General features: G+C 68.6%; 75 protein-coding genes and 2 pseudogenes (1 of these 77 running past the window's edge). 40 read left to right on the forward strand and 37 right to left on the reverse strand.

All coding sequences use genetic code 11. The annotated features are described in order from the left end of the window. Window positions 1-1474: pseudogene (locus ABZ824_RS25515) on the reverse strand (hypothetical protein); the annotation flags it as partial. A gap of 396 nt (window positions 1475-1870) precedes the next feature. Here ABZ824_RS25515 and ABZ824_RS25520 point away from each other — a divergent pair. Continuing rightward, window positions 1871-2953, forward strand: a complete 1083-nt coding sequence (locus ABZ824_RS25520; protein ID WP_356965717.1) for a dihydrodipicolinate reductase — start codon at window positions 1871-1873, stop codon at window positions 2951-2953. Then, window positions 2950-3441 (forward strand): carboxymuconolactone decarboxylase family protein, encoded by a 492-nt coding sequence (locus tag ABZ824_RS25525; RefSeq protein WP_356965719.1) that lies wholly within the window; start codon window positions 2950-2952, stop codon window positions 3439-3441. Before ABZ824_RS25520 ends, ABZ824_RS25525 begins: the two co-directional genes overlap by 4 nt. A 16-nt stretch (window positions 3442-3457) precedes the next feature. Here ABZ824_RS25525 and ABZ824_RS25530 read toward each other — a convergent pair whose 3' ends face one another. Both ABZ824_RS25530 and ABZ824_RS25535 read right to left on the reverse strand, forming a co-directional pair. Further along, entirely contained in the window at window positions 3458-4165 is a 708-nt protein-coding gene (locus ABZ824_RS25530) for a hypothetical protein (RefSeq protein WP_356965720.1), read from the reverse strand. A gap of 77 nt (window positions 4166-4242) precedes the next feature. Continuing rightward, the gene (locus ABZ824_RS25535; RefSeq protein ID WP_356965722.1) at window positions 4243-5805 is read right to left on the reverse strand and encodes an amino acid permease; all 1563 of its coding nucleotides are present in this window, start codon (window positions 5803-5805) and stop codon (window positions 4243-4245) included. Window positions 5806-5956: 151 nt separating this feature from the next. On the opposite strand from ABZ824_RS25535, the gene ABZ824_RS25540 reads away from it, so the two are divergent. Beyond that, window positions 5957-7330 (forward strand): FAD-dependent oxidoreductase, encoded by a 1374-nt coding sequence (locus tag ABZ824_RS25540; RefSeq protein WP_356965724.1) that lies wholly within the window; start codon window positions 5957-5959, stop codon window positions 7328-7330. Between the two features lie 5 nt (window positions 7331-7335). On the opposite strand, the gene ABZ824_RS25545 is transcribed toward ABZ824_RS25540, so the two are convergent. Then, entirely contained in the window at window positions 7336-7725 is a 390-nt protein-coding gene (locus ABZ824_RS25545; protein ID WP_355075288.1) for an ankyrin repeat domain-containing protein, read from the reverse strand. Between the two features lie 28 nt (window positions 7726-7753). Further along, on the reverse strand, window positions 7754-8389 hold the full coding sequence (locus ABZ824_RS25550) for a UdgX family uracil-DNA binding protein (protein ID WP_356965725.1): 636 nt from the start codon (window positions 8387-8389) through the stop codon (window positions 7754-7756). 125 nt (window positions 8390-8514) lie between these two features. On the opposite strand from ABZ824_RS25550, the gene ABZ824_RS25555 reads away from it, so the two are divergent. Next, complete coding sequence (locus ABZ824_RS25555; protein WP_356965727.1) at window positions 8515-9822, forward strand: glycosyltransferase 87 family protein; 1308 nt, start codon at window positions 8515-8517, stop codon at window positions 9820-9822. A 24-nt stretch (window positions 9823-9846) separates the two neighbouring features. On the opposite strand, the gene ABZ824_RS25560 is transcribed toward ABZ824_RS25555, so the two are convergent. Beyond that, window positions 9847-10293, reverse strand: coding sequence for a nuclear transport factor 2 family protein (locus ABZ824_RS25560; RefSeq protein WP_356965729.1), 447 nt, complete (start codon window positions 10291-10293; stop codon window positions 9847-9849). A 73-nt stretch (window positions 10294-10366) separates the two neighbouring features. Further along, complete coding sequence (locus ABZ824_RS25565; protein WP_355075296.1) at window positions 10367-10558, reverse strand: hypothetical protein; 192 nt, start codon at window positions 10556-10558, stop codon at window positions 10367-10369. A gap of 110 nt (window positions 10559-10668) precedes the next feature. Between ABZ824_RS25565 and ABZ824_RS25570 the strand changes: the two genes are divergently transcribed. Together ABZ824_RS25570 and ABZ824_RS25575 are read left to right on the forward strand one after the other, a co-directional pair. After that, on the forward strand, window positions 10669-11862 hold the full coding sequence (locus ABZ824_RS25570; RefSeq protein ID WP_356965731.1) for a GNAT family N-acetyltransferase: 1194 nt from the start codon (window positions 10669-10671) through the stop codon (window positions 11860-11862). A 58-nt stretch (window positions 11863-11920) separates the two neighbouring features. Then, window positions 11921-12685: a trans-aconitate 2-methyltransferase gene (locus ABZ824_RS25575; RefSeq protein WP_356965733.1), complete on the forward strand. Its 765-nt coding sequence runs from the start codon at window positions 11921-11923 to the stop codon at window positions 12683-12685. Between the two features lie 13 nt (window positions 12686-12698). On the opposite strand, the gene ABZ824_RS25580 is transcribed toward ABZ824_RS25575, so the two are convergent. Then, window positions 12699-12983 (reverse strand): ANTAR domain-containing protein, encoded by a 285-nt coding sequence (locus ABZ824_RS25580; protein WP_356965735.1) that lies wholly within the window; start codon window positions 12981-12983, stop codon window positions 12699-12701. A 173-nt stretch (window positions 12984-13156) separates the two neighbouring features. On the opposite strand from ABZ824_RS25580, the gene ABZ824_RS25585 reads away from it, so the two are divergent. Next, on the forward strand, window positions 13157-13438 hold the full coding sequence (locus tag ABZ824_RS25585; protein ID WP_355075301.1) for a hypothetical protein: 282 nt from the start codon (window positions 13157-13159) through the stop codon (window positions 13436-13438). A 37-nt stretch (window positions 13439-13475) separates the two neighbouring features. On the opposite strand, the gene ABZ824_RS25590 is transcribed toward ABZ824_RS25585, so the two are convergent. From ABZ824_RS25590 to ABZ824_RS25605, 4 genes are all read right to left on the reverse strand, one after another. Continuing rightward, on the reverse strand, window positions 13476-13676 hold the full coding sequence (locus ABZ824_RS25590; RefSeq protein ID WP_356965736.1) for a hypothetical protein: 201 nt from the start codon (window positions 13674-13676) through the stop codon (window positions 13476-13478). A gap of 177 nt (window positions 13677-13853) precedes the next feature. Then, complete coding sequence (locus ABZ824_RS25595; RefSeq protein WP_355075304.1) at window positions 13854-14273, reverse strand: MerR family transcriptional regulator; 420 nt, start codon at window positions 14271-14273, stop codon at window positions 13854-13856. Window positions 14274-14282: 9 nt separating this feature from the next. Further along, entirely contained in the window at window positions 14283-14837 is a 555-nt protein-coding gene (locus ABZ824_RS25600; RefSeq protein WP_356965738.1) for a class I SAM-dependent methyltransferase, read from the reverse strand. Window positions 14838-15181: 344 nt separating this feature from the next. After that, window positions 15182-15352 (reverse strand): hypothetical protein, encoded by a 171-nt coding sequence (locus ABZ824_RS25605; protein WP_355075308.1) that lies wholly within the window; start codon window positions 15350-15352, stop codon window positions 15182-15184. Window positions 15353-15841: 489 nt separating this feature from the next. Here ABZ824_RS25605 and ABZ824_RS25610 point away from each other — a divergent pair, with 489 nt between their 5' ends. The 3 genes and pseudogenes from ABZ824_RS25610 to ABZ824_RS25620 all read left to right on the forward strand — a co-directional run. Further along, a complete protein-coding gene (locus ABZ824_RS25610) occupies window positions 15842-16603 on the forward strand; it encodes a hypothetical protein (RefSeq protein WP_355075310.1) in 762 nt (253 codons plus the stop codon). Window positions 16604-16675: 72 nt separating this feature from the next. Continuing rightward, window positions 16676-18292: an FAD-dependent monooxygenase gene (locus ABZ824_RS25615; RefSeq protein WP_356965741.1), complete on the forward strand. Its 1617-nt coding sequence runs from the start codon at window positions 16676-16678 to the stop codon at window positions 18290-18292. A gap of 155 nt (window positions 18293-18447) precedes the next feature. Continuing rightward, window positions 18448-19050: pseudogene (locus ABZ824_RS25620) on the forward strand (phosphoribosyltransferase); the annotation flags it as partial. Here the strand turns inward: ABZ824_RS25620 and ABZ824_RS25625 are convergent. Together ABZ824_RS25625 and ABZ824_RS25630 are read right to left on the reverse strand one after the other, a co-directional pair. Further along, window positions 19031-20152, reverse strand: coding sequence for a CapA family protein (locus ABZ824_RS25625; protein WP_356965743.1), 1122 nt, complete (start codon window positions 20150-20152; stop codon window positions 19031-19033). The pseudogene ABZ824_RS25620 and the gene ABZ824_RS25625 sit on opposite strands and share 20 nt — an antisense overlap. A gap of 89 nt (window positions 20153-20241) precedes the next feature. Further along, window positions 20242-20781 (reverse strand): hypothetical protein, encoded by a 540-nt coding sequence (locus ABZ824_RS25630; RefSeq protein WP_355075316.1) that lies wholly within the window; start codon window positions 20779-20781, stop codon window positions 20242-20244. A gap of 760 nt (window positions 20782-21541) precedes the next feature. On the opposite strand from ABZ824_RS25630, the gene ABZ824_RS25635 reads away from it, so the two are divergent. Then, complete coding sequence (locus ABZ824_RS25635) at window positions 21542-22318, forward strand: MHYT domain-containing protein (RefSeq protein WP_356965745.1); 777 nt, start codon at window positions 21542-21544, stop codon at window positions 22316-22318. 166 nt (window positions 22319-22484) lie between these two features. After that, entirely contained in the window at window positions 22485-23453 is a 969-nt protein-coding gene (locus tag ABZ824_RS25640) for a TIGR03557 family F420-dependent LLM class oxidoreductase (RefSeq protein WP_355075320.1), read from the forward strand. Between the two features lie 170 nt (window positions 23454-23623). Here ABZ824_RS25640 and ABZ824_RS25645 read toward each other — a convergent pair whose 3' ends face one another. From ABZ824_RS25645 to ABZ824_RS25655, 3 genes are all read right to left on the reverse strand, one after another. Beyond that, a complete protein-coding gene (locus ABZ824_RS25645; RefSeq protein WP_356965748.1) occupies window positions 23624-24235 on the reverse strand; it encodes a TetR/AcrR family transcriptional regulator in 612 nt (203 codons plus the stop codon). After that, on the reverse strand, window positions 24232-25863 hold the full coding sequence (locus ABZ824_RS25650; protein WP_356965749.1) for an FAD-binding oxidoreductase: 1632 nt from the start codon (window positions 25861-25863) through the stop codon (window positions 24232-24234). Before ABZ824_RS25650 ends, ABZ824_RS25645 begins: the two co-directional genes overlap by 4 nt. A gap of 99 nt (window positions 25864-25962) precedes the next feature. After that, window positions 25963-27000 carry a cupin domain-containing protein gene (locus ABZ824_RS25655; RefSeq protein WP_355075326.1) on the reverse strand — a complete coding sequence of 346 codons (1038 nt, stop codon included), beginning with the start codon at window positions 26998-27000 and terminating at the stop codon, window positions 25963-25965. Between the two features lie 363 nt (window positions 27001-27363). On the opposite strand from ABZ824_RS25655, the gene ABZ824_RS25660 reads away from it, so the two are divergent. Further along, window positions 27364-36471, forward strand: coding sequence for an amino acid adenylation domain-containing protein (locus ABZ824_RS25660; RefSeq protein ID WP_356965751.1), 9108 nt, complete (start codon window positions 27364-27366; stop codon window positions 36469-36471). Here ABZ824_RS25660 and ABZ824_RS25665 read toward each other — a convergent pair. Then, window positions 36461-37597 (reverse strand): FAD-dependent oxidoreductase, encoded by a 1137-nt coding sequence (locus ABZ824_RS25665; protein ID WP_356965753.1) that lies wholly within the window; start codon window positions 37595-37597, stop codon window positions 36461-36463. The two genes, ABZ824_RS25660 and ABZ824_RS25665, sit on opposite strands and share 11 nt — an antisense overlap. 188 nt (window positions 37598-37785) lie before the next feature. On the opposite strand from ABZ824_RS25665, the gene ABZ824_RS25670 reads away from it, so the two are divergent. The 7 genes from ABZ824_RS25670 to ABZ824_RS25700 all read left to right on the forward strand — a co-directional run bounded on the left by ABZ824_RS25670 (window position 37786) and on the right by ABZ824_RS25700 (window position 72294). Continuing rightward, on the forward strand, window positions 37786-39153 hold the full coding sequence (locus ABZ824_RS25670; RefSeq protein WP_356965755.1) for a wax ester/triacylglycerol synthase family O-acyltransferase: 1368 nt from the start codon (window positions 37786-37788) through the stop codon (window positions 39151-39153). A 187-nt stretch (window positions 39154-39340) separates the two neighbouring features. After that, window positions 39341-39793 carry a pyridoxamine 5'-phosphate oxidase family protein gene (locus tag ABZ824_RS25675; protein ID WP_356965951.1) on the forward strand — a complete coding sequence of 151 codons (453 nt, stop codon included), beginning with the start codon at window positions 39341-39343 and terminating at the stop codon, window positions 39791-39793. Window positions 39794-40115: 322 nt separating this feature from the next. Then, the gene (locus ABZ824_RS25680) at window positions 40116-41756 is read left to right on the forward strand and encodes an MFS transporter (protein ID WP_356965757.1); all 1641 of its coding nucleotides are present in this window, start codon (window positions 40116-40118) and stop codon (window positions 41754-41756) included. A 156-nt stretch (window positions 41757-41912) separates the two neighbouring features. After that, window positions 41913-42815, forward strand: coding sequence for a universal stress protein (locus ABZ824_RS25685; RefSeq protein ID WP_356965759.1), 903 nt, complete (start codon window positions 41913-41915; stop codon window positions 42813-42815). Window positions 42816-43028: 213 nt separating this feature from the next. Further along, on the forward strand, window positions 43029-45845 hold the full coding sequence (locus tag ABZ824_RS25690; protein ID WP_356965760.1) for a cation-transporting P-type ATPase: 2817 nt from the start codon (window positions 43029-43031) through the stop codon (window positions 45843-45845). A gap of 1193 nt (window positions 45846-47038) precedes the next feature. Beyond that, a complete protein-coding gene (locus tag ABZ824_RS25695) occupies window positions 47039-71506 on the forward strand; it encodes a non-ribosomal peptide synthase/polyketide synthase (protein ID WP_356965762.1) in 24468 nt (8155 codons plus the stop codon). After that, window positions 71500-72294: an FkbM family methyltransferase gene (locus ABZ824_RS25700; protein WP_356965763.1), complete on the forward strand. Its 795-nt coding sequence runs from the start codon at window positions 71500-71502 to the stop codon at window positions 72292-72294. The genes ABZ824_RS25695 and ABZ824_RS25700 overlap by 7 nt, the downstream gene beginning before the upstream one ends. Before the next feature lie 171 nt (window positions 72295-72465). Here the strand turns inward: ABZ824_RS25700 and ABZ824_RS25705 are convergent, their stop codons facing one another. From ABZ824_RS25705 to ABZ824_RS25715, 3 genes are all read right to left on the reverse strand, one after another. After that, the gene (locus ABZ824_RS25705; RefSeq protein WP_356965765.1) at window positions 72466-74817 is read right to left on the reverse strand and encodes an arylsulfatase; all 2352 of its coding nucleotides are present in this window, start codon (window positions 74815-74817) and stop codon (window positions 72466-72468) included. Window positions 74818-75129: 312 nt separating this feature from the next. Beyond that, entirely contained in the window at window positions 75130-76965 is a 1836-nt protein-coding gene (locus ABZ824_RS25710) for an acyl-CoA dehydrogenase (protein WP_356965767.1), read from the reverse strand. 216 nt (window positions 76966-77181) lie between these two features. Then, window positions 77182-78411 carry a TetR/AcrR family transcriptional regulator gene (locus tag ABZ824_RS25715; RefSeq protein ID WP_355075346.1) on the reverse strand — a complete coding sequence of 410 codons (1230 nt, stop codon included), beginning with the start codon at window positions 78409-78411 and terminating at the stop codon, window positions 77182-77184. A gap of 219 nt (window positions 78412-78630) precedes the next feature. Here ABZ824_RS25715 and ABZ824_RS25720 point away from each other — a divergent pair, with 219 nt between their 5' ends. Beyond that, window positions 78631-79143 carry a MarR family transcriptional regulator gene (locus tag ABZ824_RS25720; RefSeq protein WP_355075348.1) on the forward strand — a complete coding sequence of 171 codons (513 nt, stop codon included), beginning with the start codon at window positions 78631-78633 and terminating at the stop codon, window positions 79141-79143. Here the strand turns inward: ABZ824_RS25720 and ABZ824_RS25725 are convergent. Beyond that, window positions 79120-79776, reverse strand: a complete 657-nt coding sequence (locus ABZ824_RS25725) for a TetR/AcrR family transcriptional regulator (RefSeq protein ID WP_356965770.1) — start codon at window positions 79774-79776, stop codon at window positions 79120-79122. The two genes, ABZ824_RS25720 and ABZ824_RS25725, sit on opposite strands and share 24 nt — an antisense overlap. Window positions 79777-79966: 190 nt before the next feature. Here ABZ824_RS25725 and ABZ824_RS25730 point away from each other — a divergent pair, with 190 nt between their 5' ends. Both ABZ824_RS25730 and gndA read left to right on the forward strand, forming a co-directional pair. After that, complete coding sequence (locus ABZ824_RS25730; RefSeq protein ID WP_355075352.1) at window positions 79967-80752, forward strand: alpha/beta hydrolase; 786 nt, start codon at window positions 79967-79969, stop codon at window positions 80750-80752. 171 nt (window positions 80753-80923) lie between these two features. Beyond that, window positions 80924-82369 carry an NADP-dependent phosphogluconate dehydrogenase gene (gene gndA, locus ABZ824_RS25735; protein WP_356965772.1) on the forward strand — a complete coding sequence of 482 codons (1446 nt, stop codon included), beginning with the start codon at window positions 80924-80926 and terminating at the stop codon, window positions 82367-82369. 55 nt (window positions 82370-82424) lie between these two features. Here gndA and ABZ824_RS25740 read toward each other — a convergent pair whose 3' ends face one another. After that, the gene (locus ABZ824_RS25740; RefSeq protein ID WP_356965774.1) at window positions 82425-84383 is read right to left on the reverse strand and encodes a heavy metal translocating P-type ATPase; all 1959 of its coding nucleotides are present in this window, start codon (window positions 84381-84383) and stop codon (window positions 82425-82427) included. Window positions 84384-84477: 94 nt separating this feature from the next. Here ABZ824_RS25740 and ABZ824_RS25745 point away from each other — a divergent pair, with 94 nt between their 5' ends. Together ABZ824_RS25745 and ABZ824_RS25750 are read left to right on the forward strand one after the other, a co-directional pair. Next, on the forward strand, window positions 84478-84840 hold the full coding sequence (locus tag ABZ824_RS25745) for a metalloregulator ArsR/SmtB family transcription factor (RefSeq protein WP_355075358.1): 363 nt from the start codon (window positions 84478-84480) through the stop codon (window positions 84838-84840). A gap of 94 nt (window positions 84841-84934) precedes the next feature. Next, window positions 84935-86326 carry a DUF1214 domain-containing protein gene (locus ABZ824_RS25750; RefSeq protein ID WP_356965776.1) on the forward strand — a complete coding sequence of 464 codons (1392 nt, stop codon included), beginning with the start codon at window positions 84935-84937 and terminating at the stop codon, window positions 86324-86326. Between the two features lie 67 nt (window positions 86327-86393). On the opposite strand, the gene ABZ824_RS25755 is transcribed toward ABZ824_RS25750, so the two are convergent. Continuing rightward, window positions 86394-86735, reverse strand: a complete 342-nt coding sequence (locus tag ABZ824_RS25755; RefSeq protein WP_356965778.1) for a helix-turn-helix transcriptional regulator — start codon at window positions 86733-86735, stop codon at window positions 86394-86396. Window positions 86736-86796: 61 nt separating this feature from the next. Between ABZ824_RS25755 and ABZ824_RS25760 the strand changes: the two genes are divergently transcribed. Continuing rightward, window positions 86797-87135: a putative quinol monooxygenase gene (locus tag ABZ824_RS25760; RefSeq protein ID WP_356965779.1), complete on the forward strand. Its 339-nt coding sequence runs from the start codon at window positions 86797-86799 to the stop codon at window positions 87133-87135. 89 nt (window positions 87136-87224) lie between these two features. Beyond that, window positions 87225-88100, forward strand: a complete 876-nt coding sequence (locus ABZ824_RS25765; RefSeq protein WP_355075366.1) for an LLM class F420-dependent oxidoreductase — start codon at window positions 87225-87227, stop codon at window positions 88098-88100. 96 nt (window positions 88101-88196) lie between these two features. Here ABZ824_RS25765 and ABZ824_RS25770 read toward each other — a convergent pair whose 3' ends face one another. Both ABZ824_RS25770 and ABZ824_RS25775 read right to left on the reverse strand, forming a co-directional pair. Then, complete coding sequence (locus ABZ824_RS25770; RefSeq protein WP_356965781.1) at window positions 88197-88679, reverse strand: adenosine-specific kinase; 483 nt, start codon at window positions 88677-88679, stop codon at window positions 88197-88199. 77 nt (window positions 88680-88756) lie between these two features. Then, window positions 88757-89524: a serine/threonine protein phosphatase gene (locus ABZ824_RS25775; RefSeq protein ID WP_356965783.1), complete on the reverse strand. Its 768-nt coding sequence runs from the start codon at window positions 89522-89524 to the stop codon at window positions 88757-88759. A 647-nt stretch (window positions 89525-90171) separates the two neighbouring features. Between ABZ824_RS25775 and ABZ824_RS25780 the strand changes: the two genes are divergently transcribed. Both ABZ824_RS25780 and ABZ824_RS25785 read left to right on the forward strand, forming a co-directional pair. Beyond that, window positions 90172-91122 (forward strand): EamA family transporter, encoded by a 951-nt coding sequence (locus tag ABZ824_RS25780; RefSeq protein ID WP_356965785.1) that lies wholly within the window; start codon window positions 90172-90174, stop codon window positions 91120-91122. A gap of 242 nt (window positions 91123-91364) precedes the next feature. Then, window positions 91365-92762 carry a hypothetical protein gene (locus ABZ824_RS25785; protein WP_356965787.1) on the forward strand — a complete coding sequence of 466 codons (1398 nt, stop codon included), beginning with the start codon at window positions 91365-91367 and terminating at the stop codon, window positions 92760-92762. A 19-nt stretch (window positions 92763-92781) separates the two neighbouring features. Here ABZ824_RS25785 and ABZ824_RS25790 read toward each other — a convergent pair whose 3' ends face one another. After that, window positions 92782-93120 (reverse strand): MmcQ/YjbR family DNA-binding protein, encoded by a 339-nt coding sequence (locus ABZ824_RS25790; RefSeq protein WP_355075375.1) that lies wholly within the window; start codon window positions 93118-93120, stop codon window positions 92782-92784. A 215-nt stretch (window positions 93121-93335) separates the two neighbouring features. On the opposite strand from ABZ824_RS25790, the gene ABZ824_RS25795 reads away from it, so the two are divergent. From ABZ824_RS25795 to ABZ824_RS25815, 5 genes are all read left to right on the forward strand, one after another. Next, a complete protein-coding gene (locus ABZ824_RS25795) occupies window positions 93336-94886 on the forward strand; it encodes an acyl-CoA carboxylase subunit beta (RefSeq protein ID WP_355075377.1) in 1551 nt (516 codons plus the stop codon). 75 nt (window positions 94887-94961) lie between these two features. Beyond that, window positions 94962-96419 carry a lipase maturation factor family protein gene (locus tag ABZ824_RS25800; RefSeq protein WP_356965790.1) on the forward strand — a complete coding sequence of 486 codons (1458 nt, stop codon included), beginning with the start codon at window positions 94962-94964 and terminating at the stop codon, window positions 96417-96419. A gap of 160 nt (window positions 96420-96579) precedes the next feature. After that, entirely contained in the window at window positions 96580-96723 is a 144-nt protein-coding gene (locus ABZ824_RS25805; RefSeq protein ID WP_356965791.1) for a hypothetical protein, read from the forward strand. Window positions 96724-96915: 192 nt separating this feature from the next. Beyond that, window positions 96916-97992: a mechanosensitive ion channel domain-containing protein gene (locus tag ABZ824_RS25810; RefSeq protein WP_356965793.1), complete on the forward strand. Its 1077-nt coding sequence runs from the start codon at window positions 96916-96918 to the stop codon at window positions 97990-97992. Between the two features lie 59 nt (window positions 97993-98051). Then, a complete protein-coding gene (locus tag ABZ824_RS25815; protein WP_356965795.1) occupies window positions 98052-98855 on the forward strand; it encodes a class I SAM-dependent methyltransferase in 804 nt (267 codons plus the stop codon). Between the two features lie 52 nt (window positions 98856-98907). Here the strand turns inward: ABZ824_RS25815 and ABZ824_RS25820 are convergent, their stop codons facing one another. Then, entirely contained in the window at window positions 98908-99408 is a 501-nt protein-coding gene (locus ABZ824_RS25820; protein ID WP_356965797.1) for a metallophosphoesterase, read from the reverse strand. A 208-nt stretch (window positions 99409-99616) separates the two neighbouring features. On the opposite strand from ABZ824_RS25820, the gene ABZ824_RS25825 reads away from it, so the two are divergent. Continuing rightward, the gene (locus ABZ824_RS25825; protein ID WP_355075386.1) at window positions 99617-99769 is read left to right on the forward strand and encodes a hypothetical protein; all 153 of its coding nucleotides are present in this window, start codon (window positions 99617-99619) and stop codon (window positions 99767-99769) included. A 38-nt stretch (window positions 99770-99807) separates the two neighbouring features. Here ABZ824_RS25825 and ABZ824_RS25830 read toward each other — a convergent pair whose 3' ends face one another. From ABZ824_RS25830 to ABZ824_RS25845, 4 genes are all read right to left on the reverse strand, one after another. Further along, window positions 99808-100164 (reverse strand): hypothetical protein, encoded by a 357-nt coding sequence (locus ABZ824_RS25830; protein ID WP_356965799.1) that lies wholly within the window; start codon window positions 100162-100164, stop codon window positions 99808-99810. After that, a complete protein-coding gene (locus ABZ824_RS25835) occupies window positions 100161-101036 on the reverse strand; it encodes a DUF692 domain-containing protein (protein ID WP_356965801.1) in 876 nt (291 codons plus the stop codon). The genes ABZ824_RS25830 and ABZ824_RS25835 overlap by 4 nt, the downstream gene beginning before the upstream one ends. Next, the gene (locus ABZ824_RS25840; protein WP_356965803.1) at window positions 101029-101925 is read right to left on the reverse strand and encodes a TIGR04222 domain-containing membrane protein; all 897 of its coding nucleotides are present in this window, start codon (window positions 101923-101925) and stop codon (window positions 101029-101031) included. Before ABZ824_RS25840 ends, ABZ824_RS25835 begins: the two co-directional genes overlap by 8 nt. A gap of 113 nt (window positions 101926-102038) precedes the next feature. Next, on the reverse strand, window positions 102039-103265 hold the full coding sequence (locus ABZ824_RS25845) for a helix-turn-helix domain-containing protein (protein ID WP_356965805.1): 1227 nt from the start codon (window positions 103263-103265) through the stop codon (window positions 102039-102041). Window positions 103266-103435: 170 nt separating this feature from the next. Between ABZ824_RS25845 and ABZ824_RS25850 the strand changes: the two genes are divergently transcribed. From ABZ824_RS25850 to ABZ824_RS25870, 5 genes are all read left to right on the forward strand, one after another. Next, window positions 103436-104905, forward strand: a complete 1470-nt coding sequence (locus ABZ824_RS25850; protein ID WP_356965807.1) for an AMP-binding protein — start codon at window positions 103436-103438, stop codon at window positions 104903-104905. A 100-nt stretch (window positions 104906-105005) separates the two neighbouring features. Then, window positions 105006-106826, forward strand: coding sequence for a DUF3556 domain-containing protein (locus ABZ824_RS25855; protein WP_356965809.1), 1821 nt, complete (start codon window positions 105006-105008; stop codon window positions 106824-106826). Between the two features lie 28 nt (window positions 106827-106854). Continuing rightward, the gene (locus tag ABZ824_RS25860) at window positions 106855-108261 is read left to right on the forward strand and encodes an NAD(P)/FAD-dependent oxidoreductase (protein ID WP_356965811.1); all 1407 of its coding nucleotides are present in this window, start codon (window positions 106855-106857) and stop codon (window positions 108259-108261) included. A gap of 115 nt (window positions 108262-108376) precedes the next feature. Beyond that, window positions 108377-108670, forward strand: coding sequence for a hypothetical protein (locus ABZ824_RS25865; RefSeq protein ID WP_356965813.1), 294 nt, complete (start codon window positions 108377-108379; stop codon window positions 108668-108670). 84 nt (window positions 108671-108754) lie between these two features. Continuing rightward, window positions 108755-109153, forward strand: a complete 399-nt coding sequence (locus tag ABZ824_RS25870; RefSeq protein ID WP_356965815.1) for a hypothetical protein — start codon at window positions 108755-108757, stop codon at window positions 109151-109153. A 16-nt stretch (window positions 109154-109169) separates the two neighbouring features. Here ABZ824_RS25870 and fadD11 read toward each other — a convergent pair whose 3' ends face one another. The 5 genes in view from fadD11 to ABZ824_RS25895 are tightly spaced (at most 59 nt apart) and all read right to left on the reverse strand, a layout consistent with a single transcriptional unit that may run on beyond the window. Further along, the gene (fadD11, locus tag ABZ824_RS25875) at window positions 109170-110999 is read right to left on the reverse strand and encodes a fatty acid--CoA ligase FadD11 (protein WP_356965817.1); all 1830 of its coding nucleotides are present in this window, start codon (window positions 110997-110999) and stop codon (window positions 109170-109172) included. Continuing rightward, window positions 110996-111961, reverse strand: coding sequence for a short-chain dehydrogenase/reductase (locus ABZ824_RS25880; RefSeq protein ID WP_356965952.1), 966 nt, complete (start codon window positions 111959-111961; stop codon window positions 110996-110998). Before ABZ824_RS25880 ends, fadD11 begins: the two co-directional genes overlap by 4 nt. A gap of 8 nt (window positions 111962-111969) precedes the next feature. After that, window positions 111970-113436, reverse strand: coding sequence for an NAD(P)/FAD-dependent oxidoreductase (locus ABZ824_RS25885; RefSeq protein ID WP_356965819.1), 1467 nt, complete (start codon window positions 113434-113436; stop codon window positions 111970-111972). Continuing rightward, a complete protein-coding gene (locus ABZ824_RS25890; RefSeq protein ID WP_356965821.1) occupies window positions 113433-114935 on the reverse strand; it encodes an aldehyde dehydrogenase family protein in 1503 nt (500 codons plus the stop codon). The genes ABZ824_RS25885 and ABZ824_RS25890 overlap by 4 nt, the downstream gene beginning before the upstream one ends. Window positions 114936-114994: 59 nt before the next feature. Continuing rightward, window positions 114995-115343, reverse strand: the 3' portion of a protein-coding gene (locus tag ABZ824_RS25895; RefSeq protein WP_356965954.1) for a PDR/VanB family oxidoreductase. The gene runs 638 nt beyond the window's last position; 349 of the gene's 987 nt are visible here — the last part of the coding sequence; its start codon lies beyond the right edge, outside the window; it ends in the stop codon at window positions 114995-114997.

The raw sequence follows: 115343 nt of genomic DNA on the forward strand, positions 1-115343 counted from the left end.
GTGGGCTCGATCCGGAGTGCGGGCCGTCTGCCGAGGGGGAGGTGGTGGGCGGGACTCGAGTGTCCTGGGGGACCGGCCCGGACCCGGGAAGTGAGATGCCTGTTTGGGGTTGGGTGTGTGTGCCGATGGGGTCGAGTGCGCTGGGGTCCGCCGCAGTTGGACGGTTCGCGACCCGTGGGCTCGATCCGGAGTGCGGGCCGTCTGCCGAGGGGGAGGTGGTGGGCGGGACTCGAGTGTCCTGGGGGACCGGCCCGGACCCGGGAAGTGAGGTATCTGTCTGGGGTTGGGTGTGTGTGCCGATAGGGTCGAGTGCGCGATATGGGTGCGCGGTCCACGGATTCGCGACGATCGGGCTGGCTTCGGTGCTCGTGCCGTCCGCCGCGGGGCGAGCGGGTAGCGGAGCGTTCGGTGCGGGTGGCGTATTGCCGAGCAGCAGGCCGGTGCGGGAGCGTGCCGGGTCCTCGGGCGGGTGTGTATGTGCGACCGGAGGTCCGAAGGTTCCGTACGAGTCCGCCGCCGTTCTCTCGTGCGCGATCCTCGGATGGTGAGCGAGGTTCCGGGCGGGTACTTCGGACTCCGGCTGCGGCCCAGGCGACCGGGTGGTCGAGCTCGACGCCGGCTGCGCGCTGTCCGTGGCTCGGGAGCCGGGAGCGGAAGGTGGAGTTTCCGCAGTGGATCGTGTGGCGCGGGACGACTGCAGATTCACGAAGAGACTGCCTGCGCGGCGGGGCGGGGTCGTATCCGTCGTTTTCTCGGCACCGCCACCGACGGCTGCCGAGGAAACCCCGGTGAGCCGTTCGGCCGTCGTCGCGGATGCGCTCGCAGCCGTCGCGGCGTCGATACGCGGAACGGGCATGGTAGGCGCGGTGGGCGGGCCCGCCGACGAGATCGCCTGCGGAATAGGCGGATTCATGCCGATCGGAGCCGTCGCGGGCGCGGCGGGAGCCGGAGGCTCCGGGGCGACCGGTGTGGGAGCGGTGGACAGTTCCACGACCAGGTTCGCGAAGTTCGGTGGTCCCTCGCCGATGCTGCACCACAGCACGACGCGACCGTTGGGCCGGTGTTCGACGACGATGCCGTAGTTGCCCGTCCACGACTTCTGCGTGCCGAATTCGTCCACCCAGACGGGAGTCAGTGTCACCAGGGTCACCGGCGCGGTGGGCGTGACGGCGAAGCTGACCCCCGCGGCCAGCGCGTCGCTCCACGCGTCGACTCCGGCGAGTGAACGTCCGTGCAGGTCCAGATAGCCGTCGACGACCGACAGACCCATGCCGAGCCCACGCAGCCCTGCGGGCGGTGCGGCGGAGATCATGGTCAAGGCGATGGTGGTGGGCGCGGGGCCGACTTGCTCGGTGTACATCGGGTAGACCATGCTGCCGTGCCAGCGGATCGGATCCGCGCTCTGGTAACGCGCGGCCAGCGGCAGCTCTTCGGGCGTATTCCGGGCAGCCCACGACGAATACCGCTCGTTCACTGTCGCGCGCCTGCCTTTCCACCCGATCCCGACCGCCGCCCCCGCGCCGGGCGGCGGGATATACCGTACTCGCCGCGAACCGGAACTGCGCCGCGATCCCTGGCGGTAGGTAATGCCCCGAGCCCCAACGCTACCGGGTAGTTCACGCCATTTCCCAATGGTGCGCAGTGGCGAGCCGGGCGCGGAATCGGGCGGCGCACGCGTGTGCGGACCCTGTTGTCGATATCCGAAGCGAGGAGAAGGATCGCATCGGCGACGCCGCTGTCCCGCGCTGCCATGGGCGAACGGTCGTCGCTCCCGGAACCGGCGGACGGAGTGCGCTGTGGCGCTCGAGGGGGCTCGGAGCGCTTTTCCGGAACGCCGAACAGCCGACCAAGCGCTTGCTACGCTCGATCGATGATCTCCACGGTGGTCTGGGGAACCGGCAACGTCGGCCGGGCGGCCATCCGGGCCGTCGACGCGCACCCCGCGCTGCGTTTGACCGGGGTGCTGGTGCACGATCCGGCGAAGGTCGGCCGCGATGCGGGCGAACTCGGCGGGCTGGATCGGGACTTGGGCGTCGCCGCGCGCGATGACGTCGGCGCCGTTCTCGGCGCACGCCCGGACGCGGTGGTCTACGCCGCCTCCGGCGACATCCGGCCGGACGACGCGCTCGCCGATATCGTGCGCGCGCTGCGCGCGGGCGCGGTGGTCGTCACCCCGGCTCTCTACGCCCTCTACGATCCGCGCAACGCACCGCCGGAAGTACGCGACCCGGTACTGGCAGCGATCGCGGAGAGCGGCGGATCGCTGTTCGTCTCCGGTATCGACCCAGGGTGGGGCAACGACGTACTGCCGCTGCTGATCAGCGGGCTGGGGAGCACGGTGGAGACGATCCGCTGCCAGGAGATCTTCGACTACTCCACCTACGACCAGCCGGACTCGGTGCGCTACCTGGTCGGCATGGGGCAGCCGATGGACTATCAGCCGCCGATGCTCGCGCCGTCGGTGCCGACCATGGTGTGGGGCGGGCAGATCCGGCTGATGGCACGGGCGCTCGGTGTCGAACTCGACGAGATTCGCGAGACGCTGGATCGGCGCGCCCTCGACGCCACCGTCACCACGACGTCCATGGGTGAATTCGAGGCCGGCACCCAGGGCGCCGTGCGTTTCGAAGTGCAGGGCATCGTCGCGGGGCAACCGCGACTGGTCGTCGAACACGTCACCCGCATCCATCCGACGTGTGCGCCCGACTGGCCCGTACCGGCCGACGGCGGCGCGGGCGCGCACCGGGTGATCATCGAGGGGCACCCGCGCATCGAAGTGACCGTCGAGGCGACCGACGAAGACGGCAACCGCTCCGCGGGCGGGAACGCCACGGCCGTCGGCCGCCTGGTCGGCGCAATCGACTGGCTGGTGGCGGCGAAACCCGGACTCTACGACGCACTGGATGTCCCGTTGCGTCCCGCCGTCGGCAAACTCGGAAGGAAGCACCCATGATCATCGACGTTCCCGAGGGCAAGGATCCGATCGGCTACGTCTGGGGTGAGATGGTCCCCGGCATCGGCGTCGCCGCCTCGAATTTCTCGCTGTCGGTGTACTCGCACAGCACGCTCGGCCTGCGTGAGTTCGAGGCGGCCCGGCTGCGCATCGCCCAGATCAACGGCTGTCTGTTCTGCATGGACTGGCGCACCGAACGCGACGGGGTGAAGGTCGAGCCCGAATTCGCCGACGCCGTCACGAACTGGCGCACCACCGACGCTTTCGACGAACGCACCCGGCTCGCCGCCGAATACGCCGAGCGTTACACCACCGACCATCACAACCTGGACGAAGACTTCTGGCATCGGATGCTCGCCCGCTACAGTCAGGCCGAAGTCGTCGAACTGAGCATGAGCATCGGCTCATGGCTGGCGTTCGGCCGGTTGAACCACGTGCTCGGCTTGGATTCGGTGTGCGTGCTGCCCGGCCATACCGGCAACCGGTGAACCGGCGCCGAAAACGCTAGACCGGCATTCTCGACACCCACGCGGGCTGCCCGTCGACCAGGCCCAGTTCGAACTCCTCCGGAGCGTCGAGCACGGCGCCGAGCTGGCGGAGCGCTCGATCGGCGGAGATTTCCGCCGGGAAACGGATGTATTCGAGGGTGGCGCCGGATATCCGGGCCCGGAATCGGTACCGGAATTCCACCTGACCCGCGTAGGTCAGCGCGATACGACCCTGCCAGTCGATGTCGTGCCTGCCGTCGGATCGTCGGGTGAACGACACTTCCTGGTCGGCGACCGAGTCGTGCCCGAGCAGATAGATGTTGAACGCAAGGTATCCGACGTCGTCGGCGTGCGCGAGGGGCAGCGGGTCGACCGTGAGGCACTGCGGTTGTTCGGATTTCAGTCGAAAGGGCCGGCCCGGCGCCGCGGCGCGCAGGCCGGTGGCGTCGTCCTCGCCCCAGTACGTGGACGACAGCGTGCAGCTGTGATAGTTCTGCCACACGATCGGCGAGAGCCAGTCCTCGCCGTCCTCCTCGCCGTGGGCGGGGTCGCGTTCGGCGTTGTACGCCGCGGAGCGCAGGTGCAGATCGAACCACAGGCTGCCGGCCTGGTCCATGCGGCCGGTCCACGCGAACTCCTCGATCGCGTGCCCTTCCGGCCACGGATTGCCCGGGAACACAATTCTCCCGGCGGGCGAAAAACGCACCAGGTCGGTCCTTTCCATGCCGACACACCCTAGCGACCGAGGCCGACAAACTCGATACGCCAGATCAGGGAAGCCGCGACCGGACCGGTCGTGCCTCAGGCGTTGGCCGGCGCCTCCTGCTCCGGCTGGTCGGCGGGCGGCTCGTCCACCGTCCGTTTCGGCCCGGTGAACCAGGTCCGAGCCGACGCCAGCCACCAGATGCCGATCGCGCCCACCACGCCGACCAGGGTGATCGGTGCGTAGTTCACGGTGTTCCAGGTGAATTCGCTGTGCCACGGATAGCCGCGGGCGTCGGTGGGCAGGATGAACAGGAAGCTGATCAGCACGATCCAGAGCAACGCGACCACTCCGACCGGGCGATACCACGCGCCCAATCGCCATGGGCCGGTGCGGAATCGGCTCCCGTGCCGCTGCCGCAACAGGATCGGAATGCCGTAGGCGATGTAGAGCCCGATGGTCGCGACCGAGGTCGCCGCGGCGTAGGCGGTCGGTGCGTTCGCCGCGGGCACCAGCATGGACGGAATCAGCAGCACGAACGCGAAGAACGAGATGAACAGCACCGCGTGCACCGGTACCTTGCGCGTGGAAAGCCGCGACCAGAACCTCGACCCCGGCACCGCGCCGTCCCGCGCGAACGCGAACAGCATGCGGGAAGCCGAAGTCACCGAGGCATATCCGCAGAACAATTGCGCGACCGCCGCGATGATCAGCAGCGAACCCGACCAGAAGCCGTTCAGCGAGTTCTCCAGGATGTAGATCACGGGATAGCCGCTGTTCTTCGCTGGATCCAGCGCGTCGTCCAGATTCGGGATGGCGAACGTCACCGCCATGATGAGCAGATATCCGGTGATCGCCGACACGACGATCGTGTTGATGATCCCTTTGGCCGCCATCCGCGACGCGTCGTGTGTTTCCTCCGACATATGCGCGGAAGCGTCGTAGCCGGTGAAAGTGTATTGCGCATGCAGCAGGCCGAGCAGGAAGCTGAACGCGACCCCGCCGAATCCGATCGCGCTGTTGTCCACCGTCTCGGTGAAGACGAATCGGGCACTCTGGTGGTGTTCCGCTCCGAAGCCGAGGACGACCACGAAGATCGCCACACCACCCACGTGCCACCACGCGGACACATTGTTGATCACCGCCGACAGATGCGGGCCGATCACGTTCAAGACGGCGTGCAGGACCAGGATGGCGGCGAACACCAGGAAAATCGCGGTGCGGTCGGTGCCGATGTCGATTCCGACGACGTTCAACACCACGGTGGTGAAGATGGCGGCGCCGTAATCGATCGCCGCGGTCACGGCGATCTGCCCGATCAGGTTGAACCATCCGGTGAACCAGCCCCACACCGGTCCGCCCAGTTCGGCGGCCCACCAGTACAAGCCGCCGGAGGTCGGGTAGGCGGAGGCCAATTCCGCCATGGCGAGTCCGACGAACAACACCATGAGCGAGACCAGCGGCCACCCCCAGGCCATGGTGATCGGGCCGCCGTTCGCCAGACCGATGCCGTAACTGGCCAATCCGCCGGTCAGGATGGACACGATCGTGAAGCTGATGGCGAAATTCGAGAAACCCGACCATGATCTGGCCAGTTCCTGCTTGTAGCCCAGTTCGGCGAGCCGACGTTCGTCGTCGGAAGGGGGTCGGATCTCGGTCATGTCGTGCTCCCGGGTCAAAACGCTGCCCTCATACCGCGTTTGCCAGAAGATCAGTGTGAAGTACGGATCGGTCACCCGCAGCGCAACCAGCAAATTCGTGGAACGGTGGCCCACGCGGCCGCCGGGTGGACGCCGAACGTAGCGTGAAGCCATGAGCGAGCGACTGGTGGTCATCGGCGGTGACGCGACCGGAATGTCGGCGGCCTCGCAGGCGCGCCGGATGAAGGACGCCGACGCGCTGGAGATCGTGGTCTTCGAACGCGGCGGATTCACCTCCTACTCGGCCTGCGGCATTCCGTACTGGGTCGGCGGTCACGTCGTCGACCGGGATGCCCTGATCGCCCGCACGCCCGAGGAACATCGGTCCCGCGAGATCGACTTGCGGCTGCACACCGCGGTCACCGAGATCGATGCCGAGCGGGCTCGCGTGCGCTATCGCGACCGGGAAACCGGCGCATCGGCATGGATGTCCTACGACCACCTCGTCATCGCCACCGGCGCCCGCCCCGTCCGGCCGCGGCTGCCCGGTATCGACGCGAACGGTGTGCACGGTGTGCAGACGCTCGACGACGGGCAGGCGCTGCTCGACACGCTGGAGCGGGCGCGCGGCAACCGCGCCGTCGTGGTCGGGGCCGGTTACATCGGCGTGGAGATGGCCGAGGCCCTCATCCGGCGCGGCTACGACGTCACGATGGTCAACCGCGGCTCGGAACCCATGTCCACGCTCGACCCCGACATGGGGGCTCTGGTGCGCGACGCGATGTGCGGAATGGGCATCAAGGTGGTCGGCGACGCCGAGGTGTCCGAGTTCCGGACGGATGACGACGGCCGGATCGCCGCGGTCGTCACCGACACCGCGGAATACCCGGCCGACGTGGTGGTGCTCGGCATCGGCGTGCGCCCGGAGACCGAGCTGGCCCGCGCCGCCGGTCTGCCGCTGGGGGAGTACGGCGGGCTGCGGACCGATGTCGCCATGCGGGTACACGGGCACGAGAACATCTGGGCGGGCGGCGATTGCGTCGAGGTGCTGGACCTCGTCTCGGGCCGGGAACGCCACATCCCGCTCGGCACCCATGCCAACAAGCACGGTCAGATCATCGGCGCGAACATCGGCGGGGGATACGCGCTCTTTCCCGGCGTCGTGGGCACCGCGGTCAGCAAGGTCTGCGAACTCGAGGTCGCCCGCACGGGTCTTCGTGAGAAGGACGCCAGGGCAGCGGGCCTGCAATACGTGACCGTCGCGGTCGAATCCACCAGCCGCGCCGGCTACTACCCGGACGCGGCGCCGATGACGGTGAAAATGCTCGCCGAGCGGCTCACCGGACGCTTGCTCGGCACCCAGATCGTGGGACGGGAGGGCGCGGCCAAGCGCGTCGACATCGCCGCGGTCGCGCTGACCGCCCGGATGACCGTCGAGCAGATGACCATGCTCGATCTCGGTTACGCACCGCCGTTCTCCCCGGTGTGGGATCCCGTTCTGGTAGCAGCGCGCAAGGCCGTCACCGCTGTGCGCAAGCGCGGGTAGCCCGCTCAGCCGAAGATTTCCAGCAGCTCGGTCTTGCCGAACATGACCGCGGCGTCGCGGGCCGACGGGGTGCCCGCGTCGGGGTCGGCGCCCGCCGCTGCGAGTTGTCGCACGATCTCGCTCTCGCCCTTGAAAACCGCCCCGGCCAGCGGAGTCTGGCCCTTGTCGTTGGCACGGTCCGGATCGGCCGACCGTTGCAGCAGCGCCGCCACGGCATCGGCGTGCCCGTGGTAGGCGGCGAGCATGAGCAGGGTGTCGCCCGCGTCGTTGGTGAGGTCGACCGGCACGCCGGCGTCCACATAGGCGGCCAACCTCGCGGTGTCTCCGCGCCGAGCGAAGTCGAACACCTTGGCGGCCAGTTCCAGCAGTTCCGGGTCGATCTCGTCGGTGCTCATCCACTCACTCCTGTCCTGGGCCGCGTGATCAGCGCGCCGCCGCCGACTTTCCGAGTTGTTCCCGCACTATGCGCAGATCATCGACGAACGCTTCGTAGGCGGCGGTACGGTCGGGCGCGCGCAACACCGACGACGGGTGCACGGTGGCGATCGCGCGGAAGTCGGCCGTCTCGACGACCTCGCCGCGGCGTGCGCTGACCTTGAACGTCGGGCCGAGCACCGCCTGCGCCGCGATCGCACCGAGGCACACCACCAACCGCGGACGCAGCAGATCGAGTTCGGCGTCGAGCCATGCCGAGCAGGCGACCACCTCGGTGCGGCCGGGTTGCTTGTGGATGCGCCGCTTGCCGCGCTCCACGAACTTGAAGTGTTTCACCGCGTTGGTCAGGTAGACCGCGTCGCGGTCGATGCCGACCTCCGCCAGCGCCCGGTCGAGCAGCCGCCCCGCCGGACCGACGAACGGATGGCCTGCCACGTCCTCCTGATCGCCGGGCTGCTCGCCGATCAGTACCACGTCCGCGTCCTGGGGCCCCGCGCCGAACACCGTCTGTGTGGCATGGCGGTAGAGATCGCACCCGTGACAGTCGCAGGCCGCTTGCCGCAGCCGCGTCAGATCCGCGTTCTCGGGGACGTACATCGCGGCGCCGGGCGCCTTCGTCACCATCGGCCGACCTCCTCTGCCCCTCGTGCTGGTGGCGGCTTACCCGTTTCCGCAGCCCTCACGCGACAGTCGCGAATCTGCCTCCCATGTGGTGAACGAGCGGACCCGGGTCGGTATAGTCGCCGCGGATGAGTAGTGTCACCGCCACCGCCGGAACGCCGATGTCCCAGAACCGTCGACTCGCGCGCGTGCTGCGCCCGGCGCCGGTTCTCGCACTCGCGTTCTCCGCGTTCTGTCTGCTGACACCGGTCTGGCCGTTCCACAAGATCACCGGCGGGTTCATCGACCTGCAGGTGTATCGCCTCGGCGTGGACGCCATGCGGCACGGCGCCGACATGTACGGGCAATTGCCGCAGACCACCATCGGAGCGGGTCTGCCGTTCATCTACCCGCCCTTCGCCGCGCTCGCGCTCGGCCCCTTCGCGATGCTGCCCTGGGACGTCGCCGCGTTGAGCTTCTTCGTCTCGTCGGTGGCCGCGTTGGCCCTCACGCTCTATCTGGTGGCGCGGCGGGTGTGGCCGGACGAGTCGCAGCGCCGGCTGGCGGTCTGGGCCACCGCGTGCGCCACTCCGCTGGGGCTGCTGCTGGAGCCGATTCACTCCACGCTGGACTTCGGTCAGGTCAACCTGTTGCTGATGGCCCTGGTCGCCGCCGATTGCCTCACCCACAAGTCGCGCTGGCCCCGGGGCATGCTGATCGGCGTCGCCGCCGCGATCAAGCTGACGCCCGCGGCGTTCGTGCTCTACTTCCTGGTCCGGCGGGACTACCGCGCGGCCGCGACCGCCGCGGTCACCGGCGCGGCCGCCACGGCGCTCGGCTTCGCGATTCTGCCGAAGGAGTCCGTCAAGTATTGGTTCGGCGGCCTGGGCAACGTGTCCGGGCTGAGCGGTTCGGCATTCCACACGAATCAGTCGATTCAAGCGGTGTTCTCTCGTTTCGAAACGCCCGAGCCCGCGTTCACCATCATCTGGTTGGTCCTCGGCGCGTTGCTGCTCGCGCTGGTGGTCACCGCCATGCGCCGAGCCGCCGACTTGCCCGCGCTCGCGCTGTCCCTCAACGCCGTCTTCACGCTGCTGGTTTCGCCGATCTCTTGGTCCCACCACTGGGTGTGGATCGCGCCCGCGTTGTTCGCCATGGTCGGCCACGCGTCCCGCCTGCCCGGCAGGCGGGCGATCGGGTGGTGGGTGACGTTCGTGGTGACCGCGGCGATATTCGTCATCGGCCCGCACAACTGGCTGCCCGACGGCGAGCACCGGGAGACCGCGTGGACACCCTGGCAGCATTTCATCGGCAACACCTACGTCTGGTTCAGTGTGGCGCTGGTCGTGCTGTTCCTGGTCGCCCGCAGGCGGAAGGTCGTGGGCGACGGGAGCCCCGCCCGCGAGGAACCGGCCCCCGCGTCCGAGGCCCCGCCCTCAGCGCTGTCGGCGCGCTGAGGAACCGCGGCGGTCTCCGTCGCGTCAGCCCATGCCGGGAGCGGACGGCGCGACGAAGAGGAAGCTCTTCTCCTCGACGCGCTGCTTGATCCGCCACTGTCCGTCCACGCGGACGAACGTGTCGTGGTACCAGAGACCGCACAGCATCATCGTCGGCGGTCCGTCGCCGCCGGACACGAGCATCGGGTTGTGACACATCGTGCGCCCGGTGGCGGTGTCACCGTCGACCCGGATGGACGAGTTGCTGATCAGGTGTTGGAAGGCCGGGAAGTTGGGCAGGACGGCGGCCAGGAACTGCTTCGTCGCCGCCAGATCGCCCACCGATCCGCCCATGGCCGAGTAGTCGATGTGCGCGTCCGGGGTGAACACCTCGTCCAGCAGGTCCCACTGTCGAGTGTCGACCGCGTGCGAATACCGCACCATCAGGTCTTCGATCTCGAGTCGATCCGAAATCTCCTGCAACGACAGCATGCCTGCCTCCCGATTGACGTCGATACCGGGTAGATGCCACCAGGATTCGGCGTGCGAGGCAAGGTCCGCGCGGTCAAGCCTTGCGCGGCAGGATGTTCAGCACGAGTGTGAGCCCCGCCACGATGCTCACACAGGCCACGAGCGTGGTGAACGCCGATTGGGTGAGCGCGGCGATGCCGATCGAAAAGGCAAGGCACGTGGTCAAAGCTAGCGCGCCGGTTCCCGGTTCCACACCGGCGATGCGGGTTGGTCGGTGATCCGTCATTGCTATGTAATACCCACCGCAGCCCGTTACGAAACCGTGATGCCGGCTGATTTTCCGCCGGGGCGTGCCGGCAGGTCAGCGCCCGATGGCGGCTCGGGCAGGATCGAGTGGTGACCGTCGCTGTGCAGACCCTCCTCGCCGAGGATGACATCCGTTCCGCCAACGCCCTTTTCCGCACGGCCATGGTGGGCTTGCCGCCGCTGACCCCTACCGCGGAGCTGTCAGAGCCCGGTCGCACGCTCGGCGCCTACATCGATGGCGAACTGATCGGTACCGCGGAGTCGTACACCAGCAGGCTGGTCGTCCCCGGCGGCGCGCGCCTGCCGCACGCGGCGGTCACCCACGTCGGAGTGCTGCCGACCCACACCCGCCGCGGGGCGCTCACCGCGTTGCTGCACCGTCAGCTCGCCGACATCGCCGAACGCGGCGAAGTGGTCGCCACGTTGCGTGCGTCGGAGGGCGCGATATACGAACGGTTCGGCTACGGCATCGCCAGCTCGTTCGCGCGGGTGGAGTTGCAGCGCCGTCGGGCCCGGCTGCGTGACACGGTGGCGGCGTCCGGTCCGGTGCGTTTCATCGACGGCGCCGCGGCGTGGAAACTGCTGCCGCAGATCTACGCGACGGCCGACATCGCCTGGACCGGCGCTGTCGATCGGCCCGAATACTGGTGGCGGTTGCAGGAATTGCTGAGCACGGAGCCGAACTACTGCCTGGTCCACGGCCCGGCCGGCGCCGAGGACGGGTTCGTCCGCTACCAGCCGGTCGATCCGAGGAGCTGGCTGTCCCGGCCGGAAAAGCAGGTGGTGATCAACGATTTCGTCGCGACGACGCCCGCGGCGTATCGCGGGCTGATCCGCGGGCTGATGTCGATCGACCTGGTCGATACGTTCGTGTTCCCGTTCCTCGCCCTGGACAGTCCGCTGCGCCATCTGCTCACCGACGAACGCGCGCTGCGCGTGCTGTCGACCAGGGACGAGACCTGGTTGCGCCTGGTCGATGTCGGGCACGCGCTGGCGCGGCGCACCTATCGCCAGGCCGCCGCGGTCGTGGTGGAGGTGCGGGACCCGATCCTGACGGCGAACTCCGGCCGCTACCGGATCGCTGTCGACGGCGTGCGACGAGTTCGGGAGAACCCGGATCTCACCACGAGTATCTCCGATCTCGCGGCGGTCTATCTGGGCGGAACGACATGGCGCGAACTGGCTTTCGCGGGACGTGTCGACGAACATCGTCCCGGTGCGGTCGCGGACGCGGACGCGCTGTTCGCCACCGACTCGTTGCCGTTCTCGGGGACCTTCTTCTGAGCGCGAGGCAGGCGTACAGTACGTACGTACGGTTTGGTAGCGAGCCTCGGAGTGGCCTATGTGGGATCCTCAGCAGTACCTCGCCTTCGACGATCACCGGTCCCGCCCGTTCTTCGACCTGCTGAGCCGGGTCGCCGCGGCCGAACCGCGGGTGGTGGTGGACCTGGGCTGCGGTCCCGGGCATCTCACGGCGGTCCTCGCGCGGCGCTGGCCGGGCGCGATCGTGCGAGCGCTCGACTCGTCGCCGGAAATGGTCGCGGCCGCGCGAGATCGTGGCATCGATGCGACGCTCGGGGCGGTACAGGAATGGCAGCCGAGCGCGGAGACCGATGTCGTGGTCTGCAACGCCGTCCTCCAATGGGTGCCCGGCCATCCGGACCTGCTGGCTCGGTGGATGCGAGAGCTTCCAACGGGCGCGTTTCTGGCCGTGCAGGTGCCCGGAAATTTCGACGCGGCCTCGCACCGGGCGATCCGCCAGGTGGCCGCTCGCGACGATTGGCGCGACAGCCTCGGACGAGCGGGCATCCTCGAGCCGAGGGCGGTGCTCGATCCCGCCGGATACGCCGACCTGCTCGCCGCCGCGGGTGGGGCGGTCGATGCCTGGGAGACGACGTACCTGCAACGCTTGAGCGGAGAAGATCCGGTGCTCGAGTGGGTCACCGGCACGGCGTTGCGGCCCGTGCGCGGGGCCCTCGACGACGCGCAGTGGCAGGAATTCACAGCGCAACTCGCCCCACTGTTGCGCAACGCCTACCCTCGACGCGCCGACGGCACCACTTGGCTGCCCTTCCGGCGAGTCTTCGCCGTCGCCCAGAAGCGATAGGCCGCAGCGGCGCTCAACGGCCGTGCTCGTGCGCGGTCGACAGCAGCCGGTCGACCCGGCTGCGCAGTTCGCTGGTCACGGCGGGCATGCCGACCGACGGTAGCTCGGCGGCCACATTGGCGGCGAGAACCCGCAATTTGGTGTTGGTTTCCTGCGACCGCACGCGCAGGATGGCGAACGCTTCGTCGGCGTCGAGGCCATAGACCAGCATGACCGCGCCTTTGGCTTGTTCGATCACCGCCCGCGCGGCTACCGGGTCGAGGTCACCGCCCGCCGTGCCGTCACCGTCGTAGCTCACATGCACGCACTACCCGTCCACGGCGGTTCGACACGGCTTCGCGCGCGGGAACACCGGCGTTGCGGTGGCCTCGGCCGGTGAGGGGTTGACGCGAGCCTCCGGGATCGCGATACTTCGAACGTCATAGCGATTGCGTATAACTTGTCCTGCGGAAACGCGACGGAGACAGATCAATGACGATCCATACGGCAGTCGAAGCATTTCTTCTGGCTCAGGTGGACGACCCGGTCCCCGAAGCCCCCCCGAACTCGGAAAAAATTCTCCAGCTGTTCCGGTATTTCACGTGGTTCGTGATTCTCTCCGGAGTCACCGGGATCGCCTATGCGGGTGGAAGATTCGCCTGGGAAAAATGGAACGGCGGTCCGCTCGCGTCGGCGAAAATGGTCGCGGGCGGAATGCTCGGCGGCGTCATCGCCACCAGCGCGGGGACGATCATGAATGCGCTGATCGGTTGAATCGGTCGGCCGGCGCATCCGAATCCGGCCGCCGCGGTCAGTCGGTAACCTCCAATTCGACCAATTGACCCGGCGTGAAAGACTTTTCGCGCCGGTCGGTCTCGACGCCGAAGACCGCGACCACGAGGTCGCCGCCCGGCTGGACCACTCCTGCTTGGGTGAGGGTGCCGTACCCGACGATGGATTCGCCGACATGATCGGCGAGTTCCACCGCGGGAATTCGAATCGTCCTGCTCACGGGGCACCTCTATCGAGTCGAAGTGTTACTGGCTGCTGTGTCCGAGTTCGCAGGACTCGATCCTAATCCGAGAAAAGCGGCGCAGCACCCCCTGTCGCCGCCGATTCACCGCGCCGGGCCCGCGCGGCGGCAAACTACGCCGTCAGGACGGAATTCCGTGCGCCATAACGATTTACCTCATGGCCTTGACCGGTTCGTGACCAGCGCGAGCGCGTCGGCGACCTTGGCCTGGAAGTGCGGGCACTCACGGAAGTCCGCGGCGGCGCAGTCGAGAGCGTGCGTAATGGTCTCCAGCGCCGCGGTGGACTGCGCGATCCGGCTGACGAGCTGGTCGCGGTGGGCACGCAGCAAGTCGCGGCGAGCGGACCGGTCGGACGCCTCGGCGAAGAGCGTGGCGAGTTCCTCCAGCGACAAACCCACCTGCTTGCCGATCAGGATCATCGCCACGGTTTCCGCATCGCCGTCGCGGTAGCGTCGACGGCCCGCCCCGTCCCGCCGCGGCGCGAGCAATCCGGCATCCTCCCAGTGCCGCAGCACATGGGTGGCCAGACCGAACCGCGCCGCGAGTTCACCGATCGGCATGTCGTCGCCCGCCATATCCGCACTCTAGGCGGCGCGGGCGGTGAGCCGCGTGTACAGCCCGATGGGCTGACGCCGCGGACGCACTGCTTCCCGCCGCACGGTCGCCGCCTCGAACGAACGGCGCAACGCGCTGAGCGCGGCCGCCGAGCGCAGGAAACGGAAGTCGTAGATCGCCACGGCGCCGCCGGGTCGCGATACCCGCGCCAGCTCGGCTATCGCGCGGTCGACCTCCGGCCACTCGTGCATGCTCAGGCTCGAAACGACCAGATCGAAGCTGTCGTCGGGGTAGGGAAGCGCGGCCACGTCACCGACCGACAGTTCCACCGCGCCGCCGGACAGCTTCGCGTCGGCGAGGTCGATCATGTGCGGGGACAGGTCGACGCCGTGCAGCCGCAGATCCGGCCGCCGAGAACCCAACTGCGCCAATAGTTCCCCCGGCCCGGTCCCCACGTCGAGCACACACGCCCCCGATTGCGCGATTGCGTCGACGTCCGCGGCGATCCGGCGGTACAGGCCCCCGAGTAGCCGGGAAGCCCGCTGGTCGTAGCCGCGGCTCCGCTTTGCTCCGAACGTTGTCATGGTCACCTCTCCTCGTGCTGCGCTCAGCTTGCGAGTTGAGGTCGACCTGAAGTCAAGAGCTGCTTGCGGCGCCGAGTCGCCCAGGCTTGCCACCCGCATCGCGCCTCAGCGGACGACACGGCGGGCGATCGCGGGTGCGGCACAAAGGAGGTCCGATGATGACAGTGCCGCCGCGACGGTCGATCCACGTGCGGCGGCGACTGCGACGATCTGCCTTCCTCATGTCGGTTCGCGTGACACTGGGCGGGCTGCCTCGCACACCGCCGATCATCGGAGCTGGAGAAGACTTCCAGCCGAGAAGTGCGACCCCGCCGGAACGCGGCGGGGCCGCACAACAGGCGCTCTCAGATGCACCAGACGGCGCTGCCGAGCGGTATGCAGAAGACTACCGAGCCGAAAACCGGCGTCGCGGCGCCGGACGGCGTCGTTTCGGCGGTAGCGGCGGGAGCCGCGATGACGCCGAAGGAGACGGCCATTGCGGTCGCTGCGACGATTTTCGTGATTTTGGTCGACATTGTGCATCCTTTGACTCGAGTGAAACTTAACTCTGACTCACGAGATTCATGCTTCACCCATAGTCCGGTGAGCACCAGGCAAGGAAACGTCAAGTTCCCCGGCATTACGTAACAGGACGATCACCGATGGCGCTTTTTTCGGGGTAGTGGCAGCCAACCCCGGCGAAAAACCTACCAGCGGATTCTTTTTGCCCACAATCACCGGAATTACGTGCTTCGATATGTGTTCGATTCTCCTTTGCCCAATGGAGACCTGTCTATCTCCGATCGTGTCGTGGAGTGATAGCCGTCGGCCTGATGCGTTGCCACGGCAGGCGCTGCGCGGATTGGTTCGGCGCGGGGGAGAGCCGTTCGGTAACGGTGATCGTTACGCCCTCGAAGCGGGGTGGGGCCGCCCGTTGGGCCGCGCCGCCGCATCCGCATGGAGACTTCCCACTGTTGGTGAGTTAGGCCCGAATTCGGTCGGCGCCGCGACCCTAAACTGAGGTAATGGTGCAGCCAACGCCCTGGCAGTCGGACGAAACGCGAGACGACCGGTCCGCCCGGCAGGACCGGGCGGGAAGCGGCGCCGTCGTGCCGGCGAAGGCAATTCTGGCCGCGCTGCGCGGATATTGGGGCTATGTGTGGGCCGCGGTCGGAAGCCTGGTGACGCTCGTGCTGCTGTTCCAGCCATGGCTCACCGCCGCGGGCGCCGATGGCAAGGTCAGCACCAACGCGTTCGGCCGGATGGAGATCACCACGCGGTTCCTCAACGTCTGGTCGCGATCGGCGCCTCCCGGCGCCCGGATCACCGGCTTCTGGGCGTTGCTCGCCTGTGCCGCTATCGTCATCGCGCTTTTCGCGATCGTGGTGAACCTGCGCCTTCGTATCGAGGCGCTCAATCGGCTGGCGACGCTGGCCACGTTGGTCGCCGCACTGTTCGTGGTGTTCACCGTGCTCTACATCAACAGCAAGGGCCCCGAGCTGAAGGCGATGGTCGGACGCAAGACGGATCTGGGCGGGCAGATCGGATCATTGATGAACTGGGCGTTCGGCAACGGCAAACTCGTCGTGCCCGGTATCGGGCAGGTCGCCTACACGTCCGCGACGCTCACGCCGTGGGCGCTGCTCGCGGGCGTGACTTCGCTGGGCTCGGCGGTGGCCGCCGTCACCCAGTGGGTCCGCAACCGATCGGGCAACCTGTTCCGCCTCCCGTTGCGGATCAACGTCGTCACGTCGAAGCCGTCCGCCGAATCCGAAGACGCGGACTGATCGTCAACCCCCGCGGGGCCGAGTAGACTCGCCCGAATCACTGTGTGAGTACGCAGTCCGAGGCGGTAACGCATGGTCGGCACAGAGGTACTCATTGCCGGTGCTGGGCCGGTCGGGTTGACCGCGGCAATCGAGTTGGCCCGGCGCGGTGTCGCCTGCCGAATCGTGGACGCGCTGCCCGAGCCGCCCCGATACGCGAAGGCCGTGGGCATCCAACCGCGAACGCTCGAGGTGTTCGAAGGGTTGGGTGTCCTGCGCCGGATGCTCGACGCATCCCTCCAGTTGCGTGGCCAGCTGGTGTACGTGAACGGCGCCGAGGTGGCCAGGACGGAACTCACGTTGCCCGCGGACGTCCCCTACGGGTTCATCGGGCTGCCGCAATACATGACCGAGCGAATCCTGCGGGAGCGATTGGCCGAGACGGGCACCCGGATCGAACGCGCCACCTGGCTGACGACCTTCGAGCAGGACGACAGCGGCGTGCGCGCGGTGCTCGTCGACGCCGACGGCGAACACACCGTCGACGCGCAGTTCCTGATCGGCTGCGACGGAGCGCACAGCATCGTCCGCAAGCGGCTGGGTCTGTCCTTCGGGGGAGCGGCGTTCGCCGAGCAATACATGCTCGGCGATGTCGAACTCGACTGGTCGCTGCCCCGCGGCTACGTCATCCGCTCGACGCACCGCACCGAAGACGTCACCGATGACCTGCTGGTGTGCATACCGTTGCCGGGACGCGGCCGGTACCGAGTGTCGATGCTGGTCCCCGACGAACTCACCACGGCGGAAACGCCCAACCCCGACCAACTCGTGCACGGATTCGAAGGCGGCCCCACGCCGCGGTTGCACCATATCCAAGCCGTCCTCGACCGCCTCGCTCCCGAGCCGGTCACCGCGTCGAAACTGCGGTGGTCGTCGGTCTTCCGGATCAGTCACCGCATCGTCGATGCCTACGCGCGCGGACGGGTTTTCGTGGCAGGCGACGCAGCGCATATTCATCCGCCCACCGGCGCGCAGGGGATGAACACGGGCATTCAGGACGCGCACAATCTCGCGTGGAAGCTCGCGCTGGCGGTTGGCGGCGACAGTGCACCGAAACTGCCTGCCAGCTACGACGCCGAGCGCAGGCCGGTCGGCGAAGAAGTGGTCGGACGCACCGTGCGCAGTGCGCGGGAGGGGATCGGGGCCGGGGAGCCGGACCTGGATTTCGTCATCCGGCGTGAGGCGCAACTGCTGATCGACTACCGCGACAGCCCGATCGTCGCGCGCGCGGCCGACCGCTGGCCGGGTCTGCGGGCGGGACTGCGCGCTCCCGACGCCGCCGGGTTGGTCCGCGGCGCGGTCACCTTTCCGATCCGCCTGTTCGCGCTGTTCGGACGGACCGATCACACCCTCCTGCTCTACGCCGACGACAGCGCCGGGACCGAAATCGGGGCGCTGGCCGATCTTGCCGCAGCGGCGCGCCGCCGAGCGCACCGGCACCTGGACGTGTACCTGCTCGCCGCACCCGGAGCGCGGGTCGACGATACGCTGCTGCCGGTCGTCCGCGACCGTGACGCCGATTTCGCGAAGGCCTACGGTGCCACCGGCGCAGCCGCGTATGTCGTGCGTCCCGACGGATACCTCGGTTACGCGGGGTGGGCGTCCGCGATCGACGATCTGACCGAGTACCTCGGCGCGACGTTCCGCTGACGGCGCCACGCCCATTGTGCGGACGAAGGACCTTCCCCCCTTGCGTGCGACCGACTCGATCGGGTACGCCGGATAACAGGAGGTGTTCGATGCCGTCCGCACACCCGTCCCCGACGCGGACAGAAGAGGTCATCGTGCCGTCGGAGTCCACCCGACTGGCCGGGGTGCTGGCTGTGCCGCCGGAGCGCACCGCGCTGATCGCCTTCGCCCATGGCAGCGGCAGCGGCAGGCGCAGTCCGCGCAACCGGTTCGTCGCCGAGGTCCTCAACCAGGCGGGATTCGCGACGATGCTGGTGGATCTGCTGACCGTCGAGGAGGAAGGCGACCGCGCCCGCGTGTTCGACATCCAGTTGCTCGCTCACCGGCTGGTCGAGGTGACGCACTGGCTGCGGACGCGGCCGGAGCTCGGTGGCCTGCCGACCGGATATTTCGGGGCGAGCACCGGCGCGGGCGCGGCACTGTGGGCGGCGACCGAACCGGGCACCGAGATCGCGGCGGTCGTCTCCCGTGGCGGTCGTCCGGATCTGGCCGGTTCGCGGTTGGGCTCGGTCCGCGCACCGACACTGCTCATCGTGGGTGGCAACGATCGATGGGTGCTGGAGATGAATCGGGAGGCGCAGTTACGGATGCCGTGCCCGAGTGAGCTGGACATCGTTCCCGGCGCGACACACCTGTTCGAGGAACCCGGTGCGCTCGAACAAGTCGCCGACTCGGCGGTAGCGTGGTTCCTCCGCCATCTCACCGTCGTGCGCCACTGAACACCACGGGGAGGTCGTCGGTTCCGGGCGCGACGCGGGTGCCGAAACCGCGGCTGATGTCTTCGAGTTTGGCGCAGAGCCAACGGGATTCGGTGCGCGGGGCCCATTCCAGGCGCATGTGCCGCACCTGCAGTGGAATCAGCCGGACCTCCGCCGAACCGTGGTCCACCGCCACGAGATACAGCGGATGCAGATCGGTGTGGTACCGCTCGTGGCCGCGGATGCCTTCGTAGTCGTCGATGACGTCGCCGCACCCGTAGAGGATCGGTTTGCCACGGTAGATCTCGATCGGACGCGGATGATGCGCGGAGTGCCCGTGCACCACGTCGACTCCGGCGTCGATCAATCGGTGTGCGAACTGTGTTTCGGTTCGCGTCACGTCGTAGCCCCAGTTCGGCCCCCAATGCACGGAAACGATGCCGATGTCGTTGTCCCGCTTGTGCGCCGCCAACTCGGCGGCGACATCATCGGCCGCCGCGGCGCCGGGGGAGTAGCCCACTCGCCACAGGCCCGGCCGGTCGCGCCGTGCCGACCAGGATTCCGGAACACCGCTGGATCCGGCGGCGACCGACACGATCACCACGCGACGGCCGTCGGCGAGTTCCACCGTGGCGGGGGCACGGGCGCCCGCGAGGTCGGCCCCCGCGCCGGCGCGGTCGATATGCGCGGCGTCGAGCGCTTCGAGGGTGTCGGCGAGCCCGGGAATTCCGAAATCGAGCACGTGATTGTTGGCCAGCGCGCAGACCACCGGTGCGATCGCGGTCAACGCGGGCACGTTGTCCGGATGCATCCGGTAATGAATGCCCTTCGCGGGAGCGAACGCGCCGTCGGCGGTGATCGACGTCTCCAGGTTGAGCAACCGCACCTCGGGGTCGAGCTGGGCGAGCAGCGGCAGCACATCACCCCACAAGTGCCGGTATCCGACCGGATGAGTGAACTCGCCGTGCGCGCGCTCGGCCAGCTCCACGTAGGTTCGTGCGTCGTTGACGTACCGTTCGCGCAGCCTCGGGTCGCCGGGATGCGGCAGGATCTGGTCGACACCCCGGCCCAGCATGACGTCGCCGCCGAGCAGCACCGTCGCCATGTCACCATTGTCGATCATCGCGGCCTCGATGTGAACGCGCCGCTGGTCGCGTGCCGCACCCGAGTATCGGGCGTGAAGCGTACTCGCCGACCTCCCGGAGTGGTCGGCTACCGAGTCGCCTGCCGGGCCATCGAAAGCAGCTGTTGCGGGTCGTCGGCGTAGACGGTGGCGATGACGTTCGCTCGCGCGGCGAGATCACGGGCGAGATCGCGGATCTCCTCCGACGCGGCCGGGTCGGCGTCGATCCCGGTCAGCAGATCGCGGGTATGGATCGCGGTAGCCTGCGCGCAGCGTCGCAGGCGTGCTTTCGCGACGGTGTCGAGCGCGGCGGGACTGAGATAGCGCTGAATGTGCTCGCCGCGGTCGGTGACCTGGTTGACGATCGGTTCGGTCGCCGCGTCGGTGAGCCAGCGTTCGGCGTCGGCCGTGATCTCGAAGACGAGATCGTGGTCTCGGATGTCGGTCGGATTGGCGGAGGTGGTCAGCAGGGCCATGCTCGCCCGTCCGATCGCGAGGAACCCGCTCATCGCGTGGGCGAGCAGGATATGCGGGTTTGCTGTCGGCAACTGGTGTAGACGTTCCCCCACGACGGTGACCCAGCAGGCGAGGTGTTCGGCTCCGGTGTCGATCGACGTCGCTGTCGGCATAGCGCGACCATACGCTGTTACCCAGGTGAGATATACGGAGAAACGCTGAAAGTTCGCCAGAAGTCGCGATTCGGCGTGCTCGCCGGCTCGTCTCGCTCCGTTGCGCCGCCGCGGCAGCGCCGGAATCGGGGTTCCCGATCGTCGCGTTCATGCTGGCCTCGCCACGATGATCCCAGGGGATACGAGGGCGTGAAGGTCTCTGCCGGAGTGGATCATCGGGGACGGAGGCCGGCCGTCGCGTCCGGACTTGGGCGTTAACTGTGATTGTGCCCGCGCTCGGCTTCCGAAAGGTTCGGCCGCCGCGCCGAAATCGCATTCGCACGTGCATCCGACCAGGAGTCCGGTTGACCGATACGGCCCTTCGAAGTTCGGCTACCGCTCGGATGCCGGATGCCGGATGCCGGATGCCGGATGCCGGATGCCGGATGCCGGATGCCGGATGCCGGATGCCGGATGCCGGATGCCGGATGCCGGATGCCGGCGGCCGGCGGCCACGGGTCCGGTGAGTGGGATACGGGTCGTGCTGCCGTCACGTGGAAGCCAGATACTAGCTGTCGAGCGCCCTTACGCGCGGAGGTGGCGCTGTGGGCCGAAGCGCCGTCGCTTCGATGGCCTACCAGCGCACTTCCCGCTATTTGGAACTCATCCTATGTTTATAAAGAGGATAGTAGTACTCTAAACTATCTACCTGCAGTTTCACTATGTGAGATCCGGGCTTCGCGTCGCCGATGGCTCGAATCTATCCAGCGAGGAGTGTCGCGTGCTGGAAATCGACCACTTCAGTCACGGATGGCTTACGCCCATCGTCGCCTACGTCATGTCGTTCACCGGATCATTGCTGGGACTTCGATGCGTGGCCAGATCTCGTACCGGGTCCGCACGCGACGGCTGGCTGATCGCCGCGGCGGTCGCGATCGGCGGCACCGGCATCTGGGTCATGCACTTCATCGCGATGCTCGGCTTCGCCATCGAGGGGGCGACGATCCGGTACAACGTTCCGATCACCCTGCTCAGCGCCGTGATCGCCATGGTGGTGGTGTGGATCGGACTGCGCATCGCACACCAGCGAGCGCTGGGACCGGTGGGACTGCTGGCCGGCGGCGGGGTGACCGGTCTGGGCGTCGGCGCGATGCACTACGCGGGCATGTACGCCATGAAATCCGACGCGATGATCGGCTACGACGGACGGATCGTCGCGTTGTCCATGGTGATCGCCGTCGTCGCGGCGACCGCCGCGTTGTGGTTCACGCTGCACACCCGCAGCACGCTCGTCACCGTCGGCGCGGCGGCGGTCATGGGTGTCGCGGTGTCCGGCATGCACTACACGGGCATGCTCGCGATGCGCGTGCACGAAGCCGAGCACATGCACGCACCTTCCGGGGCCGGCGCGACGCAGTTGCTCACCCCGCTGATCGTGAGCATCAGCCTGGTGACGGTGCTGCTACTGCTGCACCTGGGTGTCACGGAAGTCGACGACGAGAACACCTATGTGCCGCAGGGCCGGCACGCTGCCAGTTACTGGCCGACTCGTGAGTGAACCGACCGGGTAGCGCTTTGTCGCCGGTCGGCCGAATGACGCGGTAGCCCGTTGCCCCGGCACCGCCCGGGGCGCGGCGACGTTTTCACCGCCGCATGCCGGGTACGCGCGCCAAGAGCCGGTTCGCGCGGTGGCCGGACGCTCCCAGTCGAACCAGGAGGTGGCGATGCGCATCGGGTACAAACTGGCGGCCGAGGCATTCGGTCCGAACGAGCTTGTCCGGCAAGCCGTTCGGGCGGAAGAGGCGGGTTTCGACTTCGTCGAGATCAGTGACCACTTCCATCCTTGGCTGGACAACCAAGGGCACTCGCCGTTCGCCTGGACAGTGCTCGGAACCATCGCGGCGAAGACCGAGCGGATCGAGCTCGCGACCGGAGTGACCTGCCCCATTCTGCGATACCACCCCGCGATCGTCGCGCAGGCGGCAGCCACTCTGGCCATCTTGTCCGGCAACCGCTTCACCCTCGGTGTCGGTTCTGGTGAACGTCTCAACGAGCATGTTGTCGGCCGGGAATTCCCGCCCGTACGCATCCGGCATCGCATGCTGCGCGAGGCCATCGAGATCATCCGCTTGCTCTGGAGCGGCGGCTATCACTCCTACGACGGGGAATTCCTGAGCCTTTCCGACGCACGGGTCTTCGATCTGCCCGAGACCCTCCCGCCCATCGCCGTCGCCAGCGGTGGGCTGGAGGCGGCCTGCATCGCCGCGGAACTCGGCGACGGCCTGTTCGCGACCGAGCCCGAATCCGAAATCGTCGAGCGCTACCGCGCGTCGGGCGGCGCGGGCCCCCGATACGCGGAAGTCGGCATGGCGTGGGCGCCCGACGAGGAAACGGCGGCGAAGGCGGTGCTCGATACCACCCGCTGGGCCCTGACGGGCTGGAAGGTGATGAGCGAGTTGCCGAACCCGGTCAATTTCGCCGCGGCGACCACCACCGTCCGGCTCGAAGACGTCCTCGACAACTTCGCCTGCGGTCCGGACCCGGCCCGCTATCTCGATGCCGCCCAGCAGTACACCGATGCGGGCTTCGACCATCTCGTGATGCAGAACGCCGGTCCCGACCCCGACGGCTTCCTGGACTTCTACCGCCGTGAACTCGACAAACCTCTCCGTGCACTGACCCCGAGCGTCTGAGCGCCCGTCACCGACGGGCGCGCGGTCGTCGTCGGTATCTTCCGTCGCGCTGTGCACGTCGCGGGTGGGCAGCCGCTCACGCCCGTCGGCGTGCGGCGCATGTCCGCTTGTTCCGCGCGCAATGCGTCGCCCGCGACGAGGTGTTGCATTGCGACGCAAGGCGACCGCGATCAGGTCCGTCGAGTGGTCGTTCCACGGACCGTGGTGAACAGGCGCAGGCAGCGCTGGGTCATGTCCTCGGGCGTGTGGTCGGGATGGTCGCTCCACCACGAGATGGTGGTGGACACGATGCTGAACCACAGCGCCAGCAGCAGCGAGTGATCGCCGGGATCGGAGATGCCGGCATCGGCCAGAATCTCCGATACCCCTGCCGAGCCCATGCCGTTCAAGGCATCCTGATAATGCCGGGCCACCGCGAAGGCCGCACCCGGACGTGGCAGTGTGGGGTCGTAGACGATCTTCCAGTTCTGGGTGCGTCCGTCCAGTGCGTGGAAGATCCCGGTCAGTGTCGCCAGCGCCCGGTCGTGCGCACCATGCGTGGACTGGGCCGCCGCGACCGCGTCGACCAGGCTCTTCCCGGCGCGGTGCACGCAAGCCGCGTGCAGTGCGTCGCGGGAGCCGAAGTAGGCGTACACGAGCGGCTTGGACACGCCTGCGGCCGAGGAGATTTCGGCGACCGAAGCCTTGGCGTAGCCGCGTTCGCCGAATTCGGTGGTGGCGATGTCGAGGATCTGCTCTTCCCGCCGCTCGCGCGGCACGCCCTTGGTGCCCGGCCTGCTCACCGGTCCTCCCCGGTGGCCCGGTGTACGACCGGGTCGATCAGCACACCGGGATTGAGGATGCCCGCGGGATCGAGTGCCGATTTGGCCGCGCGCAGCGCCGCGGCGAAAGGTTCGGGTCGCTGGCGGTCGTACCAGGGGCGGTGGTCGCGGCCGACGGCGTGATGGTGCGTGATGGTCGCGCCGTTGCGGTGCAGCGCCTCCGACACGGCCGTCTTGATCTCGTCCCATTGCTCGACGGTCCGTCCCCACCGGCCCGCGGCGTAGATGCCGAAGTACGGCGCGGGTCCGTCCGGATAGACATGGGTGAACCGGCAGGTCGAAACACCGGTCACACCGGCGGATCGGAACGCGTCCGTGGTCGCTTCCCGCACCGCCGCTCGCAGGGCCTCGAAACGGTCCCAGGTGCACGCTGTTTCGAAGGTCTCGACGATCATGGATTGGGCGGCGAGCGCGTCGCGCTGGTAGGGCATGCGGAGGAACGCCGAGCGCCACGCGTCGGCCGCGCCCGTGCGCGCCGAGTCTTCGGCGGAATCGGTGGTGCGGACCCCGTCCGGAATCGTGCCGCCGTGCTCGCGGCAGATCTGGACCGCACGACGCATCGGCTCGTCGACGGGATGGTCGGCGGACTCGAAGCCGAGGACGAGCACCCCGCCCGCCGCGCTGGTGCCCGCGTTGATGAACGCTTCCACCGGATCCAGCAGCCGGCAGTTCGCCGGATACAACGCGGACTGGGCGATGGCGCGCGTCGCGGCCACGGCCGCGCCGTAGTCGCCGAACACCACCGACGCCCCGGACCGCCAGCGCGGACGATCCTGCAAGCGCATCCACGCTTCGGTGATGACGCCGAGGATGCCCTCCGAGCCGAGGAACATCCGATCGGGTGACGGACCCGCGCCGGACGCGGGCAGCCTGCGGGATTCGCTGATCCCGGCCGGTGTGACCACCCGTAGCGATTCGACCATGTCGTCGATGTGGGTGTAGACGGTCGCGTAGTGCCCGCCCGCCCGGGTGGCCAGCCAGCCGCCGAGCGTGGAGAACTCGAACGACTGCGGAAAGTGCCGCAGCGTCAAGCCATCCGGCCGCAATGCCGCTTCCAGCGCCGGGCCGAGTATGCCCGCTTGGATTCGTGCGGCTCGGCTGGTGCGGTCGAGTTCGACGATCCGACTCAGGCGGCCGGTGTCCAGCGACACCGACCCGGCGTAGGCGTCGGCGCCGCGGAGTTCGACACCACCCACCACCGACGTTCCGCCGCCGAACGGCACCACGGCGACGCCCGCGCTCGCGCACCAGTCCAGGATGTCGAGGACGTCCTGCTCGGTCCGCGGCCGCAACACCTGGTCGGGTACGTGGTCGACGCGGCCGAGCAGATTGCGCACCACATCGCGGAATGCCTGCCCATGGCCGTGTGCGACCCGGTCGCCGAGGTCTTCGGAGGCCAAGGGGGTCAACGCGTCCGGCACCCGGACGCGTGGCGGAGGCACGCTCAACGACGTCAGGTCCGGCGCCTCGTGCACGGTCAACTCGGCTTTCGGCAGCAGTGCCGCCACGCGTTCGGTCAGGACCTTCCGCTCGGTCCCGGTGACCGCGTCCTCCCGGTTGCCCCAACCCCACCACGATTTCGTCGCCATCGCTGCGCTCCGTCCGCTGAATTGACTCGATGGTAAATTACCTGACGATCAATTGGCAGCGAATGCTCGATGTCGCGGGCGGTCGACGCCGCGCCGCGACTACCGGACGAGTGCGTTGTTCCGCGTGACGATCAACGGATCGCTCGGCGTGAAGGGCAGGTCGGGAAGAGCGTCCAGGGCGACGCCGAACGTCGCGGCGAGCACTTTCCTGGAATAGGCGCTCATCGAGGCGCGGTAGCCGATGTCCGCGGGCGTGGGTTGGTCGAAGAAGATCAGCAAGTGGATCTCGGGGGAGTCGACGACTTCGATGTGGTGCGGGTAGGCGCGCGGGACGAAGTACACCTCGCCTTCGCGCACGATGTAGGTGTCCAAGGTGCCGTCCGGATCCATGATCGTCATTCGCGCCGAGCCGCGATGGACGTAGCCCATTTCGGCGGTCACCGGATGCCAGTGCGGTTCACGCATGCCGTCTTCGCGCACCCGCAGCGAGTACATCGAGATGTCACGCAATGCGGGCCAGAACTGGGCGCGGGCGGTACGCGCGGAACCGACCGGCGAGTCCACCGGGGCGGGCATCGCCTCGATCGCGAAGTGGTGCGGATCGCCGTAGCGGGCGGTGCACGGGATGTCGGGCTCGCCCTCGCGTCGCACGACGAGTTTTGCTGTGGTGTCGCGCCGGATCTTCGCGAAGTCCTCGGCGGGCAGGTCGTAGGTGTTGCCGAGCACCGAATCGGTCATCGCGCCGAGGCTCGCGCTGAATCCGAAGTCCTCCGGTCGTTCGTGGCGGAAGGCGAGGATGAACTCGGCCTCGGTATCGCCGACGTTCTCCACGTGATGCAGCGCGCCGGAGTCGATGTGGAACATCTCGCCCGCGCTCACCAGGAACGAGGAGAATCGGCTGCCGTCGTCCAAGACCGAGACCAGGGCCCGCCCCGCGGTGCAATAGGTGAGTTCGGTGGCGTTGGCGTGCCAGTGCGGTTCGCGGATCGCGCCGGGCGCGAGCGTCAGGCGTTTGATCGAGAGCCCGCTGAGGATCGGGAAGCTGTCGGCGGTGAGCCGGGTGAGCGAGCCGAGTTCGCTGCGGTGGATCTGCTCACCCTTCCGTAGGGAGGCCACATGGATCGAGGGTGTCTGCACGGTTGCTCCTCGCTCGCGGTCGAAGGATCGGTGTTGCGCGCTCGCGCCGATATCGGCACATGGCAGCTCGGGGAGACCGCGCCCCATGCGTCATAGCTGAAAGCCTTGCATAGTGATTTGCGGCACAATGAATAGCGTTGACGGGTGGTGCCCAAACGAATGTTTTTCACATCACACCATGTCATAGCCCAATGCGGGTGCGGGTAATCCTAGGACCTTTACCAACCTCGGCGCGCCGATCCGATCGGTGTTCGCTAAGGTCCGTTCTGCACGCTCGGGTCATGGTTCACGCATTTGAGGCACCGCTTCTGGCTCCATAGCCGGAGCGGACGATGATCGACCAGAGAGTGAACTCGCCGCCGCATGACCCCGACACGCCGTTCCGCACGTCGCACCCAGCATTCACGAGCACGCAATCTTCTGTTCCCGCAACTGCTCACGGCCGCGGTCGACACGGCGTTCGACTCGGCGGCCCTCCGGTACAATCCCACCGGCGATCCCGTGGACCAGCGTGAGCTCAGCTACCGGGAATTGGACGAGATGTCGTCGCGATGGGCCCGCTACCTGATCGGGTTCGGCGTAGGGCCGGGAGACTTCGTCGCGGTGGCCGTCACCCGCTCGATCGAGTCGGTGCTCGCGGTGTGGGCGGTCGCGAAGACCGGTGCCACCTACGTGCCCGTCGATCCCTCCTATCCGGCGGATCGAATCGCACACATGATCGCCGACTGCGGCGCCGTCGTCGGCCTCACCACATCGGCGCATCGCGCGGCACTCGTCGCGCCCGGCATGACGTGGATCGAACTCGATTCCGAAGCGCACCGGGAGAAGGTCGCCGCCGCGCCCGGCCATTCGATCTGCTACCTGGACCGGCTTCGTCCCCTCACCGAACAGCACCTCGCCTACCTGATCTACACCTCCGGCTCGACGGGCAAGCCGAAAGGCGTAGCGGTCACCCATGCCGGTCTCGCGGGCCTGGTCGAGCACGAGATCGCCGCCCGGGCGGTGAGCCGGGCATCACGCGTCTCGCATCTGTGCACGCCGAGCTTCGACTTCTCGGTGATCGAGATGCTGCTCGCCTTCTCGGCGGGCGCGACGCTGGTCGTGGCGCCGCCCACGGTGTTCGGCGGCGCCGAACTGGCCGATCTGCTGCGGCGCGAGCGGGTCACGCATCTGTGCATCACCCCGGGAGCCCTGGAATCCATCGAGCCGGCCGGGCTCGACGACCTCAGGGCCATCCTGTGCGGCGGGGAGCGTGTGGGCCCCGAGCTGGCCGCACGGTGGGCGACCGGCGCCCGGTCCTTCTATATCGTCTACGGCCCCACCGAGACCACCATCTTCGCCACCGGCACCGAGGCGCTGTGTGCGGGCGGCGCGACCCATATCGGCACTCCGGTCCCGGGGCTGGGCGTCCATGTGCTGGACGCGCGGCTGCGGATGGTGCCCACCGGCGTGATCGGCGAGCTGTATCTGTCCGGACCGGCGCTGGCGCAGGGGTACCTCGGACGCCCCGGGCTGACCGCGGACCGATTCGTCGCCAATCCGTTCGCGGCGGCACCCGGCTCCCGCATGTATCGCACCGGCGATCTGGTACGGCGCGACTCGGCGGGACACCTCGAACACCACGGGCGGGTGGACTTCCAGGTCAAGATCCGAGGGCTGCGGATCGAACTCGGCGAGATCGACAACGCGCTGACCGCCCACCCCGACGTCGACTACGCCGCGACACTCGGCACGACACTGCCGTCCGGCGCCACCGCGCTGGTCTCCTACGTGCTGCCACGAGCGGTGACCGGCCCGGACGGCAGCGTCCGGGTGGCGCTCGACACCGCCGAATTGGCCGATCTCCTGGCGAAAACCCTTCCGGCATACATGATTCCGGCCGCGATCACGGTGCTCGACGAACTCCCGCTGACACCGGTCGGCAAGCTGGATCGCGCCGCGCTGCCGGAGCCGGTGCTCAACACCAGGCAGTTCCGTGCGCCCGCCACTCCGACCGAGCAGGTGGTCGCCGACGTCTTCGCCGCGCTGCTCCTCCCGCCGGGCGACTCCGAAACCGCCCGGGTCGGTGCCGGCGACGACTTCTTCGAACTGGGCGGCAATTCGCTGATCGCGACGCAGGCCGCGGCGCGGCTCGGTACCACGCTGGGCGTCCGCGTTCCGGTCGCGCTGTTGTTCGAGGCCTCGGTGGTGGCGAAACTGGCCGAACGCCTGAACGAACTGGCTCGAGTCACCCACCCGGCGCCGCGACCGATGGCGCGACCGGACCGGGTGCCGCTGTCGTACGCACAGCGCCGGATGTGGTTCCTCAATCGGTTCGACCCGGCCGCGGCGAGCAACAACATCCCACTGGCGGTGCGGTTGAGCGGACAGCTGGACGTGGACGCGCTGCGGGCGGCGATCCGGGATCTGGTCGAGCGGCACGAGGTGCTGCGGACCAGCTATCCGGAGCGCGACGGGACGGGCAGCCAGCGGGTGCACGCGCTGTCGGAGCCGGGCGCGGTGCCCGAGCTGCCGGTGCTCGACGTCGCCGAAGCCGAAGTCCTCGAGCACACGGTGGCCGCGGTGGTCGAGGGCTTCGATGTCACGGCCGCGCCGCCGCTCCGGTTGCGTCTGCTGCGTTCGAGCGAGTCCGAGCACGTGCTGGTCGGCGTGGTCCACCACATCGCCGCCGACGGCTCCTCGATGGGCCCGCTGACCGCCGATCTGATGAGCGCGTACTCGGCCAGGACCGAGGGCCACGCTCCCGCTTGGCAGCCGTTGCCCTTGCAGTACGCGGACTACACGTTGTGGCAGCGCGAGATGCTCGGCGCTGAGAGCGATCCGGACTCGACGCTCGCCCGCCAGCTCGGTTTCTGGCGGCAGCGGCTGGCGGACCTGCCGGAACGGCTGGACCTACCCGCCGACCGGCCGCGCCCCGCGGTGTTCTCCGGTCGCGGCGCCACCCACGAATTCAAGATCGACGCGGCGGTGCACGCCGCACTGGACCGGCTGGCACACCGCCACGACGCGACGTTGTTCATGGTCGCGCACGCCGCGTACACGGTCTTGCTGGCCCGGCTGTCGAACACCCGCGACATCACCGTCGGCGCGCCGGTGGCCGGTCGTGGCGAGGCCACGGTGGACGGCCTGATCGGCATGTTCGTCAACACCCTCGCGCTGCGTATCGAGATCGACCCCGGCCACAGCTTCACCGAGCTGCTCGAGCAGGTGCGCAGGCGGGACATCGAGGCCTTCGGCCACGCCGACGTGCCATTCGAACGCCTGGTGGAGGAGCTCGACCCGGTGCGGTCGAGCGCGCATCACCCGCTGTTCCAGACCATGCTGACCTTCCAGAACTTCGCGCCGACGACACTGGAACTGCCCGGGCTGCGGGTTTCCGCGGTGGACTTCGCGCTGCCGCTGGCGAAATTCGACCTCGAGCTGACCATGGTGCCGCACGAGGACGAGCGGACGCCGCTGGGCATCTCGGCCGCGTTCACCTATTCCACCGACCTGTTCGACGAGGCCACGGTGGCGGGATTCGCCCGGCGGCTGTGCGTGATCCTCGCGGCTGTCGCGGATTCGGCGGATCGGGCGGTCGGGGAGATCGACTTGCTCGATTCCGCGGAGCGCGCCGCGATCCTGGCCGGGTGGAACGACACCCGGCACCCGATCGCGGCGGGGCTGGTGCTCGACGGGTACCGGCGTGCGGTAGCACGGCACCCGGACGAGATAGCGGTGGTCCACGCGGATACGCAGTTGACCTACCGCGAGTTCGACGAGCGGGTCAACCGGCTCGCCCGGGTACTCGCCGACCACGGCGTCGGCGCGGAAACCCTTGTGGCGCTCGCGGTCCGGCGGTCGGTGGATCTCGTGGTCGGCATGTACGCGATCCTCACCGCCGGTGGCGCGTACGTACCGCTCGACCCCGATCACCCCGCCGAGCGGATCGCGCACGTGCTCGAGGTCGCGAAACCGGTCTGCGTGCTCACCACTTCCGCCGACGCGATCCCGATACCCGATCATGTCGCCGTCCTGTCCCTGGACGCCCTCGGCGCGGACCAGCGCTCGGGAGCTGCGATTCGTTCCGGCGAACTGAGGCGGGCGGTGCTGCCGCAGCACCCCGCCTATGTGATCTTCACGTCCGGTTCGACCGGGCGTCCGAAGGGTGTGGCGGTCTCGCACGCCGCGATCGACAACCAGATCGAGTGGATGCTCGCCCAGTACCCCATGGGCCCGCAGGACGTATACCTGCAGAAGACCGCGGCGACCTTCGACGTCTCTCTGTGGGGCTACCTGATGCCGTTGCGCGCGGGCGCGAAACTCGTGCTCGCCGACCACGACGGGCATCGTGACGCCGCCTACCTCGCCGCGGCCGTCGCCGCGCACCGTGTGACGGTCACCGATTTCGTGCCCTCCATGTTGACCGAGTTCGCCGCCCATGCGACGGCGGAAAGTCTCGCGACACTGCGGGATCTGTTCGTCATCGGGGAAGCTCTGCCGCCGGAGACCGTGCGCGCGGTCCGCGCGGTCTCCGGCGCACAGGTGCACAACCTGTACGGACCCACCGAGGCGGCGGTCTCGGTGACGTACCGGCCCGCCGGAACGGGCGACGGTGTGACGGTGCCGATCGGGCAGCCGCAGTGGAATACCCAGGTATACGTGCTGGATTCGCGCCTGCGGCCGGTTCCGGCCGGGGTACCGGGCGAGCTGTACCTGGCCGGGGAACGGCTGGCCCGCGGATACGTGCGGCAAGCGGCGCTGACCGCAGACCGTTTCGTCGCCAACCCGTTCGACCGCGGAACCAGGATGTACCGCACCGGCGACCTGGCGGTCTGGCGTGCGCCTCGCGCGGACGAGCCGCAACGCCTGGAATACCTCGGGCGCACCGACTTCCAGGTGAAATTCCGCGGCCAACGCATCGAACTCGGTGAGATCGAGACGGCGCTGCTGGCGCAGCCGTCGGTGAGCCAAGCGGTCGCGGCGGTGGTGGCATCGTCGTCGGGAGATCGGCTGGCGGCCTATGTCGTCGCGCGTCCGGGGCAGGTCATCGATCGTGGCGAACTCGTTGCCGGGATGTCGGCGGTCCTGCCCGCGTACATGATCCCGTCCGCGCTGGTGGAGCTGGCAGCGCTGCCGCTGAACGCGAGCGGGAAGCTCGATCGCACAGCGCTGCCCGAGCCCGCCATCGAGACCACGGCGTTCCGAGCGCCGCGCAGCCCCGCCGAACAGGCCGTCGCGCAGGTGTTCGCCGAACTGCTCGGCGTCGAGCGAGCGGGCATCGACGACGACTTCTTCGCGCTCGGCGGCAATTCGCTGCTCGCCACCCGGGCCGTCGCACGGGTTAACGAGGCGCTCGGATCGCGGGTCACCGTGCGGGATCTGTTCGAGGCGCCCGCGGTGTGGGCACTCGCCGCGCGGGCGGTCGCCGGTGGGGCGGGCGTGGCTCGCGCGCCCTTGGCGCGAGTGCGACGACCGGATCGCATCCCGCTGTCGCCTGCACAGCAGCGGATGTGGTTGCTCAACCGCCTCGAGCCGGACTCGCCCGCCTACAACATGCCCTTCGCCGTCCGGCTGACCGGCACTCTCGATCTGCCCGCGCTGCGCCAGGCGCTCGCCGACGTGATCGAACGGCACGAGGTGCTGCGCACCCGCTACCCGGTCGACGCCGACGGGCAGCCGTATCAGGAGATCCTTCCGACCGATGCGGTCCTTCCCGACGGCATCGTGATCGAGCACGGTGTCACGGATGCCGCGGCCATGGTGGACGCGCTGATGTCCGCGGGCTTCGACGTGACCACGGACGCGCCCGTGCGCCTGCGGCTGTTCACCTCGGGCCCAGATCATCTGCTCGTCATCGTGACCCACCACATCTCGGCGGACGGGTCGTCGCTCGCGCCGCTGGCCCGCGACCTGGTGACCGCCTACGTGGCCAGGCTCGGCGGCGGCGAACCGGACTGGTCGCCCCTGCCGGTGCAGTACGCCGATTACGCGATCTGGCAGCACGGCACGATCGGATCCGAGGACGACGAGGATTCCGTTGCGGCGCAACAGCTGTCGTATTGGCGCGGGCAGCTGTCCGGGCTCACCGGACCGCTGGAACTGCCAGCCGATCGCCCGCGCTCCTCGACAGCCTCGACGCGCGGCGCGTCGACCGGCTGCACGATCCCGGCGCGGGTACACGAGCGGCTGACCGGCATCGCGCGCGAGCACAACGCGACGCTGTTCATGGTGGTGCACGCGGCCCTCGCCACGCTGATCGGACGCCTCTGCGGCGCCACGGACGTCGTCATCGGGACCCCAGTGGCCGGCCGGGGCGAACATGCGCTGGACGACTTGGTCGGGATGTTCGTCAACACGCTGGCGTTGCGCGTCGACGTCGACCCCGACGTGCGGTTCCACGATCTCGTCGAGCGCTCCCGTGAAGTCGCCGTCTCGGCCTTCACCAACGCGGATGTTCCTTTCGAGCGAGTGGTCGAGGAGGCCGATCCCGCGCGCAGCGGAGCGCGCACCTCGCTGTTTCCGGTGATGCTGTCGTTCCAGAACCTCGAGCAGCCCACCCTGGAGTTGCCGGATCTGACGGTCACCGCCGTCGACAACGGCGAGATCACGGCCAAATTCGATGTGCAAGTGGTCGTCGAGCCGCGGGCGTGCGGCGACGGCCGGACGGAATCGGCGGTGACCTTCACCTACGCCACGGACCTGTTCGACGAATCGACCGTCCGCGCCTTCGCGCGCCGGTTCGAGCGCATCGTGTCCGCGGTCGCCGAAGATCCCTCGGCGCGGGTGTGGGACATCGACATCCTCGACGAGAGCGAACACTGCCCGGCGGTCGCGCACGAGGCGCGGGCCGGGACCGAACCGGTGGCGACCCTGCCCGAGCTGATCGGCGAGCAGGCACGGCGCAGGCCGGAGGCGGAGGCCGTCCGGTTCGGTGCCGCCACACTGAGTTTCGGCGCGTTGTACAAGCGCGCGAATCGAATCGCCCGCGCGCTGATCGCCGCCGGAGCGGGCCCGGAGACCCTGGTCGCCGTGGCGGTTCCGCGCACCGAGGACCTACCGGTCGCGTTGCTCGGAGTGCTGGCCGCCGGCGCCGCGTACCTGCCGATCGACCTCGGCTATCCGGCGCAGCGGCTGGCGTTCGTGCTCGCCGACGCGGCACCGGTGTGCGTGCTGACCACCGCCGCCGAGCGCTCCGCCATCCCGGACACCGACCTGCCCACCGTGTTGCTGGAGCAGACGGCGGAGTTCGCCGACGATCCGATCACCGACGCCGACCGGGCGTCGCCGCTGCTGCCGGACAATCTCGCCTACGTCATCTACACGTCGGGTTCGACGGGCGTGCCGAAGGGCGTCGGCGTGACGCATCGCAATGCGGTGCGACTGTTCACCGAGGCGCGGCCGCTGTTCGAATTCGGCGAGCACGACGTCTGGACGTTGTTCCACTCCTTCGCGTTCGACTTCTCGGTGTGGGAGCTGTGGTGCGCGCTGGTGACCGGCGGCACCGTCGTCGTGGTCGACTACGCGACCTCGCGCTCACCGGAACTGTTCCGCGAGCTGCTGATTCGCGAGCAGGTGACGGTGCTGAACCAGACGCCGTCGGCATTCTGTCAACTGGTCGAAGCCGATCGGGACGCCTCGGCCGCGTCCGGCGAATTCGCGCTGCGGTATGTGATCTTCGGCGGTGAGGCGCTGGACCTGCGGCACCTGCGACGCTGGCGTGAGCGTCGTCCAGGGGAATCGCCGCGACTGGTCAACATGTACGGCATCACGGAGACCACCGTGCACGTCTCCTTCCTGGACGTCGGCGCGGAGCTGATGGAAAGCCCGGCCAGCCTGATCGGACGAGCGCTGCCCGGGCTGGACACGCACGTGCTGGACATCCGTCTGCGACCGGCGCCGGTCGGTACGCCCGGTGAGATCTATGTCGCGGGCGGTCAGCTCTCCCGCGGCTACGTGGGGCGGCCCGGGCTCACCGCGACGCGGTTCGTCGCGAATCCCTTCGGGCCGCCGGGATCGCGGATGTACCGCTCGGGTGACCTCGCGCGCTGGAACCGGTTCGGCGGCGACGCCGGCCTCGCCTACTCCGGTCGCGGCGACCAGCAGGTGCAGTTGCGCGGGTTCCGGATCGAACTCGGGGAGATCGAATCGGCGCTGGTGCGGTGTTCCGGCGTGCGTCAGGCCGTCGCGCTGGTCCGGACCGATCCGACGCTCGGTGACCAGCTCGTGGGTTATGTCCTGCCCGAACCGGGGGCGCGGCCGGACCCGGCCGAGTTGCGCGAACAGGTGGCCGAACACCTGACCGGCTACATGGTGCCCGCCGCGATCGTGGTGATCGACGCCATCCCGTTGACCCCCAACGGCAAGCTCGACAAGCGGGCGTTGCCCGCGCCGGCGTTCCGCGCGCGCGAGTTCCGCGCTGCTGTCACTCCCGTGGAGGCGACCGTCGCGGCCGCCTTCGCCGCGGTGCTCGGCGCCGAGCGCTTCGGCATGGACGACAACTTCTTCGAGCACGGCGGCAACTCACTGCTCGCCGCGAAGCTGACTCTGCGGCTGTCGTCCGCGCTGGGCACCCGCATTCCGGTGATGCGGGTGTTCACCGCGCCCACACCCGCGGAACTGGTCGCCGACCTGGCCCGCCGGGCGAGCGGCGAAGTCCAGACCGAGGCGGCCTTCGACATGCTGCTGCCGCTGCGTCCCGGCGGTTCGGCCGCGCCGCTGTTCTGTGTGCATCCCGTGTCGGGCATCTCTTGGTCGTATGCGGGCCTCGCCGCCTACCTCGACCCGGAACGGCCGCTCTACGGCCTGCAAACGCCCGTGCTGGCCGGCGATGAGGTGATGCCGGATTCGATCGAGGAATGGGCCCGCCGCTACCTCGAGCTGATCCGCGCGAAACAGCCGACCGGTCCTTACCATCTGCTCGGCTGGTCCTTCGGCGGCGTCATCGCGCACGAGATGGCGGTCCAGCTGCAACGCGAAGGCGAGCGAGTCGCGCTGCTCGCGGTGATGGACAGCTACATGGCGGATCCGCCCGGCACGCCGCCGGGTGACGCGGGCCAGGTCCCGGTGGCCGAGTTGATCGGCGGCCTGCTGGGCGAGCAGGCGGGCGACCTCGGCAACGTCGCGGAGGTGGACTGGGTCGCGCTGCCGCAGAAGATGACCGAACTTCCGGAGCCGTTCGCGTCGTTCGGCTCCGACCGCGTCACCCGGATCCTGGACGCGGCGGTGCACTCGGTGGCGCTGCGCGGCGCCTACGTCCCGCCGGTGTACCGGGGCGATGTCCTCTATTTCACCGCCGCGCTCGACGATCCGACCGGCTGTGTCGGCGCGTCGATCTGGAGCGAGGTCGTCGACGGCCGCGTGCACAACCATCCTGTGTCGACGACGCACTGGCGAATGACCGTCGCGTCCGGCCTGGCCGAGATCGCCGCGGTGCTGACCCGCGCGTGGCGAGCGGGCGAGCCGGGCGGTGCGGACTCGGTCAGCCGGTGAACCAGCGGTGCAGCCGGGCCTCGGCGGCGGCGGCCTTCTCCCTGGCGAGTTCCACCGAGGGCACGCTGAACGGTGCGACCGGCGCGGGACCGGAGAGGAAATCGGCCTCGACCTTGCCGACCAGCCCGCCTCCGAACTCGATATGGCAGGTGCCCCGCCCGCGATACTGTTCCTGCGGCGCCGAGCCGCCGAACCCGGCCTCGATGCCCGCGGCGACCGTGCGGGCGGCGTCCTCGGCGAACACGCCCGCCCGCGGAACCGGCGCGTCGGCGCAGTCACCGAGGGCGTAGACGCCCGGATACGGCGTCTCGAGGGTGTGCGGGTCCACGGCGATCCAGCCGTCGGTCCCGCCCTCGGTGAGCCCCGACGCCTCGACGACTGCGGGAACCCGGTGCTTCGGGATTCCGATGAACAGGTCGTAGGGCACCTCGCCGGTCCTGGTGACCGCGATGTGGCGGTCCGGGTCGAGCGCGTGCACCCGGCGCCCCGGCGAATAGGCGATGCCACGCCGCGCCAGCGCTTCGACGATGGCGGCGGAGGTTTGCGTGGACACCGGAATCGGTGCGTCCATGGGGGTGAAGAACTGCATGTGGGTGCGGTTCCGGATGCCGCGCCTGGTGAGCGCTTCGTGCAGGAGCATCGCGCCTTCGTAGGGCGCGGGCGGGCACTTGAACGGGACGCTCAGCACCGCGAGGACGACGGCTCCGCCGTCGAAACCCGCCAGGCGTTCGCGCAATCGGCGGGCGCCGTCGATCGAGTAGTACTCGTAGCCGTCCTCGACGAAGCCGGGGGTGGCGGCGGGATCGTAGTCGGCGCCCAGCGCGACGACGAGGATGTCGGGGTCGTACACCGCCTGGTCGGTGCGGACGCGGCGTGCTCTCGGGTCGATCTCGGTGACCTCCTCCTGCCGGAATTCGACGCGCGGATGGGTGAAGCGGGAATACGGCACCCGCGCTGTCTCCGGGGGCAGGTCACGGAACAGAATGTCCAGTTTGGCGAAGCCGAAGGTGAAGGAGTCGTTTCGGTCGATGATGACGACACGGAGTTCGTCGGCCGGCGAACCCGACAGACGGGTGGCCAGCTCCAGCCCTCCGAACCCCGCACCGAGAATGAGTACGGTTCGCATACGCCGATTCTTCCCCTGGTGACGCCGCCGAGTCGAGGGTTGCTTCCAAGCCTGCCGACGGCCGAGTCCCGGTCCGGCGACGGGCGCGCCGTGGCCGGAGTGCCCTGCGTTCGGTGACCTTCGGCCATCATCTGAACCGACGCTTCGCGCGATGCTGGAGAGACGAAGCGACTCGAATGAGCATCCCCATGACAGAACTACGACCCCTCGATTCCGGCTTCATGGAACTGGAGGACTCCGACCGGCATATCAGTCTCGGCATCGGCGCGGTGGCGATCATCTCCGGTGCCCCACCGAGCAGGTCCGAGCTGAGCGGCGTAGTCGCCAAGGGCGTGCAGCGGAACGCGCGCTTGCGCCAGAAGGTGCGGCGGGCGCCGCTCGACCTGGCCACGCCGGTGTGGGAGGACGACCCCAATTTCGATCTCGCACACCATATTCGGTGGACCGCACTGCCCGCGCCGGGTGACGAGGCCGCGTTGTGCGAATTGGTGGCGACGGAACTCGAGGAGCGACTCGATCGCGACCATCCGCTGTGGCAGTGCGTCGTCGTCGAACACCTCGCGGCGGACCGCTGGGCACTGCTGGTCAAAGCGCATCACAGTCTGGTGGACGGCGTATCCGGCATCTCGGTGTTCCGAAGTTTCTGCGATGCCGTGGCCGAGGAGCCGAACGATCCGGTGACCGAGCCACCGAACCGTACCGAGGTGCGCCGGCCGGATCTGGTTCGAGAACTGTCGCGGCTACCCGTCGTCGTGCCGCGGTCGGTGGTCGCCATGACGCGCGGTCTGGCGCCGCTGCTGTCCGCCGTCGTGTCGCCGGCCACCGAGTGCTCGCTGAACGGCCCCATCGGACGCCAGCGCCGGTATGTCGTGGCCCGGGCCGCCCTGTCGGATGTCCATGAGATCGGCGCGGTGTTCGGCGTCACGGTCAACGATGTCGTCCTGGCCGCGGTCGCCGCCGCTTATCGTGAACTGTTGGTCGGCCGCGACGAACGGCCGTCTCCGGACAAACTGCGTATTCTCGTCCCGATCTCCATGCGCTCCGAACAAGCGAAATACACACTGGACAACCGAGTTTCGGCGGTGCTGCCGTTTCTGCCGATCGAGGTCGCCGACCCGGTGGAGCGGCTGAGGGCGATCCGGGAACGGATGAACCGGCACAAGGCCGGAGGCGAAGCGCAGGCGGAGAAATCGGTGCTCGCGCTGGCGGGCCTGCTGCCGTTCGCGCCCCTGGCGTGGAGTCTTCGTCTGCTGGCACGGTTTCCGCAACGAACCGTGGGGGCGCTGGTGACGAATGTGCCCGGCCCGCGTGAACAGCTGACCGTGCGCGGGCGTGTGGTGTCGGAACTTCTGCCTGCCATGCCGATCGCCATGCGGTTGCGCACGGCGGTCGCGGTCCTCAGTTATGCGGGCCACCTGACCTTCGGCATCACCGGAGACTATGACACCGCTCCCGATATCGCCGTGCTCGCCGAAGGCATCGAGCGGGAGATCCGGCGGCTGCGGGAGCGGGCCGGGATCCGGCGACCGTCCCGGCCCGAGGAGATCCGACCGTGACGCGCCTTCACGGCGGTGCGGCCCGAGCCGCCGGGACCGGCTGCGCGAAGAGGACGGATCGGGGACTTTCTGCCCTGTCCGGCAGTAGGACTCGGTGATGATATGGGAGGCCGTGGTGTCGAGTGAAGACCGGAGAGCGAGGTTGTTGCCAGGTGGATGCACGCGCGATGTGCCCCGGCCCGAGATCATGATCGCCTCGAACGGCCGTGTCGCGGACCACGGCGTAGCGGGCCGCACGATGGTCGAGATCGACCGCGAGGAGGCGCTGCGGCTGCTGGCCGGCGTCGCCTACGGACGCGTGGTGTTCACTCGCGACGCACTGCCCGCGATTCGCCCGGTCAACCATTTCGTCGACGGCGGTGTGGTCATCGTGCGTACCCGGGTCACCTCACGGCTCACCGACACCGTTCGTGCCGATCCGTCCGTCGTCGTGGCGTACGAGGCCGACGACATCGACGCGGTGAGCCATGTGGGCTGGTCGGTCGTCGTGACCGGTCTCGCGCGTACGGTCACCGACCCCGAACGGATCGCGCGCTATACGCGGCTGCTGCGCCCGTGGGCCGATGGGCTCATGGACACCGTCATCGCTATCGAACCCACGATCGTGACGGGTGTCAGACTGCTCGGCGAGCAGGGATAGGTCCCTGTAGCGAAGCGCAACGGGTCGGTGATCCAAGCCGGTCACCGCGAGCAATTGCGGGCTCGCGGTGAATGTCTGTGATCAAATGAGGTGGATGTTGCGGCGTTCCCTTCCGACCGTCGGCGGTTGTCCGACGGCGGGTCAGGGCGGGGCGCGTGGCCGATTCGGCCACCGGACCAGAACACCAGGCAGGTGGCCCGGCAAGTCGCCCGCCGACAGATCGCCGACGCCAGGGCGCTGCTCGGTTCCGGCACGGCGACCGCCGCCGTAGCCGAGTGGCTCGGGCCCCGGCTCTCGGCCGAGACCGGGACGGAACCGAGACATGAGCATCGAGAGTTCTTCGGTATCGCAGGCCAGGCCGAATTCCGTTCTGGTACTAGGTGTACTGGCCGCGGGCCAATTCCTGATGACGCTCGACAGCTCGGTGATGAACGTGTCGATGGCGACCGTGGCCCAGGACGTCGGTACGACGATCACCGGAATCCAAACCGCGATCACCCTCTACACGTTGGTGATGGCGACGCTGATGCTGACCGGCGGGAAGGTGGGCTCCATCCTGGGCCGTCGCCGGGCGTTCGGCCTCGGGCTGGTGATCTACGGCGCCGGTTCCTGCACCACCGGCCTGGCGCCGAATCTGCCGGTTCTGCTGTTGGGTTGGTCGCTGCTCGAGGGGATCGGAGCGGCTCTGATCATGCCCGCGATCGTGTCCCTGGTCGCTGCGAACTTCGCCCCGGAACGCCGTGCGGCGGCCTATGGATTGGTGGCGGCGGCCGGCGCGATGGCGGTCGCGGTGGGGCCGCTGCTCGGCGGCGCGGTGACGACATACGCGTCCTGGCGGTACGTGTTCTTCGGCGAGGTCGTCATCGTCGTACTGATCCTGCTGGTGCTCCGCAGGATCGAGGACGCCCCCGCGGAGCAGGTGCGGCTCGATCTGGTGGGCTCGCTGCTATCGGTGGCCGGGCTCGGCATGGTCGTCTTCGGCGTCCTGCGATCGAGCACGTGGGGCTGGGTGCGGGTGAAGCCGGGCGGTCCCGCCGTGCTCGGGCTGTCCCCGGTCATCTGGCTGGTGATCGCCGGACTGCTGGTCTCGTACCTGTTCCTGCGGTGGCAGACCCATCTGGTCGACACGGGCCGGGAGCCGCTCGTCGATCCGGGATTGCTGCGTAATCGGCAGCTCACCGGCGGCCTGAGCATGTTCTTCGCTCAGTTCACGGTGCAGGCGGGGGTGTTCTTCGCGGTTCCGCTGTTCCTGTCGGTGGTGCTCGAACTCAGCGCCGTGGAAACGGGCGTGCGGATCCTGCCGCTGTCGGTGGCGCTGGTTCTGGCGGCGACGGCGATTCCGAAGTTCCGGCCGCGGGCGAACCCGCGGCGGGTGGTGCGGCTGGGGCTGGGCTCGATGATCACCGGCATCCTGATTCTGGTCGCCGGGATGGACCCCGGAGCGAACGCCGGGGTGGTCTCGATTCCGATGCTGCTGATGGGACTCGGACTGGGCGCTCTGGCCTCGCAGTTGGGGGCTGTCACCGTCTCGTCGGTGCCCGATGCGCAGAGCGGCGCGGTCGGCGGGCTGCAGAACACCGTGACCAATCTCGGCGCATCGCTCGGCACCGCCTTGATCGGCTCGGTGCTGATCGCGACCCTGACCTCGTCGGTCGTCGCGGGCATCGAAAGCGATCCCGCGGTTCCCGCGTCGGTGCAGCAGCGGGCGACCACCGAACTCGCGGGCGGCGTGCCGTTCCTGTCCAACACCCAACTCGAGGATGCCCTCCATGCCGCCGGAGTGCAGCAGTCCACCGCGGACGCCGTCATAGCCGTCAACACCGAGGCGCGGCTGGAAGCCTTGCGGGTGGCGTTGGCCGTGACTGCCCTGCTCGCCATCGCGCCGCTGTTCGCCACCGGCAGGTTGCCACTGCGGCCGGCCGCGCGGAGCCGGGATGACCCGGCCGAGACCGACGAATCGTAGAAGCAGCCTCCGGCAGAGGTCCGACGGCCCGCCCGGTGAATGACCTTCGTCTCTGCCGCCTTCGTGGGGGACGCGAGATGCTCGATGCCGATGGCAGCGGCGGCGCGGACGGCCGATGGGATGCCTGCGGCACCGCTCTCGACGGAGGGAATCTTCATGACCACCGAAAGCACCTCGCGCGAAACGAATCTCGCCTTTCCCATCTTGGCGGCCGTCGACGGCTCGGCCAGCTCGTACCAGGCGGTCGCTTGGGCGGCGGTCGAAGCCGCGCTGCATCACCGCTCGCTGCACATCGTCACTTCGATGGCGATCCAGACCGGTTTCGGCCCCGAGATGTCGCTCGGAGAAGCCGATCTGGAGTGGTTGCGCGACGACGGCGAGCGCATCCTCACGGAGGCGGCGCGGGTGGCGCGCACGGCAGTGCCGGGCGCCGAACCCGCCATCACCACCGAGGTGACTTTCGAACTGATCATTCCCATGCTCATCGAAAGGTCCGCGCGAGCGTGGATGCTGGTGGTGGGCAGTCGCGGGATGGGTGCTTTCCAGCGGGGGCTGCTCGGCTCGGTGAGCACCGCGGCCACCCATCACGCGCGGTGCCCGGTCGCGGTGATCCATGGCATCGCGGCGATCGACGCCGTATCGGCCCGGCAGCCCGTGCTGGTGGGCGTCGATGGGACCGACAACAGTGTGGCCGCCGTCGAACTGGCATTCGAGGAGGCGTCACGCCGAAAGGTCGACGTGGTCGCGCTGCACGCGTGGAGCGACACCAGCGGTCCGGACGCACCGGTCCGCGGCTGGGACGGCGCGCGCGAGTCGGCGGAGGCGGTGCTGGCCGAGAGTCTGGCCGGTTGGGCCGATCGCTACCCGGACGTCGCGGTACGTCGCGTCGTCACGGCGGGCCGGCCGGGCCGATCGTTGCTGGACGAGTCGGCGAACGCACAGTTGGTTGTGGTCGGCAGTCACGGCAGAGGAGGGTTCGCCAGCATGCTGCTGGGCTCGACGAGCAACACCCTGCTGCACTCGGTGGAGGTGCCTATGATCGTCGTTCGAACGCGGTGAAGGTCGTTTGCGAGCCGCGATGACCAGCACTGACCGCGCGTCGGTCGCAGTGCTGTCTCTGTTGGGTCAATCCGGTGTGCCCATCGCTTGCCCGTGGTTGTCTGGATACCTCACTGCGACATCATGGCGATCGGGGCCTCGTGCCCGCTCACGTCCGGATCGGGCGCTGGAGAACCTGCCATGCGGTCCCAGCCGAGAAAGGACCAGCGGGACATGGCAACGACGGAATCAGCGCGGGACCGCGTACGTCAGGCCGGCTCGGAGAGGCGACCGGTCTGGTACGCGCAGGACGCGGACGCGGTGCTGGCGGCTCTCGGCTCGGACCGGCAGTCCGGCCTGACCGCACTCGACGTCGAGGAACGGCGAAAGCGATACGGGCCCAACGAGCTCGCCGCGGAACCCGCGCCGTCGGTCTGGGCGATGGCGTTGCTGCAGTCGAAGGATCCGATGAACCTGATGCTGCTGGTGGTCACGGTGGTCAGCGTGATCATCGGCGAGATTCCGACGGCGATCGTGGTCGGGGTGCTGGTCGGGCTCAATGTCGTGCTGGGTACCCAGCAGGAGGTCAAGGCGCGGGCCAGCGTCGACGCGCTGGCGAAGATGCAGACGCCGCAGGCGCGGGTTGTGCGCGACGGGTCGCTGACGCGCTGTGCCGCGACCGAGCTCGTGCCGGGCGACATCGTCGAACTGGAGGCAGGCGACATCGTCCCCGCGGACGGCAGGCTGTTGAAATCCACCACCCTCGAGACCCAGGAAGCGGCGCTGACGGGGGAGAGCGCGCCCGTCGCCAAGGACGCCCACACGCTCGGCGCCGCCGACGTCGCCCTGGGCGACCGGGCCGACATGGTCTTCCAGAACACATCGGTGACGCGCGGCACCGCCGCCATGGTGGTCACCGAGACCGGCTCGGACACCGAGATGGGCCGGATCGCGTCGATGCTCTCGGCGGTCGCCCCGAGCAAGTCGCCGTTGCAACGGGAGCTGGATGCGCTGACGAAGGTGCTGGGCGCGATCGCCTGGATGGCGGTGGCGATCATCGTGATCATCGGGGCGATCCGCGGGCAGAGCATCACGGCGGTGCTGTTGCTCGGGATCTCGATGGGCGTGTCGGCGATCCCGACCGGCTTGCCCACATTCGTGCAGGCGATGCTGGCCTACGGGGCGCGCCGGCTGGCCGAGGCCAAGGCCGTCGTCAAGAACCTCACCGATGTCGAGACACTCGGCGCGACGAGCGCCATCAACTCCGACAAGACCGGCACGCTGACGATGAACCAGATGACGGTGCGGTCGCTGTACTTCCACGGCCGGTGGTACACCGTCGAGGGCCAGGGGTACGACAAGTCCGGGGCGATCACCCACGCCGCCGGGCAGGCGGCGCCGGACTTCACCCTGCTGGCCTACGGGCTTTGCCTGGACAGCGACGCCACCGTCGCCGACAGCGGGGAGGTCGTGGGCGATCCGACCGAGGCGGCGCTGGTGGTGCTGGCGGCCAAGCTCGGCGTCGACGCACCCCTGACCCGCCGAACCTACCCCCGGGTCGCCGAAGTGCCGTTCGATTCGGCCTACAAATTCATGGCGACGTTCCACCACCTGGAAGTCGACGGGAGCACCCGCTTCGTCGAATTGGTCAAAGGCGGGCCCGACGTCGTCCTGGACCGGTGCGCGACCGCGTACCGTCCGGGCAGGCGAGCCGTGCCGATCGACGACATGCGGCACGAGATCGCGGCCGCGAATCGCGCCATGTCGGAGAAGGGGTTGCGCGTGCTGGCCTTCGCCGCACGCTTGCTCGACGAGCAGGAGGAAGCCGCCGTTGCCGACCCGATGTCGTTCGTCGGAGAACTCACCTTCGTCGGCATGGTCGGGATCATCGATCCGCTGCGGCGCGAGGCGATCGAGGCGGTGCGCACCGCGCGTGCGGCAGGCATCGAGGTCCGCATGATCACCGGAGATCACGCGATCACCGCGTCCGCGATCGGGGCCGAACTCGGCCTCGGGCCCGGTGCGATCGGCGGCGGCGAACTCCAGGCGATGACCGACGAGCAGTTGTCGGCGGCCCTGCCGAATCTGCACGTGTTCGGGCGGGTCACCCCACAGGACAAACTGCGGCTGGCCGACCTCATGCAGCGCGGCGGTGACGTGGTGGCCATGACCGGCGACGCGGTCAACGACGCCGCCGCGCTGAAGAAGGCCGATATCGGCGTGGCGATGGGATCGGGCAGCGAAGTCACCAAGCAGGCGGGCAAGATGGTGCTCACCGACGACAACTTCGGGACCCTGATCACCGCGATCCGGCTGGGGCGCGGCATCTACGACAAGATCGTGTCCTATATCCGCTATCAGATGTCCAAGCTGTTCGCGCTGGTGGCGCTGTTCCTCGTCGCCAGCGTCTTCGACATCAACGACGGGGTCGCGCTGACCCCGCTCATGGTGCTGTTCCAGCACTTCTTCATCACCCTGTTCCCGGTCGCCGTGATCATGCTGGATCCGCCGCCGCCGGATCTGATGAACAAGCCGCCCCGCGACCCGGCGAAGCCGATCGCGAACCGGAATTCGTTCGTGCAGTGGCTGGCCTACGGTGCTGTGCAACTGGCCGTGACGCTCGCCGCGATGCTGCTCGCGCCGGGGGAGATGAGCACGACTACGGCGAGTGTCCCGATGACCATGGCGTTCGTGGTGCTGTCGTTCGGTTCCATCCTGAGCGGCCTGGTCATGCGCCGCGACCCGGAGTCCGGCGTCACCGCCCCGGTTCTCGGCGCGGTGAAGATCCTGTCGATTCCGGTCGTGGTCACCGTGTTCGCGGTCGAGATCGGCTTCCTGCAGGATCTGCTGATGACGAGGTCGCTGACGGGTGGTCAGTGGCTGGCCTGCCTGGGCTGGTCGCTCGTGGTCCCGATCGTCATCGAAGCAGAGAAGGCGGTGCGACGTCGGCGACGATCCGGCGCGCCCGCGCCGATCCCCACAATGGCGGCGGTCGGTCCGGGACGGGCGAGTGAACGAGCGGTGCTGCCGGACATCGCGTCGTCCCGGTGATTGTCCATACGCCGGGTCCTGGCGTGCGGCAGGGGACACCACGCCAATTTGCCTAACTCTCCTACCAAGAATTTTTGCGGCCGTATCCGGTGGACCAGCACACGGCTGCGGCGCCGCCCCGATTCCCTTGCGGGCAAAAAGTCTTCAGCGTTGTGCCGGTGTGCGTCCGGCACGGCGGTCGTGCCGATTGCTCCGGCATGGTCGCCGGTGCCTGCCCGGCCTGCTATCGGCCGTCCGAATCCGCGGCCTGACCGGGACGATGTCCGTCGTGAGCGCTGATCGACCGCCGTCCGGCCGTGCGTGAAAGCGTCGTGGACGCTGGACTTCTCTCGGGAACCACCCCTTTCCGGCAGCGATCTTCGGCGCACGCGGAAGCGTGGAAACAATTCATCGCCTGATATGAGCGCCCTGCCGAACGGAAGTATGTGCTGCGAGACGGTACCCGATGCAGATTGTTTCGGGGTCGATGAATGGGCACTCGTATGGAATTGTCGGGGCGCTGCGACGATTGATGGAAGTGGTGTCTATTGGTAACAAGAACTGAGGTTGCCAGTTTATTGCTATAACTGCCGACCGGTAATTCATTGTCGATCGACGGTGTAGGCGAGGAGGTCCTGCGGCCCCTCGCTCGGCCGTCTGGCCGGTCGCGGACGTACCGGCTTGATTCCGCCCCTGACCCGGCATGTACGATGCCCGATCGCGGGTGTCTCTCCTCGGTTACTTGCCTCGGAACCAGGATCTTCTTCGGGGATGCGCGATCGGAGTAGCGGCGCCGTGCGAGATGTGCCACGGGTCCGCGTCGCTGGAATCGGGATCCGAAACACCGGCTTCCGTGCGGGGCCGAGAGGTTTGATACGACTAGACTCAGCCAGGCTGCTGTCAGATAGCTTGTCCCACCAGAGTGTCGATGCTCCACCGCAGATTCAAAAGTTCTGTTTTCAGATTTTGAGACGACTGGAAATGCCGACAAACAGGAGGTGTGGGAGCCGCCGTAGCGGCCACAATGGTGTCCGATTCGGATGCCGGGAACCGGCTGATCGAGCTACACGCGAAACCTGAACGGCGCGGCGAACAGCAGGGGTACGCCGCTTCTCAGCAGACCAAGTGCATATGTAAGCCAGATTTCGGACGCGGTGAGCCTGCGTGGTTCCGCCATGCCTTCGCGCGTCCGGGTAGGAATAAGGGGTCATGCGATGCATCTGAAGTCAGACGGAACCGCCGATGGCGAACCGGGATTGATTCCGCTCTCGAGCGCGCAGTACGGCATGTGGCTCGCGGATCATGTGCCCGGTGGACCGGCTGTCAACATCGCACACTACGTCGAGATCGATGGCCCGGTGGACCACGACGCATTCACCCGCGCGGTGAACGACGGTGGGCACGAAACCGAGTCCCTCGTGGTGCGGGTGATCGAATCCGACGGACGCCCTTATCAATTCGTGGACCGCAGCATCATCTACGACGAGCCGGTGCTGGATTTCAGCGATGCGGAGGATCCGATCGCGGCGGCGATGGAGTGGATGCGCCGGGACTACAACACGAAGGCGGTCGATCTCAGTCGCGACCGGCTCACCCGGACCAGGCTGATCCGGGTCGGCGAGGACCACTACTTCTGGTACGGCCGCGCGCATCATCTGGTGGTCGACGGGTACGGCGCCTTCAACAGTCTCACCCGAATGGCCGAGCACTACAACGCGCAGCTGGAAGGCAGGCCACCGACGCGGCTGGACGCGGCGAGTCTGCACGACATCGTCGAAGCGGAGCGCGTCTATCGCGCCGGCTCGCGGTACCAGGCGGACAAAAAGTATTGGCTGGACAAGGTTTCCGATCTGCCGACACCGGTGAGCCTGTCCGGCCGAACGGCACGTTCCGGCAAGGTGGACCGCGTCGCAGGCCTGCAGCTCCCGGCGCACCTGTCCGACCGGCTCGACCGCTTCGCCGATGAGGTGAACGCATCCGCCGCGCAGGTGGTGATCGCGGCGTTCGCGGCGTTTCTCGCCCGGATGACCGGCACCGAGGATGTCGCGCTGTCGCTTCCGGTGACCGCCCGGGTGACCAAGCGCCTGCGCAACTCCGCCGCGATGTTGGCCAACATGGTGCCGATTCGTTTCGCCGTGCGCCATTCGACCACCGTGGAGGAGCTGGTCCGCGCCTCGGTGTCGGAGCTCGTCTCGGCCATGCGCCACCAGCTGTACCGGTTCGAGGATCTGCGCCGCGACTCGGCCGCGATCGATTCGTCGGCGAACTCGTTCGGCCCGATCGTGAACATCTTGTTCTTCGACTCGGAGATTCGCCTCGGCTCGGCCGTCGGCCGCTACCGCGCGCTGACCTCGGGCGCGCTCGACGATCTGCAGCTCAACCTGTACCGCTCGGGCGCGGACGCGCCGCTGCTCATCGAGTTGCACGGCAATCCGAACCTCTACGGGCAGGACGAACTCGAGTCGCACGCCGACCGGTTCCTGGATTTCCTGCAGCGGATGATGGACTCGTCCCTGGACACCCGCATCGGTGACATCCAGCTGGTCGGCCCCGCCGAGGAGTTGCGCATCGTCGAGGAACTCGCCGGTCGCGACGGTGAATCCCCTTCGGCCACACTGGTGGATCTGCTGACCCGGCAAGCGGCGGCGACTCCGTCCGCGGTGGCCGTGACGTCCGAGGCGACCAGTCTCACCTACCGCGAGCTCGACGAACGATCCACCCGGTTCGCCCGCGGGCTCATCGCACTCGGCGCGGGACCGGAAGCACTGGTGGCCATCGCGATGCCACGCGACGCCGACCTGATCGTCGCCGTGCTCGGCGTGCTGAAATCGGGCGCGGGGTACCTTCCGCTGGACACCGCCCATCCGGCCGAGCGGCTCGAATACGTACTGGACGACGCGAACCCGATCGCCGTGGTGACCACGCGGGGCATGCGCGAGCACGTGCCGGGCGATCCCGGCCGCGTCGTGCTGTTCGACGACGTTCTCGCCGCGGAGCAGGCCGCCGACCCGATCACCGATGCCGATCGGACCGGCCCGTTGCGTCCCGATCACCTCGCCTATGTCATCTACACCTCCGGGTCGACCGGCCGGCCGAAGGGCGTATCGATCACGCACCGTGCCGTGTCCACCTACCTGGTGAACTCGTGCGCGGAGATCGGGATTCGATCCGACGACGTCTGGACGCTGTTCCACTCCTTCGCCTTCGACTACTCGGTCTGGGAGATCTTCGGCGCGCTGGTCACCGGCGGCCGGATCGTGGTCGTGGACAGCCTCACCACCCGTTCGCCGGACGACGTGGTGCGCCTGGCGGCGCGAGAGAAGGTCACCGTCTTCAGCCAGACGCCGTCGGCGTTCTATCAGTTCGCGGCCGCGCGCCAGCGCTACGCGCACGCGGGAGAGCCGGAAGGCGAACTGTCGCTGCGGCTGGTCGTCTTGTCCGGCGAAGCTCTCGATCCCGCCGGGCTGGCCGACTGGTACGAGCACAACCCGGACCTGCCGGTGCTGGCCAACAGTTACGGCATCACCGAGACCACCGTCTTCGTCACCTACACCGCCCTCACGCCGGACGTCGCCGTCCCGGGCGCGCCGAGCACGGTCGGCCCGGCATTGCCGGGCCTGCGAACCTATGTCCTGGACGAGCGGTTGCGTCCGTGCCCGCTCGGCGCATGGGGCGAGATCTACGTCGCGGGAACACAGCTGGCTCGCGGCTATCTCAACCGACCGGCGTTGAGCGCGGGACGTTTCGTCGCCGACCCCTTCGGCGGTTCGGGCAGGCGTCTCTACCGCAGCGGCGACGTGGCGCGCTGGAATCACCGGGGCGAACTGGAGTATCGCGGCCGCGCCGACCAGCAGGTGCAGTTGCGCGGGTTCCGGATCGAGCTGGACGAGATCCGCAACGCCCTGCTGGCCCACGACAGCGTCGCCGCGGCGGTCGTCGTGGTGCATCTGCCCGGCACGGAGGCGGCACGGCTGGTGGGATACGTCGTACCCGCCGTCGGCGCCACCTGCGAGCCGGACGACTTGCGCACCCACGTCGGCGGGATGCTGCCGGAGTACATGGTGCCGTCGAGCGTCGTCGTGATCGACGCGGTGCCGCTGACCGTGAACGGCAAAGTTGATCATCGGGCACTGCCCGAGCCGGTATTCGATTCGGCCGCGGCCTACGTCGCTCCCCGCACGGTCGTCGAGGAGTCGATCGCGGACGTCTTCGCCGAGGTGCTCGGCACCGACCGGGTGGGCGTGTTCGACAGCTTCTTCGACCTCGGCGGCAACTCGATCACCGCGACCAGCGCGGCGGTGCGTATCGCGGAAGCGACCCGGTGCGATGTGTCGGTGCGCGACCTGTTCGTCAAGCAGACCATCGCGGAACTCGCCGCGCACATCGAGGACGGACACCGTTCCGGCAGGCCCGTGCTGCGGGCGGCGGGCAGACCCGATCCCATTCCGCTCGCGCCGGCGCAGAACAGGATGTGGCTGGTCAACCAGACCGACCCTACCTCGGCCGCCTACAACATTCCGCTGATCGTCCAGCTCACCGGACGTCTCGACGCGGCGGCGCTGCGTGCCGCGCTGACCGACGTGATCGATCGGCACGAATCGCTGCGCACCGTCTACCCCGCGGTGAACGGCGAAGGGACACAAGTGATTCTGCCTGCCGACGAGGTCGTCGCGGGGCTCGACCTGACGCCGCGGCCGACCGACCCGGACGAGATCGAGGGCCGAATCCGCGACCTGGCTTCGGTCGGGACCGATCTGCGCGAACGCGCTCCGATCCGGGTGGCGCTGCTCGCGACCGCCGACCGCACGCGGCATGTCCTGGCCGTGGTCCTGCACCACATCTGCTGCGATGGATCGTCGCTGCGGCCCCTCGCGGCGGATGTCGCCGTCGCCTACGAGGCGAGGGCGCAGAAGAAGATCCCGGACTGGGAACCGCTGAGCGTCCAGTACGCCGACTACAGCGTCTGGCATCGCAGCCTGCTCAGCGACCCGGACGACCCGGATTCCCGGGCGGCCCGCCAATTGCGGTACTGGTCGCAGCGTTTGGCGGGGATGCCGCCGGTCCTGGAGCTGCCGGCCGACCGGCCGCGTCCGGCCCGCCGGACCATGCGCGGCGACGTCGCGGACACGGTGATCCCCGCGGAGACCTTCGCCGGAATCGAGCGGCTGGCGCGCGCGGCCAACGTCACGACGTTCATGGTCGTCCACGCCGCCCTGGCCGTGCTGCTGGCGCGGATGTCGGGCTCGGCGGACATCACCATCGGCACGCCGGTCGCCGGTCGCGGCGAACGCGCGCTCGAGCCGCTCATCGGCATGTTCGTCAACACCGTGCCATTGCGTACCGAGGTGTCCGCCGAGGAGTCGTTCACCGAGTTCCTCGCACGGGTCAAGGGCATCGACGTCGACGCCTTCGCCAACAGCGACCTGCCCTACGAACGTGTCGTGGACGAACTGCATCCGAAGCGGTCCCCGGCGTACGCGCCGCTGTGCCAGGTGTATCTCGCGTTCGAGAACATGGACCGGGCGAACTTGGAGCTGTCCGAGCTCACCGTCGAGCTGCTGGACCCCGGCGCCGAACCGGCGAAGGTGGACATCATCGTCACCGTCGCCGAGAACACCGCCGCGGGCGGCGATGTCGCGCTGCGCGTCAACTACGCGACAGACCTGTTCGATCGGGAGACCGTCGAAGAGCTCGCCGAACGACTGAATCGGGTGCTCGACGCGTTCGTGGCGAATCCACGGGCCCGAGTCGGCGACGTGGATTTGTTGTCGGGAGTCGAGCGTCTGGGATTGGTCCCTGCCTCCGGTGGTCGTGCCGAGCCGCCCCGGGTGCTGGCGGATGTGTTGCTGGTGGGTGAACGCACCGCGCCTGCCGTGGTGGCGGGGGATCGCGTGCTCTCCTACGGGGAGTTGGACGACTGGTCGAATCGTCTCGCACGGGTCCTGATCGACTGGGGGGTGGGGCCGGGGGATCAGGTCGCGCTGGCCATGGGGCGGTCGGTCGAGTTCGTGGTCGGTGTGTGGGCGGTGGCGCGGGCAGGCGCCGCATTCGTGCCGGTCGATCCACGCTATCCGAGCGAGCGGGTCGCGCACCTGGTCGCGGACGCGAATATCGAGGTCGGGCTCACCGTCGAGGCGTCGTGCGGCATGCTTCCCGGTCACGTGCGGCAATTGGTTCTCGACCATCCTGGCACCGAGGCGTTCCTCGCGGCGCAGTCCCCGGCTGTGGTGACCGACGCGGAACGGGTGCGGGCCTGCCGTGTCGCCGACGCGGCCTACGTGGTGTACACCTCGGGCTCGACCGGCAGGCCGAAAGGCGTGGCGGTCACTCACGAGGGCTTGGCGAATTTCGCGATCGAGCAGCGCGAGCGGTATCGGGTGGATCGCAGGTCACGCGTGTTGCAGGTGGCGGCGCCCGGCTTCGACGCGGTGATGCTCGAGTTGCTCATGGCGCACGCCAACGGCGCGGTGCTGGTCGTCTCGCCGCCGGAGGTGTTCGCCGGGGCGCAGCTGGCGGAATTGATTCGCGCACAAGAGGTCTCGCACGCGTTCGTGACGCCCAGCGTGCTGGCGACGATGTCGCCCGCCGGACTCGATTCGCTGCGGGTGCTGGTGGCGGGCGGAGAAGCGGTATCGGCCGAGACGGTTTCGGTATGGGCGCCGGGGCGTCGGCTGCACAACGGGTACGGGCCGACCGAGACCACGATCATGGTGGCGATCAGCGATCCGCTGTGCGTCGGCGACCCGGTGACCATCGGCGGCCCGATCCGCGGCGTCGACGCGGTGGTTCTCGACGACCGGTTGCGGCCCGTCCCGGTCGGGGTGACCGGACAGCTGTACGTCTCGGGCGTGCAGCTGTCGCGCGGGTACCTCAATCGTCCCGCCTCGACCGCCGCCACGTTCGTCGCCAACCCGTACGGTCCCGCGGGCACCCGCATGTACGGCACGGGTGACCTGGCGCGCTGGACCGCCGACCACACCTTGGAGTACCTGGGGCGCACCGACTTCCAGGTCAAGATCCGCGGACAGCGCATCGAACCGGGCGAGATCGAAGCCGTCCTCGCCGGGCACCCCACCGTCGCGGCAGCCGTCGTGGTGGGCGTGCACGCCGAGACCGGGTCACGCCTGGCGGCGTACGTGGTGCCCGCCGACGGCGTGGTCGATACCGCGGAACTGACCAGGTATGCGGCGCAACGCCTGCCGTCGCACATGGTGCCGGACACGGTCATGGTGCTCGACACGCTCCCACTGTCGGCGGTGGGCAAAGTCGATCGCGCCGCCCTGCCGGAACCGGAATTCGCCCCCGCCGTGGAGTTCGTCGCGCCGCGCAACGCCACCGAGCAGATCGTGGCCGACATCTGCGCGGGCGTGCTGGGCGTCGAACGCGTCGGCGTGCTCGACGGTTTCTTCGATCTCGGCGGCAACTCGCTGTCGGCCACCCGCGCGGCCGCGCAGCTCAGCGGTGCGTTCGGCGTCGAGGTGCCGCTGCGCGCGATCTTCGAGACGCCGACCATCGGGGCGCTGGCGGAGCGCCTGCGCAGTGCCGACGCGGCGACCAGGGCGCCGCTGGTGCCGCAGGAGCGCCCGGACCGGATCCCGCTCTCACCCGCCCAGGCCAGGATGTGGTTTCTCAACCAGTTCGACACGAGCTCACCGGTGTACAACATCCCGCTGGTCGTGCGGATGTCGGGAGACCTCGACGTGGCCGCGATGCACGCGGCGATCGCGGATGTGCTCGAACGGCACGAGGCGCTGCGCACGGTGTACCCGGACAGCGACAGCGGGCCGCATCAGATGATCGTGTCGGTGCCGACGGCGCTGCCGCCGCTGACGCCGGTGGCGGTCGCGGACGGTGCGGTCGAGGCGCGCGTCGCCGCCGAGGTCGCTGTGGGCTTCGACGTCACCACCGAGGTTCCGTTCCGGGTCGCGTTGTTGCGCAGCGCGGCCGACGAGCATGCCTTGGTGCTCGTGGTCCATCACATCAGCTTCGACGGGTCCTCGCTCGCGCCGCTGGCCGCGGACCTGATGGCCGCTTACCGTGCCCGGGTCGGGAACGAAGCGCCGCAGTGGGCCCCGTTGCCGGTGCAGTACGCGGATTACGCGCTGTGGCAACGGAAGCTGCTCGGCAGCGAGGACGATCCGCACAGTCCGACCGTCGCCCAGACCCGGTACTGGATCGCGGCTCTCGCCGATCTGCCCGAGGTACTGGATCTGCCCACCGACCGTACGCGGCCCGCGAAGCAGTCGTTCCGGGGCGCGACGGTCTCGGCCACCCTTCCCGCGGATCTGCATCGCGAGGTGATCGCGCTGGCCCGCAGCCACGACGCGACGGTCTTCATGGTGATGCACGCGGCCTACGCGGCACTGCTGGCGCGGTTGTCCGGTACCGGGGACATCGCGGTCGGCACACCGATCGCCGGTCGTGGCGAGCCGGGGTTGGACGGCCTGGTCGGGATGTTCGTCAACACGCTGGTGTTGCGGACGTACATCGAACCCGGCGCGTCCTTCGTCCGGATCCTGGACCAGGTCCGGGCCACCGACCTGGCCGCCTTCGAGAACGCCGACATCCCGTTCGAGCGTCTGGTCGAGGTGCTGAATCCGCCGCGCTCGACGGCACACGCGCCGTTGACGCAGGTGGGCTTCTCGTTCCAGAACATCGAGATCCCCACGGTGCGGTTCGAGGGCCTGACGGTCTCGGCGCGGATGGCCGATCCGAGCGTGGCGAAGTACGACCTGCACCTGAATCTGGTCGACGCCTTGGCGGCGGATGGCGAGCCGGGGGACATGGCGGTCGAATTCGGCTACGCGACGGATCTTTTCGACGAGGCGACGGTCGAGTCGATGTTCGAACGCTATCTGCTGTTGCTGCGCGCGATCGTCGGTGACCCCACCCGCGCCATCGGCGACATGGAGCTGCTGACCGCCGAAGAGGCGCACCGGATCGCGGCCCGGTCGAGCGGCGTGCGGACGCAGGCTCCGTCAGCGACGATCGCGGACCTGTTCGCCGCACAGGTGGCCGCGACGCCGGAACACCCGGCGGTGCTCGACGCCGCCGGTGGTGCCCGGCTCGACTACCGGGAATTCGGGGCACGGGTGAATTCGCTGGCCCGCGCGCTGATTCGGCGCGGCATCGGACCGGAGACCATTGTGGCGGTGGCGATGCGCCGCTCGGTGGACCTGCTGGCCACGCTGTACGCCATCCACGCGGCGGGCGCGGCCTACTTGCCACTGGACCCGGACCTTCCGGCCGACCGGGTGAGCTCCGTCCTCTCCGCCGCGCGTCCCGCCGCGATTCTCACCCGTACGCCCGACCGGGCGAGTCTGCCCGGCGACGTGCCGGTCTGGACGCTCGGCGAGTTGGAGGCCGAGCGCCTGGACGCGTCGGCGCTGACCGATGCCGATCGGATCCGGCCGCTGCGCCCGGACGATCTGGCCTACGTCATCTACACCTCCGGTTCGACGGGTGTGCCCAAGGGCGTGGCGGTTCCGCACGCGGCGGTGGTGAATCAGCTGCGCTGGATGCGCGATCACTACCGGCTCGGTGGCGGCGACGTCATGCTGCTGCGCACCCCGGTGACGTTCGACCTCTCCGTCTGGGAGCTGTTCTCCGCGCCGACCTGCGGCGCTGCCTTGGTGGTCGCCGGTCCCGACGCGCACGGCGATCCGCGCGAGATCGCCCGGCTGATGGCCGAGTATCACGTGACCACGGTGGATTTCGTCCCGTCGCTGCTCGCGGCGTTCCTCGAGGTGGCAACTCCGGATCAGTTCCCGGACCTGCGGCGCGTACTGTGCATCGGTGAGGCGTTGTCGGCAGAGATCGCGCGCCGCTTCCGGGATTTCAGCGACGCCCGCATCGACAACCTGTACGGCCCGACGGAAGCGGCGGTCAGTGTCACCGCGCACCGGATCGACGCGGTCGAAGGCGCGACCGTGCCGATCGGCGTGCCCGAGGCGAATGTCACGGTGCACGTGCTGGACTCGCGGCTGCATCCCGTGCCGGTCGGCGTCACCGGCGAGCTGTACCTGGGCGGCGTGCAGCTTGCCCGCGGATACCACGAACGCCCGGACCTGACGGCCGCGACGTTCGTCGCCGACCCCTCCGGCGCCGAGGACGGCGCGCGTCTCTACCGCACCGGTGACCTCGTGCGCTGGGACGGCGACGGCAACCTGCGCTATATCGGCCGCGCCGACACCCAGGTGAAGGTGCGCGGCCTGCGGATCGAACTCGGCGACATCGAAGCGGCGCTGCTCGCGCACGAGCAGGTGCGCGCGGCCGTCGCGCAGGTACGCGGCGACGGCGGCGAGCAGCGGCTGGTGGCCTACGTCGTCGCGGATGGCGCGCTCGACGCCCGGCAGGTACGGAATTCGCTGCTGGACCGGCTGCCCGCCTATATGGTGCCGTCGTCGGTGACCCGGATCGACTCGATTCCCCTCAATGCCAACGGCAAGGTGGAGTATCGAGCGTTGCCCGAGCCGGACCCGAGCGCCCAGGACACCGAGTTCCGGACGCCGCGAGGTCTGATCGAACAGGCGATCGCCGCGGTTTTCGCGGAACTGTTCGACCGCCCCGAAATCGGCGCGGACGACGATTTCTTCGAGTTGGGCGGCAACTCGCTGGTCGCGACGCGCGCGCTGAGCCGGATCGGCGACGTCGTGGACGTGACCATTCCGGTGCGCGCGATCTTCGAGGCACCCACCGTGTCGGGGCTGGCCGAGCGCATCGCCCAGTTGCGCGCGGTCCCGAGTCTGCCCGCGCCGACGCGGGTCACGCGGCCGGACCGTATCCCGCTGTCGCACGCGCAGACCCGGATGTGGTTCCTCAACCAATACGACCCCGCCGCGCCCGGATATGTCGTGCCACTGGCGATCCGGCTGGAAGGCGCTCTCGATCCGGCCGCGTTGACGGCCGCTGTCGGCGATGTGCTCGAGCGGCACGAGAGCTTGCGCACCATGTATCCCGCGGTCGACGGCACGCCCACCCAGGTCGTGCTGAACGCCGAAGACGTGCTCGCGACTTGCGATCTCACCCCGCAGGCCGTCGGTGAGCGGGAACTGCCGCACCGGCTGGCCGAATTCTGCGGCACCGGATTCGACGTGGCCGAGGGTGTGCCGCTGCGGGTGGCGCTGTACCAATTGTCCGACGAGGCGTGGACGCTCGCGCTGGCCGCGCACCACATCAGTTGTGACGGCTTCTCGGTGGCCCCGCTGGCGGCCGACCTGGTGACGGCGTACCGAGCGCGCTCCGGCGGTACCGCGCCGGATTGGGCGCTGCTGCCGGTGCAGTTCGCCGACTACGCCTTGTGGCAGCGAGCGGTCCTCGGTTCCGCGGACGACCAGGACTCGCCGGTAGCCCGCGACATCGCCTACTGGCGAACGCAACTCGCGGGCGTACCGGAGCTGCTCGAATTGCCGACCGACCGACCGAGGCCGATCGAGCAATCCCAGCGCGGGGCGGTGCTCCAGGTCGCCATACCCGGTGAACTGCAAGGCCGGGTGGAATCGCTGGCACGGCGCTCCGGTGCCACCACGTTCATGGTCGTGCACGCGGCCCTGGCGGTGCTGCTGTCGCGACTGTCCGGCAGCGACGACGTCACTGTCGGTGTGCCGCACGCAGGCCGGGGCGACCGGTCGCTGGACCACCTGGTCGGCATGTTCGTCAACACCTTGGTGCTGCGGTCGCGGGTCACGCTCGACCAGACGTTCGCGAGTCTGCTGGACCAGGTGCGGCGCACCGACATCGAGGCGTTCGATCACGCCACCGTGCCGTTCGAGCAACTGGTGGACGCGCTGAACCCGGTGCGATCGACCGCGCATACGCCGTTGTTCCAAGTGCTGCTGGCCTACCAGAACATGACCCGGGCTCGCGTCGAACTGCCGGGACTCACCGTGGAGAACGTGGACCCCTGCGACAGCGCGGCGATCTACGACCTGTTGCTGATGATCAGCGAAGGCCACGGCACGCACAACGAGCCGACCGGCATGACGTTGCGCCTGACCTACGCCACGGATCTGTTCGACGAGGACACGGTGCGCGGCTTCGCCGACCGGTTCGTCCAGGTCCTCGACGCCGCGGCCCGCGATGCCGAGGCCACCGTCGGGGAGATCGGCCTGCTCGACGAGGCGGAGCGGTCCCGAGTGCTGGAGCGGTGGAACGACACCGGTGGCTCCGCCGCACCGGGCCGGACGCTCGTCGACGTCTTCGACGAACAGGTCGCGCGCACCCCGGACGCCACGGCGCTGCGGCTTCCGGACGGAAGTACGTCGACCTACCAGGATTTCGACGCACGCGTCAACCGGCTGGCTCGCTGGCTCATCGGGCGCGGTGCCGGGCCGGAGACGATCGTGGCGGTGGCCGTCCGCCGATCGGCCGAGCTGGTCACGGCACTGTACGCGGTCGTGAAGGCGGGCGCCGCGTTCCTGCCCATCGACCCGGATCACCCGAGCGCGCGGATCGCGCACGTCCTCGGCGCGGCCGATCCTCTGCTGGTGCTCACGACCGCGGACGACGGCCAGGGCCTGCCCGACGGATTCGAGTACGCGCGGATCGATCGGCTGGGCGTGACCGGTCTGTCCGGCGCTCGGATCACGGACGCGGAGCGCCGCACACCGCTGCGGCCGAACCATCTGGCTTATGTGCTCTTCACCTCCGGGTCCACCGGGGTGCCCAAGGGCGTGGCGCTGACCCATGCCGCCACCGTGAGCCAGCTGGCGTGGGCCCAGCAGCGGTGGCCGCACGGAACGTCCGACGCGGTGCTGCACAAGACGCCGATCACGTTCGACATCGCCGTGTGGGAGTTGTTCTGGCCGTTGCAGACCGGCGCGCACATCGTCGTAGCCGAACCGGGCGGACATCGCGATCCCGTTCACCTGGCGAAGGTCATCGCCCGGCACGAGATCACCACCGTGCACTTCGTCCCGTCGATGCTCGATGTCCTGCTGGAATCGGCCGGGGTGGCGGAACTGCCCTCGATCCGGCGGGTGTTCGTCGCGGGTGAGGCGCTGGCGCAGCGTACGGTCGACGCCGCGGCGCACGTCTTCACGCACGCGGAGCTGGTGAACTGGTACGGGCCCGCGGAGGCGGAGGTGGTCACCGCGCAGCGGTGCGCGCCGGGTGCGTCGGCCGTCGCGGCGGTGCCGATCGGAGCGCCCGCCGGCGGCATGAAGGTCTACGTGCTGGATTCGCGGTTGCGGCCGGTACCGGTCGGGGTCGTCGGGGAGCTGTACGTCTCGGGTGTCCAATTGGCGCGCGGATACCACGCGCGCGCCGATCTCACCTGCGGCGCCTTCGTCGCCAACCCGTTCGGCGTTGCGGGACAGCGGTTGTACCGGACCGGGGACCTGGTCCGGTGGCGCAAGACCGGCGAGCTGGAATACCTGGGGCGCGGCGACTTCCAGGTGAAGGTGCGCGGTCAGCGGGTGGAGCCCGGTGACATCGAAGCCGCGCTGCGCGCCTGCGGGCAGGTAGCGCGTGCCGTGGCCATCGTGACGACGGAGCGCATCGTCGGTTACGTGACGTTGGCGCCGGGCGCGGTCACCGACGGCCGCGCGATCCGCGAAGAGCTGGCCCGGACGCTGCCGTCCTACTTGGTTCCGGACGTCGTGCAGGTGCTCGACGCGATGCCGCTCACCGCCAACGGCAAGCTCGACCGGTCGGCGCTGCCGCGGCCGGTGTTCGACGACGGCGCGGACTTCGTCTCGCCGCGCACCGACGGCGAGGTGGTGCTGGCGCGTCTGGTCGCCGAACTCACCGGCGCGGAACGGGTGAGCGTGACCGCGAATCTCTTCGAGATCGGTGTCAACTCGCTGTCGGCCGCTCAGCTCGCGGCGCGCGCCCAGGCGGTCGTCGGCGTCGATGTCGGCATCAAGGACGTTTTCGATGCGGCGACCATCGCCGCGCTGGCGGAGCGGATCTCGGCACGGACCAGATCCACCGCTGTTGCGCTGACCGCGCGGCCACGCACCGGCGCGGTCCCGTTGGCGGCGGCGCAACGGCGGATCTGGTTCCTCAACCAGTTCGACACCTCCTCGGCGGCCTACAACATCTGCTTCGCGGCCCGCCTGACCGGGCCGCTGGACACCGAGGCACTGCGTGCCGCGTTCCTCGACGTGGTGACCAGGCACGAGCCCTTGCGGACGGTGTATCCGCTCGTCGACGGCGAGCCCTGCCAGGTGGTGCGGGAGGTCGCGACGATCGCCGCGGACATGGCCTTCGAACCGGAGCCGGTCGTCGGCGAGACGGAACTCGCCGACCGCATGCGGAACACGGTCGAGGCGGGATTCGACATCGCCGAATCGGTACCCGTGCGGGCGCGGTTGTATCGCACCGCGACGCGGGAACACGTGCTGGTGGTGGTGGTCCATCACATCGCCGCCGACGGAGCGTCGATGGCTCCGCTCGCCCGCGACGTGTTCGCCGCGTACCGGGCGCGGGCGGGCGGCCACCCGCCCCGGTGGGAATCGCCGGTGGTCCAGTACGCCGACTACGCGTTGTGGCAACAGGAGCTGCTCGGCTCCGAGGACGATCCGGCGTCGCTGATCGCGCGGCAGATCGATTACTGGACCGACGCTCTGGACGGTTCCCCGGAGCTGCTCGCCCTGCCGACGGACCGGCCACGCCCCGCCACCCTCTCGACCGACGGCGGCAACGTCCGGTTCGAGCTGCCCGCGCGGCTGCACGACGACATCGTGCGGCTGGCCCACCGCGAGGGCGTCACGGTGTTCGTCGTCCTGCACGCGGCCCTGTCGATCCTGCTGGCGCGCACCGCGCACAGTGACGACATCTCGGTCGGCACGCCGGTCGCCGGTCGCGGCAGGCCGGAACTCGACGATCTCGTCGGCATGTTCGTCAACACCGTGGTGCTGCGGACCCGCATCGATGAGGATCGCTCGTTCCGGGAGCTTCTCGCCGTAGTGCGCGATGTCGACCTCGAAGCGCTCGCCCACGCCGACCTGCCCTACGAGCGGCTCGTCGACGTCATCGGCCGTCCGCGTTCGACGGCGTATTCGCCACTGTTCCAAGTGATGTTCGGGTTGCAGAACACCGGAGCGGCCCGATTCGAGCTGCCCGGAATCGACGTCGAGATCATGGACCCCGGCATCGCGCAGGCCAAAGCGGACCTCACCGTGCTGGTGACCGAGCGGCGCGAAGGCGATCGGCCCGCCGGAATCGACGGCGAGATCATCTACGCCACCGATCTTTTCGTCCAGTCGACCGCGCACGCACTGGCGGAGAGGTTCGTCCGCGTCCTCGAGGCGGTCACCGCCCATCCGGCGCGGGCGATCGGCCACATCGATCTGTTGAGCGCCGCCGACACCGAACGCTTGGTGCCCGCGCGGGGCGGCGACGACGCGCGGCCTCGCTTGCTGCCGGATCTGCTGGCGACGGCCGTGGCATCGGCTCCGGCGGCGGTGGCCCTGATCGGGGACGGCGAAGCCCTCACGTACGCGGAGCTGGACGTCAGGGCCAACCGGCTCGCTCGTCACCTGCTCGCCCAGGGAGTCGGGCCGGGAGTGTTCGTGGCGCTGGCCGTGCCACGCTCGATCGAGTATCACGTCGCCATGTGGGCGATCGCGAAGACCGGCGCCACGTTCGTCCCGGTCGATCTGCGCTACCCCGCCGAGCGGATCGCGCACATGGTGAGCGATTCCGGCGTCCGCGTCGGGCTCACGCTCGCGACCGCACGCGGGGAGCTGCCGGACGCGGTGCGCTGGCTGATGCTCGACGATCCGCGCACGGCGCAGGAGATCACGGCGCGGTCCGGCGAGGCGGTGACCGATGCCGATCGCGGGCGTGTGCTGCGGATCGAGGACGCCGCCTACCTGATCTACACGTCCGGTTCGACCGGAACGCCCAAGGGTGTCGTGGTCACCCATGCCGGGTTGGCGAACTTCGCGGCCGAGCAAACCGAACGCTACCGGGTCGACGGCACGTCCAGGGTGCTGCAAGTGGCGGCGCCCGCGTTCGACGCGGTGCTGCTCGAAGCGTTGATGGCGCATGCGGCGTGCGCGGCGTTGGTCGTGTCGCCACCGGAGGTGTTCGGCGGGCCGGATCTGGCCGCGCTGATCCGGACGCATCGGGTGTCGCACGCGTTCCTGACGCCGAGCGTGCTGGCGACCATGGCGCCCGCCGGTCTCGAGTCGGTGCGGATGCTCGCGGTCGGCGGCGAGATGGTGCCCGCGGAGCTGATCGCCACCTGGGCGCCAGGTCGCCGGTTGCACAACATCTACGGCCCGACCGAGACGACGATCGTGATCACGATGAGCGATCCGGTGCGGCCGGGCGATCCGATCGCGATCGGCGGCCCGATTCGCGGCGCGGAGGCCTTGGTGCTGGACGCGCGCTTGCGCCCGGTGCCGGTCGGAGTCGCGGGGGAGCTGTACCTGTCGGGTGCACAGCTGGCGCGCGGCTATCTCAACCGGCGTGCGGTCACGGCCGGTGCGTTCGTCGCGAATCCGTACGGTAGGCCGGGCGGGCGGATGTACCGCACCGGGGACATCGTCCGCTGGACGACGCGGCGCACGCTCGAATACGTCGGCCGCAGCGACTTCCAGATCAAGATCCGTGGCCAGCGCATCGAACTCGGTGAGATCGACGCGGCGCTGCTCACGCATCCGGCGGTGGCGGCCGCGGTGACCGTCAGCCGCACGGGGCCGGGCGGGCACCCGGTGCTGGCCGCGTACATCGTGACCGAAGCCGCGACGGTCGCCGACCCGGAGACCGTGCTCGAACACGTCGCGTCGGTATTGCCCGCGCACATGGTGCCGTCGGTGCTCACCGTGCTCGATCGCATGCCGATCACCTCGACCGGCAAGGTGGACCGGAAAGCGTTGCCGGAGCCGGTCTTCCGCGCCGACGGAGATGACGCGGAGGCGGCGTCCACCGATCTGGAACGCACCGTCGCGGCCGCGTTCGCGGATGTTCTCGGTGTCGCGTCGGTCGGTGTCTCCACTTCGTTCTTCGCCCTCGGCGGCGATTCGATCCTGTCGATCCAGCTGGCTTCCCGGTTGAAGTCGGCAGGTGTCGTGGTGACGGCGCGGGACATCTTCGAGCAGAAGACCGTCCGTGGCCTGGCGCGGGTCGCCGCGGCCGCCGAACGGTCTTCGCTCGCGGAGTTGCCTGGTGGCGGCGTGGGCGAGATCCCGTTCACCCCGGTGGTTTCCTGGTTCACCGAGCGTCTCGGCGCCGCTCCTCGGTTCGCTCAGTCGATGCTGGTGCGCTTGCCGCGTGACGCGCGAGTCGAGGATGTGACCGCGACGGTGCGGGCGGTGCTGCGACAGCACGACATGCTGCGCGCGCGGCTGCGCGACCAGTGCTTGGAGGTTCCGCGGCCGGAGGCCGCGGATGCCGCGGACGTGGTGCTGACCCGCATCTTCCGCGCGGATGAGACCCCGGGCACTGACGGTTTCACCGCGGTGGTGGAAGCGGCGCTGGCCGAGGCGTCGGACCGCCTCGACCCGGCGGCGGGCCGGATGGTGCAGGTCGTGTGCCTGCTGCCCGAACCGGGCCTCGACGCCGAGGCGCGGGCGCTCGTGGTCGTCCATCACCTCGTGGTCGACGGTGTGTCCTGGCGAATCCTGATTCCCGACTTCGCGACAGCCTGGCAGCAGGTCACGCGGGGACGAACGGTGGAATTGCCCGCGCAAGGGACATCCATGCGCCGATGGGCGCACGCGCTGGCCGATGCCGCCGCGGCCCGTGCCGGGGAGTTCGACCTGTGGCACCGGATGGGTGCGGCGCCGGATCCGCTGCTCGGCAGCGCGGTGCTCGATCCCGCCGTCGACACCCAGTCGACCGTGCGGCATCTGACGGTGTCCCTCCCGGTGGACGTCACTTCGGCATTGCTCGACGCGGTGCCGAAGGCCGCGCACGGCGGCGTCGACGACGCGTTGCTGGCCGGCCTGGCCGTGGCGGCGACGCGCTGGCGCCACCGGCGCGGTATCGCGCACGCGGGTGTGAAAGTCCTCTTGGAGGGGCACGGCCGCGCGGAACAGATCGCCGAGGGAGCGGATGTCTCCCGCACGGTGGGCTGGTTCACCAACACCTACCCCGTGGCGCTCGACCTGAGCGGGGTGAATGCGGATGATCCGCGTGCCGCGGTGAAATCCGTGAAAGACCAGTTGCGCGTGATCCCGGACAAGGGGATCGGCTACGGCCTGTTGCGTTACCTCCACGCCGACACTCGCGACCGGCTCGCGGCACTGCCGGAGCCGCAGATCGGTTTCAACAATCTCGGCCGGGTCGGCGTCGACCTCACGACGCTGTCGGACCTCGCGTGGATTCCGACCGACGAGCCGTTCGACCGGTGGTCGGCCTTCGATCCCGACATGCCCGTGGCGGCGGCCGTCACGATCGACGTGAACATCGTGGACACCGAAGCGGGACCGCGCCTGTCGGCGCGGATCGGCTACGCGTCCCGGCTGTTCGAGCGCGACGACGTGGCCGAACTCGCCGACGAATGGATCGGCGCGGTGACCGGGATCGCGACCGCGGCCCTCACGAACGAGGACTGGGGCTTCACACCCGCCGACGTTCCACTCGTCGAGGTCACACAATCCGACCTGGACGGGTTCGCCGACCGCTACGGAGCGCTCGGCGATGTCTGGTCGCTGGCGCCGCTGCAGGCGGGACTGCTGTTCCATGCCGAACTCGCCGCGGGTGATCTCGACGTCTACACCGCGCAATCGACGCTCGCCCTCGCCGGTGTGGTCGATGCGGATCGGCTGGAGCGCTCCGCCGCGGCCTTGCTGGAGCGTCATCCGAATCTGCGAGCCGCCTTCGTGCGCACGGCCGATGGCACTCCGGCGCAGGTGATTCCGGCGGCCGCCGCCGTGCGCTGGCGGCGGGTCGATCTGCGCGACGGCACGACGACCCCCGAGGAGCTGATCGCGGCCGAGCGGGCGGTCCCGTTCGATCCCGCCGAGCCTCCGCTGCTGCGGTTCCTGCTGATCGCCGTGGCGCCACAGGACTTCCGGCTGGTGCTGACGGCGCACCACCTGCTGTTGGACGGCTGGTCGTTGCCGTTGCTGTGGCGCGAGTTGATCGGCCTCTACGCGGTGAGTGCGCGGGCCGAGCTGCTGCCCGCCGCGGCGTCGTACCGCGGCTACCTGGAATGGCTGGATCGGCGCGAGCCGTCGACCGGCATCGAGGTGTGGCGGGAGGTCCTGCGCGATTTCACCGAACCGACGGTGATCGCCGACGCGCGCACGCACACGACGGTCGGCATCCCGGTCGACCTGGCGGTGGTGCTGGATCGTGCCGTCACCGCGGAACTGGTGGAATTCGCTCGGGCACGGGCGGTGACCATGTCGACGATCGTGCAGTTCGCCTGGGCGGTGGTCCTGGGGAACCTGCTCGGCACCGAGCGTGTGGTGTTCGGCAGCACGGTGTCGGGACGTCCCGCCGACCTGCCCGGCGTGGAATCGATGATCGGCTTGTTCATCAACACGATCCCGGTGGCCGTCCACCTCCCGCGAACCTGGACCGTCGAGGACGCGCTGCGGCGGTTGCAGGCCGACAACACCCGCGTGCTCGATCACCACGACGTCGAACTGTCCCGGATCCTGGCGGACACGGGCGCTGCCCAGCTGTTCGACACGCTGGTCGTCTTCGAGTCGTATCCGGTCGACAGCAGCGGCCTCGGCGACGCGGACATCGACGGCATGCGGGTGGTCGCGGCCGACGGAAGCGACGCAGCGCACTACCCGATCACGGTGCAGGCGCACCAGACCGATCAGCTGCACGTCATGATCCGCTACCAGCGGGCCCGCGTGGACGACTCGATGGCCGCCGGTCTGGCCGCCCGGCTGGAGACCGTGCTGCGCGCCATCACGACCGATCCGGGCGCGCGGCTGGGCGCGGTCGACCTGCTGACCGCGGCCGAGCGCCGTGACCTGGTACCCGCCACCGGCGGACCCGCCGCAGCGCCCCGAGTTCTCGCTGAGCTGTTGGCCGCCGGTGTCGCGGTGGATCCCGAAGCGGCAGCGATCGTCTCGGACGGGCACACGATGTCGTATGCCGAGTTGGACGCCTGGTCGAACCGTGTCGCGCGCGAGCTGATCGACTGGGGTGTCGGCCCCGGCGACCAGGTGGCTTTGGCGATGGCCCGATCGGTGGAACTCGTGGTCGGCATGTGGGCGGTCACCAAGACGGGCGCCGCGTTCCTGCCCGTGGATCCGCGCAACCCCGCCGAACGCGTCGGGCACATGGTCGCAGACTCGCAGGTGCGGGTCGCGGTCACGGTCGAGGCATGGCGAGAGCTGGTTTCCGGCCCCGTCCGGCGGCTGGTACTCGACGATCCGGAAACCCGCAAAGCGATCGAGGCACGGTCCTCGGACGCGGTGACCGACACGGGGCGAACACGGACGCCGCATGTTCGCGACACCGCGTACGTGCTGTACACCTCGGGCTCGACCGGGACGCCCAAGGGCGTCGCGGTCACCCACGAGGGGCTGGCCAATTTCGCGGCCGTGGAACGTGACCGCTTCGGCGCGGACAGCCGGTCGCGGGTACTGCACGCGTCCGCTCCCGGTTTCGACGTCGTGGTGCTCGAGTTGCTGCTGGCCCACACCAACGGCGCGGTACTCGTGGTGGCCCCGCCGGAAGTGTTCGGCGGCCCCGAACTGGCGGAGTTCATTCGGCAGCAGCGCGTCTCGCACTCCTTCCTGACGCCGAGCGTGCTGTCGACGATGCCACCGGAGGGGTTGGATCGCCTGCGGGTGCTGATGGCCGGTGGCGAGGCCGTGACGCCGGAGATCGTCACGCAGTGGTCGCCGGGCCGGCGACTGCTGAACGGGTACGGCCCGACCGAAACGACGATCCTGGCCGGAATCGGTGGCCCGCTGCATCCCGGTGCGGCCGTCACGATCGGTGGTCCGATCAGCGGCGTGGAGGCCGTCGTGCTGGACGCCTGGCTGCGGCCGGTGCCGGTGGGCGTGGTCGGCGAGTTGTATCTCGCCGGTGTGCAACTGGCCCGCGGATACGTGAACCGCCCGGTGGCGACGTCGAACGCGTTCGTCGCGAATCCGTTCGGTGCGCCGGGATCCCGCATGTACCGCACCGGCGACCTGGCTCGCTGGACGCCGGAGCACACCGTGGAGTACCTCGGTCGTCGCGACTTCCAAGTCAAGATCCGCGGTCAACGGATCGAGCTCGGTGAGATCGAGGCCGTGCTGGCCGCGCAACCCGGCGTGGAACACGCGGTCGTCGTGCTGCGCGAAGACGAGCGCGGCGTCGGCAGACTCGTCGGTTACCTGGTCGGCGCCGAGAACCTGGATCCGGAGGAGATCAGGGCGGCCGCGCGGCTGCGGCTGCCCGCGCACATGGTGCCCGACATCTGCGCGGTGCTCACCGAATTCCCCCTCACCAGAACCGGAAAGCTCGACCGCCTGGCACTGCCCGCGCCGCGGTTCTCGGCGGCACGGGCCTGGACCGCACCGGGTACGGAGACCGAACGGCAAGTCGCGGACGTCTTCGGAAGCGTCCTCGGCATCGACCGGGTCGGGGCGGGCGACAGCTTCTTCGACCTCGGCGGCAACTCGTTGTCGGCGACGCGGGTGACCGCTCAGTTGGGTACCGCGCTCGGAGTGAGCGTGGGCGTTCGCGACCTGTTCGAAGCGCCCACGGTCGCCGGACTCGCCGCCCGTCTGGACGCCTCCGAGCGGACGGTCCGCGCGCCACTGGTGCCGCGCACCCGCTCCGGGCTGGTGCCGTTGTCGCCGGCACAACAGCGGATGTGGTTCCTCAACCAGCTCGACACCTCCGTCGGCGCGTACAACATCCCGCTGGTGATCCGGTTGACGGGCGAACTCGACATCGACGCGTTGCGGCGCGCGTGCGAGCTGGTCCTCGATCGGCACGAGTCACTGCGAACCAGATTCCCGATGACCGACGGGACGCCACATCAGGTCGCGGTCCCCGTCGAAGCGGTCACGATCGGGCTGACCGCCGTACCGGTCGAGGCGGATCGGCTGATGGAGCGAGTGCTCGCCACCGTCTCGGCGAGCTTCGATGTCACACAGGCGCCTCCGCTGCGCATGGCGTTGTTCCGGCTCGGAGCCACCGAGCACGTCTTGGTCATCGCCGTGCACCACATCTGTGCCGACGGGCAGTCCATGATGCCGCTCGCGCGAGACGTGGCGGTGGCCTACCAGGCGAGCAAACAAGGGACACAACCGATCTGGCCCGCTCTCGCGGTCCAGTACGCGGACTACACGCTCTGGCAGCGCGATGTACTCGGCGACGAGCGCGACCCGGGCTCGGTCATGTCCCGGCAGTTGCGCTTCTGGAAGGACACCCTCGCCGGGCTGCCCGAACTGCTCGAACTGCCCACCGACCTGCCGCGTCCGCCGGTGGCGTCGATGCGTGGCCGGACCGTGGATTTCGAGATCTCCGCCGCGTTGCGGGAACGAATCGGCGCGCTGGCGCGCGCGGCGAACGCGACTGTCTTCATGGTCGTGCACGCCGCGCTGGCCGTCCTGCTGTCGCGGTCGGCCGGTGTCGGCGATGTCGCGGTGGGTGCTCCGGTGGCCGGACGCGGGGAGCGCGAACTCGACGATCTGATCGGCATGTTCGTCAACACCCTCGTGCTGCGGTCACGGGTGTCGTCGCGTCAGTCGTTCGCCGAGCTGCTCGCGGCGACGCGGGAAACGGATCTGGCGGCGTTCGCCCATGCCGACGTGCCGTTCGAGCAGGTGGTGGAGGCGATCAATCCACCGAGGTCCACGGCCCATCTGCCGCTGTACCAGGTGACGCTCGATGTGCAGAACCTGAGCAAGGCCGCGTTGGAACTGCCGGGCCTGACCGTCGAGCCGGTCGAGAACGGCTTCGAACCGGCGCAGGCCGACCTGAACCTGAATCTCGTCGAAGGCTCCGGCGCCGGTGGGCAGGCGGAGGGCATCCGAGGTCGCCTGACCTACGCCACCGATCTCTTCGTCGAGGAGACGATGACCCGGTTCGCGGCGGCCTTCGTGCGGATCCTGGAGCAGGTGACCGCCGATCCGGAGGTCGCTGTCGGTGACATCGACCTCGTGGGCCTGCAGCAGCGTCGCGAGCTGCTCGGCGCGGCCGGTGCCGCCGGGGTCGCGGTGCCGGACGCGACCCTCGCGGAACTGTTCACCGTCCAGGCCGTCGCGCGACCGGACGCGGTCGCGGTGACCGACGGCGAGTCGCAACTGACCTACGCGGAGCTGGATCGGCGCTCCGCCGCGGTGGCCGCTCGGCTGGCGGAGCGGGGAGTGGGTCCGGAATCGCTGGTGGCCGTGGCGTTGCCGCGGTCGGCGGACCTGGTCGTCGGCCTGCTCGGCGTCGTGCGCGCGGGTGCGGGATATCTGCCGCTGGATGTGGCGTATCCGCCTGAACGATTGCGCTTCATGCTCGACGATGCTCGTCCGGCCGCGGTTCTGACCTCGGCGGACCTGTCCGCCGCGGTGCCGGAGTGCGCCGCGCCGGTATTGCTCATCGAGGAGTGCGCGAACGACGACGCGGCGGCCTCCGATTCGGTGGTGTCGCCTGCGCGGCCGGGCAACGTCGCCTACGTGATCTACACGTCGGGATCGACGGGCCGCCCGAAGGGCGTGACGGTCGGCCACCGGGAAGCCGTCACCCTGTTCACCAACGCGGCCGAGCGATTCGACCTCGGACCCGACGACGTGTGGACGATGTTCCATTCCTACGCCTTCGATTTCGCGGTGTGGGAGATCTGGGGCGCGCTGCTGTCCGGCGGCAAGGTGGTCGTGGTCGACTACGACACCTCCCGGTCGCCGGAGGCGTTCGTGGACGTCGTGGCGCGGGAGGGCGTGACCGTGCTGAGCCAGACGCCGTCGGCGTTCTACGGATTCGTCGACGCGGAGCGCCGCTATCGGGAATCCGACTGTCCGGCAGGAGATCTCGCGTTGCGTTATGTCGTCTTCGGTGGCGAGGCGCTGGACGCGTCGCGGTTGGACGACTGGTTCGCCGCGCACGCGCCGGGCATGCCACGGCTGATCAACATGTACGGCATCACCGAGACGACCGTGCACGTCACGTTCTCCGAAGTGACGCAGGCGAGCTCGGCCGGGATCGGTGTGCCGCTGCCCGGGCTGCGGGCGTACGTTCTCGACGACCGGCTGCGTCCGGTGCCGATCGGTGTCGCCGGAGAGATCTATGTGGCCGGTGGGCAGCTTTCCCGGGGATATCTGGGGGCCGCGGCACTGACCGCGGGCCGATTCGTGGCGAATCCCTTCGATCCCGACGGCGCCCGGCTCTATCGATCCGGGGATGTCGGCCGCTGGCGGAAGTCCGCGAGCGGGCTGGAGTTGGCGTACGCGGGCCGGGCCGACGCGCAGGTGCAGTTGCGTGGTTTCCGCATCGAACTCGGCGAGGTGGAGTCGGCGCTCTTGCGCCATCCGCTCGTCACCCAGGCCGCGGTCACGGTGCACCGGCACGATCGCGGTGTCGATCAGCTGATCGGCTACGTCGTCGGCGTCGACGGCGAGCGGATCGATCCGGCGGAGGTCCGCGAGGCCGCCGCCCAGGTGCTGACCGGCTACATGGTGCCCGCGACGATCATGGTGTTGCCCGCGCTGCCGTTGACGGTCAACGGCAAGCTCGACCGAAAAGCACTGCCCGACCCCGAGTTCGACGAGTCGACGACCGCGTTCGTGGCTCCCAGGACCCACACGGAGAAAGTGATCGGCGACGTCTACGCGCAGGTCCTCGGCGTCCAGCGGGTCGGGGCATCGGACGGCTTCTTCGATCTCGGCGGCAACTCGCTGCTGGCCACCATGGTGGTGACCGAGTTGCGCGGCCGCGGCGTGACGATCCAGTTGCCGTGGATGTTCGACGACGCGACGCCGCAAGCCCTGGCGGCACGGGCCGACGGCACGGCGGGCGGTTCGGGGCTGCAAGTATTGCTGCCGCTGCGCGCGCACGGCCCGAAGCCCGCGGTGTTCGCGGTGCACCCCGCGGGCGGACTGGCGTGGTTCTACGGCGGAATGGTCGAACATCTGCATAAGGACCGGCCGGTCTACGGCTTGCAGGATCCCCATGTCGTGGCGGGCGAACCCGGTGCGCGTTCCGTCGACGAACTCGCGGAACGCTATGTCGCCGAGATCCGCCGAGTGCAGCCGAGCGGGCCGTATCACCTGCTGGGGTGGTCGCTGGGCGGTGCGATCGCGCATGCCGTCGCGGTCCGGCTCCAGCGGGAAGGACAGCAGGTCGGCATGCTGGCCATGATGGACAGCGCGGTCGGCGACTCCGAGGCGCTGGCCGCGGCGATGAGCGGCACCGCGGACGAGCCCGCGCCGAGCGAACTGATGGCCGATCTGCTCGGTGGCTGGCGTGAGCTGTTCGACCTCGGCGCCGAGGTGACCGCGCAGACCCACGAGCAGGCCTGGGCGGTGATCCGCGATCAGGTGACCGCCACCGGGATGTTCACCGCCGAACAGGTCGATCGGGTGATGGAGAGCTTCCGGACCGCGAGCGATATCGCCCGGGAGCACCGGCCGGGTGTCTTCGACGGCGATCTGATCTTCTTCACCGCAGGAAAAGACCGCACGGACCACGACGCCGTCGTGCGGACGTGGCGGCCGTTCATCACCGGCGATCTGCACAACACGGTCGTCGACGCACGACATCTCGAGTTGACCCATCCGCACGCACTGTCCGTCATCGGTCCGATCCTCGAAAGGTTCGCGAACGCATGCTGAAGACTCTCGATCAACTCCAGCAACTCCGGCTCGAGGACGGCAGGACGGTCGCTTGTACCAGTCCGGCCGAGGCGCGGATGTTGTGGGGCGAGATGTCGACCGACGGCTTCTATCGGCTAGCGGCCGCGCTGCTGCGTCCCGGGGACATCGCACTGGACATCGGCGCGAACATCGGGCTGAGCGCGATGATGTTCGCCGAGACCTGCCCCGGCGTCCGGGTGATCGCCGCCGAGCCGGCCCCGGCGACCTTCGACTGTCTGCAGCGCAATATGGCCGCTCATGTGCCGGACGGCGTGCCGTTGCAGGTCGCGGTCGGCGCGGCGCCCGGCAGCGCGCCGTTCACCTGGTACCCACGGGCGTCGGCCAATTCGGGTCTCTACGCCGACCGCGCGGCCGACGACCGGGCCACCGAGATCTATCTGCGCAACAGCGGCCTGAACGACGAGGCGATCGCTCTCATCACCGCCGGGCTGCACGAAGGCGAGCGAATGGAGGTCGAAGTCACCACCGTTTCGGCGATACTCGACGAGCACGGCGGGAACGCGGAGGTCGGCTTGCTCAAGGTCGACGTCGAGCGAGCGGAGCTCGATGTCCTGCGCGGCATAGCCGCCGCGCACTGGCCGCGTATCCGTGCCGTCGTCGCCGAGGTGCACGATCGGGACGACCACTTGGCCCAGTGCCGCGAATTGTTGAGCGGACACGGTCTGTACGCGCGAACGCGCCAGGACCCGAGCCTGGCCGGAACCGAGCTGCACGAGATCTACGCCGTCAGACCGGAGAGCGTCTGACGGTCCCGCGCCGTCTTGTTCCATCTCGGCACGGGTCCAGCCTGCGGAGACCCTCCCAGGCTGTTCCCGTGCCGGATCGCCGCCTTCCCGCGCGCTGTCGAGAACAGCCGGCTCCCACGGTCGCGGGTGTGGCGACGACCCGGGTGCTAGAAAGCGCGGCGGGCGTATCGGTTACTGCCGAGCCATGTGCATGCGCATCTCGCTCTTGGCGTCCGTTGTCAGTTCTCCGGACAGATCCACGACGACCGTGCGCAACGTGCCGGTGAACCGGAAGGGCGGCCGGTAGTCGGGCACCACCGCGGAGCCCGGGTTGGCGCCGCAGGTCATCCCACCGGGGTTGAACGCGACCGGCGTGATGAACGGGAAATCGGCTTCCCCTGCCGGGCTGCGGTCGATGTAGAGCCGAGCGGTGCCAGGGGTGCCCTTGCCATTGCCGAAATCCGGTGCGCCGGTGGGTTCGAACTCGAAGCGCAATTCGTGGCGGCCTTCCGGGATGGTTCGTGTCGAGGCGACGCGGTGCACGGTGCGCCGCACATAGTTGTGGGCGTAGTGCAAGTGGCCGTCTGCGACGAAGAAGGTCCAGCCTCCGGCATTGGTGCCCTGGCACAGCAAGACGCCCTCGGCGCCGCCGGACGGGATCTCCACTTCGGCGGTGACGCTGTGCGGGCGGTTCAGCACCCGCGGCGAGACGGCCGCAGGCAGCGTCTCGGTGTCCGGGCGCAGGGTGTATCGGGTGTGCGCGGGCGTGATCTGCGGGCGCTCGACGAGCAGGCGTTGCAATCCGCTGCCGTCGATCGGCAGCACGTCGTAGCGGCCTGCTTCCACATACCACAGGGCGATCATCTCGTTGAGCTTGTCTCGACGTTCAGCGGCGAGGTCACGGGTCTCGGCGAAGTCCTCGGCGACGTGGTAGAGCTCCCAATCGTCGGCGTCGAGCCGGCCGAGGTCATCGGCCGTGATCGGCGTGCCGAACGGCCGGTCCGCTTCGGCGAAGGACGGGCCAGGCCAGGGGCACACGGCCCGCCAGCCGTTGTGGTCGATGGCTCGGTGGCCGAGCATTTCGAAGTACTGCGTGTGGTGCCGGGTCGCGGCGGTGGAATCGTCGAAAGTGTGGGCGAAACCGACACCGTGCAAGGGGGACTGGGATACGCCCCTGATGGTGACCGGCGGTTCGAGGCCGAAAGCGTCGAGAACGGTGGGAACGACGTCGATCAGGTGCGCGTACTGGGTTCGGATCTCGCCCTGTGCGGTGATGCCCCGAGGCCAGTGGACCAGGAAGGGATCGCTGACGCCGCCGCGGTAGGTTTCGCGTTTCCATCGCCGGAAGGGAGTATTGCCCGCCCAGGTCCAACCCCACGGATAGTGGTTGAACGTGGTCGGACCGCCCAGCTCGTCGATGGCGCGCAGGCTGTCCTCGATCGGTTCCGGGGCGTTGTTGAAGAATTGCAGTTCGTTCGTGGTTCCGGTGACCCCGCCCTCCGGACTGGCGCCGTTGTCGGACACGAGCATGAGCAGGGTGTTGTCGAGCTCCCCGATCTGGTCGAGGAAGTCGAGCAGTCGTCCGATGTGGTGGTCTGTGTGGGTGAGGAATCCGGCGTAGACCTCCATCATTCGTGCCGCCAGGCGGCGTGCGTCGGCGGACAGCGCGGCCCATTCGGGCACATCCGGATCACGGCGGGAAAGCCGCGCGTCCGGTGGTACGACACCGAGCTCGCGCTGCCGGTCGAACGTGTATTCGCGATAGGCGTCCCAGCCGCCGTCGAATCGGCCGCGGTAACGGTCCGCCCACTCCCTCGGCACGTGGTGCGGCGCGTGTGTGGCGCCGGTGCAGAAGTTCAAGAAGAACGGCTTGTCCGGAGCGACCTGTTTGGCACCGGCGATGAAGGAGATCGCCTTGTCCACCAGATCGGCGGTCAGGTGGTAGCCGTCTTCCGGGGTGGCGGGCGGCTCGACCTGATGGTTGTCGTGGACCAGATCCGGATACCACTGGCTGGTGTCGCCGCTGAGGAAGCCGTAGAACCGCTCGAAGCCCCGCCCGAGCGGCCAACGATCGTAGGGGCCTGCGGCGGATTCCTGCGCCGACGGCACCAGATGCCATTTGCCGACCATGTAGGTGTTGTAGCCGTGCTGCAACAGCATCTCCGAGAGGAATCCGTTCTCGAATGGAATGTTGCCGTTGTAGCCCGGATACCCGGTGGCGATCTCCGTGATACCCGCCATGGCGTTGGCGTGATGATTACGCCCGGTGATGAGACAGGAACGCGACGGCGAGCACAACGCGGTCGTGTGCATATTGTTGTACAGCAGTCCGCCTGCGGCCAACGCGTCGAAATGCGGCGTGGAAATGGGACTGCCGTAACACCCGAGTTGTCCGAATCCGGTGTCGTCGAGCACGATGAACACCAAGTTCGGTGCGCCGGGCGCCGCCCGTACCGGTTGTGGCCATGCGGGATTCGACACATCCGTCGTTCGCCCGATGAATCCGGGAAATGCCGTTCCCCGTTTGTATTCTTCCAGTGACATCTACCCGCCCTCCGTCCTGCGGATGGACTGGACACCGCCAGCCTGGTTGTCCGAATGAACGCGTGCGATGCCACTGCGTCGACGAGCGGTGCCGCGGTGGCACTGCGCAATCAAGTACTGCCGCGGAGCCGGGTGGGTCCTCATCGTCGGAAATCGATGCCACCGGAGCGTCCGATATCGGTTCCTCGCCCATCCGCTATCGCGACGTGAGTCAAATGCTAGACGACGCGGGCGCGACTGTCAGTGGCGGAAGCCGACCGGCCGCCGCATCGTCGGATGCGGCGGCCGGTGCGACGGTGATCGCCGAGGGTGTCAGAATGCGGCTTCGTCGAGATCCATGACGCTGATGTCGACGTCGGAGATGACCGACCATTCCGCGCTGAGGTGCGGCAGGACAGTTTTGGCGAAGAACGACGCGACGGCGATCTTGCCCGCATAGAAAGCGCGGTCTCCGCCGCCCGGCTCGGCATCCAATGCCGCGGCGGCGATCTCGGCGGCGACGATCAGACGCCAGGCGATGAGGAGATCGCCGACGGCGAGCAGGAACCGGACGGAATTCAGTCCGATCTTGTACAACTCGGTGGGTTGCTGCTGGGCGGCGATCAGGTGCTGGGTGAATCGGCCCGCCATGTCCTGGACATCCTCCAGTGCGGTGGCCAGCAGCACCTTCTCGGTCTTGAGCCTGCCGTTGCCCACGCCGGATTGCGCCGTGTCCCGGATCTTGCCCGCGATGTGCGCGAGCGCGACGCCGCGATCGCGGGCGATCTTGCGGAAGAAGAAGTCCTGCGCCTGGATCGCGGTGGTGCCCTCGTAGAGCGAGTCGATCTTCGCGTCGCGGATGTACTGCTCGATCGGGTAGTCCTGCAGGAAGCCCGAACCGCCCAGGGTCTGCAGCGACTCGGTCAGGTACTGGTAGGCCCGCTCCGAGCCGACGCCCTTGACGATCGGAAGCAGCAGGTCGTTGACCCGCGCGGCCAGCTCGGCATCCGCCCCCGAGATGTGCTGCGCGACAACGTCGTTCTGGTGACCGGCGGTGTACAGGTATACCGCGCGCAGGCCTTCGGCGTAGGCCTTCTGCATCATCAGCGACCGGCGCACGTCGGGGTGCCGGGTGATGGTCACCTTCGGTGCGGACTTGTCCGCCATCTGGGTCAGATCGCTGCCCTGCACCCGGCTCTTCGCGTATTCGAGGGCATTGAGGTAGCCGGTCGACAAGGTGGCGATGGCCTTGGTGCCCACCATCATCCGAGCTTCCTCGATGACGTGGAACATCTGCGCGATGCCGTTGTGCACCTCGCCGACCAGCCAGCCCTTGGCCGGGATGCCGTGGCCGCCGAAGGTGAGCTCACAGGTGGCGGACGCTTTCAGGCCCATCTTGTGCTCGACGTTGGTGACGAAGACGCCGTTGCGGTCGCCCAGCTCACCGGTCTCGTGGTCGAAGTGGAACTTCGGTACGAAGAACAGCGACAGTCCCTTGGTGCCCGGTCCCGCGCCCTCGGGGCGAGCCAGCACCAGGTGGGCGATGTTGCCGAACAGGTCGTCGGCGTCGGCGGAGGTGATGAACCGCTTCACGCCCTCGATGTGCCAGGTGCCGTCTTCCTGCTCGATCGCCTTGGTGCGACCGGCGCCGACGTCGGAACCGGCGTCGGGCTCGGTCAGCACCATGGTGGCGCCCCAGTTGAGTTCGGTGATGAATCGCGCCCAGCGCCGCTGCTGCTCGGTGCCGATGCCGTCGATGATGTGGGCCATCATGGGCCCGGTCAGATACATGTAGGCCGCGGGCTGCGCCCCGAGCACGAATTCGCTGATGGCCCAGCTGACCATCGAGGGGGCGGGCACTCCGCCGACCGCCTCGGACTTGCCGACGCGCCACCATTCGGCGTCGTACCAGGCGCGCACCGCCTTCTTGAACGACTCCGGCAGGCTGACCGAGTGGGTAGCCGGATCGAAAACCGGCGGGTTGCGGTCGGTTTCGGCATACGGTTCGGCGACCGGCCCTTCGGCCAGGCGCGCGGCCTCCGCCAGCATCGATCGCACGGTGTCGCCGTCCAGGTCCCCGAACGCTCCGGTCCGCAGGATGTCGTCGAGTCCGTACACCTCGAACAAATTGAACTCGAGGTCACGCACGTTGCTCTTGTAATGGCTCACGAGCCAGGGCCTTTCGAGAAACGGCCGGTGTACCGGCGAGGGATTCGGCGGGCGCACGGATAGGTGCTCGCCCACGGCACACTGTGCGGCACCGATGACGCGAAAGCAATCTTATGTTAATAACCACTAAGTAGATGGTCGGATGTCCAACGGCATTCAATCCGCTGCTAGCACGTAATTGGCGCAGCTAAGTTAATGCTCGCTAAGTGGTATAAATCACTGCGAGGGGGTGCGGCCGGGATTTCCCGCCGTTTCGATCCGCTCCCCGATGGCTACGAGGACGTCGACGAGATCGGCGCGCCGCCGGAAGCGGGGATTGCGTACGGCATCGATGACGACGGTGACGATCGCGCGGCTGAGCACCCGCGCGACGGGCGCGGATAGATCCGGCCGCACCGCCTGCAGCATGCGGGCCCACTGGGCGATGCCGTCGAGGCGCACCCTCCGGTAGCGCTGCACCCCGTCGCCAGGAAGATGCCGGGTCTCGCTGACCGTGATCGCCAAGAGGTCGGGTTCGTCGACGCCCAATTGCGCGAAGCTGCGCATGAGCGAGCGCAGGGACTCCTCGGCGCTGCGGCCCTCGGCGATCGCCCGGGCGAGCAGCAGTCGGAGCCACTCGTCCTGGCGCCGGACGATCTGGTCCAGCAACTCCGCTTTGCTGGAGAAATGGTGATACAGGGCGGGTCCGGTCACGCCGACGGCCGCACCGATGTCCTCGATGCCCACCGCGGCGTAACCGCGGGTGCTGAACAGCCGCGCCGCCTCGGCGAGCATTCGCTCCGAGCGCAGCGCTCGGTCCAGTGCGGTGTTGCCGATCTCGGTGCGCGGTGGCCGGCTCGGCGCGTGGCCGTTCGGGTGTTCGGGCATCCGGGTCGTGATCACCGCCGCGACGGCGGCGTCGAGCACTTGCGCGGCGGCCGGCGCGGGCAACTCGGCGCGGTGATAGGAGGGGCTGACCGCGATCGACAGCACGCACCAGCTCAGCAATTCGACATCGGCCGTGCTCAGTTCGGGTCGGCGTAAGTGGATCGTGTGTCGTAGGTAGCGGGTGAGCCGCGCGGCGCGGACGAGCACCGCGGTCTTGTCGGCGGCGGTCAGATTGCGGAACTCCAGTTGCCACAGCCGCGGCAGGCCGCGCAACTCCAGCGCGACCCGGACCAACTCGGCCGTTACCGCGCCGCCGGAGTCATCGGCGCGATATGCGGCGTCCAGCCGGTTCAAGGTGTCGTCGAGGCCAACCAGCAGGCATTGGCCCAAAAGTTGCTGTTTGTTGCGGAAGTGTCGATACAACGCCGTCGCCGAGATGCCCACCGCAGCCGCGATGTCGGCCATCGTCGTGCCGTAATAGCCGCCGTGCGTGAAGGCGTCGACCGCGGCGGCCAGGATCATCTCGCGTCGATGCGGTGGTCTCCGCCGTGGTTGTCCGCTGTTCGCCTGTGTGCCCATCGCGGTCAGTGTCGCGCATCGGGCGGTCCGCACCAGCTATCGGGCCGCCTCCCCGGGTCGACCCGATAGCTGGTGGGCCGTGGCGATCTGTCGCGGCCACCGGTCCGTATGACGATTTCGTCACGGGCCACGCCGATGTCCTACTGTCGAGTAGGCTTCCCGCAGCTATCACCAGCCCGGGGATCGTTGTCCCACCAGGTAAGCAGAGGGAGCCCGCCCGTGAGCGCTGACACCGCGGACGCCACAGCACTGTCCACCATCGCGGCCCGGCTGCGCATTGCGACGACCGTCATCCTGCGGCGCGCCCGGAGAGATCCCGACGAACGGCGGCTGTCCGCGACGCAGTGGGCGGTCCTGGGACGGCTGCACCGATACGGCGCCATGGCCGCGGTCGACTTGGCGCGGCTGGAGATGCTGCGGCCGCAGACGATGCGCAACGTGGTCGACGGCTTGCGCGACCAGGGTCTGATCATCGGTGTGCGCGACCCGAACGACGGACGGCGGGTGAATCTGACTCTCACCGACGAAGGCCGCGCGTGGGTGTGCGGACATCAAGCGTCCGCGAACGACGCACTGGCGCAAGCGTTGTCGGAGAGTTTGCGGACGGGTGAGTTGCACAAGGTCGGCGAGGCGCTGGATCTGCTCGAGCGCATCGCTTACGGTGACCGGGGAGCGGATGCGCTGATCGCGGGCGGTCTCGGCGCCGGGTCACTGGTGGCCGATTCGCGATGACTCGGCTGCCGCCCGGCCGGGGTCGGCGGGCGGCGTGAGCGCCCGGGTCCAGAGATCGATGATCGCCCGGCCGCATTCGTCGGCGGTGCGGCCGGGCGGCGGATCGAGGACCGCGCCGTGGATCTGCGCCTCCACCGCCTGCACGAGCAGCAATGCCGTCAACCCCGGGTCGTCGCCGCCGACCTCGAGGCGGCGCAGATGGAATTCCACTTCGTCGGCGAGTACCCGTTCGAGTTGTCGGAGGCGTTCGACACCCGCGGCGGTGCGAGGAGCCTGATCGAAGAGCAGCCGGTGCATCTCCGGTTGAGCCGTGTGCAACCGCGTCACGGCGACGACCAGCTGCCGGATGGTGTCGACCAGAGGCGGCTGTTCGGCACGCAGGCGCCCGGCCGTTTCCAGCAGCGCCTGGGAAGCGTGCCGCAGGTGCCGTTCGGCGAGTGAGTAGAGCAGTGCGTCCTTGTCGGGGACGTAGTGATAGAGGGTGCCGATGGAGACGCCGGCGAGTTCGGCGATCTTGTTGGTCGTCGTCGCGGCGTAACCGTGCTGCTGGAAAAGTCGAGCAGCGGCGTCGAGGATCGCGTCGAAGGTGAACTCCGACCGCTGCTGCCGCGGGATTTTCCTGGGTGTCGACATGGCGTCCTGAAGTCGAGTTGGCAAAACCGAGGATTGCTCGAATTATTGTCACATGCACGCTTCTTACCTCTCCTTTCTCCCCGATGACCTACGCCGGAGCTGGGATTTTCGGCCCCAGTCGAGCACTTGGTCGTGGCGCGGCCATCAAGTCCACATCGAGCGGCTCCACCGGCCGGACGCGGACGTTCGGATGATCTTGATCCACGGCGCCGGTGGTCATGCCGCGGCGATGTGGCCGTTCGCGGCGCTGGCGGCGGCGCGCGGTTTCGACGTGCGGGTCCCCGACCTGCCCGGCTACGGCCACACCCGCGTCCCGTCGTCCCGCGCGATCCGGTATGCGGACTGGGTGGACTGCGTCGACGATCTGGTCCGTGCGGTCAAGGCGGCCGATTCGCGGCCCTTGGTGCTGGTGGGGGCGAGCGTGGGCGGGATGCTGGCGTACACGGTGGCGGCCCGCACCGGCATGGTGGACGCGCTCGCGGCCACTTGTCTGCTCGACCCACGGCTGGCGCGAGTTCGCGCGGCGGTCGCCCGTCGCCCGTGGCTGGGTCGGTACGGAACACGGTTGCTGGTGCCCGCGATCGACGATCTGCGAATCCCGATGCGGTTGCTCGCGAATATGTCCGCGATATCGAACGATCCCGAGCTGACCCGGGTCGTCTCGGCCGATCCCCACGGCGGTGGCGCCTGGATGCCACTGGGATTCCTGCGAACCTATCTGCGGTCCGATCCCGGTCTCGAACCGGAGGATTTCACCTCCTGCCCCGTATGGCTGGTTCACCCCGGCGCCGATCGGTGGACGCCCTTGGCGCTGAGCCAGTCGTTCTTCGATCGGATCGCCGCTCCCAAACGCCTGGTCGTGCTCGACGCGGCGGGGCATTTTCCCGTGGAGACGCCGGGCATCCACCAGTTGGCCGACGCGTTCGCCGAGATTCGTGACCGGTTGGTCTCCGGTCCCGTGCCGGCCGGGACGTGAAGTCGCGTACGCGCCGACGCCCGTATGGTCACGTGAGCGGCTCGTGATGCGCTCCGAGCCCGCACCGGCGGGGTGGGTAAGGTCTGAAGCGTCGTGGAACGGACGCCACGATGCCGCCGCCGAACAGCTTCGCGCGGACGCGCCGCCCTGTCGAACGAAGAGAGCTGATTGATGCCGACCTCTACAGCGCGCGCACAGATCGGGGTCACCGGTCTGGCGGTCATGGGTAGCAACATCGCACGGAACTTCGCCAGGAACGGCTATACCGTTGCGCTGCACAACCGCAGCATCGCCAAGACCGACGCACTGCTCGAGGCCCACGGCGACGACGGCGACTTCGTGCGGACCGAAACGATCGAGGAGTTCGTCGCCGCGCTGGAGAAGCCGCGCCGGGTGCTCATCATGGTGAAGGCAGGCGCCGCGACCGACGCGGTCATCGAGGAACTCGCGGACGCGATGGAGCCGGGCGACATCATCATCGATGGTGGAAACGCCCTCTACACCGACACCATTCGGCGGGAAGCCGCGATGCGCGAGCGCGGGCTGAACTTCGTCGGAGCGGGGATCTCCGGTGGCGAGGAGGGCGCCCTCAACGGCCCCGCGATCATGCCCGGCGGCCCCAAGGAGTCCTACGACTCGCTCGGGCCGCTGCTGGAATCCATCGCGGCGAAGGTCGACGGAACGCCCTGCTGCACCCACATCGGCCCGGACGGCTCCGGACATTTCGTCAAGATGGTGCACAACGGCATCGAGTACGCCGACATGCAGTTGATCGGTGAGGCCTACCACCTGTTCCGCGACGCGCTCGGTTTCGACGCCAAACAGATCGCGGACGTATTCACCCAGTGGAACTCCGGCGACCTGGAGAGCTACCTGGTCGAGATCACCGCCGAGGTGCTGAACCAGGTCGACGCGAAGACGGGCAAGCCGCTGGTCGACGTGATCGTCGACGCGGCGGAGCAGAAGGGCACCGGGCGCTGGACGGTGAAGTCCGCGCTCGACCTCGGCGTGCCGGTGACCGGAATCGCCGAAGCGGTGTTCGCGCGGGCGCTGTCCGGTTCGCGCGAGCAGCGAAAGGCCGCGCGGGGTCTGGCTTCCGGACGGCTGGCCGACAAGCCCACCGACGTGGAGCGGTTCACCGAGGACATCCGGCAGGCGCTCTACGCCTCGAAGGTGGTCGCCTACGCGCAGGGCTTCGACCAGATCGCCGCGGGCAGCGCCGAATACGACTGGAACTTGCGCCCGGGTGATCTCGCGACGATCTGGCGTGGCGGCTGCATCATCCGCGCCCGGTTCCTCAACCGGATCAAGGACGCCTACGACGAGAACCCGGCGCTGCCGAGCTTGATTCTCGCACCGTACTTCCGTGAGGCGATCGAGACGGCCATCGACAGCTGGCGCCGCGTCGTGGCCACCGCGACACTGCTCGGCATTCCGGTGCCCGCGTTCGCTTCGTCGCTGTCCTACTACGACGCCCTGCGCGCCGAGCGTCTCCCGGCCGCGCTCACCCAGGGGCAGCGTGATTTCTTCGGTGCGCACACCTACGAGCGGGTGGACGCCGAAGGCAAGTTCCACACGCTGTGGAGCGGGGACCGCGGCGAGGTTCGCGCCGACTAGCCGGACGCGCTGTCGCAGTGCGGGATTCGTTTCCGCACTGCGACGGAGGTCGCTGTCACTCCCGTGATCCGGCAGCTCGCTCCCACGCACCCCGGCGGAGCAGGCGTAGCCCGTTGAGCCCGACGAGGACGGTGGATCCCTCGTGCCCGGCGACGCCGAGGGGGAGCGGCAGGGTCCCGGCGAGGTCCCAGACGACCAGCACGCCGATGCAGGTGGCGGCGATGGCCAAGTTGGCGATCACCACCCGTCGCGCCTGCCGGGACAACGCGATCACCGCCGGGATCGTGGTCAGGTCGTCGCGCACGACGACGGCGTCCGCGGTCCGCAGGGTCAGGTCGGATCCGGCGCCGCCCATGGCGATGCCGACCTCGGCCGCGGCGAGCGCAGGGGCATCGTTGATGCCGTCGCCGACCACGGTCAGTTTCCGCCCGGCGGCTTGCAACTCGCGCACCGCGATCATCTTGTCGTCGGGCAGCAGTTCCGCCCGGACGTCGGTGATGCCGACACATTCGGCGAGCCGATCGGCGGTGGCGGTGTTGTCGCCGGTCAGCAGTATCGGCGCGCTGCGGGTCAGCGCGGTCGTCGCGCGCACGGCCGCCACCGCTTCGGGCCGGAGTTGGTCGGTCAGTGCGAGCACTCCGATCGGTTCGTGCTCGCAGGTCACGACCACGGCGGTGTAGCCGCTCGCGTGGAAGGCGTCGACAGTTGTGTGGGCGTCGCGGGTGGGTTCCCACGCGGAGGGGGAGCCGACGCCGATGAGACGGTCACCGACACGGGCGGTGACGCCGCGACCTGGGTGGGCCGTGAATTCGGTGACCTCGGGCAGCCGCAGCTCTCGGGTGCGGGCCGCGCGCACGATCGCCGCCGCGAGGGGGTGCTCGCTCGGGTGCTCGGCCGCGGCGGCGAGCCGAAGCACCTCGGCGTCGGTGAATCGCTGGTCCAGGCAGCGGATCTCGGCGTGTTCCGGGATGCCGCGGGTCAGGGTGCCGGTCTTGTCGAAGGCGACGTGCGTGGTGGCGCCGAGCTTTTCCATGACCACCGCGGATTTGACCAGGACACCGTGACGCCCCGCGTTGGCGACGGCCGCCAGCAGGGGCGGCATGGTGGCCAGCACCACCGCGCAGGGGGAGGCGACGATCATGAACGTCATCGCTCGCAGCAGCGCTCGCCGCACGTTGTCACCGAGCAGCAGCGGGATGGCGAACACCGCGAGGGTGACCGCGACCATGCCGACGGAGTAGCGCTGTTCCACCTTCTCGATGAAAAGCTGAGTGCGCGCTTTGGTTCGGGCCGCCTGCTCGACCAGGGCCGCGATGCGCGCTACCACGGAGTCCCGCGCGCGGCGCACGACGCGGATGCGCAGGGCCCCCGTGCCGTTGAGGGTGCCCGCGTACACCTCGTCGCCCTGGGTTTTGTTCACCGGCAACGGTTCGCCGGTGATGGTGGCCTGATCGACCTCACTGCCGCCGGAGAGGACGGTCGCGTCCGCGGCGATCCGCTCGCCGGGCCGCACCACGAGGACGTCTCCGACGCGCAGTTCGGTGGCGTGGACCGTCTCTTCCGCGCCGTCGCGCGCGACCCGGGTCGCGGTGTCGGGTGTGAGGTCGAGCAGTCCGCGCACCGAGTCCTCGGTCCGGGCGGTGGCCAGCGCTTCCAGGGCGCCGGAGGTCGCGAAGATGACGATCAGCAACGCGCCGTCGGTGATCTGGCCGATGGCCGCCGCTCCGATCGCGGCGGCGACCATGAGCAGGTCGACGTCGAGCGTCTTGTCGCGGAGAGCCTGTAAGCCGGCCCACCCGGGTTCCCAGCCGCCTGCGGCGTAGCAGGCCAGGTACATGCCCCAGCGCAGCCACTGGGGGCCATCGGTCAGCTGCACCGCCAGCCCGGCGCAGAAGAAGACCACGGCCGCTGCGGCCCAACGGGCTTCGGGCAGGGTGAACAGCCGGGTCCGGCGCACGGGCACGCGACCGGATGGCGGAGTCGGACGAGTCGGCGCGAGCGTCGGCGCGGCCACGGGTCACCTCCAGAACAGCAACGAACAGACGGCCCGAACCATACCAGAACACATGAACATGTCTTCATTTGTTCCTAGAGTATGCTGTTCAGTCATGGGACACGGCGTCGAAGGCAGGGACCGCCCTGCCGTGCGCTTGGATCCCGAATCGGCCACCCATGTGGCGACCACGTTGCAGGCGCTGGCCACACCGAGCCGCTTGATGATCCTCACCGAACTGCGCCAAGGGCCGCTGCCGGTGAGCGCGCTGGCCGACGCCATCGGCATGGAACAGTCCGCCGTCTCCCACCAGCTTCGGCTGCTGCGCAATCTGGGTCTGGTCACGGGCACTCGCACCGGCCGCAGCATCGTCTACAGCCTTTACGACAACCACGTCGCCCAACTGCTGGACGAGGCGATCTACCACAGCGAACACCTGCGCCTCGGCTTGTCCGACCGTCCTGAGGCCGCGGTCTGACCGACCCTGCGGCACTGGCGATCCGGCTGCTCGGCAAGGCTTTCACCCGATTCGGGTGATGTCGGCCCGGTACGGCGGTGGCACCGTCCAGGAAATGACGGCCCCGGCGATGGTGGACAACCGGTACGAGTTCGCGAATGGCTATCCGATCGGGTCTTCCGCGACTCGGGCATGGGACGACAGCGTGTTCCAGCGCGCCGTGGTCGCGTACCGGTTCTGGTATCCGACCGTGTCGATGGAAGGAATTTTCAACGGAAACAGGGAGATCGGACTGAACGACAACCGCGCGGTCGGAATCGCCTCGACCGGGCCGCGGCATGTCGGGTTCACTCTGAATTCCGATACCCCGTATGGCGCCGCGGTGCTGGATCTGTCGGCGGGGCCGATGGTGGTCGAGCTTCCGCCGGGACCGTACATCGGCCTGGTCGACGATCATCATCAACGGTGGATCACCGATCTCGGCATTCCCGGGCCCGACCGAGGGCAGGGCGGCACTTACGTCATCGTTCCTCCCGGCTACGCGGGGGCGCTGCCGGATCGGGCGCACGTCGGGCGATCCGCGTCCTTCAAAGTGCTGCTCGCCGTGCGCGCGCTGCCGCTCGGTGGCGACCTGGCCGAGGCGATGGATGCGCTGCGGGCGGTCCGGGTGCATCCGCTCGAGGAGGCGGGCGCGGTGCTGGATATCATCGACACCACCGAGTTGGCCATGGACTCCACCTGTTTGTGCTGGGAAGCCGACATCGCTTACTGGCGGGTGCTGCACGGGATTCTCGAGACGGAACCGGTGGTGCCGGAGTTCTTGCCGATGTACGGGCTGCTCGGGGCGATCGGTCTCGAGCGAGGCGTTCGGTTCGCGCCCGACCGCCGGTCCGCGGCGCTGTTGACGGCCGCGGCGCGGACCGGGCGCGGTCAATTGCTCGTCTCCGCGTTCGCCAGTGGCCGGCCGGACCGCATGGCCTGGCCGGACCGTCGCTGGGAATGGGTGGGACTGGTCGCCGACAACGGCGACTTCCGGACCGCCTCCGGTCTCGACCTCGAAGCGCGCGACCGGTGGTTCGCCCAAGCGATCATCGCCTCACCGGCCATGTTCCGGCGGCAGGTGGGCGGCGGATCGCTGTATTGGCTCGCCATGCGGGACGGGCGAGGGGATTACTTGGACGGTAGTGCCACTTATACCCTCGATATGCCGCGGCCGGTGCCGGCCGGGCTGTTCTGGTCCGTGACGGTCTACGACGCGCAGACCCGCTCGCAGATCCAGGCCGACCAGGGCAAGGCCGCCCTCCGGTCGCTGTTCGAGTTGTGCGACCTCCCGCCCGACGGCCCCGTGCGGCTGCACTTCGGCCCCATTCCTCCTGACGGCGACGAGACCCGCTGGCTGCAAACCGTCCCCGGCCGCGGATGGTTCGCCTATCTGCGCATCTACGGACCCGAGGAAGCGGCGTTCGACCAGACTTGGCGGCCCGGCGATTTCGAGCGCGCGAGCTGATCGAATGTGGCGACGGCCCTCGTGGCTCGGCCTATGGGGCGGGATGGCAGCGCTTGCGCCTCATCGATCAGGCCGATGTCTCCGGCGAAGATCGTTGGTCCGGGATTTCCGCGCGGAGCAACTCGATCAAGCCAGGGAATCGGTGCTGGAGTTCGGCTCTGCGTAGTTGGGCCATATTGCTGTTGCCGCGATCGACCTGACGGATCAGCCCGGCCTGGCGAAGAACCCGAAAGTGGTGTGTGAGTGTCGCTTTCGATACCGGGAGGCCGAACGAACTGCAATGGCGCTCGGTGCCGTCGGGCTCGGCGAGGAGCGTGAGGATCACCTGGCGGCGATGCCGATCGGCGAGCGCGGCGAACACCGAACCGAGTTCCATCTCCTCCGGTGCGGGCTGGTCGCTGCCGGGCACGGCGAACCTCCTCCATAGGTACGTCTTGCATCGTACCTCAGTGGCCGCTAGCGTCCGAGGTATGAAAAATCTCGTACCTGATCACGCGCCCTACGCCCTCGTCGGTTTCGCCCACCCCAAACCGGAGCGCGCGGCGGAACTGCGTGAGTTGCTGTTGTCCTTCGTCGAGCCCACGCGCGCCGAAGAAGGTTCGTTGGAGTATCACTTCCACGAGGACAAGGACCGGCCGGGCACGTTCGTCTTCTACGAGGTATGGCGGTCCAAGGAAGATCTCGATCGGCATTTGGCCCTGCCGCACATGCGGGCGTTCTGGGACAAGCGCATGGACTACCTCGAACGGGATCTCGACATCCGCTGGCTGTCGATGCACAGCCCGTATCCGCGCCCGGTCGCAGGCTGACCACCTGATCGATCCGCTGCTTGACCTGGAGCGCACTCCAGCGCTTAGGGTGCGCTCATACAGGGTTGTCCAGCAGAAGGGATCACTTCATGGAGCTCGGTTTTCACATACCAATCTTCGATATCGACGGTGGCACCACCGCCATCGCCGGTGAGCTGGCAAGGGTGGGCGCGGCGGCGGAAGAATCCGGCGCGACGTGGCTGTCGTTCATGGACCACTACTTCCAGATAGAGCCGACCGGCCTGCCCGCGGAGGCGAACATGCTGGAGGGGTACACGACCCTCGGCTATCTGGCCGCGCACACTTCGCGCATCGACCTCGGACTGCTCGTCACCGGCGTGACCTACCGTCACCCCGGTCTGCTCGCCAAGATCGTCACCACCCTCGACGTCCTGTCGGGCGGTCGGGCGGTCCTCGGGATCGGCGCCGCGTGGTTCGAGCGCGAGCACCGCGGGCTCGGTGTGCCGTACCCGCCGACCGCCGAACGGTTCGAGCGGCTGGAGGAGACGCTGCGCATCTGCCGCCAGATGTGGGACCCGCAGGACAACGGGCCGTTCGACGGGAAGTACTACCAGCTGGCCGAGACGCTGTGCTCGCCGCAGCCCATCAACCGGCCGAAGGTGCTCGTCGGCGGCGGGGGAGAGCGCAAGACGCTGCGGTTGGTCGCGCAGTACGGCGACGCCTGCAATCTGTTCGGCTCCTCGCCCGGGGACGTCGAGCACAAACTCGACGTGCTGCGCAGGCATTGTGACGACGTCGGCCGCGACTATGACGAGATCCGCAAGACGATCATCGCCAACAACCCGCGGCCGAGCCCGGAAAACCGCGACGAATTCGTCCGGCAGATGGCCGACTATGCCGAACTCGGCATCGAGACGGCCATCGTCACTCCGACCACCGGCTCACCGGCGGCGTGGATAGACGGCATGGCGCCTGCCGTCCCGCAACTGGCGGAACTCGGCTGAGGTATCCGGCGCGGGCCCGGATCGCTTGCGGGATTCCGGGCCCAGCCGGTGCGCCGACCATCGGTGCGCGCCGGACGAACCGGCGGGGCAGCGGTCCTACAGTTTGTAGCCGATCCGACGCAACAGCTGCTTCCGGGCCGCCTGGTCGTCGGCATCTTCCACGCCGAGCGGCGGCGAACCGTCGATCACTCCGATGATTCCTCTGCCGAGTTCGGTTTCCGCGATCAGAACCTCGACGGGATTGGCTGTGGCGCAGTAGATTCCGCAGACCTCCGGGACCTGCTGCACGGCGTTCAGCACGTTGACGGGGTAGCCCTCGCGGAGAAAGACGATGAACGAGTGTCCCGCACCGATGTCGACCGCGTTCTTGGTGGCGAGCTCGACGAGTGCGTCGTCGTTGCCGGACCGGCGGACCAGGCGCGGTCCGGAGGCCTCGCAGAACGCCAGCCCGAAGCGCAGGTGCGGACCGACTCCGACCAGCGCCTCGTGCAGGTCTTCCACGGTCTTGATGAAATGGGACTGTCCGATGACGACGTTGAGATCATCCGGTTTGTCGATGCGCACGGCTGTCAGCTCCACAGCGACATACTGCGCCCCGACGACGTCGATTCATAGCATTTCGACATTTGTTCCGCGCGTCGCGAACGGTCCCGGGATCACCCGTCGTGGGTGCCCCCCGGCCGGAAAGGCAGGTCCACGACCAGTGCGGTGGCGTTGTCCCTTCCACCGGCCAGGAGGGCGGCATCCACCAAAGTGTTCGCGATCGTGGGAGCCGCGTCGCCCTGCGCGAGGATGGCTTTGACCGCGGCTATGCCGAGTGGCTTGTGTACGCCGTCGGTGCTCAGCAGCAGTCTGCCCGTGCTCGAGCCGGTGGCGGCGTATCCGATCGCGTCCGGCCGCACGGTGCGCGCCGAGGTGGTGACCAGATGATCCATTCGCGGGGTGGAGGCGAGCCCGCGGGTGCGGTACAGCTCGGCGACGGTGTGGTCGGTCGTGATCTGGTGCAACACTCGCCCGTTCCACCGATACGCGCGACAGTCGCCGACCCACGCCACCTCGCAGGGGCCATCGGGTTGATCGGCGGCCGGAAGCACCGCGACCACGAGCACGCTGTCGGCCGAAGGCTCCGGGACCTCGCGCAGGAGTTCCTCCTGGGCCGCGAGAATTCCCGCGCGCGCTCCGTCGGCGGCGGCGGAGCGCGCCGCCGCGGCGGCGACCGTGCGTGCCGCGCGGGCTCCGAGCAGATGATCTCCGACGCCGTCGGCGACGACGTACGCCGTCGCTCCGGTCACGGCGTCGGTCTCGATCGCCACCGCGTCGGCGTTGATCGACCGTGACGCGCGCCGACTGGCCGAAGCGCCGGTCGTTCCGCCCAGCCGCGGTGTCTGGATCCGCGGCATGCTCGCGGTGGTACCGGTAAACACGAACTGGTCTCCTCGTAGCTGGGCTCTGAGTGCTGCCGACCAGCACCCTTCAAGGACACCGCATCAGTATTTGGACTTGGCGAGAGTCCGTTGTGTGAACGCTGAGAATTCGCTCTCGATCAGGTCACGACGGGCGTCCCGGCCGGTGGCGCTGCCCGCCTTCCGGCCGGAGCAGACGCTGTCGCGTGCTGCCGCGGGCGGGCGGACGAAGGGCGCATTGATCGATCACCGCTGTACCTTGTGCCGCAGTCCACAGCGCGGGACGCATTTCGCAACATTGTTTCTGGATTCCGGCAATCGATCGGCTCACTGTTCGTTGCTCGGCGCATTTACGTTCTCTGCTGTGAAGCAGGGGTGCACGCAGCGCACAAATCACCGAAGCCGGTCACGTTTGTCCGATTTGTTCGGCTCTCGCCGCACAATTCGACCGATATCTGTGGCGACCGCAAATTCGGAGCCGTCGGCTCGTTACGTCCCAGCGCGGGTGCCCGACCGGTGCGTGTCCACGTCTGTTCGGCGCTGACGCAGCCGACAACCGCTCTGCCACAGATCAATCGACGCGCCGAGTCGGGCCGTGCAGCGGATCCGTCGGCGTCCGACAACGCGCGCCGCCCCGGGTGCAGGCGTGTTCAGGAACGGAGTACTACGTGGTTATCAGTCCCGCCGAGGACGCCTCCCTACGATTCGCGCCGCGGCTGATCCCGCCGCGCGGAGGTGTGCCCACCCCGGTGCTCGTGGTCGCCGCGATGGTCAGCATCCAGCTCGGCGCGGTCATCGCCAAGCACCTGTTCACACTCGCGTCGCCGGTAACGGTCGCGTGCGGCCGGATCGTCCTCGCGGGCGTGTTCGCCGTGCTGCTGTGGCGGCCGTCGCCGCGGCTCGAGCGCAGGGCGCTGCTGCCGGTCGCCGGGCTCGGCGTGGCCATCGCGGGCATGAACCTGTGCTTCTATGCGGCGCTGGACCGCATCCCGCTGGGCATGGCGGTGACGATCGACTTCATCGGTCCGCTCGCCGTCGCCATGATCGGGTCGCGGCGCACCCGCGACGCGCTGTGGGTGACGCTCGCCGGAGCAGGCGTTCTGCTGCTGGTCGACAGCGAAGGGCCGGTCTCGTGGACCGGGGTGCTGTTCGCGGCGGCGGCCGGTGCGGGATGGGGCGCTTACATCGCGTGCAGCGCCGTGGTGGGCAGGCACACCGCCGGACACGACGGACTGGCGTTGGCCATGGGCCTCGGCGGACTGCTCGCCGTGCCGGTGGTGGTCGCGAATGACGCTGTGGCGCTGACGGATCCGGTCTTCCTGGCGGCAGCGGCGGCGTTGGCCGTGCTCTCGTCGCTGCTGCCGCATGCCATCGAGATGGCGGCCTTGCGCCGGATGACGCCCGCGGTGTTCGGCGTCATGATGAGTTTGGAGCCCGTGGTGGCCGCGGGCGTCGGGCTGGTGTTGCTCGGCGAGCAGATGCGGGCGGCGCAGTGGTCGGGTATCGGCCTGGTGGTCGTGGCGTGCGCAGGCGTGGCGCGCGGTTCCCGTGCCGACGCCGTCGGCGATCGGGCGTATGCCGAAATGGCGGTGTCCAGCGCTGTAGACAAAACCACCTAGGTTTTCCGGATGTCGGCATCGCTCACGTATTTCCGTCGCGGCTGCCGACAGACATGATGACTAGGCAGAACGCATTCGGCACCCGACGTTTTCGCTATAGGGAGAAGTCGTCGGTGACGTAGACAACATCCGAAACTCGGTTGAATTCCCCGCCTTACCGGCGGGTACGTGATCGAATGCTCTGCAACTGATGTCGCGAACCCGTGTGATGCACCGGTTCAGTAATCCGGGAGGTTGTGGCTGTGGCCGACGCAAGCGTGCCCACGCTGCGTCCGTCCGAGCTGGAGAGGTTGGCTCAGCTCGACGAACACAACGAACTCTCCGCCGACCAGGTGCGATCGAGCTCGCAGCGGATGGGCGTGCCGGAGGAGGACCTGTGGCGGTGGCTGGAGGACCGCCGCAGTGCGTCCGCGCCCACCAGACGCATCGATGTCCCCGAGCGGCCGACCGCCCACGTCGAGGTTCCCGACCCGTCGACCGCCCACGTCGATGTATCCGACCCGACCACCACACGCGTCGATGTTCCCGACCCGCCGACCACGCGCATAGCTGTCCCTGATCCGCCGACCACCCGGATCGATGGCCCTGAGCCACCGACCAGGCACGTGGGGTATGGGGAGATCAATCACCGGCAGTCCCGCATCATCACGCTTCCCGAAGCGGCCGGAGGCGGGCTGCTGCCGCAGATCTCCGACGGGGACGTCACCACTTTCCGGGCCGATGCCTACCGGAGCCTGCCACCGGAAGAATTCGCCCGCATCGACGCCGTCTACGCCGACGGGATCCAGCTGGCCTGCCGGTGGCTGGCCGAACACACCGGGCGACCGTGCAGGCACGACCTGAACCAGAACGGCGTCGGCAGCTGGCTGGGGCCGCGCGGGGCCGGCCTGGCCGAATACATGCTCTCGGTGCTGCAACCTCGCCTCAGCGTGCCGGACCGCTTCCAACAGGGCGCCGGTTTGGTGGACGAGTGGAACGACATTCTGAGCCTGTACCGATTCCTCGGCGGCCTCGTCGCCGACAGCCCCAGCCGCGGGCACACGATCACGCGCTTGCGCGGCGCCCAAGCGGCGTTCCTGCTGCACGGGATGCGCCTGGATCTGCCGCCGGACCTGGCCTACTCGGTCGGGCCGGGGCTGACGACGGTCCCGATCGATGACGATCTGGTCGCCCGGGTCCGGGCCAGGACCGCCGATCCGGTGGACGCGGCGGCGATCGTCACCGCGCTCTTCACCGGCGCCACCGCGATGGAACTCAACGCGATCCCCTGCGTCGCGCTCGCCGCGGACGCGCTGATCTTCAACGGCCCGATCGGTTACACCCACGCTCCGGACCTGTACGTGTGGGTGATTCCGCCGTCGGCGCGCCCTCTGCTGTACGAAGCCCGCGTCCACCAGGAATCACGCCCCACACCGAACACCAAGCTGTTCGCCGGCGCCATCGGCGGAGCGGGTTTCCGCCTCCGCAGGCTCGCCGCGGCGTGCGAGGTGACGCTGCCGGATCTGTACCACTGGCATCACAGCTGGATCCGCGAAGCGGGACTGCTCCGGAAGTCGGAACAATCGACACCGGTCCGCAATACCGATCTGCTCTTCGGTCTGAAACTCGCGCCACGGCCACGCCGCCGCCGCGCACGCTGACGCCGGGGCGTCGAGCAGGTCACCCGGCGTCGTCGAGCAGATGCCGTGGTGCGGCCTGCCGCCACGAGTCGTGCACGATGGCTTCGAGTTCCTCCCGGTCGTCGAGGGCGGTCAGCCGCGCACGGACCCAGGCGTTGCCTGCTTCGTGCGCGGCGATCCAGAACTTGTCCGGTTCGGCGACGACGAGTTCGTCGCGGTCGGCGATGGGGCAGCGGACCGCCATCGAGGTCTCGGACTCGGGAAGGGTGAGGAACAGCTTGCCCGCGACCCGGAAGGTCGGCATCCCCCAGGTGAATTGTTCGGATGTCTCCGGTAGCGACAGCGCGAAGGCCCGGACATCGTCCCCGGTGAAACTCATGCACCGAATCCTGCCAGCTCGCAAGGGAAGTCTCGGACCCGGTCGGATCACGGCGGAGATCGCCCACGCGATGCCGGGCCGATCTATAGGGCACCGTGCCAACGCGGCCGTCCGCGCGTTGTGAGCTACCCAGTAATCGACTCGGCGCCACGGCGTTCGCCGTCCAGCCCCCTATCGTCTGCGCAACAGCCAGTGAGGTCGAGAGGCAGTTTCGGATGGTCGGCACGCGCGAGAAGTTGGAGCAGTTGCGGGGCACCCTCGCGATCGCCGAGGAACCTGCCGGTGCGTCCGGCATCGCGAAACGACAGAACAAAGGCATCCCCAGCGCCCGCGAGCGGGTGCGATCGCTGCTCGACCCGGGAACGTTCGTCGAGATCGGCGCACTCGCGCGCACGCCGGGAGCGCCGGACGCGAAGTACGGCGACGGAGTGGTCACCGGGCACGGTCGCATCGACGGGCGGCCGGTCGTGGTCATCGCGCACGACCAGACGGTCTACGGCGGCTCGGTCGGCGAGATGTTCGGCCGGAAGGTCGCCCACATCCTGAAGTTCGCCTTCGAGAAGGCGTGCCCGGTGGTGGCGATCAACGATTCCGGTGGCGCCCGGATCCAGGACGCGGTGACTTCGCTGGCCTGGTTCGCGCACATGAGCCGACGCCAGGAACGGCTGTCCGGGTTCGTTCCGCAGGTCTCCATCATGCTCGGCAAGTGCGCCGCCGGTTCGGTGTACGGCCCGGTGAACACCGACGTGCTCGTCGCGACCGAGAACTCCTACATGTTCGTCACCGGACCCGAGGTGATCAAGACGGTGACCGGCGAGGACGTGACCGCGGAGGAGTTGGGCGGCGCCCACGTGCAGGCGCGCAACGGCACGATCCATCACGTGACCGCCACCGAGCAGGAGGCGTTCGACTGGGCCCGCAAATACCTGAGTTACCTGCCGTCGAGCTGCCTGGAGCAGGCGCCGATCGTGAACCCGGGTCTGGAACCCGAGATCACCGCCACCGATCTCGAGCTCGAGTCGATCATCCCGGACTCCGACCGCGAGGGATACGACATGCACGAGATCCTGCTGCGCATCTTCGACGACGGCGATTTCCACGAGATCCGTTCGGCCACCGCGGCGAATCTGATCACCGGCTTCACGCGCGTGGACGGCCGCAGCGTGGGTGTCGTCGCCAACCAGCCGCTGGTTCTCGGCGGCGCGGTCGACGCGAAATGCTCTGACAAGGCAACGCATTTCATCAGGCTGTGCAATGCTTTCGGCATTCCCCTGGTGTTCGTGGTCGACACTCCCGGCGTGCTCCCCGGCGTGGAGGAGGAGCGCAACGGTGTCATCGTCCGCGGCGGTCGCGTGTTCCGCGCGATCATCGAGGCGACCGTGCCCATCATCAACGTGGTGGTGCGCAAGTCCTACGGCGGCGCGTACGGCTTCATGGCGTGCAAGCAACTCGGCGCCGACATCAGCCTCGCCTGGCCCACCGCCCGCATCGCGGTGATCGGTGCGGAGAGCGCGGTCGACATCGCGGGCAGGCGTCAGCTGTCACAAGTGCCGGAGGAGCAGCGCGCAGCCGTACGAGAGTTCATGATCGACCAGTACAACGCTACCGTGGCGACGCCGTGGATCGCGGCGGAACGCGGATACATCGACGCCGTCATCGAACCTTCCCGGACCCGGCTGGAAATACGGCACGCGCTGCAGCTCCTGCGGGACAAAGAGGCGGCTGCCGAACACAACCCGCGCAAGCACAGCCTGTACCCGATGTAGTAGCGGTTTCCCTGCCGCCGGGCCGGGTATGCGCCCGGATGGGAACGAAGGTCCGCGGTCGGAGGAGTTGCGGGCATGGACTGGTTCACCGCATCCGAATATTGGTTGAGCAGGCAGCTGCTGACTCGCGGTGTCGCAGCCGTCTATCTGATCGGCTTCGTGGTCGCCGCCCGCCAATTCCGGGCGCTGATCGGGGAGCACGGCATGCTGCCCGTGCCGCGCTGGCTGGCCCGGCGCTCCTTCCGGCGCACGCCGAGCATTTTCCATGTCCACTATTCCGACCGGTTCTTCGCCGTCGTGTCCTGGTTCGGTGCGGCGTTGGCCGCGGCGATGGTGGTCGGCGCCGCCGATCTGGTGCCGCTATGGGCAGCGATGCTGATGTGGGCGCTGCTGTGGGTGCTCTACCTGTCGATCGTCAACGTGGGGCAGGACTGGTACGCGTTCGGGTGGGAGTCACTACTGCTGGAATGCGGGTTCCTGGTGATCTTCCTCGGCAACGACCGCACCGCGCCGCCGGTGCTGGTGCTGTGGCTCGCCCGGTGGTTGCTGTTCCGGGTGGAGTTCGGCGCCGGACTGATCAAACTGCGCGGTGACCGGTGCTGGCGCGATCTGACCTGCCTGTATTACCACCACGAGACGCAGCCGATGCCGGGGCCGCTGAGCTGGTTCTTCCACCATTTGCCCAAGCCGCTGCACCGGGCGGAGGTACTGGGCAACCACTTCGCGCAGCTCGTCGTGCCCTTCGGGTTGTTCGCGCCGCAGCCGGTGGCGAGTATCGCCGCGGCCGTCGTCGTCATCACCCAGCTGTGGCTGGTGCTGTCGGGCAATTTCGCCTGGCTGAACTGGCTGACGATCGTTCTCGCGTGCAGCGCCGTGAGTGGGTCCGCGGCCTCGGCGGTGCTCCCGGTGCCCGCAGCGCCGTCGCTGCCGGGACCGCCGGCGTGGTTCACCGGCCTGGTCATCGCGTTCGCCGCGTCGGTGGTCTTCCTGAGTTACCGTCCCGCCCGCAATCTGATCTCGAGTCATCAGGCCATGAACCGGTCGTTCGACCCCTATCATTTGGTCAACACCTACGGAGCGTTCGGCAGTATCGGCCGCACCCGTTACGAGGTGGTCGTGGAAGGCACCGACGAGCCGGCCGTCACCGACCGGACGCGGTGGAAGGAATACGAGTTCAAGGGCAAGCCCGGTGATCCGCGCCGGCTCCCGCGCCAATGGGCCCCGTACCATCTGCGGCTGGACTGGCTCATGTGGTTCGCCGCCGCCTCACCGCGTTACGCGCAGTCGTGGCTGGGCCCCTTCTTGACACGACTGCTGGAAAACGACGCGGCCACGCTGCGACTGCTACGGAACAATCCGTTCCCGCAGGCCGCACCGCGCTTCGTCCGGGCGCAACTGTATCTCTACCGCTTCACCACACCTCGCGAATTGGCTCGCACCCGAGCGTGGTGGGACCGCACGCTGGTGACCCGATACGTTCCGCCCCTCTCACTGGACGACCTGCACTACCGCAGCCGTTCCGGTCGGCAATGACGCGTTGGTCGGCTCCACCGCGGGCCGAGAATCCATGCCGGACAACGGCTTGCGCTCGAAGCACACGCCGGGGGTGGCATTCGCCACAACGGGCGTGGCGACGATCGACGGAGAAACCGGGTATGCGCCCGAATGACGCAATCGACCGAAGGAGGATGTCATGTCCATCTCGGCCTCGCGCTCGCAGTATCGCGCCGCCCGCCGCGGCGGCGGCTATCCCGGCACGGAGCTGCCCGTCGAATGGACCATCGCGGCATGGGTTTTGGTGTTGACGGTGCTGAGCCTCGCGCTGGCGCTCCTGTAGGAACGCCACCCGGCGAAGAGCGGGGACCAGCTGAAGGCCCGCTTCGCTGGAGCAGGAAGCTCAGCATTGCACTCACCTACGCGGGAGCTGAGCGGCATCGTGCGCTCGAGAATACTGGCGGTGCGCTACCGATGCGGCGAAAAGTTCTGCACCGCGGCAGGGTGAGTGGACGAGGAGAAGGAGTTCGATCCGTTGGAGGAAATACTACGGCCGCTCATCGTGCTTCTCGGTACGGTGGCCATCACCGTGACGGCCGGTCTGCTGTTCGATCGCTTACTGCGTTACAGCGCACGTAGACGCCCGGGCAACCAACTTCCCACTCTGTTGCGCCGGGTGCAATTGCCTGTGCAGGTGTTGCTCGGCGCGATGGCCTTGCATGCCACCTACCCGTTGGCCCACCTGGATTTGCGCCAGGACGCGATGATCAGGACCGTCCTGGCGACGGCGGCGATCATGGCAGCGGCATGGGGCGTCATCCGTGCCGCCGACGCGGTCGCGGAGAACACGCTGCGCTCGTATGCCCGGCGCACCCAGGACATCATGCGGGTTCGGCAACTGCGCACCCAGCTCGGCCTGGTGCGCCGGATCGTCACCTCGGTCCTGGTGGTCACGACCGCCGCCGTCGTGATCCTGCTGCTGGTGCCGAGCCTGCGGACCCTGGGCACCTCGCTGCTGGCCTCGGCGGGGGTGATCGGCATCATCGCCGGTGTCGCCGCCCAGTCGACACTGAGCAACCTGATCGCCGGATTGCAGATCGCGTTCGGGGACTCGGTCAAGATCGGGGACACCGTTGTGGTGGAGGGAGAATGGGGCATCGTGGAGGAGATCACCCTCGCATTCCTCACCGTCCGGATCTGGGACGACCGCAGACTGACCATGCCGGTCTCCTATTTCAACAACAAGCCGTACGAGAACTGGTCGCGTGGCGGGCCGCAGATCACCGGTACGGTTTTCCTGTACCTGGACCACAGCACACCGGTGCCGCTTTTGCGTGAGCACTTGCAGGAGTATCTGCGAACGCGCGCGGATTGGGACGGTCGCGACTGGGGTCTGCAGGTCACCGACAGCACACCGACGAACATCGTGGTGCGCGCGACGATGTCGGCCGCCGACGCCGACGACGTGTGGAACCTGCGCTGCGCGGTCCGTGAGGAAATGCTCGACTGGCTCGGCCGCAACCACCCCTACGCCCTGCCCAAGATCTCCACCGCGATCACCGAGACCGCCACCGATCGTCATCTGGCGCTGGCGGGCGACCGCGGCGACTGAGGTTACTATCGAGTCTCCGGTCGGTCTCGGACGAGTTCCGGGACGAAGGGGGGCCGATCATGACCGAAGCAGCCGACGGGATCACAGACGACCTGTTCGCCGGAACCGCTTGGCACTACGCGCGCTACCGGCCGGACTATCCGCGGCGGTTCTTCGACGAGCTCGTCCGGCGCCTGCGTCTCGACGGTGCCGGACGCCTCCTCGATCTGGGCTGCGGCACAGGCCAACTCACCGTCCCGCTCGCGCGGCACATGGCCGACGCGGTGGGCATGGATCCCGAACCCACGATGCTCGTCGAAGCCGCCCGCCGTGCGGAAGCCGCCGGGGTTGCGAACGTCGCGTGGACGCAAGGCGGTTCGGCGGATCTACCAGCTGGGCTCGGCCGCTTCCGGCTGGTGACCATGGGCCGGTCGTTCCATTGGATGGACCGTGCGGAAGTCTTGGCGGCCCTGTCCGGCATGATCGAGGAGAACGGCGCGATCGTGCTCGCCAACGACAGCTGTCTCGTGCGTCCGGCTACGACGTGGCAGCGAGCCATCGAAGAGGTCCAGTGCCGTTTCCTGCCGCCGGAACAGTGGTCGGGTAGGACGACGCCCGCCGAGGGCCAGGAGTCGCACGAAGACATCCTGGCTCGATCGTCCTTCCCGCGTGTGCACCGGGTGGTCCACGAATTCCAGCGTTCGTGGACGATCGAGCAGGCGATCGGATACCTCTACTCCACCTCGTTGCCGCTGTACCGGCTTCTCGGTGACCGGCGGACCGCTTTCGAACAGCTGGTCACCGACACATTGCTGGCGATCGACCCGGGCGGATGTTTCATCGAACCGGTGACCCTGGAAGTGCTGACCGCGACCAGGCGCTGAGGCGAGTGCGCACCGTGGGAAGCCGGCGATCGGAGTGCGGTGCGCCGAGAGGTCAGCGGTTCGGAACGGTGTGCAGCGTTACCCCGCTCAGCCGCCCGGACTGTATCCGCGCGGTGAGATAGGTGTGTTCCGGTTGGCGGCGGCGGTCGGTGGGCGAGCCGGGATTGAGCAAGCGCAACCCGCTGTCCGCGACGCTGTCCCACGGAATGTGGCTGTGGCCGAAGACGAGTACGTCGGTATCCGGGAAGTCTTGGGCGCAGCGTTCCTCCCGGCCCTTCGCGGGTCCGGTTTCGTGCACCACCGCCAGCCGGAGTCCGTCGAGTTCGGCGCGGGCGACCTCGGGCAGCCGCGCACGCAGCTCCGGACCGTCATTGTTGCCGTAGACACCGACGAGGCGCGCGCTACGTGCCTCCAGGCGGTCCAGCAAGGCGGCCTCCACCCAGTCGCCCGCGTGCACGACCACGTCGGCGGCGTCGACCTCGCGCCAGAGCAACTCCGGCAGATCCCGCGCACGCTTGGGCACGTGCGTATCGGAGATGATGAGCAACCGCATGGTGACCGGTCTACCACGGTTGCGGCGGAGCGCCGATTGTCCCGGTCATGGGGCAGACGACGTGGCAGATTGCTTGTGTGATATCTATCACACCCCCTTGGGCTGCCCGGTCGAGATTGGACCTCCGGTCGTGGGTATGCCGGGCGTGACGGTGACGCAGTACAGCGCACCGGTGCGACAGTTTCCATCGCGTTGTCCGGGAGGGCTTGTGTCTTCGATGCTTTCGTTTCTCATGCTCATGCTGATGCTGCCGGGGATGGCGACCGTCGCTGCGTATGTGACGGTGGCGATCAGTGTGTGGCTCGAGGAGCGTCGCGACGCCGCCGACCCCGCGGTCCGGGTCGAAGCGCGCCGCTCGTAGGCTGCGGCCGGTCCGAACTCAGGGCCGGCCTATGCGCGTCACCGGCGCAACCAGCGCGTTATCCCCCGGCGGCGAGGTGTGGCCCTCCAGTCGACACCGGTGGCGGTCGCGAAGGTGGCGGCGTCGGCGGAGGTGGTCGTCTTCGGGTGATTCCGTGCCCATGCCGTGAAACGGGCGGTGAAGTCACCCTCGCACGCGTGCACCAGCAGCGGGAAACGGCGTGCCACCTCGCCGGCGCGCTTGCGCAACAGCGCCTCCGCCGCGGCGCCGACGGCCTCGGCATCGAATCCGGGCGGCACCGTGGCTCCCGCGACGAGCGCACGCACCAGCGCTGCTTGCCGCTGGGCCAGCGTCGCGTCGTCAGGCGGCCGCGCCGGTCGGGACGCGGCGCTCACGCCAGTACCGCCCTGGCGCCCGCGGTGATCGGCGGGCGGTCGACGGCGGCCGCGATGGCGTCCAGTTCATCGAGCAATTCGGCCGCGAGCGGATAGTTGCCGTCGCGCTCCAGCATGATCGGCGCCGGACGATGCGCGGTGTATTCCGCCACGAGCGCGAGAACTTCGCCGGGAACCGGGTCGGTGTGGGTGTCGTGATAGCGGCCGCCGGATTCGTGACCGCCCGCGACGTGGCAATACGCCACGTGTTCGGCGGGCAGGCGAAGGAGCTCGGCGAGCGGGTCGCGACCGCGGTTGCGGGCGTTCGCGTAGACGTTCGCGAGATCGAGCAGCAGCCATACCCCGGTGCGTTCGACGAGTTCGGACAGGAATTCCGCTTCGGTGTATTCGTCGTCGGGCCAGTCGAACAGCGTCGCGATGTTCTCCACCGCGAGCGGGACGTCGAGCGCCGCCTGGGTCCGGGCGATATTGCGGGTGAGTGCGTCCAGCGCTTCCCGGGTCCGCGGTACCGGTAGCAGGTGACCTGCCTCCAGGCCGCCCGCGCGTACGAAAGCGACGTGCTCGCTCACCAGCGGAGCCGCCACCGCCGCCGCGCAGGCCGCCAAATGCTCGACGCGATGGCCCGCGACCGGCTCCGCGCCGCCGAGCGACAGCGAGATGCCGTGCGGCACCACGGCGACGCCGCGCGCCCGCAGAGCGGCCAGTTCCCCGGGGACGGCGAGCTGCCCGGCGTGGCGGGGGTCCCGGGGTAACGACTCCGCGATGACCTCGCAGAATCCGAGCCCCGCCAAGGCGGCTATCACCCCGCAGATCTCGGGTCGCCAGCCGATACCGAGCGCGTCCGGTGGCAGCGGGCCGGGGCGCTCATCCACCGCAGCCGCCGCAGCCGCCGCCACATCCGCCGCCGTCCCCGCCACTGTCGCCCCCGCCGTCCGCACCGCCCGACGCGCTCGGCGGCGCGACTGCCTGGGCAAGTCCGGGATCGAGCGCGACGAGCGCACCGATGCCGAAAACAGCTGCCGCGAGTGCCGCGCTCTCGGCGCCATAGGTCGCGTAGGAAGGCGAATTGCTCGGCCGCAGATGCCGATTGCGCTCCGACGCGGCGTCCCGGGCACGCACACCCAGCGCGGTGAGCCGGGGCTTGCGCACCACCAACCAATAGCCGAGCGCCTGCGCGATCACCAGCACGACCAGCACCCCGACCGGGTTCCCGTGCGAAGCGCCCGCGATGATCCGCACCACGCCGAGCGCGCCGGTGACGAGAAGCGGCATGCCCGCGTCACGCAGACCGTGGCGCAGGTCGGGCCCGGGGAAGTACCCGAGGTCGACCATCCTGGCGCGCAGCGCGTCGAGCGACCCGCCGACGATCGCGCCGACGGTCTTGCGCTGCCCCGCCGCCAGCCGGTCGTACACCGACACGGTGAACGGATCCAGCTGCCCACGCTCCTGCGCGGTGAGTGCGCGAACCGGCGCGGCGCCGGAATCGATCGCGTCGACGCCGCGCAACCGCGCCATCGCCGCGAGTACGGCGTTCTGGTCGCCGTACAGCATTCCCAGCTCGGGCGAGGTCAATTCCGCGCCCGGCGCGGCGACCGCGTCGGTTTCCGGATCCGCGCCCGTCACCCGCGATCGCAGCCAGATCCCCACGAACACGGCCACCAGCACGAGCGGTATATAGACGGCGAGGAACTGCGGCCCGGAAATACCCCAGGTATCACCGGCAGCGACAAGTCCGTCCGAGCCCACCCCGATCACTTTCATCTCCCACCTCGGAATCGGTCCAACCTGCTCCAAGTATCGGGCCGCCGCGGCTCACACGCCACAGCGAATCGCCGTGGCGCGCATCGGCAGCGGTCGTGACCCGACGGCCCGGCTCACTTCACGCGGCCGAGGCCGAGTTGCTCGGAAAGCATCAGGGCGATCTCGGTCTCCAGCCGATTCACCGTCAACGGATGACCGAGCACCTCTTCGGCCCTGCGTATCCGGTAGTGGACGGTGTTCTTGTGGACGTGCATGCGCGCCGCGGCGTCGGTGAGGCTGCCGCGGGCCTCCAGATACGTCTGCACCGTCTCGCGCAGACGAGCGGTGGTCTCGTCGTCGCGCATGAGATCGCCGAGCACCCGATGGACCCACGCTCTCGTGTCGGGCAGATGGTCGATGAGCAGGCTCGCCAGCGCCACCCGGGAGTGCACGGTCAGGGGACGACCGGGGTCGGCGAGCAACGCGAGGCCACGAGCGCGCTGGGCATCGCGGAAGGTCTGCCGGAACCCGGCCAGTCCGGGGCCGGGATCGCCGATCGCGACGCGAATTCCCGGGCGGCGGCGCAGTTCTCGCTCGAGCCGGTCGGCATCCAGTGACGGTTTGCCGACCGACGATATCCACGCCCAGCAGTTCTGCTCGTCGACCAGGACCGTCAGCGGGTGTTTGCCGGTCGCGGTGGCGAGCATCGACGTACCGGCGCGCAGCAGTTCGATCGATGCCGCGCCGGGTTCGGGCACCCAGAGGACGGCGGCCATATGCCACCCCCGCAGCGAGGCGGACAACATCTCCTCCGCGGAGGCCACGTCGAGGTTCTCGGTGTCGAGCACCGCGCGGATCTGGGCCGCGCGGGTGGTGTCCGAGCGCGCGTCCCAGCGGCGTCGTTCGCTCTCGTAGATGTCGATGACACCTTCGATGACCTGGTCGATGTAGCTGTTGACCAGCACGGCGACCCGGCTGGTGGTCGCCAGGGCGAGATCGGCGGGTGTCTCGGCACGCCGGAGCGCGGCGATGGTCTGCTGCATGAACATGTGTTCGCCGAGGCGGTACGCGCGCAGCAGGGCCTCCAGGGACATCCCGTGCTGGGCGAACCGGCGAGCGTACTCGGCGGCGGCGGGCGGCACAGTGATGTCGTCGCGCGAGATGCTCAGCATGAGCATGTCGAGGATCGCGGTGAGGTTGGACGCGGTGCTGGCGATCATCAGCCGTCGCACTTCGTCGTCGTGGCGGAATTCCGGGATCACCTCGGCGAACATCGCGGTCATCTCGGCGGTCAGCCGGTCCAGATCGGCTTTGACGCGTCCGGCGACATCGCGGATGGTCGTGTCCACGTCAACGCTCATGCCGGGACCGTACCGGAACCGGCGCGGCGGCTCCGACGCATTCCGCTTTCTTTTGTGCCATCGGCACAAAGCCCGCCGAAAACTCTGGGATGCGGGCCCGTAGCCGGGTTCTCGCACCCGATCTAACTTGGATTGTAATCCCGGTCACCCCGAAGTAGGTGAGGACATAAGTGCAGCACGTTGTGGAAATTCCGGAGGTCAGGGCGACATGGAATCCGTCCGGCCCCTGTATTGCGGACGACCGCGAGCAACTCGACAATCAGACTTTCGTGAAACGGGTACGTACGGCCGCAGCCGTCCTGTACGCGAATGGCGTTCGTGAAGGCGACGTCGTCGCGGTCGTATTGTCGAATCGACTCGAATTCGTCGTCATTCTTTTCGCGGCATGGCGGCTGGGTGCCGCGGTCAGCCCCGTGAAGCCGGATTCGACCGTCGAGGAGGTGCGTTATCAGGTCGAGGACTGCCGGGCGAAGGTGGTCGTGACCGAAGGCGGACGCGAAGGTGCGACGCTGGATGTGACCGAGGTGGCCGGACCGGGCACCGAGGTCGCCGGGCCCGAATCGGCGCCGGTGGATCCAAGCGCCGCGGCGCTGATCATCTACACCAGTGGCACCACCGGGCAGCCGAAGGGCGTCGTGCTCGACCACGCCAATATCGCCGCCATGTGCGAGATGCTGGTCGGGGCACTGGCATTGAACGACACCGACCACAGCCTGCTGATCCTGCCGCTGTTCCACGTCAACGGGATCGTGGTCAGCGTCCTGTCGCCGCTGCTCGCCGGTGGCCGGGCCACGATCGCGGGCCGATTCTCGGCTTCGGCGTTCTTCGGCATCGTGGAACGTGTTCGCCCGACCTATTTTTCGGGCGTTCCCGCGATCTACGCGATGCTCGTCGCGCAGCCGGAGAGTTCGGCGCCGGACACGTCGTCGTTGCGCCGTGCGATCTGCGGAGCCGCGCCGATGCCCGCGGAACTGATCGCGCGGTTCGAAACGCGTTTCGGTGTTCCGATCGTCGAAGGCTACGGACTGTCCGAGGGTACCTGCGCGTCGACGCTGAATCCGCCCGGCGGACCGCGGAAGCCGGGCACGGTCGGGCGGCCACTGCCAGGGCAGACCGTGGCGATCATGGATGCCGACGGTCGGGTCGTGCCCGCCGGGACGAGCGGGGAAGTGGTCATCCGGGGTGCGAACGTGATGCGAGGCTATCTCGGCCGACCCGAGGCGACCGCGCACACGGTGGTCGACGGCTGGCTGCATACCGGTGACGTCGGCTATTTCGACCCGGACGGATACCTGGTGCTGGTCGACCGGATCAAGGACATGATCATCCGGGGTGGCGAGAACATCTATCCCAAGGAGATCGAGAACGTCCTGCACGCCCATCCCGCCGTTCTGGAAGCCGCGGTGGTGGGGGCGCCCGATCCGGTCCTCGGCGAGGTACCGGTCGCGCATGTGGTGACGATGCCCGGCGCGCGGGTCGATGCCGCGGATCTCGTCGAGCACTGCCGGAGAACTCTCGCCCGCGCGAAGGTTCCGGTGTCGATCGAACTCACCGAAGCGCTGCCACGGAATCCGGTCGGCAAAATCGACAAACGAAAGCTCCGCGCGCTGGTCGCCGACGCGATCGTCACCACCACATAGCAACAATCCGCTCGGCGGTGAGCGGAACTCCCATGATCCGAACCGCATTCGGCCGGGTCCTCGCATGCGCTTTATTCATCGGATAAGAAAGGTCCGAACAATGGGATTCAAAACAGCGGATTTCCCGCCCGTCGACGTGACGACGTTCCTCGATCAGCCGTTGCGGGAGCGGATGAGAACTTTGGCCCTGCATTGGGTCGAATTCGGTTTCGGCTCGCCGAGGATGATCCACACGATCTATCTGCTCAAGGTTCTGCTGGTCTCGGCGCTGGGCGGCGTCGCCGTGGCGACCTGGAGTTCCGGCGTCGGCCCGTTCTGGGATGTCGCGGCCTGGTGGAACGAGCCGATCGTCTACCAGAAGCTGGTGCTGTGGACCGTCTTGATCGAGGCGCTCGGCATCGCCGGGTCGTGGGGGCCGCTCGCGGGCAAGTTCAAGCCGATGACCGGCGGAATCATGTTCTACGCCCGCCCCGGCTCGATTCGCCTGCGGCCGTGGCGACGGGTGCCGTTCACCGGCGGTGACACCCGCACGGTGGCGGATGTGCTGCTGTACCTGGCGTTCCTCGGGACGCTCCTGGCGGCCATCGTGCTGCCCGGCGTGCCGAGCGCCTCGCTCAGCGCGGCGCTGCCGGACAACACCTCCGGCCTGGTGAATCCCGCGCTGCTCGTCGCTCCGATCGTGCTGTACGTACTGTGCGGCTTGCGGGACAAGACGATCTTCTTGACCGCGCGCGGCGAGCAGTACCTGCCCGCATTGGTGTTCTTCGCGGCGCTGCCGTTCGTCGACATGATCATCGCCGCCAAGTTGCTGATCTGCGCGGTGTGGATCGGAGCGGGCGTGTCCAAGTTCGGGCAGCACTTCACCAACGTGGTACCGCCGATGATCTCCAACAGCCCGGGCGTGCCCGCCAAGTGGATCAAGCGGCTGCACTACCGTGACTTCCCCAGGGACATCCGGCCGTCGAAGGTCGCCTCGTTCATGGCCCATGTCGGAGGCACGACCGTCGAGATCGTCACGCCGCTGGTGTTGCTGTTCTCCACCAACCACTGGCTGACCCTGGCCGGAGTGGTGCTGATGGTGGTCTTCCACGCGTTCATCACCTCGACGTTCCCGCTGGCGGTGCCGTTGGAGTGGAACGTCCTGTTCGCCTACCTGAGCATCTTCCTGTTCCTGGGCTTCCCCAACGGGGGCGGCTACGGTCTGGCCGACATCTCCTCGCCGTGGCTGGCCGTGGCGATCGTCGCGGCGCTGGTGTTCTTCCCGATCCTCGGTAATCTGCGCCCCGATCTGGTGTCGTTCCTGCCGTCGATGCGCCAGTACGCGGGCAACTGGGCCTCGGCCCTGTGGGCCTTCGCGCCCGGTGCGGAGGAGAAGCTGAACACCATCGCGCACCGGCCCACCGTGAACCAGATCGACCAGCTGCGTGCGATGGGTTACCCGCCCGAGGTCGCGGAGATCACCATGCAACAGACGATCGCGTGGCGCTCGATGCACAGCCAAGGCCGCGGCCTGTTCTCCCTGCTGTACACCCACATTCCCGACATCGATCGCTGGACCGTGCGGGAAGCGGAGTTCGGCTGCAACTCGCTGATCGGGTTCAACTTCGGCGATGGTCACCTGCACAATCTGGACCTGATCGAGGCCGTGCAGTCCCGAGTGGGATTCGCTCCGGGAGAATGGATCGTGGTGTGGGTGGAATCGCAGCCGATCCACCGCGGCGTCCAGGAGTATCAGGTCATCGACGCGGCGCTCGGCGTCGTCGAACGCGGCACCTGGCGAGTGCGCGACGCGGTCGAGGCGCAGCCGTGGCTGCCCGACGGCCCGATCCCGCACGAGGTGACGTGGCGGCGCGCGGGCTACACCGTGCCGACGCCGCTGGAGGAATCGACTCGGGTGCTCGCGCCGCAGACGGTCGGCTGACGGTCGGCCACGAGGGACGGAGAGCGACATGAGCAGCGCAGTCGTGGTCGGCGGCGGCCCCAACGGTTTGGCCGCGGCCATCACCTTGGCCCGAGCCGGTTGGGACGTCACCGTGCTGGAGGCCGCCGACGAGATCGGGGGCGGCACTCGCACCGGCGAGGCGATCGTGCCCGGTCTGCTGCACGACCACTGCTCGGCCATCCACCCGATGGCGGTCGGCTCTCCTTTCCTGCGCGGTCTCGACCTGGAGCGCTACGGATTGACCTGGGCCTGGCCGGAGATCGACTGCGCCCATCCGCTCGACGACGGCACCGCGGGCGTGCTGCTGCGCTCGGTCGCGGAGACCGCGGCCGGGCTCGGCGGTGACGGCCGTGCGTGGCGACTGCTGTTCGAGCGGACGGCGGCGGGCTACGACCGGATGAGCCCCGACATCATGCGGCCACTGCTGCGCGTGCCGCGCCACCCGGTGCGGTTGGCGCGCTTCGGGATCCCCGCCGTGGTTCCGGCCACGCTGCTCGCCGGACTGTTCCGCACCGAGCAGGCGAGGGGGTTGTTCGGCGGGGTCGCCGCGCATGCCTTCCACCCGCTGCACCGGCCGCTCAGCGCGAGCATCGGCCTCGGCATCCTCACCGCGGGCCACGCCTACGGTTGGGCGGTCGCCGCGGGTGGATCGCAACGGATCACCGACGCCATGGCGGCGGCCCTCGGCGACCTCGGCGGAAAGATCGAAACGGGCGTGCGGGTGCGGTCGGTGTCCGATCTGCCGCCGGCGGAACTGACCATGTGGGACCTGTCGCCGACCGCGGTCGCGGAGATCCTCGGCGACCGCCTGCCGCCTCGAATCCGGAAGTCGTACCAAAAGTTTCGTTACGGCCCGGGTGCCTGCAAAGTCGACTTCGCGGTGCACGGCGGCGTGCCGTGGACGGCGGAGGCGGCGCGCCGGGCGGGGACGGTGCACCTCGGCGGCACGTTCGCCGAGATCGCCGCCACCGAACGCGAGATCCATCGCGGTCGCATGCCCGAACGACCTTTCGTACTGGTCGGGCAGCAATATCTCGCCGATCCGCAACGTTCGGCGGGCGACATCCATCCGATCTGGGCATACGCCCACGTCCCGCACGGCTATCCCGGCGACGCCACGGCGGAGATCACCGCCCAGATCGAACGCTTCGCCCCCGGTTTTCGCGACCGCATAGTCGGAACCAGCGTGCGCAGCGCGGCGGAATTCGCCGAATACAACCCCAACTATGTGGGCGGCAACATCATGACCGGCGCGAAGGACATCACACAGCTGCTGTTCGGTCCGCGTAGGACCCTGCAGCCCTACGACGTAGGCGTGCCGGGTCACTACCTGTGCTCCGCGGCCACACCGCCGGGCCCAGGGGCGCACGGGATGTGCGGCGTGAATGCCGCGCAGCGGGCGCTCCGGCGCTGAAGAGCCCGGCCATCGTCTCGATCCTCGCCCTCGCCGGACGCTGCCGCGGCGACACCACCGGCTGGTCCGGGGTGACCAGCGGTTTCCCGCGGGATCACCCGGGCAATCGGTCACCATGGATGCGGAAAACACCAATGCAGCAGACACGTCGTCGAGCAGCGCACAGCGTTTCGGCCGAGTCACGGCGGATGATCTACGCCGGTTGCTGGCCACCGGCCAACCGGACGCGTACCTGGTCCTCGAGGAAGGGCAGATCAGAATCGAAGGTGCCTTCGGGTCCGAGCCGCAAGGAATGCTCATCTTGTCGCGGGCCGAACTGGCCGCCCGGATCGGAGAGGACCCGGACGCCGCCGCACTGACCGAGACCGCCGCCGAGCTGGACACCGAAGTTCGTCTCCGGGGTGCCTGAAACGTCGGCGGCCCGCGCGGCCGGCTATGGGATCTGCCGGAAATCGCTTTGCACGGTCACGCGCCGGATGGCCACGATATCGGTATGAGCATCGAACCGTGCTCGGCGCTCGCACCGGGCGTCGTGCCACCGGAACGGATCGAACTGGACGAGCTGCTGTTACGGCGATGGCAGCTGGAGGACCTGCTGCCGCGACTCGAGGCGATCAACGCCTCGTTCGACGAGATACACCCCTGGATGGACTGGCTCGCCGAACCGGCGACACTGGAGAGTCAACGCGCTTTCGGCCGGGAGACGGACGAGAGCTGGCCCAGCGCCGCACTGCCGGGCGTCGACCGTGTCGAGATCCACTGTGACGAGGCGAATGTCCGCAGTGCCGCGGTAGCCCGGCGCCTCGGCTACCGGCTGGACCGGATCGAGCCACGCGAAAAGCGTGCGCCCGCGGAGTCCGGTCGTGGGATGTACTGGGTCAAGGAGCGATGATCAGCCGCCGGTTCGCTCAGCCGGTGGCAACCGAGGCGGCGACAGGCCCGGCGGGTTCGTGGACGTCCGGGCCGAGGTCGGGTGCGTAGAGTCCGGCGATTTCGGTGGCGTATTTCTCGGCGATCACCCGGCGCCTGAGTTTCATCGTGAGGGTGACTTCGTCGCCGCCCGCTTCCCAGAAGGTGGGCAAGACGCGGAACCGCTTGACTTGCTCCACCCGCGAGAGCTTCGCATTGCCCGCGGCGATGCCTGCGGCGATCTGCTCGATGACGCCGGCGTCGGCCGACAAGGCCGCTGCCGAGCAATCGGGCAGGTCGTGCCGCGCGGCGTACGGTCCGGCGGTTTCGGCATCGAGGACGAGGAGCGCGGTGTTGTAGGGGCGGCCGTCGCCGATCACGGCGATCGCCCCGATCAGCGGCGTCGCCGCCTTGATCGCGTTCTCGATGTTGGTGGGGGACATGTTCTTCCCGGCGGAGTTGATGATCAACTCCTTCTTGCGGTCCACGACCCTGAGATATCCGGCGTCATCGATGGTGACGACGTCGCCGGTGCTCAGCCAGCCCTCGGAGTCGACGGTCTCGGCGGTCTTGCCGGGCTCACCGCGATAGCCCTTCATCACGAGCGGGCCGCGGACGTGGAGTTCACCGTCATCGGCGATCCTGGCCCGCATGCCGGGCAACAGTTTGCCCACGGTGCCGAGTCTGGCGTCGCCGGGGTGGCTGACGCTGCAGATGCAGGTGAGTTCGGACATGCCCCAGATCTCGGCGATCGGGATCCCGAGCCCGGCGAAGAATCCGAGCGTTTCGGCGGGGATCGGCGCGGCGCCGGACATCGCCCAGCGGACGCGGTCGAGACCGAGTTTCGCGCGCAGCCCGGACAGGACGAGTCGATCGGCGCGTGCCCACTCGGCGGCGACGGATTCGGGCACCGCCTCCCCGGCCGATTGATGAGCGCTGCGCTGGGCGGCGACCGCCAACGCCCACCGCAACGCGGCCTGGCGCTGCTCGTCGGGCTCGTTGGCGACCGCGAATTCGATTGCCGCTTTGAGCTTTTCCCATACCCGGGGCACGGCGCCCCAGATCGTGGGGTGCAGGTCGGCCAAGGCGGCGCCGATCCCCGTCGGATCGGCGACGCAGGTCACCTGGGTACCGAAGACCTCCTGGAAGTACAGCGCGGTCAGCCGGTCGGCGATGTGCGCGGTGGGCATGTAGGACGTGATGGTGTCCCCGAACCGGATGCCCAGCACCTGGTCGACGGCGTAGCACTCGAACATCAGGTTGGCGTGCGTGGTCTCCACCCCTTTGGGATCGCCGGTGGTGCCCGACGTGTAGATCAGCGTCGCGACGTCATCGGGCTGGACCGCGCGCCACGCGGCGCCGAAGTCGAAGTCTCGCTCGCCCCCGGCGATGACGTCAGCGACCGACAAAGTGCCCTCCGGGGCGTCGTCGACGCAGACGATGTGGTCGAGTTCGACGCCGCTCGCGCGGACCTGTTCGACATATCCGGGCTCGCAGATCAGCACGCGCACACCGGCGTTGTCCAGAACGTACGCGATCTGCTCCGGCGACGCGGTGTTGTACACGGAGAAACTGGTGGCGCCGAGATGCTGCGCCCCGACCTCCAGCGGATAGAACTCGATGCGGTTGGACATCATCAGGGCCACCGTGTCGCCGCGCCGGACGCCCAGTCCCGACAGCCCGGCGGCGATCAGACGGACCCGCGTCGCGTACTCGCGCCAGGTGAGGGTGGCGGCGTCGCCGGGAGTGCGGAGCGCGATCGCGTCGGGATCGACGGCCGCGTTGTGCTGGAAGGCGGCGGGGAGCGTGTCGAAGCGTGGAGTGCTCACGAGAGGGATTCCTTCGGGTCGGACGGCGCATGCTGCGGCCGGACCGTGCTGAGTGGAGATGCGATGGGCGACCTGGAGCCGTCGTGACCGGCATACGGCGACGGTGTCGTGCGCGCTTCGACCCTGCGCAGCAGGTCGTGCACGCGGCGGTCGTGAGTGAGTGCGCTGTCGAGCACGACATTGACCGCCCCGCGCAGCAGCGCGTAGGGCTCCCACCCTGCCGGTGCGATGGTGCGCGCGGCGCGACGCTCGATGCCGTCCGCGATGGTCCTGGCCGCTTGCGCCGCCGAGATGCGCGTGTTCAACGGCCACGGCAGCAGGTCGTCCAGCTCGCGGCCGAGTTCGTCGTGATCGAGGGTGTCGTGGGTCATCCGGGTGTCGACGATGCCGAAATAGGCGATGCCCGCCGAAGCGCCGAAGGGCGCCAGTTCCACCCGCAACGCCCGACCCAGCTGTTCGACCGCGGCTTTACTGATCATGTACGGGGCTCCCGCCATGCCGGGAGCGAACGCCGCGCACGACGACACCACGACCACATGACCTTCGGCGGCGACGACGTGGTCGAGCGCCGGGCGCACGGTGTTGAACACACCGGTGAGGTTGATGTCCATCACCCGGTCGAAGTCCTGCCCGTCGAGCGTGCGCACCGTCGCCGGGCGGGGCACCACGCCCGCATTGGCCACCACCACGTCCAAGCGGCCGAAATGGTCGGCGGCCCGGTCGACGACCGCCCGCATCGCCGAGCGATCGGCGACGTCGGCGGCGATGGCGAGGGTTCGATCGCCCAATGCGGCGGCTGCCGCGTCGACCGCGTCCCGGTCGAGATCGACCAGCACGACCGAGGCCTGCTTGTGGTGCAGCAGCGCCGCCAGTTCGCCGCCGATGCCGCGCCCCGCGCCGGTGATCAGCACGACCCTGCCCGCGACCGAATACCCGCGCCGCCCCCTGGCGATCCGGAGCATGTCGCCGATCACCGGATCACCTCGTAGGCTGCGGTGTCGAATCGGCTGGTGCGCTGCCGGTATTCGAAGCTCCAGTTCGGGTAGAGACCGGCATTGAGCCCGTCCGGCGTCTGGTAGTAGCTCTGGCATCCGCCCGTGAGCCATACCGTCGACGAACTGCGGCGAGCCATCTCCGCGACGAAATCGGCCTGCGCTGCCGGTCGCACCTCGATCCGGCGCGTTCCGCGGGAGCGCGCGTCGCGCAAGGCGTCGACGATGTAGGCGATCTGGGATTCGATCATGTAGATCGCGGACTGGTTACCGGCGGCGCCGAACGGACCGAGCGTGCAGAAGAAATTGGGGAACCCGGACAGCGCGACACCGAGATAGCTCTGCGGTCGTTCCCGATAGAGCTGCGCCAGCGTTCGCCCGTCGCGCCCGACGTAGCGCTCGTAGGCGGTCGGGATCGAGGTGAAACCGGTTCCGAAGATGAGGGTATCCACCGCGTGCTCACTGCCGTCGCGCAGCAGAATCGAGTGCGGCCGGATCTCGGCGATCGGCTGGGTGACCACGTCGACGTTCGGCTGGTCGAGTGCCGGTAGGTAGGTGTCGGAGAAGATCGCTCGTTTGCAGCCGATGACGTAGTCGGGGGTGAGCTTCTTGCGCAGCTCTCGGTCGCGGACCTGCCGCAGCAATTGCAGTCGGCCCAGCGCTTCGTACGGGTGCCGGAAGCGCTGATCGACCAGCGAGATGAGCCCGAAGGTCTCGATCGCCGCGTAGAACCCGCCGCGAATGGCGCGCTGCGCCAGCGGGATACGGCGCAGCAGCCGTCGCTCGAGTTCGAGGGTGCGGCGATCCATGCGCGGGACGATCCAGGGGGCCGATCGCTGGAACAGCAGCAGCTGGGCCACCTTCGGCTGGATCTCCGGCACGAACTGCACCGCCGAGGCGCCGGTGCCGATGACCGCGACCCGCTCGCCGGTGAGATCGTGATCGTGGTTCCAGTGCAGCGAATGGAAGGACGTACCCGCGAAGGAGTCGATGCCGGGCAGCCGGGGATACTTCGCCTCCGCGAAGAGCCCGGTGGCCGAGAGCAGGAAGTCCGCGGTCAGCGTGCCGCGCGAGGTCTCGATCCGCCAGAGCGAACCTTGCTCGTCCCACCGGGCGTCGAGCAGTTCGCAGCCGAACCGGATGTGGCGGACGACATCGCGCTCGATGGCCACCGAGCGGATGTAGTCCAGGATTTCCGGCTGCCGTCCATAGGTGCGCGACCACTCCGGATTGGGCGCGAAGGAGTAGCTGTAGAGGTGGGACGGCACGTCGCAGGCACAACCGGGATAGGTGTTGGCCCGCCAGGTGCCGCCGAGGTCGTCGGCGCGTTCGAGGACCACCAGGTCGTCGAATCCGGCCTCGCGGAGTTTGATCGCCAGGCCGATGCCGCCCAGCCCCGCGCCGACGATCGCGATGGGGGTGTGCTCGATCGGATCGGAGGTCACTGGCGCTTCCTTCCGTGCAGGACCGCGATGAGCAGGTCGACGATCGTGTCCACGCGGTGGTCGCGCCGGAACGAGGTGAGCGGCAACGGGGACGGGAAACGCTGGCGCGTGGTGGCTTTGGCGTAGGTGAATTCCTCGAGCCCGTCCGGCCCGTGCACGCGGCCGAATCCGGAGGCGCCGACGCCGCCGAGCGGCAGCGCGGGAATGGTGGCGTGCGCGACGAACGCGTTGATGGAAATGCCGCCCGCCCGGATGCGGTCGGCGATGTCGCGCCCGTTGCGGCGGGCGAACACGGTGCCGCCCAGCCCGTAGGCGCAGCGGTTGACCAACTCGACGGCCTGGTCCATGTCCCTGACCTTGGTGACCGTCAGCGTGGGACCGAAGGTCTCCTCCGTCACCGCGGACGCGTCCTCGGGGACGTCGACGAGGATGGTCGGCTGGACGAACTGACGATCGATGGCATCCGGGCCGCCGAGCACCGCCCGGGCGCCGCGTGCGACGGCGTCCTCGATGTGGCGGCGAATGATCGCTAGTTGCTTCGGCATCGTGATGGGGCCGATCTTCGAATCCGCCCTACCGGCGTCGATCTGTCCCGCCGCCGCCACCAGTTCGGCGAGGAAGTCGTCGTAGACGTCGGCGTGGACGTAGACGCGCTCCACGGCCAGACAGGTCTGCCCCGCGTTGGAAAACCCGCCCCACACCGCCGCGTCGGCGGCGGCGGAGAGGTCGGCATCGGCGTCGACGATCAACGCGTCCTTGCCGCCGCACTCCATCAGCACCGGCGTGAGGTTCTCCGCGCACGCCGCGAGGACGAGTTTGCCGGTGGCCGTGGATCCGGTGAACCCGATTTTGCCGACGCCGCTGCGGCACAGAGCGTTTCCGGTGTCGCCGAGCCCGGTGATCACTTGCAGCACCGGCTCGGCGGGCATGGTGCGTGCGAACGCCTCCGCGAGCCACAGCCCGACGCCTGGGGTGTACTCGCTGGGTTTGAACACCACCGCGTTCCCGGCGGCCAGCGCGAAGGAGATGGAGCCGAGCGGAGTGAAGACCGGGTAGTTCCACGGTCCGATCACGCCGACCACGCCGAGGGGAAGGTATTCGACCGTGGCCGCGTGGTTGAGCGTCAGCATGCTCGACGGCACGGAGCGACGGCCGAGCACCTTCTCGGCGTTGCGGGCCGCCCACCGCAAGTGTTCGAGGGCCATCGCGATCTCCAGTTTGGCGTCGGAGACCGGCTTGCCCATTTCCCGGTGGATGATCTGGGCCAGTTCGTCACGGCCGGTGGCGATCTGGGCGCGCCAGGCGTCCAGATGCCGAGCGCGTCCGGCGAAGCCGAGATCGTGCCACCAGGTCGCGGCCTCGTGGGCGGCGGCGACGGCGGTGTCCACGGCATGGCGGTCGTGGACCGGGTAGGTTCCGACCACCTCGCCGGTGGCCGGATCGTGCACGTCGAAGGTCGACGCGACCGACGGTGCGTGATTGTCGGTGGAGACGCTCATCGGGTCGTCTCCCTCGATCGGCAACGCATAGACAACGCTGTCCCTTTCGTATGACGGTCTCAGAGGTCGACCACGAGGTGTTCGCCCGCGGCGCGGGAGACGCAGACCAGCATCTGGTTCTCGCGTTCGGCCGCGGTGAGCACGCGATCACGGTGGTCGACGGCGCCGGAGACGACCGCGACTTTGCAGGTGCCGCAGAATCCCTGCCGGCAGGAGTAAGGGGTGTCCGGCAGTGCGCGATGAATCGCGGTGAGCGCCGTTTCGTCGGCCGCGACCCGGACGGTGGTCGCAGTGCGCGCCAGAGTGAGGTCGAATTCCGCGCCGTCGACGACCGGCAGCGCGGAGAACCGTTCGGTGTGCAGCGAGGCCGTCGGGTTGAGTTCGAACAGGCACCGCCGCGCCGCATCG

This window comes from Nocardia sp. NPDC047038 (genome assembly GCF_040644075.1).
GTDB classification, from domain to species: domain Bacteria; phylum Actinomycetota; class Actinomycetes; order Mycobacteriales; family Mycobacteriaceae; genus Nocardia; species Nocardia sichangensis.

What these genes read in the sequence shown, in the direction of transcription:
- ABZ824_RS25520 (WP_356965717.1), top strand. Translation starts at nt 1,871, where the DNA reads ATGATCTCCACGGTGGTCTGGGGAACCGGCAACGTCGGCCGGGCGGCC.
- ABZ824_RS25525 (WP_356965719.1), top strand. Translation starts at nt 2,950, where the DNA reads ATGATCATCGACGTTCCCGAGGGCAAGGATCCGATCGGCTACGTCTGG.
- ABZ824_RS25530 (WP_356965720.1), bottom strand. Translation starts at nt 4,165, where the DNA reads ATGGAAAGGACCGACCTGGTGCGTTTTTCGCCCGCCGGGAGAATTGTG.
- ABZ824_RS25535 (WP_356965722.1), bottom strand. Translation starts at nt 5,805, where the DNA reads ATGACCGAGATCCGACCCCCTTCCGACGACGAACGTCGGCTCGCCGAA.
- ABZ824_RS25540 (WP_356965724.1), top strand. Translation starts at nt 5,957, where the DNA reads ATGAGCGAGCGACTGGTGGTCATCGGCGGTGACGCGACCGGAATGTCG.
- ABZ824_RS25545 (WP_355075288.1), bottom strand. Translation starts at nt 7,725, where the DNA reads ATGAGCACCGACGAGATCGACCCGGAACTGCTGGAACTGGCCGCCAAG.
- ABZ824_RS25550 (WP_356965725.1), bottom strand. Translation starts at nt 8,389, where the DNA reads ATGGTGACGAAGGCGCCCGGCGCCGCGATGTACGTCCCCGAGAACGCG.
- ABZ824_RS25555 (WP_356965727.1), top strand. Translation starts at nt 8,515, where the DNA reads ATGAGTAGTGTCACCGCCACCGCCGGAACGCCGATGTCCCAGAACCGT.
- ABZ824_RS25560 (WP_356965729.1), bottom strand. Translation starts at nt 10,293, where the DNA reads ATGCTGTCGTTGCAGGAGATTTCGGATCGACTCGAGATCGAAGACCTG.
- ABZ824_RS25565 (WP_355075296.1), bottom strand. Translation starts at nt 10,558, where the DNA reads ATGACGGATCACCGACCAACCCGCATCGCCGGTGTGGAACCGGGAACC.
- ABZ824_RS25575 (WP_356965733.1), top strand. Translation starts at nt 11,921, where the DNA reads ATGTGGGATCCTCAGCAGTACCTCGCCTTCGACGATCACCGGTCCCGC.
- ABZ824_RS25585 (WP_355075301.1), top strand. Translation starts at nt 13,157, where the DNA reads ATGACGATCCATACGGCAGTCGAAGCATTTCTTCTGGCTCAGGTGGAC.
- ABZ824_RS25595 (WP_355075304.1), bottom strand. Translation starts at nt 14,273, where the DNA reads ATGGCGGGCGACGACATGCCGATCGGTGAACTCGCGGCGCGGTTCGGT.
- ABZ824_RS25600 (WP_356965738.1), bottom strand. Translation starts at nt 14,837, where the DNA reads ATGACAACGTTCGGAGCAAAGCGGAGCCGCGGCTACGACCAGCGGGCT.
- ABZ824_RS25605 (WP_355075308.1), bottom strand. Translation starts at nt 15,352, where the DNA reads ATGTCGACCAAAATCACGAAAATCGTCGCAGCGACCGCAATGGCCGTC.
- ABZ824_RS25610 (WP_355075310.1), top strand. Translation starts at nt 15,842, where the DNA reads ATGGTGCAGCCAACGCCCTGGCAGTCGGACGAAACGCGAGACGACCGG.
- ABZ824_RS25615 (WP_356965741.1), top strand. Translation starts at nt 16,676, where the DNA reads ATGGTCGGCACAGAGGTACTCATTGCCGGTGCTGGGCCGGTCGGGTTG.
- ABZ824_RS25625 (WP_356965743.1), bottom strand. Translation starts at nt 20,152, where the DNA reads ATGATCGACAATGGTGACATGGCGACGGTGCTGCTCGGCGGCGACGTC.
- ABZ824_RS25630 (WP_355075316.1), bottom strand. Translation starts at nt 20,781, where the DNA reads ATGCCGACAGCGACGTCGATCGACACCGGAGCCGAACACCTCGCCTGC.
- ABZ824_RS25640 (WP_355075320.1), top strand. Translation starts at nt 22,485, where the DNA reads ATGCGCATCGGGTACAAACTGGCGGCCGAGGCATTCGGTCCGAACGAG.
- ABZ824_RS25650 (WP_356965749.1), bottom strand. Translation starts at nt 25,863, where the DNA reads ATGGCGACGAAATCGTGGTGGGGTTGGGGCAACCGGGAGGACGCGGTC.
- ABZ824_RS25660 (WP_356965751.1), top strand. Translation starts at nt 27,364, where the DNA reads ATGACCCCGACACGCCGTTCCGCACGTCGCACCCAGCATTCACGAGCA.
- ABZ824_RS25665 (WP_356965753.1), bottom strand. Translation starts at nt 37,597, where the DNA reads ATGCGAACCGTACTCATTCTCGGTGCGGGGTTCGGAGGGCTGGAGCTG.
- ABZ824_RS25670 (WP_356965755.1), top strand. Translation starts at nt 37,786, where the DNA reads ATGACAGAACTACGACCCCTCGATTCCGGCTTCATGGAACTGGAGGAC.
- ABZ824_RS25675 (WP_356965951.1), top strand. Translation starts at nt 39,341, where the DNA reads ATGATCGCCTCGAACGGCCGTGTCGCGGACCACGGCGTAGCGGGCCGC.
- ABZ824_RS25680 (WP_356965757.1), top strand. Translation starts at nt 40,116, where the DNA reads ATGAGCATCGAGAGTTCTTCGGTATCGCAGGCCAGGCCGAATTCCGTT.
- ABZ824_RS25685 (WP_356965759.1), top strand. Translation starts at nt 41,913, where the DNA reads ATGACCACCGAAAGCACCTCGCGCGAAACGAATCTCGCCTTTCCCATC.
- ABZ824_RS25690 (WP_356965760.1), top strand. Translation starts at nt 43,029, where the DNA reads ATGGCAACGACGGAATCAGCGCGGGACCGCGTACGTCAGGCCGGCTCG.
- ABZ824_RS25695 (WP_356965762.1), top strand. Translation starts at nt 47,039, where the DNA reads ATGCATCTGAAGTCAGACGGAACCGCCGATGGCGAACCGGGATTGATT.
- ABZ824_RS25700 (WP_356965763.1), top strand. Translation starts at nt 71,500, where the DNA reads ATGCTGAAGACTCTCGATCAACTCCAGCAACTCCGGCTCGAGGACGGC.
- ABZ824_RS25705 (WP_356965765.1), bottom strand. Translation starts at nt 74,817, where the DNA reads ATGTCACTGGAAGAATACAAACGGGGAACGGCATTTCCCGGATTCATC.
- ABZ824_RS25715 (WP_355075346.1), bottom strand. Translation starts at nt 78,411, where the DNA reads ATGGGCACACAGGCGAACAGCGGACAACCACGGCGGAGACCACCGCAT.
- ABZ824_RS25725 (WP_356965770.1), bottom strand. Translation starts at nt 79,776, where the DNA reads ATGTCGACACCCAGGAAAATCCCGCGGCAGCAGCGGTCGGAGTTCACC.
- ABZ824_RS25730 (WP_355075352.1), top strand. Translation starts at nt 79,967, where the DNA reads ATGATCTTGATCCACGGCGCCGGTGGTCATGCCGCGGCGATGTGGCCG.
- gndA (WP_356965772.1), top strand. Translation starts at nt 80,924, where the DNA reads ATGCCGACCTCTACAGCGCGCGCACAGATCGGGGTCACCGGTCTGGCG.
- ABZ824_RS25745 (WP_355075358.1), top strand. Translation starts at nt 84,478, where the DNA reads ATGGGACACGGCGTCGAAGGCAGGGACCGCCCTGCCGTGCGCTTGGAT.
- ABZ824_RS25750 (WP_356965776.1), top strand. Translation starts at nt 84,935, where the DNA reads ATGACGGCCCCGGCGATGGTGGACAACCGGTACGAGTTCGCGAATGGC.
- ABZ824_RS25760 (WP_356965779.1), top strand. Translation starts at nt 86,797, where the DNA reads ATGAAAAATCTCGTACCTGATCACGCGCCCTACGCCCTCGTCGGTTTC.
- ABZ824_RS25765 (WP_355075366.1), top strand. Translation starts at nt 87,225, where the DNA reads ATGGAGCTCGGTTTTCACATACCAATCTTCGATATCGACGGTGGCACC.
- ABZ824_RS25790 (WP_355075375.1), bottom strand. Translation starts at nt 93,120, where the DNA reads ATGAGTTTCACCGGGGACGATGTCCGGGCCTTCGCGCTGTCGCTACCG.
- ABZ824_RS25795 (WP_355075377.1), top strand. Translation starts at nt 93,336, where the DNA reads ATGGTCGGCACGCGCGAGAAGTTGGAGCAGTTGCGGGGCACCCTCGCG.
- ABZ824_RS25800 (WP_356965790.1), top strand. Translation starts at nt 94,962, where the DNA reads ATGGACTGGTTCACCGCATCCGAATATTGGTTGAGCAGGCAGCTGCTG.
- ABZ824_RS25805 (WP_356965791.1), top strand. Translation starts at nt 96,580, where the DNA reads ATGTCCATCTCGGCCTCGCGCTCGCAGTATCGCGCCGCCCGCCGCGGC.
- ABZ824_RS25815 (WP_356965795.1), top strand. Translation starts at nt 98,052, where the DNA reads ATGACCGAAGCAGCCGACGGGATCACAGACGACCTGTTCGCCGGAACC.
- ABZ824_RS25820 (WP_356965797.1), bottom strand. Translation starts at nt 99,408, where the DNA reads ATGCGGTTGCTCATCATCTCCGATACGCACGTGCCCAAGCGTGCGCGG.
- ABZ824_RS25840 (WP_356965803.1), bottom strand. Translation starts at nt 101,925, where the DNA reads ATGAAAGTGATCGGGGTGGGCTCGGACGGACTTGTCGCTGCCGGTGAT.
- ABZ824_RS25845 (WP_356965805.1), bottom strand. Translation starts at nt 103,265, where the DNA reads ATGAGCGTTGACGTGGACACGACCATCCGCGATGTCGCCGGACGCGTC.
- ABZ824_RS25855 (WP_356965809.1), top strand. Translation starts at nt 105,006, where the DNA reads ATGGGATTCAAAACAGCGGATTTCCCGCCCGTCGACGTGACGACGTTC.
- ABZ824_RS25860 (WP_356965811.1), top strand. Translation starts at nt 106,855, where the DNA reads ATGAGCAGCGCAGTCGTGGTCGGCGGCGGCCCCAACGGTTTGGCCGCG.
- ABZ824_RS25865 (WP_356965813.1), top strand. Translation starts at nt 108,377, where the DNA reads ATGGATGCGGAAAACACCAATGCAGCAGACACGTCGTCGAGCAGCGCA.
- ABZ824_RS25870 (WP_356965815.1), top strand. Translation starts at nt 108,755, where the DNA reads ATGAGCATCGAACCGTGCTCGGCGCTCGCACCGGGCGTCGTGCCACCG.
- ABZ824_RS25880 (WP_356965952.1), bottom strand. Translation starts at nt 111,961, where the DNA reads ATGCTCCGGATCGCCAGGGGGCGGCGCGGGTATTCGGTCGCGGGCAGG.
- ABZ824_RS25890 (WP_356965821.1), bottom strand. Translation starts at nt 114,935, where the DNA reads ATGAGCGTCTCCACCGACAATCACGCACCGTCGGTCGCGTCGACCTTC.